Raw genomic sequence first — 115,343 nt, forward strand, 5'->3', positions numbered from 1 at the left:
TCGAACGCCGCGACCACCAGGTCAAGATCCGCGGCCGCCGCGTCGAAACCGGCGAGATCGAAGCCGTCATCCGCTCCCTCGACACCGTCGCCGACGCCGCCGTCGCCGTCCTCCCCGACGCCTCCGGCAACCCCCGCCTCATCGGCTACCTCACCGGCCCCGGCGTCGACCCAGACCGGATCCGCCGTCAACTGGCCGAGCTGCTACCCGGGTACATGATCCCGGCGTCCTGGCTGGTGCTGCCCGCCATGCCGCTCACGGCCAACGGCAAGCTCGACCGCAAGGCCCTGCCCAGGCCCGACCTGGGGGACCAGGAGGAGGCCCGCGCGCCGCGCACCGAGCGCGAGCAGGTGCTGACCGAGATCCTCGCCGAGGTCCTCGGCACCGGCCGGGTCGGCATCGACGAGGACTTCTTCGCCCTCGGCGGCGACAGCATCCGCTCCATCCAGGTCGTCAGCCGCGCCCGCAGGGCCGGACTCACCCTCACCACCCGCGACATCTTCACCCACAAGACCGCCGCCGCCCTGGCCCAGGTCGCCGAGGAGCAGGAGCAGAGCCCCGCCGAACCCGCCCCGACGGAACCCGAAGGCAGTCTGATCGCCCTGTCCGACGAGGAACTGGCCGATCTGGAATTCGAGTTGAATGAGGAACTTTCGTGACGACCGCCCCCAGAACCGGGTCGAAGATCAGCGAAGTACTTCCGCTCTCCCCCCTCCAGCAGGGACTGCTGTTCCTGTCCTCGTACGACCAGGCCTCGCCCGACCTGTACACCCTCCAGTTCGTCGCGGAGATCGACGGGCCGGGCGCGGGTGACGGCGAGCAGCTCGCCGCCCGGCTGCGCGCGGCCTCGGCCGCGCTGCTGCGCCGGCACCCCAACCTGCGGGCCTGCTTCCGCAACCGCAAGACCGGCGAGCCCGTCCAGGTCGTCCTCAAGGAGACCGAGGTCGAGCCGGAGTGGCAGCTGCACGACCTCACCCACCTGCCCGAGGCCGACCGGGAGGCGGCGGCGCAGCGGCTGACGCGCGAGGACCGGCTGCGCCGGTTCGACCTGGCGCGGCCGCCACTGATGCGGTTCACCCTGATCCGGCTCGGCGCGGGGCACCACCGGTTCGTCTGGTCGGTGCACCACATCGTCATGGACGGCTGGTCGTTCCCGCTGGCCGTCCGCGAGCTGGTGCTGCTCGGCGACGAGGCGGGCGCGGCGGGCGCGGCGGCGCTGCCCGCGCCCGCGCCGTACCGCTCGTTCCTGACCTGGCTGAACGGCCGTGACCGGGCCGCCGCGCGGGCGGCCTGGGCGCAGCTGCTGGACGGCCTGGACGGGCCGGTCCGGGCGCTGCCCGGCGCCGGTGCCGGCGATTCCCGCGAACTGCCGTCGCTCGTCCGGGGGTTCCTGTCGCCGGAGCGCACCGCGGCGCTCGCCGGCTGGGCCCGCGGCCGGGGCCTGACCCTCAACACCGTGGTGCAGGGCTGCTGGGCACTGCTGCTCGGCCGGCTCACCGGCCGCGAGGACGTGGTGTTCGGGTCGGTCACCTCCGGCCGCCCGGCCGAGGTCCCGGACGTCGAGTCGATGATCGGCCTGTTCGCCAACACCCTGCCGGTCCGCGCCGACCTGCGCCCGGACCAGCGGGCGAGTGAGCTGTTCGAGGCGCTGGCCCGCCAGCAGCTCGCGATGATGCCGCACGAACACCTGCCGCTCGCCGAGGCGCAGGCCGCCTCCGGCGTCCAGGGCGAGCTGTTCGACACCGTCCTCGCCTTCCAGAGCTACCCGCTGGACGAGGCCGCGCTGTTCCGCGAGTCGGGCGGCACCGTCAGTTCCGCGCAGGTGCTCTCGGCCACCCACTACCCGCTGAGCCTCACCGTCTTCCCCGGCGAGCGGCTGGACCTGCACCTCGCCTACCGGCCCTCGGCCTTCGCCGGGAACCCCGAGGGCCTCACCGAGGACCCGCGGCCGTCCGCGCAGCGCGTCCTGGACCGGCTGGTCCGCGTCCTGGAGCAGGTCGCCGACGACCCGCAGGCCCCGCTCGCCCGGCTCGGCGCGCCCGAGCCCGCCGAACTGGCCCGCATCCTCGGCGAGTGGAGCGGCGCCTCGGCCGCCCCCCGGGAGCCCGCGCGGCGCGCCACCATCGCGGAGCTGTTCGCCGAGCAGGCCGCCCGCACCCCGGACGCCGTCGCGGTCACCGCTCCCGGCGAGGCAGCCCTCAGCTACCGCGAGCTGGACGAGCGGGCCAACCGGCTCGCCCACCTGCTCGCCGCCCGCGGCGCCGGCCCGGAGAGCCTGGTGGCCGTCGCGCTGCCGCGCGGCGCCCAGCTGATCGTCGCCGTCCTGGCCGTCCTCAAGGCGGGCGCGGCCTACCTGCCGCTGGAGCCCGGCCACCCGGCCGACCGGATCGGCTACACCCTGCGCGACGCCCGTCCGGCACTGCTGCTGACCGCCGGCGGCGTGCTGCCCGAACCGCCCGAGGCCCCGGACCTGCCGCGCCTGGACCTGGACACCCCGAAGACGGCCGCCGCGCTGGCCGCCCACCCGGCCACCGCCCCGGACACCGCGGCCTCCCCCGAGCACCCCGCCTACGTCATCTACACCTCCGGCTCCACCGGCCGCCCCAAGGGCGTCGTGGTGCCGCACCAGAACGTGGCGCGGCTGCTGGAGGCCACCGACGGCTGGTTCGACTTCGGCCCCGGCGACGTGTGGACGCTGTTCCACTCCATCGCCTTCGACTTCACCGTCTGGGAGCTGTGGGGCGCGCTGCTGCGCGGCGGCCGGCTGGTCGTGGTGCCGTACGACGTGTCGCGCTCCCCCGACGCCTTCCTGGACCTGCTCGCCGAGGAGCGGGTGACCGTCCTCAACCAGACCCCGTCCGCCTTCTACCAGCTGATGCGCGCCGACGCCGACCGTCCGCGCCCGCTCGCCCTGCGGACCGTGGTGTTCGGCGGCGAGGCGCTGGACATCGGCAGGCTCGCCGACTGGTACACCCGGCACGCCGACGACGCGCCGCGCCTGGTCAACATGTACGGCATCACCGAGACCACGGTGCACGTCTCCTACCAGGAGCTGGACGCCCCGACGGCCGCCGCCGGCGGCGGCAGCGTGATCGGGCGCGGCATCCCGGACCTGCGGGTCTACCTGCTCGACGGCGCCCTGCGGCCCGTCCCGGCCGGCGTGCCCGGCGAGCTGTACATCACCGGCCCCGGCCTGGCCCGCGGCTACCTGCGCCGCCCCGACCTCACCGCGGCCCGCTTCGTCGCCTGCCCGTTCGAGCCCGGCGGCACCCGGATGTACCGCACCGGCGACCTCGGCCGCTGGCGGGCCGACGGCACCCTGGAGTACCTGGGCCGCGCCGACGAGCAGGTCCAACTGCGCGGCTTCCGGGTCGAATTGGGCGAGATCGCGACCGTCCTCGGCCAACACCCCGCGGTCGCCGAGGCCGCCGTGATCGCCCGCGAGGACCGGCCCGGCGACCAGCGCCTGGTCGCCTACGTGGTGCCCCGCGACGGCGCGAACCCGGACGGGCTGCGGGAGTTCGCCGCCGAGCGGCTGCCCGAGTACATGGTCCCGGCGGCCGTGGTCCCGCTCGCCGCGCTGCCGCTGACCGCCAACGGCAAGCTCGACCGCCGCGCCCTGCCCGCCCCCGCGTACACCACCTCGGCCCGCGGCCCGCGCACCGCCGAGGAGGAGCAGCTCTGCGGCGTCTTCGCCGAGGTGCTCGGACTCGACCGGGTCGGTGTCGACGACGACTTCTTCACCCTCGGCGGCCACTCGCTGCTCGCCACCCGGATCGTCAACCGGGTCCGCGCCGAACTCGGCGCCGAACTCCAGGTGCGGGACCTCTTCGAGGCCCCCTCCCCCGCCCGCCTCGCCGAACGGCTGGCCGCCGCCGCACCCGGCCGCGCCCCGCTCGCCGCCGGGCCGCGCCCGGCCGTGCTGCCGCTGTCGTACGCGCAGCAGCGGCTCTGGTTCGTCGAGCACCTGGGCGCACCCGGCGGGCTGTACGCCATCCCGCTGGCGATCCGCCTCTCCGGGCGCCTCGACACCGCCGCCCTGGCGGGCGCCCTGCACGACGTGGTCACCCGGCACGAGGCGCTGCGCACTGTCTTCCCGCAGCGCGCCCCCGAGAGCACCGGGTCCGGGGCCGCCCCCGGGGCCACCTCCGGGACCACCGGCAGCGGACCGGCCGAGCAGCGGGTGCTCACCCCGGCCGAGGCCGCCGTCCCGCTCCCGGTGAGCGAGACCACCGAGGCGGGCCTGCCCGCCGCCCTCGCCGCCGAGGCCGCGCGCGGCTTCGACCTGGAGCGCCACCTCCCGCTCCGCGCCCGCCTGTTCCGGCTCGGCCCGGACGAGCACGTGCTGACGATCGTCCTGCACCACATCGCCGGCGACGGCTGGTCGCTCGCCCCGCTCACCCGCGACCTCACCGCGTACTACCGGGCCCGGGTGGCCGGCCGCCCGGCCCAACTGCCGCCGCTGCCCGTCCAGTACGCCGACTACGCCCTGTGGCAGCGCGGACTGCTCGGCGCGGAGGACGACCCGCGGAGCGAACTCGCCCGCCAACTCGGCTACTGGACCGCCACCCTGAAGGGCCTGCCGGAGGAACTGGCGCTGCCCTTCGACCACCCGCGCGGCACCCGGGCCGAGCACCGCGGCGACGTCGTGCGCACCACCGTGCCGCAGCCGCTCACCGCCGAGCTGCACCGGCTCGCCGCCGCCTGGGGCGTCAGCGTCTTCATGCTGCTGCGGGCCGGGCTCGCCGCCCTGCTCACCCGGCTCGGCGCGGGCACCGACATCCCGCTCGGCAGCCCGATCGCGGGCCGCACCGACGAGCGGCTCGACGAGCTGGTCGGCATGTTCGTCAACACCCTGGTGCTGCGCACCGACACCTCCGGCGACCCGGGCCTGCGCGAACTCGCCGAACGGGTCCGGGCCTACGACCTGGCCGCCCACCAGCACCAGGACGTGCCCTTCGAGAAGCTGGTCGAGGTGCTCAACCCCGAGCGCTCGATGGCCCGGCACCCGCTGTTCCAGGTGATGCTCGGCTTCCAGCAGGCCGGGCCGGCCCCGGCGCCCGAGCAGGACCCGGAACTCGCCGTGGCCGAGCAGCCGGTGCCCGTCCGGACCGCCAAGTGGGACCTGTTCTTCCAGCTCACCGAGCAGGCCGGCGGCGCGCTCGCGCTCGCCGTCGAGTACCGCACCGACCTGTTCGAGCCCGCCACCGCCCGCCGGATCACCGACGCCTACCTGCGGCTGCTCGCCGCCGCCCTCGCCGAGCCCGCCCGGCCGCTGTCCCGGCTGGACCTGCTCGGGCCCGAGGAGGAGGCCGAACTGCTCGCCCTCGGCACCCACCGGGCCGGCACCCCGCGCAGCACCCTCACCGCCCTGGTGGACCGCCGGATCGCGGCCACCCCGGACGCGGTCGCGCTGGTCCACAGCGAGCCCGGCCACCCCGAGCGGCTGCGGCACACCAGCTACGCCGAACTGGACGCCGAGGCCAACCGCCTGGCCCACCTGCTGACCGCGCGCGGCGCCCGCCGGGGCGACCTGGTGGCGCTGCGCCTGGAGCGCGGCCCCGCCGTGGTGAGCACCCTGCTGGCAATCGCCCGCACCGGCGCGGCCTACCTGCCGATCGACCCGTCCTACCCCGACGAGCGGGTCCGCGACATGCTGGCCGACAGCGGCGCCCGGCTGCTCGTCACCGAACGGTCACCGGCCGGACGGGAGCTCCCCGCCGGGGTCGTCGAGCTGCTCCTGGACGCCCCCGAAACCCTGGCCGACCTGGCCGGCCGGCCCGTCACCGCCCCGGTGCCCGCCGCCCCGATCGACCCCGACGACCTGCTGTACGTCATCTACACCTCCGGCTCCACCGGCAAGCCCAAGGGCGTCGCGGTCCCGCACCGCGCCGCCGTCCGCCTGGTCCTGGGCCTGCCCGAGCTGGCGCCGACCGCCGCGGACACCTTCCTCTACTTCGCGCCGGTCGCCTTCGACGCCTCCACCTTCGAGATCTGGGGCGCGCTCGCCCACGGCGCCCGGGTGGCGGTCCACCCGCCGGGCCCGGCCGACCCGCGGGCCCTGGAGTCCTTCCTGGCCCGCGCCCGGGTGAGCGTCGCCTTCCTCACCACCCAGTTGTCCAACACCATCGCCGACACCCGGCCGCGCGCCCTGGCCCCGCTGCGGGCGCTGCTCACCGGCGGCGAGGCGCACTCCCGCGACCACCTGGACCGGCTGCGGGCGGCCCTGCCGGACACCACGGTGTTCAACGTGTACGGCCCCACCGAGACCACCACCTTCGCCACCGGCCAGGACCTCGGCCGCGCCGAGGGCACCGTCCCGATCGGCCTGCCGATCGGCGACACCCGCGCGTACGTCCTGGACGAGGCGCTGCGGCCGGTGCCGCGCGGCGTGGTCGGCGAGCTGTACCTGGCCGGCGAGGGCCTGGCCCGCGGCTACCTCGGCCGGCCCGCGCTGACCGCCGCCCGCTTCACCGCCTGCCCGTTCGGCGCGCCCGGGGAGCGCATGTACCGCACCGGCGACCTGGTCCGCTGGGACCGGCACGGCCGGATCGAGTACGTCGCCCGCGCCGACCAGCAGGTCAAGATCCGCGGCTACCGGGTCGAACTCGGCGAGATCGAACGGCTGCTGGCCGAGCACCCGGACGTCGCCCGGGCCGCCGTCCTGGCCCCCGCCGACGCCGCCGGCCAGCGCCGCCTGGTCGCCTACCTGGTGCCCGCCGACGGCCGGCCGGCCCCCGGACCGGCCGAGTTGCGGGGCCACCTGGCCCGCTCGCTGCCCGGCCACATGGTGCCGGAGAGCTACACCGCGCTGCCGGAACTGCCGCTGAACGCCAACGGCAAGCTGGACGTCAAGGCCCTGCCCGCCCCCGCGGCCACCCCCTCGGCCCGCGCCCCGAGGGCGCCCCGCACCGAGCCGGAACGGCTGCTCTGCGCCGCCGTCGAGGAGGTCCTGGGCACGGGCCCGGTCGGCCCCGAGGACTCCTTCTTCGCCCTCGGCGGGGACAGCCTGAAGGCGATCCGGCTGGTCAACGCGGCCGGCCGGGCCGGGCTGCCGATCAGCCTCGGGGCGGTCTTCGAGCACCGCACCCTGGAGGCGCTGGCCGCGGCCGTCACCACCGGGGGCGGCGCGGTCGACCTGCTCGGGCCCGTCCTGCCGATCCGGCCCACCGGCGGGCGGCCCCCGCTGTTCTGCGTGCACGGCGGCCTCGGCTTCGCGATCCCGTTCGCGGCGCTCGCCGAGCACCTCGACCCGGAGCAGCCGGTCTACGGCCTCCAGGCCCGCGGCCTGTCCGACGACGGCCCGCTGCCGACCGACCTGGGCGACGTCGCCGAGGAGTACCTGGCCCGGGTGCGCGCCGTGCAGCCGCACGGCCCGTACCACCTGCTCGGCTGGTCCTACGGCGGCGTCGTGGCGCACGAGATGGCCGTCCGGCTGCACGCCGCCGGCGAGCGGGTGGCGTTCCTGGCCAACCTGGACGCCTACCCCGACGACGCCCTCGGGGCCCGGCCCAGCGACGCCGAGTTCCTCGCCGACTTCCTGGCCGAGGCCGGGGTCGACGCGGCGGAGCCGGAACGGCTCACCCCGCAAGGCGTCGCCGCGCACCTGGCCCGCACCGAAGGCCCCCTCGCCGCGCTCGAACCGGGTACGCTGGAACGGCTGCTGGGGGTCATGCGGAACAACCTGGAGCTGTTCCAGCGGTTCACCCCGGGCCGCTTCGACGGCTGCCCGATGACGCTCTTCGTGGCGGCCGGCGGCGACACCCGCCCCACCCCGGAGGAGCGCGCCCTCAAGGTCAAGAGCTGGGAGCCGCACGTCGGTTCCGCCGTCCTCGCGCACGACGTGGACAGCGGGCACCAGCAGTTGCTGCAACCCGCACCGGCGGCGGCGATCGGCGCGGTCGTCGAACACGCCCTCGCCGCCCTGGCCGCGGACCCGACCGGAACCCCGGCCGCACCGGCCACCACCCCGACCACCTGACGCCCGATCAACCCGGCACGTCCCGAGATCCCGAGACCTGGAGAACAGTCATGGCGAACCCCTTTGACCGCGAAGACGGCACCTTCCTCGTCCTCGTCAACGCGGAGGGGCAGCACTCCCTGTGGCCGTCCTTCGCCGCCGTCCCGGAGGGCTGGTCGGTGACCCTGGAGGCCACCGACCGGGCCACCGCCGTCGCCCACATCGAGGGCAGCTGGACGGACATGCGCCCGCTCAGCCTCCAGCAGCAGGGCTGACCGGCCGGGCCCGCGCCCGGAATCCGGAAGAACGCCGCCGGACGGCTCCGACCCCGCCGCCCGCCGCACCCCCAGGGCCTTCGCCCGACGGTGCGGCGGGCGGCCGTTTTGTCCCCGACACCCCTCCCCACCAGGCGCGCTACACCCCGCCAGGACCCGTCAGTGAGCGGTCAGTTGGACGTCATCGACCCGTCATCGGGCCTGACTAATTTGCTGCCCAGAGGCCCGGTTTCCGGGCACCCCAGGGCACCCCCACAGGGCGCCCGCGAAAACGGAGGAAAACGAGCATGACGACGGTAGCGCCGGAGCGTCTCACCCGGATCCGCGAGATCATCGCCGAGAACATCGACGTGCACACCGAGTTCGCCGACACCGCGCTGTTCGTCGACGAGCTGGGCGCCGACTCGCTGAAGCTCATCGACGTGCTCAGCGCCCTGGAGATGGAGTACTCCATCGTCATCGACATGAACGAGCTGCCGAAGATGGTGAACGTGGAGGCCACGTACCAGGTGACCGCGACGGCCGCCGGTTGGTGATCGGGGCGGGTTCCGGGACCGGAACCCCCGCCCGCAGGCATCCCACTGCTTAAGGAGTCCCATGTCCACCGCACAGTCACCAGCGGCACCCCGCGCCGGCGCGCCGGCCGACCGCCGCCGGGTCGTCCTCACCGGCCTCGGGGCGATCTCCAGCATCGGCACGGGTGTCGAGGAGTACACCGCGGGGCTGCGGGCCGGCCGCTCCGGTGCGCGGCCGATCACCCGGTTCGACACCGAGGGGTTCGGCCAGAACATCGCCTGCGAGGTCCCCGACTTCGAGCCGGAGCGCTGGATCCGCAACGTCCCCCTCGACGACATGGGCCGCGCCGGGCAGTTCGCCGTCGCCGCCGCCCGGATGGCCGTGGAGGACGCCGGGCTCACCGAGGCCGACCTCGGCGAGCGCCAGGCCGTCATCAGCGTCGGCACCACCGACGGCGAGGGGCACGACATCGGCGTGCTGGTCGAGCAGGAGCTCGCGGCCGGGGACCCTGGGGCCATGGACCCGGTGCTGTCCCGCCGGATCAACGCCGGCCGGCTCACCACCGTCATCGCCCGCGAGCTGCGGATGCCGAACGTGGAGCCGACCACCATCACCACCGCCTGCGCGGCGGGCAACTACTCGATCGGCTACGGACTGGACGCGATCCGCTCCGGCGAGGTCGACATCGCGCTGTGCGGCGGCGCCGACGCCGTCTGCCGCAAGGCCTTCGCGCTGTTCAAGCGCTTCGGCGCGCTCACCCCGGACGTGGTCCGCCCGTTCGACAGGAACCGCCAGGGCATCCTGACCGGCGAGGGCGCGGGCATCCTCGTCCTGGAGAGCCTGGAGTCCGCCCTCGCCCGCGGCGCGCACATCTACGCCGAGGTGCTCGGGTACGGCCTCAGCTGCGACGCCGCCCACCCGACCGCGCCGAACCGCGACGGCATCGCGCGCGGCATCCGGCTCGCCCTGGACGACGCCGGGGTCGAGCGGGACGAGATCGACTTCATCTCCGCGCACGGCACCGGCACCAAGGCCAACGACAAGACCGAGTCGGCCGCCATCGTCGACGTGTACGGCGACGCACCGCCGCGCACCGTCGCGGTGAAGTCGATGCTCGGCCACTCGATGGGCGCGGCCAGCGCGCTCGGCGCGATCGCCTGCAGCCTCGCCATCGAGCACCAGTTCATCCCGCCGACCATCAACCACGTGGAGACCGACCCCGACTGCCCGCTGGACGTCGTGCCCAACCAGGCCGTCGACGCGGAGGTCCGGATCGTGGAGAACAACTCCAGCGCCTTCGCCGGCAACAACGCCATCCTGATTCTGGGCACGTACGGAGAGCGAGTCTGACGATGACCACCGCAGCCACCCCGGCGGCCCTGCCGCCGGAGACACTCGTCATCACCGGCTGGTCGGCCGTGTCGCCGTACGGCCTGACCCGCCAGGACTTCGCGTCCGGCGTGCGCGCCGGCGCCAAGACCGCCGTCAAGGCGGACGCCGCGCTCGGCACGCTGCCGTCGCCCGACGTCTGCCTGGTGCCCGGCTTCGACATCAAGGGCCTGCTCGGCCCCACCGGCACCGCCAAGATGGACCGGCTCACCGCGCTGGCCCTGGTCGCCTCCGACGGCCTGCTCAAGGACGCCGACGGCAACCGGGTGGTGGAGACCGACGACCGCACCGGTGTGGTCCTCGGCATCTCGATGGGCAGCCTGGAGAACGTCACCAACTTCCTCAAGCAGTCCTACACCAACGCGCTGCCCTTCCACGTCGACGCCGGCCGCATCCCCTTCGGCAGCCTCAACCACGCCGCCGGCGCCACCGCCATCCGGCACGACCTCAAGGGCCCCAACACCACCGTCGCCGGCGGCCGGGTCAGCGGCCTGCTCGCCCTCAACTACGCGCGGCGCCTGATGGGCCAGGGCCGGGCGACCAAGTACCTGGTCGGCTCCGCCGAGGAGTTCTCCGCCGCGCACGCCTGGATCGAGCACACCGCCGTCGCGGCCGGCGACTCCACGCCGCTGCTCGGCGAGGGCTGCGGCCTGTTCGTGGTCGAGCACGCCGGCACCGCCCAGCGCCCGGCGCTCGCCGCGGTGCTCGCGGTGGAGACCCGCGTCGACATCGACGACGACCCGAAGGCCGCCGTCACCGCGTGCGTGCAGCGCGCCCTGGCCCGCGCCGGCGTCACCGCCGACGAGGTCTGGGCCGCCGTCCCGTGCGCCGCGCCCACCGCGGCCGGCCGGGCCGAGTACGACGCGCTCGCCGCGCTGCTGCCGGCCGAGGCACTGGGCCGGGTCCCGTCCATGGAACTGCTCGGCGACACCGGCGCGGCCTCCGCGTCCTTCCAGATCCAGGCGGTGCTCGGCGTGGCCGGGACCGACCCGGCGGCCCGGGGCCGGATCGCCCTGGTGTCCGCCGTCGACCGTGACGGCGCGGTGGGCTGCGCCGTCCTGAGACTCTTCGGGGAGCACGCGTGATCGCCCTGGTCAGCGGCGGGTCCCGGGGCATCGGCAAGGCCATCGTGCTGCGCCTGGCCCAGGACGGCTACGACGTCGCCTTCTGCTACCGCTCCAACGCCGAGGCAGCCGAGCAACTCGCCAAGCAGGCAGGCGAGTTCGGCACCCGGATCACGACCACCCAGTGCGACGTGGCCGACCCGGAGCAGGTCCGCGACTGGTACAACCGCACCGAGCGCGAGGTCGGCCCGGTGGACGCCGCCGTCACCTCGGCCGGCATCACCCGGGACCGCCCGGTCATCCTGATGCCGGAGGACGACTGGAACCAGGTCCTGCGCACCAACCTGGACGGCGTGTACCACGTGTGCCGCGCCGCCGCCTTCGCGATGAGCAAGCGCCGCAGCGGATCGATCGTCAACCTGTCCTCGGTGTCCGGCATCTACGGCAACCTCGGCCAGGCCAACTACGCCGCGTCCAAGGCCGGCATCATCGGCTTCACCAAGTCCCTCGCCAAGGAGTGCGGCCCGCGCGGCGTGCGCGCCAACGTGGTCGCGCCGGGCCTGATCGCCACCGACATGGTCGGCGACATGTCCGACGCCGCGGTCGAGCGGATGCTGAAGAACGTCGCCCTCGGCCGGGCCGGCAAGCCCGAGGAGGTGGCCGACCTGGTCTCCTTCCTGCTCTCCGACCGCGCCGCCTACATCAGCGGGTCGGTCTTCGAGATCCACGGCGGCGGCACGTTCTGATGGGAGCACGCATGCAGGGGGCCCAGGGACTGCGCGACCACTACGACGCGATCGTCGTCGGCAGCGGCATCGGCGGCCTGACCACCGCCGGCTACCTGGCGGCCGACGGGCGCAGCGTCCTCGTCCTCGAACAGCACGACATCGCCGGCGGCAACGCGCACGTGTTCCGCCGCCGGCGCAAGTACGAGTTCGACGTCGGCACGCACTACCTCGGCGACTGCGGCCCCGACGGGCACTTCCCGGCGATCCTGGCCGGCCTCGGCGTCCTGGACCGGGTGCGGTTCCGGCCGATGGACAACGAGCAGGGCTTCGACCGGATCATCACGCCCACCGCGACCGTCGACGTGCCGGCCGGCTGGGACGCCTACCGCGACCGGCTGCGGCAGGCCCTGCCCGAAGAGGCCGACCGGATCGCCGGCTTCCTCGAACTCGCCGAGAACGTGGCCGGCTCGACCCGCGCCGGCCTGAACGGCGTCTCCCTGGTCGACCTGTTCCGCAAGTCCCCGCAGACCATGCGCTGGTCCCGCCGCACCTTCGCCGACGCCCTGGGCCACTTCGGCCTCTCCGCCAAGGCGCGCACGCTGCTCGCGGCACAGGCCGGCAACTACGGCACCATGCCCGACGGCATCAGCCTGGCCCACCACGCCTCGATGATGGACCACTACCTGCGCGGCGCGTACTACCCCGAGGGCGGCGGCCAGGCGATGGTCGCCGCGTTCGTCGAGGCGCTGGAGGCGCACGGCGGCGAACTGCGCACCCGCTGCGACGTCCGCCGCATCCTGATCGAGAACGGGCGCGCCACCGGCGTCGAACTCACCGACGGGCAGCGGGTCTCGGCCCCGCTGGTCATCTCCAACGCGGACTACCGGCGCACCGTCCTCGACCTGTGCGGCGGCGAGGACGCCTTCCCCTCCGAGGTGGTGGCCCGCACCCGCGCGGCGACCATGCGCGGCTCCTTCGTCTCGGTGTACATCGGGCTCGACACCGAACTGCCGGGCCTGCCCAACGCCAACCTCTGGTGGCACGACAGCGACGACATGGAGGGCGCGCACGCCGCCATGCTGGAGCGGTACGCGCGGGACGGCTCGATGGACTCGGTGCCGGCGCTCACCTTCTCCTTCGCCTCCCTCAAGGACCCGGGCGCCGCCGCCGTCTGCCCGCCCGGCCACAGCAACTTCCAGCTCATGACGGGCCTGCCGCCCGGCTACGGGTTCTGGGGCCTGGAGAGCGGCCCGGCCGACGGCGAGCCCTACCGCCGCAACGCCGCCTACCTCGCCCGCAAGCAGCAGCTCACCGAGGTCATGCTGGCCACCGCCGAGAAGGTCATCGGCCCGTTCCGGGAGCGCGTCACCCACCTGGAGACGGCCACCCCGCTCACCCACGAGCGCTACATCCGGGCCACCGGCGGCACCCCGTACGGCATGGCCAGCTGGGGCGGCTCCAGCCAGCGGCCGGACGTGCGCACCGAGGTCGAGGGCCTGTACGTGGTCGGCCAGAGCGTGCGCTACGGCAGCGGCATCGCCGCGGTCGCGAACAGCGGCATGGCCGCCGCCTCCGACATCATCGGCCGCGCGCTGCTGCGCGAGGTGTTCGGCGGCGCGGTGCTCGGCGACCCCTCCCGGCTGCCCGAACGCGGCCCGGACTGGGACCCGCTGGTGGTCTCGCGCGGGCGGGCGCGGCAGCGTGCCAAGGGCCTGGCCCGCATCGGCTGACCCCTCCCCCTCCGTTTCCTCACCCTCCGATCCTCACCCCTCCGATCCTCACCCCTCCGATCCTCACCCCTCCGATCCTCACCCCTCCGACCAGGAGCACTGTTCCCATGAATCAGGTACCTCCCTTCGCCGTGGTCTCCGGCGCCCAGGTGCACGAGGCCCTCAACGGGCACGAGGACGAGGTCGTCGCCACGGTCGAGGCCGCGTACCGGCTGCACGGCGAGGGGCAGACGGTCAACCCGGACTCGTACTTCCTGCGCTTCCCCGACCGCCCGTCCTCCCGGATCATCGCGCTGCCGGCCTCGGTCAAGGGCGAGGTCGGCGTGCACGGCATCAAGTGGATCTCCAGCTTCCCGGACAACGTGGCGGCCGGCCTGCCGCGCGCCTCGGCCGTCCTGATCCTCAACGACGCCGAGACCGGCTACCCGTTCGCCTGCCTGGAGAGCTCGATCATCAGCGCGGCGCGCACCGCCGCCTCCGCGGCCCTCGCGGCGGCCCGGCTCGCCGACGCCCGCGGCGAGCGCCCGACCCGGGTCGGCTTCTTCGGCGTCGGCCTGATCGCCCGCTACGTGCACACCTACCTCGCCGCCAACGGCTTCGACTTCACCGCGGCCGGCGTCCACGACCTGTCCGCCGAACACGCCGAGGGCTTCTCCGACTACCTGCGCCGGGCCGAGGGCGAGGGCGTGGAGATCACCGTCCACGACAAGGCCGAGGACCTGATCCGCTCCAGCGACCTGGTGGTCTTCGCCACCGTCGCCGGCGAGCCGCACGTGACGGACCCGCAGTGGTTCTCGCACAACCCACTGGTGCTGCACGTCTCGCTGCGCGACCTCTCCCCCGAGATCGTCCTCGACTCGTGGAACGTCGTCGACGACATCGAGCACTGCATGAAGGCCGGCACCTCGCCGCACCTGGCCGAACAGCGCGTCGGCCACCGCGAGTTCGTCGCCGGCACGCTCTACGACGTGCTCACCGGCACGATCACCCCGCCGTCCGACCGGCCGGTGGTCTTCTCCCCGTTCGGCCTCGGCGTACTCGACATGGCCGTCGCCAAGCACGTCTACGACCGCGTCCTCGCGGCCGGGCAGCTGTACACCGTCCCGGACTTCTTCCACGAGCTCAAGCGCTACGGCTGAGCCCTCCCCGCCCCGTCCCGGAGGCCCGCCCGCGCTCCCGGCGCCGGCGGGCCTCCGGCCTTTCCCGCCGCCCCGCCCCCTCCGCTGACGGCCAACTGACGCCGCGCTGACCGAACGGCCCCCCGGCCCCCCGACGCCTTGTCCGCGCCATGGACGGCCGCCCAGAATCACCCGCATGAGATCCTTTGCCAACCTGGCCGAGTTCACCGGGGCGACCGGGGAGCACCTCGGCTACAGCGAATGGCTCGACGTCACCCAGCACAGCGTCGACCAGTTCGCCGACGCCACCGGCGACCTCCAGTGGATCCACGTGGACCCGGAGCGCGCCGCCACCGGCCCGTTCGGCGGGACCATCGTCCACGGCTACATGACGCTCGGCCTGCTGCCCGCGATGATGCGCGCGATCTTCGAGATCCACAACGTCGAACTGGGCGTCAACTTCGGTCTGGACAAGGTCCGCTTCCCCCGCCCGGTCCCGGTCGGCGCCCGGGTCCGCGGCGGCGCCAAGGTCACCAGCGTCCGCGAGACCCCGATGGGCCACCTGGCCGCGGTCCGGATGACGGTGGAGGTCGAGGGCCAGCAGCACGCGGCCTGCGTGGCGGACACCCTGTCCCTCTTCGTCGCCGCCCCCGACACCGCCGAGGGCGCATCGGACGGCTTCTGAGCCCGCCCGCCGACGTCACCGCCGCCGCCAGGTAGAAGAACCTCCCCCTCCGGTCGCGCAAGAGGGGGGTTATTACTACCGATTTCGCCGCGCCGCCCCCGCCAGAATGGTCACACGGCCACCACGGCCGGGGCACAGCGAACGGCACCAGAGAGGAGCGGGCCATGGACCGCACGATGAAGCTCGGGGGAAGCCCCTCGGCGGTCGAGATCAGGGGATTCTCCGTCCCCGCCGGATTCACCGGACTGCGGCGGGCGCTGGCCCTCTGCTGGATGTCCGTCGCGGCCTTCGGGCGCTCGCTCGGGGTCACCGGCGCGATCTCCCTGGTCGGCCCCGGCCTCGGCCTGGTGCCGCGGGCCATGGAGCGCGTCCGGGCACTGGCCGCCCGCCAGCGCGGCCTGTCCGAGCGCTGGTCCGGCGTGCAGATCCCCGGCCCGCCCAGCGGCCTGCCGGCCGCCCCCGAGGGCGCCTCGGGGGCCGTCGCCCGCTACCGCTGGATCATGAGCGACCCGCAGACCAAGCGGGAGTTCACCTGGGTGCTCACCGACCCGATCGTCGGCGGCTTCCTCGCCTTCATGCCGATCGCCGTCCTGCTCAGCGGCTTCTGGGGCATCTTCCTGGCCTTCTTCGGCGTCCCGCTGTCGACCCAGTGGGACGGCCTCTGGTACCAGTTCATCCCGATCGACGGCCAGGCCACCGCGGTGCTGGCCGGCGTCCTCGGCGTCCTGCAACTGCCGCTGGCCCTGTGGATGGCCCCCCGCGCCATCCGCAAGCACGCCCGGTACACCCACTCCATGCTCGCCCCCAGCGAGCAGGAACTGATGGCCAGCCGGATCGAGCACCTCACCACCACCCGCAGCACCGCCGTCGACACGCAGATGGCCGAGATCCGGCGGATCGAACGCGACCTGCACGACGGCGCCCAGGCCCGCCTGGTCGCGATGGGCATGACCCTGGACGCCGCCGAACACCTGCTGGAGACCAACCCGGAGGCCGTCCGGGCCCTGCTCATCGAGGCCCGCCAGTCCTCCTCCAAGGCCCTGGAGGAGATCCGCAACCTGGTCCGCGGCATCCACCCGCCGGTCCTCGCCGACCGCGGACTCGCCGACGCGGTGCGGGCGCTGGCCATGGTCTGCCCGGTCCCCACCGAGGTCGTCGTGGACCTGCCCGGACGCCCCGAGATGCCCGTCGAGTCCGCCGCCTACTTCGCGATCTCGGAGATCCTCACCAACGTCGCCAAGCACTCCGGCGCCGACCGGGCCTGGATCGACATCCGTTACGATCACGGCATGCTGCGCATCACCGTGACCGACAGCGGCCGCGGCGGCGCCGACGCCACCCGGGGCACCGGCCTGCGCGGCATCGAGCGACGACTCAGCACGTTCGACGGAGTCCTGGCCGTGAACAGCCCCGTCAACGGCCCGACCATGGTGACGATGGAGCTTCCGTGCGTATTGTCCTCGCCGAAGATCACTTCCTCCTGAGGGACGGCCTGATCCGCCTCCTCCAGGCCTACGGACACGAGGTGGTGGCCGCCGTCGACAACGGCGCCGACCTCCTCGCGGCCCTCACCGAGCAGCAGCCGGACGTCGCGGTCGTCGACGTCCGGCTTCCGCCGAACTTCACCGACGAGGGCCTGCGGGCCGTCCTCACCGCCCGCCGCACCATGCCCGACCTCCCGGTCCTGCTCCTCTCCCAGTACGTCGAACCGCTCTACGCCCGCGAACTCCTCGCCAGCGGCGGCCGCGGCGTCGGCTACATGCTCAAGGACCGCGTCACCAACGGCTCCCAGTTCCTCGACTCGATCCGCCGCGTCGCCGACGGCGGCACCGCGATGGACCCCGACGTCATCTCCCAGCTCCTCGTCCGCAAGGAACGCGACGAGAACGTCGGCAGCCTCACCGACCGCGAACGCGAAGTCCTCGAATGGCTCGCCCAGGGCCGCTCCAACGCCGGCATCGCCCAGGGCCTCTTCATCACCGAGAAGGCCGTCGCCAAGCACATCAGCAACATCTTCACCAAGCTCGGCCTCCTCCCCACCGACGGCGACAACCGCCGCGTCCTCGCCGTCCTCGCCTACCTCGACCAGTAACCCGCCCCACCCCACGCAAAAGCCCCAGGTCACGGCGAGTGAGTCCTGGGGCTTCTACAGAGCCGCCTGCGGGATTCGAACCCGCGACCTACGCATTACGAGTGCGTTGCTCTGGCCAGCTGAGCTAAGGCGGCGCCGTTGTCACGCGTGGTGGCAACGCGGGCCAGTCTACACAGGTTTCGCGGGTGATCCACACCCGGTTGGCGGGGGTGGGGGTCAGGCGGAGGAGACGGCGAGTTTGGCGGCGAAGCCGGCGAAGAGGACGGCGACGCCGCTGGTGAGGGTGGCGGAGAGGCGACGGCGGCGGCGGAAGGCGGTGGCGAGGGTGGTGCCGGCGAAGATCAGCAGGGAGAGGTAGAGCACGCTGAAGGTCTGCAGGATGCCGCCGAGCAGGCCGAAGGAGAGGGCCGGCTGCCCGTAGGCCGGGTCGACGAACTGGGTGAAGAAGGAGAGCAGGAAGAGGATCGCCTTCGGGTTCAGCAGGCTGATCACCAGGGCGCGGCGGAACGGGCGCTCGACGGGTTCGACGGCCGGTTCGGCGGTGGCGGCGGGGTTGTCGGGGCTGTCGGCGGTCCGGCGTTCGCGCCAGAGCTGGCGGGCGGCGCGGAGCATGCCGTAGCCGATCCAGAGCAGGTAGGCGGCGCCACCGAGCTTGACCACGGCGAAGACGGCCGGGTTGGCCTTGAGGAGGGAGGCGGCGCCCAGCGAGGTGAGGCTGATCAGGGTGAGGTCGCCGACGAAGACGCCGACGGCGGCCTGGTAGCCGGTCCGGATGCCCTTGCGGGCGGCGACGGACAGCACGTACAGGGAGTTGGGGCCGGGCAGTAGGACGATGACGAGGGCGCCGAGGACGTACGTCGCCAGGTCGTTGACTCCGAGCACGGTGCGCTCCGGGGAGGGGAGGGGATGAGGGCGGGGGGCGCTCATCGTAACGTCGCACCGGCGGTCGGTTGAAGCGGGAACCATCCCGCCTACCGGGTGCAGCGCGCGCCCGGCTCCGGTGCCTCGCCCGCCAGCAGGTAGCGGTTGACCGCGCCGTCCACGCAGGCGTCGTGGTGCGCGTACGCGGTGTGGCCGTCCCCGTCGTAGGTGAGCAGGCGTCCGGACTCCAGTTGCCCGGCCAGCGCCTGGGCCCACGCGTACGGGGTGGCCGGGTCGCGGGTGGTGCCGACGACGACGATGGGGGCGGCGCCGGCGGCCCGGATGGTGTGCGCCGTGCCGGTGGCCCGGACCGGCCAGTAGGTGCAGGCCAGCGCCATCCACGCCATGTCGCGGCCGAAGTGCGGCGAGGCCTGTTCGAAGTCCGGCACGGCGCGCTGGACGTCCTCCGGCCCGGCGAACGGGGCGGGCAGGTCGAGGCAGTTCACCGCCGTGTTGGCGAACATCAGGTTGGGGTACGAGCCGTCCGCCTCGCGCCCGTAGTAGGAGTCGGAGAGCCTCAGCAGGCTGGTGCCGTCGCCGGCCTTGGCGTCGGTGAGCGCGGTGCGCAGTTTGGGCCAGAGGAAGTCGGCGTACATGGCCTGGATGACGCCGGTGGTCGCCTGGGCCTCGGTGAGTCGCCGGTCGTGGTCGGTGCTGGGCAGCGGGCTGGCCTGGACGGTGGCGAGCAGGGCGGTGAGCTGCTCGCCGATCTGCTGTTCGGTGCGGCCGAGCGGGCAGTCCTCGTGCTTGGCGCAGTCCTTGGCGAAGGCGGCCCAGGCCGTCTCGAAGCCGCCGGCCTGGGTGCGGTTGCCGGTGACCGAGTCGAGCGACGGGTCCACCGCGCCGTCCAGTACCAGCCGCCCGACCCGGCCGGGGAAGAGCCCGGCGTAGGTGGCGCCGAGGAAGGTGCCGTAGGACTTGCCGACGTAGTTCAGCCGCTCGTCGCCGAGCAGGGCGCGCAGCACGTCCATGTCGCGGGCGGCCTCGACGGTGCCGAGGTGGCCGAGCGCCGCCCCGGCGCGCTGGCGGCAGCCCTCGGCGAACTCCTTGTCGGCGGCGACCAGGGCGTCGATCCCGTGCTGGTCGCCGGGGGTGAGGTCGACGGCGGTGTAGGCGTCCATCCGGTCGCCGCTCAGGCAGGTGACCGGGTTGCTGCGGCCGACCCCGCGCGGGTCGAGGCCGACCAGGTCGTACCGGGCGCGCACGCCGCTGTCGTACGTCCGCGCGGTGGCCTCCAGGTACTCGACCGCCGAGCCGCCGGGCCCGCCGGGGTTGAGCAGCAGCGAGCCGAGCCGGCCTCCCCCGGCCCCCTCCTTTGAGCCCGAGCCCGCCGGGACGGCGGTGGCGCGGGCCGCCACCAGGGTGAGGTCGCCGTCGCCGGGGCGGTCGTAGTCCAGCGGCACCCGGAAGGCGGTGCACTCGAATCCGCCGTCGCACGGCTGCCAGTCGAGCCGCTGCGCGTAGTACGGGGCCAGCCCGGCCGGGACGGCGGCGGGCAGCGGCTCCAGCGGCGTGACCCCGGGCGCGGCCGGGCTGGACGGCCCGGCGCCCCCCGCCCCGGACGAACCCGCTGAACCCTCTGAACCCTCTGAACCCGAGGAACCCGAGGAACCCGAGGAACCCGAGGAACCCGAGGAACCCGAGGAACCCGAGGAACCCGACGAGCTCGTCGAACCAGACGAACTCGAGGAACCCGCACCGCACCCGCCCGCCAGCAGCCCGACGGCGAGCGCCGCCGCCAGTACCCGCCCGGTGGCCCTCATCCGACCCCTCGCGATCATCCGAGCCCTCTCGATCGTCACCCAGGGTCGTCGCCCGGCGACCCGACTCGCATTGCACCACAGCACGCCGCCCGGCACCCGCTACGGGCACCGGGCGGCGACGCCCCGTCCGGGACGGCGGCTCAGGACGCCTTGGCCAGCGCGTCGGCCAGGTACTGCGCCGCCTGCCGGACGAGCCGCATCCGCTCCCGGTCGGGGGTGTAGTCCTGCACGTTGTCGGAGATCTTCACCTCAGCCTTGGCCGCCGGTCCGGCCCCGGCCGTGAGCGCGGCCTGGAGCTTGCGGGCCGCGTCCAGCCCGGCCGTGTCGGCCTTGGCGGCGGCCAGCAGGAGCTTCGCCGCGCTGCCGGCCGGGGCCTCGGCGCCGGCCTGGGTGAGCGCGGCGGCGTCGTAGCGGCCGGACACCGCGGCGGCGGCGCCGTACAGGTCGGGGCGGGACAGCACGGCGGCGGCGGCGCACGGCGCACCGCCCTCGACGCCGAGGGTGCCCCAGGAGGCCGGGCCGGGCGCCAGGATGCGGAACGAGGCGGCGATGGCGGCGCGCAGCGTCTCGTCGTCGGCGACGGCGGCCGGCGCGGCGGCGACCAGGTCGCAGGGGTGCGCGGTGCCGTTCGGCGCCTCGGGGGCGACCAGGATGAAGGGGCGGGCGCGGCCGGTCTGCAGGGCCGCGGTGAGGCCCTCGAAGACGTCCGGGACCTCGGCGTCGGCGGTCTTGCGCGGGGTGGCCGCCTGCATCACGACGACGGGGAAGCGCGCGTTCGGCTCCTTGGCGTACTGCGGCGGGAGCCAGACCCGGACGGTGCGCGGCTGCCCGTCCGGGCCGGGCACGGCGGACTGCAGCAGCTCGCCGCCGCCCGGCTGGCCGACACCGTCGAAGTGGCTCACGGCGGCGGAGGCCGCGGCCGGCTCCGCCACGACGGGCGGCGCCGGCTGCTGCCGGACCGCCGGTCCCCCGCCCTGGCCCGTACCCGCCGCGTCGACCACCGGCTCGGCCCGGTCCGATTCCTGGCCGCGGGGGGTCAGGCCGCCGAACGCCCCGAGCGCCGTGAGCAGCGTCAACGCGGTGACGCAGACCCCGCAGATCATCGCTCCGGCCGCCCGCACCAGCATCGGCCAGCGTTCACCGGCCAGTTCGTACGTCGCGGCGGCGCGCAGGTCGCGCCAGCGCTGGAGCGCGCCGCGGGCCAGCCAGATCCCGCCCAGCGCGGCCATCAGCAGAGGGATGACGAGGAGCGAACGAACCATGGGACGCACCGCCTCGGGAGGAGGGCCGGCGCCGGACGGGACCCGGTGCCGTACGGGGGCGACGGCCCCGGCACCGGGGCACAGTCGGCCCCCAGCGTGCACAACGGGCGGACGGTCACACGCGGGTGTGCCCGGCGCGTATCGATCATTCACTCGAAGGTGGGACAACGGGACGGCTCCGGGAGGCCTACGCCGGGCCTACGCCGGGCGTTCAGCCCGACGGGCCCACCCCGGAACGGCCCGGCGGCGCGGCAGCGCGGCAGCGCGGTTCAGCTCAGCCCGCGCGCAGCGCCACCGTCATCGCCTCGACGGCGAGCAGCGGATCCACGTTGCGGTCCAACGCCTGCCGACAGGCGAGCACCGCCTCGATCCGGCGCAGCGTGCTCTCCGGCGGGCCCTCCTGCGCGACCCGGTTCAGGGCCTGCCGCTGGTCCTCGTTGGCGAGGGTGCCGCTGGAGCCGAGCTGCAGCGCGAGCACGTCCCGGTAGAAGCCGAGCAGGTCGAGCAGTGCGACGCCGAGGGTCTCCCGGCGGGTGCGGGTGGCCCGGCTCTTCTGCCGCTTCTCCAGTTCCTTGACCGCCCCGGCCATGCCGCGCGGCGCCTTGCTGCCCTCGGTGGCGCCGTAGGCGGCCTTCAGGTCGTCGGTCTCCTTGGCGTCCTGGGTCTCGGCGAGCGCCTCGGCGTCGGCCTTGGCGGTGTCGACGAGGCGCTGGGCGGCGGCCAGGCAGCCGCCGATGTCGGCGACCTCCAGCGGGATCCGCAGCACCTCGGCGCGGCGGGTGCGGGCCTGGTCGTCGACGGCGAGGCGGCGCGCGCGCCCGACGTCGCCCTGCCCGGCGAGCGCGGCCAGCCGGGCCGTCTCCGGGTCGACGCCGTCGCGGCGGACCAGCATGTCGGCGACGGCCTCGGCGGTGGGCGTGCGCAGGACGAGCAGGCGGCAGCGCGAACGGATGGTCGGCAGCACGTCCTGGACGGAGGGGGCGCAGAGCAGCCAGACGGTGCGCGGGGAGGGCTCCTCCACGCCCTTGAGCAGCGCGTTCGCGGCGGCCTCGGTGAGCCGGTGGGCGGCGTCGACCAGGATCACCGACCAGCGGCCGCCGGTCGGGTAGCTGGAGGCGCGCAGCACGAGCTCGCGCATGTCGCCGACGCCGATGGACAGGCCGTCGGTCCGGACGTACTTGACGTCGGCGTGGCTGCCGGCCAGCACGGTGTGGCAGCCGTCGCAGAACCCGCAGCCGGGCGTACCGCCGAGCGCGAGGTCCGGGCTGGTGCACTGGAGGGCCGCGGCGAACGCGCGCGCAGCGGTGACCTGCCCGGCCCCGGGCGGGCCGGTGAACAGCCAGGCGTGCGTCATCAGGGAGGCGTTCCCGCCCGGCTGCGGGCCGGCTCCGCGGCCGGCCGCGATCGTCGCCCCGGCCGACCGGGCGGCGGCGGTCAGCTGCTCGACCACCCGCTCCTGGCCCACCAGGTCGTCCCAGACGGCCACTGCTGCTCCCAAGCTCCGTACGGCAGCGCTCCCGGCGCCTCTTCCCCGCCGTCGAGCATACGTGTCCGCTCCGACAGCCACGGCGCCCTCCGGGGTGCCCACCACCGAAGGAGGCGCCCCGACGCCGAAGGCGACGGGCGGCGCCGCCGGAGCTCTCCACCCCGACGACGCCGCCCGTCGTCCGTACCGCTGTCCTGCCGGCGTCCGTACCGCCGCAGCCCGAGGTCAGCCCCGACGGCCCCAGCGACGGCCCTTGCCCTTGCCGCCGCCCTCGCCCTGGTCGCCCCCGGGGACGGGCCGGTCCTGGCCGCCACGCGGGTCCTGCGGGGCTGGGCCGCCGTGATTCCAGCGCGACCACTCGTCACGCGAGCCGAGCAGGGTGTCGGTGAGGCTCGGCAGGTCGTCCATCGGCGTCTCCTCGGCCCACTCCGGCCGGGGTCGCTCGGCGGTGGCCTGCGACTCGTCGGCGGGCTGCGGCTCGTCGCCGACCACCGGCAGCTCGCGGGTGCTGTCCACCGGCTCCTCGCGCCACAGCCCCGGCGGCACCCGGTCCTCGGTACGGCCCGCCTGGGTACGACCCGCCCCCGCACGGCCCGGCTCCACCCGGCCCGGTGCCGGGCGCTCCGGGGCAGAACGCTCCGACACAGGACGCTCCGGCGCCGGACGCCCCGGCTCGATCCGCGGCAGCACAGCGGTCCGGTCCGCCTCCTCCGTGATCTTCGGCAGCACGGCCGTCTCGTCCACGGCGGTCGACGGGACGACCGGCAGCTGGGCGGTCTCGTCGGCGGCCTCCGCCGCCCGGACGGCCGCCCGGCTGTCCCGCAGCGACAGCTCCCGCGTCGCCTCGTCGGTCCCACCGGGCCCGGGAGTGCCCACGGACCCCGCCCCCGGGACGTCCCGGACGGCCCGCAGCTCGGTGGTCACGGCATCACCAGGAGCCGAACCAGCAGCCTGACCAGCAGCCGAGCCTGAGGCCGGACCGGCCGGACCGGCCGAACCCGCCAGGCCCGCCGAACCCGCCGCCGCCCGATCCGCCGTCGTCTGCGCCGCCGCAGCCGCGGCCGCGAGCGCGGCGGCCTGCGCCAGCCGGGCCTCCTCGGCCCGCTGCAGCGCCTCCTCCGCCCGGCGGCGCTGCTCCTCGCGCTGGAGTTCGCGCTGCCGCTGGAGCTCCGCCTGGGCGGCCGCCTCGTCGGCGAGGCGCTTGCGCTCGGCGGCCTCCGCCGCCAGCCGGGCGTCCTCCTCGGCCTTCCGCTTGGCCTCCTCCTCGGCGCGGCGGCGGGCTTCCTCCTCCGCCCGGCGGCGGGCCTCCTCCTCGGCCTTGCGCCGGGCCTCGGCGGCGGCCCGCTCGGCCTCCTCCTTGGCCAGCCGCTCCTGCTCGGCCTGTTCGGCCCGCAGCTGCGCCAGCACTTCCTGCCGCTTGCGCTCGGCGGCCTCGGCCTCGGCCTTCTTGCGGGCCTCCTCGGCGGCGCGGCGCTCGGCCTCTTCGCGGGCGAGCCGCTCCTGCTCCGCGCGGGCGGCCTTCTCCTGCTCGGAGAGCGGCAGCTCGCGGTCGAGCCGGTGCCGGATCGCGGTGGTGACGAAGCCGGGGGCCTGACTGCCGTCGACGACCAGGTAGCGCGCCGGGTCGGCGGCCGCGAGGGCGAGGAAGCCGGCCCGGACCCGCTGGTGGAACTCGGTGGGCTCGGACTCCAGCCGGTCGAGCGCCTCGGTGAAGCGCTCCCGGGCCCTGGTCGGGTCGACGTCCAGGACGACGGTCAGGTCGGGCAGCAGCCCGCCGGTCGCCCAGCGGGAGATCCTGGCGACCTCGGTGGCGGCCAGGTCGCGCCCGGCGCCCTGGTAGGCGATGGAGGAGTCCATGTACCGGTCGGTGATCACCACGGCGCCGCGGGCGAGGGCCGGCCGGATGACGTTCTCGACGTGCTCGGCCCGGTCGGCGGCGTAGATCAGCGCCTCGGCGCGGTGCGACAGGCCGGTGTTGCCGACGTCCAGGACGAGGCCGCGCAGCCGCTGGCCGACCGGGCTGCCGCCGGGCTCGCGGGTGAGCACGACCTCGTGCCCCTTGCCACGGATCCACTCGGCGAGCGCCTGGGCCTGGGTGGACTTGCCGGCGCCGTCGCCGCCCTCCAGGGCGATGAAGAAGCCGGTGCCGGCGCCCTGGCGCGGGGCCGGGCCGACGGCGCCGCGCACCGCGTCGACCAGGTCCCGGCCGAAGGGCGCGGTGCCGCGCCGGTCGTCGGTCCGCAGCAGGACGACGGCGGCGAGGACGAGCGTGAGCAGCCCCGAGGTGGCGACGGCGAGAGCCGCGCCGCCGTGGATGAAGGTGAACGAGCCGGGCTCGACCGTGCCGTACTCGACGTCCCCGTACGCCGCGGCGATCAGCGGGACGACGACCAGCGCGGCGCCGACCACGACCCGCAGCACCGCGTACAGGTGCTCGGTGACCTTCGGCAGCCGGGCCTCCTCGACCTCCTGGCCGAGCAGGGTGCGCCCGGCGGAGACGACGATCCCGGCGGTGAGGCCGGCCAGCACGGTGAGGGCCAGGACGAGGACGAAGTCCAGCACCAGCCCGGCCAGGATCAGCGCCACGCCCTCGGTGAGCAGCGCCAGCGCGAGCAGGCGGCGGCGCGAGAGCGCGGGCAGCGTGGCCCGGGTGAGCCGGGAGCCGAGGGCGGGCGCCGCGGTGGCGGCGAGGACCAGCAGGCCGTAGCCGATCGGCCCGGCCCGGTGCTCGGCGGCGGTGAGCAGCGCGAGCGCGGCGACGCCGGCCATCGAGGCGTACCCGGCGGCGACGGCGAAGGTGAAGTACGGGGCGCTGCCGGTGCGGCCCTTGCTCAGCGCGGGGCCAGGGGTGGCGTCGGTGGGGGCGCGCAGGCCCTGCAGCGGCGAGTGCGGGGCGCCGGCCACCGGGCCGACGGGCAGCTGCTGGAGGTAGTCGCGGGCGGCCGAGGCGGCGAACAGGCCGGCCGCGCCGAGCGCGGCGAGGGTGAGCTGGTGGGCCCGGAGCCAGTCCGAGCCGAGCGCCGCGCCGATGTTGTTCAGCAGGGTGAGGGCGACCAGGCCGGCGGCCGCGAGCGGCAGGGTGGCCCAGCCGGTGAAGCGGTCGATGCTCCGGACGGTGTCCAGGTGGGCGGCGGCGGGCCGCTGCTCGGCGGCGGGGGCGTACGGATCGGCGGGCGGCAGCAGGCCCGGGACGGCGGCGTCCTTGGCGATCCCCCGGACCCGCTCGGCGGCACCGGTGACGAACACCGTGGCGAGCAGGACGTAGGCGGCGGCGCCGGAGGGCTTCGGGCCGGAGCCCAGCCAGACGGTCCACCACGGTGCGAGGCCGATCAGCAGGGCGCACAGCGCGTCGGCGCCGAACAGCGTCCAGCGCCGGTCCAGCCGGCCGGCGACCAGCCGGTGCACCGGCCCGAGCAGCGCGACGCCGACCAGCCCGGTGGCCGCCAGCCGGACGGCGAGGACCGCCGTGACGGCGAAGGCGAGGCTGCGCGGCAGGTCGCCGAACCGGCCGCCGAGGGCGACGGCGATCACGGTGAGCGCGAGCAGCACCAGCAGGCCGAGCCGGTCGGCGGTGCCGCCGATCAGCTGGGTGGTCCACAGGCGCCGGTAGGGGCGCGTCCGCAGCAGCGCGCGAGCCCGGTCGACCGGGGTCCCGGCTGGCGCGACCTCGGGCAGCCCGGACGTGGCGTCGCGGGCGGCCGGGGCGGCGCTGGGGGTGGGCTGCTCCTCGCTCGTCATACGGTCAGCGTAGCGGGCTGAGGTTGACCGGAATGAGATGAACGGGGTTCCGGATCCCGCTCATCACCGGGTTGTGACGTTCCGCGCACACCGTCCGCCCGGCCTCGGGCCCGCGTCCCCGGGGTGGGGTCGCGGGCCCGTGAGCACTGGCGGGCACTGGCAGGCACTGGCAGGCACTGGCGGAGACGCCGGCGAAGGCGCTGGCAGCGGCACCGACGGCGCCCCTGTCGGAGGATCCGGAGGAGATCAGCCCTCGTCGGTGGCCGCGGCCTTCCCGACGGCGGTCTTCTTGGCCGCCGTCTTCTTCGCCGTGGTCGCCTTCGTCGCGGTCTTCTTGGCGGCGGTCTTCTTCGCGGTCGCGGTCTTGGTGGCCGCGGTCTTGGTCGCCGTCGCCTTCTTGGCGGTCGTCTTCTTGGCCGGGGCCTTCTTCGCCGTCTTCTTCACCGGCCCGCGCGCCCGCTTCTCGGCGAGCAGCTCGTAGCCGCGCTCCGGCGTGATGGTCTCGACCTCGTCGTCCTTGCGGAGCGTGGCGTTGGTCTCGCCGTCGGTCACGTACGGTCCGAAGCGGCCGTCCTTGACCACGACGGGGCGCTCGCTGACCGGGTCGGTGCCCAGCTCCTTGAGCGGCGGGGCGGCGGCGGCCCGGCCGCGCTGCTTGGGCTGGGCGTAGATGGCCAGGGCCTCCTCCAGGGTGACCGTGAACATCTGCTCCTCACTGGTGAGCGAGCGGGAGTCGGTGCCGCGCTTGAGGTACGGACCGTAGCGGCCGTTCTGCGCGGTGATCTCCACGCCCTCGGCGTCGGCGCCGACCACACGCGGCAGCGAGAGCAGCCGCAGCGCGTCCTCCAGGGTGACGGCGTCCAGCGACATCGTCTTCAGCAGCGAGGCGGTGCGCGGCTTGACCGCGTTCTTGCCGGTCTTGGGCGTGCCCTCGGGCAGGATCTCGGTCACGTAGGGCCCGTAGCGGCCGTCCTTGGCGACCAGCATGTTGCCGCTGACCGGGTCCGGGCCGAGCTCGAAGTCGCCGCTGGGCTTGGCCAGCAGTTCCTCGGCCAGCTCGACGGTGAGCTCGTCCGGCGGCAGGTCGTCGGGGATGTCGGCGCGCTGGCCGGGCTCGCCCTCGACGTCGGAGGCGCGCTCGACGTACGGGCCGTAGCGGCCGACCCGCAGGGTGATGCCGTCGCCGATCCGGAACGAGCTGATCTCCCGGGCGTCGATCGCGCCGAGGTCGGTGACCAGTTCCTTCAGGCCGCCCAGGTGGTCGCCGTCGCCGTTGCCGGCCTCGGCGGCGCCGCCGGTCGCGTGGCCGTCGCCCTCGCCGAAGTAGAAGCGCTTCAGCCACGGCACGGACTTGGCCTCGCCGGCCGCGATCCGGTCGAGGTCGTCCTCCATCTTGGCGGTGAAGTCGTAGTCGACCAGCCGGCCGAAGTGCTTCTCCAGGAGGTTGACCACGGCGAAGGAGAGGAAGGACGGGACGAGCGCCGTCCCCTTCTTGAACACGTACCGGCGCTGGATGATCGTGTCGATGATCGACGCGTAGGTGGAGGGGCGACCGATCTCCCGGTCCTCCAGCTCCTTGACCAGCGAGGCCTCGGTGTAGCGGGCCGGCGGCTTGGTGGCGTGGCCCTCGGGGGTGAGCTGCTCGGCGGCCAGCGGGTCGCCCTCGACGACCTGCGGCAGCCGGCGCTCGCGGTCGTCCAGCTCGGCGTTCGGGTCGTCCGCGCCCTCGACGTAGGCCTTGAGGAAGCCGTGGAAGGTGATGATCTTGCCGGAGGCGGAGAACTCGACGTCACGGCCGTCCGCGGACGCGCCGCCGACCTTGACGGTCACCGACTGGCCGACCGCGTCCTTCATCTGGGAGGCGACGGTGCGCATCCAGATCAGCTCGTAGAGCCGGAAGTCGTCGCCGGTCAGGCCGGTCTCGGCGGGGGTACGGAAGCGGTCGCCGGAGGGGCGGACGGCCTCGTGCGCCTCCTGCGCGTTCTTGACCTTGCTGGCGTAGGTGCGCGGGGCGTCCGGCAGGTAGTCGGCGCCGTACAGCTGGGTGACCTGCGCGCGGGCGGCGGAGATCGCGGTCTCCGACAGCGTGGTGGAGTCGGTACGCATATAGGTGATGAAGCCGTTCTCGTACAGCTTCTGGGCCACCTGCATGGTCCGCTTGGCGCCGAAGCCCAGCTTGCGGCTGGCCTCCTGCTGGAGCGTGGTGGTGCGGAACGGCGCGTACGGCGAGCGGCGGTAGGGCTTGGACTCGACGCTGCGGACGCTGAACGCGGTCTGCTCCAGGGCGGCGGCCAGCTGCCGGGCGGCCTGCTCGTCCAGGTGCAGCGTGTTGGCGCTGCCGGCCTTCAGCCGGCCGTCCGAGCCGAAGTCGCGGCCGGTGGCGATCCGCTTGCCGTCCACCGAGGAGAGCCGGGCGCCGAGGGTCTCCGGGTTGGCCGCGTCGGCCGGGGTGCGGCCGGTGCCGAAGGTGCCGACCAGGTCCCAGTACGAGGCGGTGCGGAAGGCGATCCGCTCGCGCTCGCGCTCGACCACCAGCCGGGTCGCGACGGACTGCACCCGGCCCGCCGACAGCTTCGGCATGACCTTCTTCCACAGCACCGGCGAGACCTCGAAGCCGTAGAGGCGGTCGAGGATGCGGCGGGTCTCCTGGGCGTCGACCAGGCGCTGGTTGAGCTCGCGCGGGTTGGCCACCGCCTCCTGGATCGCCGTCTTGGTGATCTCGTGGAAGACCATCCGGTGCACCGGCACCTTGGGCTTGAGCACCTGCTGGAGGTGCCACGCGATGGCCTCGCCCTCGCGGTCCTCATCGGTGGCGAGGAAGAGCTCGTCGGACTCCGCGAGCAGCGACTTCAACTTGCTGACCTGGGACTTCTTGTCCGCGTTGACCACGTAGATGGGGGCGAAGTCGTGGTCGACGTCCACCCCGAGGCGGCGCACCTCGCCGGTGTACTTGTCCGGGACCTCCGCCGCGGTGCTGGGGAGGTCGCGGATGTGCCCGACGCTCGCCTCGACGATGTAGCCGGGGCCCAGGTAGCCCTTGATCGTCTTCGCCTTGGCCGGCGACTCGACAATGACGAGTCGCTGTCCGTGCGCGGTCTCGCTGCTCGGGGACACCTTCGCTCTTCTCTCCCGGTCCTTATGTGGGCTGGTCGGCGCCGGCAGCACGGGCTGCGCTCCGCCCGACCCCTCCACCGTCCCGGGGCTGCCGCTGTACGACGACCCCACCAGCGGAGTGTGACCGTACCCCGGCCACCCTTGTCAAACGGAAGGATCCCGCGTTTTCACTTTGCCGGGCTCACCGACGCCACTCGAACGGTAACCCGATGACGGAGGTTCGCGCCCCGTGGAGGGGGGCTTCGGCGGGTTCCGGAGGATGGAATGACGGATTTCAAAATCTGTCAACGGAATATCGACGGCCCCGCGGAGGGCCGCGGCGGGGCCTCCGCAGAGCGCCGGCCACCGGTTCCCGGCAAGCCTGACCGGGGTCGGGCGTACGCCCCGGATTCAGCCGTTGACCACCGCGAGCAGCCCGGCGCCCGCCGCCAGACAGCCCATGCCGAGCACGCTCCACAGCAGGTCGGCGACGGCGGCCCGGCGGACCTCCCCGGCCGCCAGCACCACCCGGCTCGGGCGGCGCGGGTCGTAGCAGATCCGCACCGGGGCGCCCGGAGTGAAGCGGTCCGGACGGCGCAGCGGGGTGTGTCCGCGCGGACGGGTGAGCACCAGTTCGGCGATCCGGCCCGCCCCGGCTCCTTCGGCCGGGGGCAGGACGGAGAAGGAGAGCAGCGGGGCGCTGTCGAGCTGGCCGTGCGCCTCGTCCTCGGCCACGACCGTGGCCACCGCCGACGCCCCCGAACGGCGGACCCGGTGGCGCAGGCGCACCTCGGCGGCGCACCAGAGCAGCAGCACGCCACCGAAGAGGGCGAGCACCAGCCCGCCCACCGTCGCCGTCGTCGTGTCCACCCCTGGCCCCCGGCTCCCCAGCTCTGTCCACAGCCTGTGGACAGAGACTCGCAGCAGGGGGCCAACGCGCGGCGGCCGACCGGAGACCGCCGGACGAACCGGGGGGCACGGGAAGGTGAACCGGCGCCGACCGCCCCCGCCAGGGGCACCGCGCCGGGGCGCCACCCCGAGGGCGCCGGGCCAGGTGCGCCGGGTCAGGTGCGCCGGGTCAGCCTGCCGGGCGGATGAACCCCTGCTCGGTCAGCAGCCGCAGCGACTCGGGCACCCGATCCCGCAGGACCACCCGGTCCTCGCCGAGCAACTGCGCGATGGCGTCCACGATCTCGCCCGCCGACAGCGAACCGTCACAGACCCCGACGAAACCGGCACCCACCGTGTCCACCTTGGTGGCCCGCCGCATGCCCCGGTTGTGACGCAGGATCACGTGCTCCGGGTCCTCCGCGCCCGGCTCGCCGACCTGCTCCTGGACCACCTCGTCGGCCAGCACGTAACGGGTCGCGAGCAGGCCCGCGTCGTCGTGCGAACGCAGGAAGTCCTGCCGGTCGAACCACTCCTCGATGTGCGGGCCCAGCGGCTGCTCCACCGGGTGCGGCCACTCCTCCACCCGGACGGTCGGACGCTCCGCGCCGCTCGCCCGCAGGGTGATCCAGCCCATGCCGATGCCCTCGACCCGGCCCGCCTCGAAGGCGTCCAGCCACTCGCCGTACCGGGCCTGGTAGTCGCCGCCCGGACCGCGGTGATCGCCGCCGTCCCGCAGCCACAACTCGGCGTACTGGGCGACGTCCTGGACCTCCCGCTGGACGATCCAGGCGTCCAGCCCGGTGCCCGCCACCCAGCCGGCCAGCCGCTCGTGCCAGTCCTCGCCCTTGACGTGCTGCCAGTTGGCGAGCAACTGGCAGTAGCCGCCCGGCTCCAGGTGGTCGGCGGCCGAGCGGACCAGGCTGCGGCACAGGTCGTCGCCGGCCATGCCGCCGTCGCGGTAGGTGAACCGGCCGGCCGGCGAGATCACGAACGGCGGGTTGGAGACGATCAGGTCGAACCGGCGCTCCCCGACCGGCTCGAAGAGGCTGCCGGCGAGCGTCTCCCGCCGCTCGAAACCGGACAGTGCGAGGGTCAGCTCGGAGAAGCGCAGCGCGCGAGGGTTCAGGTCGGTGGCGGTCACCTGCCCGGCGTGCCGGGCCGCGTGCAGCGCCTGCACGCCGGAACCCGAACCGAGGTCCAGCGCGGACCGGACCGGACGGCGCACGGTGATGTTGGCCAGCGTCGTCGACGCGCCGCCGACCCCGAGCACCAGGTCCTTGCGGGCCACCCCGTGCGCGGTCTCGCCGGATCCGATGCCGCCCGCGCCACCCACCGCGCAGCCCAGGTCGGACACCACCCAGGCGTCCGAACTGTCCATCCCGGCCACTTCGTTGGCGTACGGCCGGACGTCCACCGTCGCCCTTACCAGTTCACCGTCGGAGCGCAGCCAGCCGTCGGCCAGGCAGTCCTCGACCGGCAGCGCGGCCGCGGCCGCCCGGTACGGCACCGGCTGCTGGAGCAGGAACAGCCGGACCAGCGTCTCCAGCGGGCTGCCGCCCCTGGTCGCCCGCAGCGCCGGCACGGCCTCGCTACGGGCCAACGCCGCATAGCCGGTGGGCCCGAGCAGGTCGAGGCAGCCATCGGCGGTGAACGAGGCGGCGAGCAGCGCCTCACGCAACTTGGCGAGGCGGGTCTGGTCGAGAACGGGGCTACTGATCACCCCGCCATTGTCCCCCGCCCCGGACCGGGCGGCCGCCGGGTCCGGGGCGGGTCGAGGGTGGGTCGGGGGCGGGGTCGGGGGCGGGGTCGGGCACCCTCCGGACCGGCGCCGGAGGGTGCGGCCCGACGGGCCCCGGGCTCAGCTCGTGCTGGGCACGGGGGTGGTCGGGGTGGTCGGCGGGGCGGCGGGCGGGCTCGCCGGGGTGGTGTCGGTGCTCGCGGAGGGCGCGGTCGACGGGCTCGCGCCGTCCGTCGCGCCGGGCGCGGGCGTCCCGCCGGGCGCCCCGGCGCTCGGGGTGGCGGACGCGCCGCCCGGGGCCGCGGCGGCGGGCTTGCAACCGTCCTGCTTGGCCATGGCCGCACCGAGGTCGCCGCGCTGCAGCTTGCCCTGCGCCTGCGTGGACAGCGAGGCCAGCTGCTGGATCTGGTCCGAGATGCTGCGCAGGCCGTCCGCGAACTTCGACTGGTCGGTGTTGGTCACGGCGTCCAGCTTCTTCTGGATGTCCTGATAGCCGTCGGCCGCCTTGGTCAACTCGGCGACGGCGTCCTTCTGCAGGTTCGCGCCGTCCTTCACCTTGGGCACCCCGGCCGCGGTGATGGCCGCCGCGATGTCCTGGTTGGTCTTGGCCAGCCGCCCGATGTCCGTCGAGAGCCGCTTCTGCAGCTCGGTCGGGGTCTCGCCGGTCTTCACCTGGGCGGTGTCGGCGAGCGCGGCCTGCGCCTGGACGATCGGGTCCTTGGCCGAGCCGCAGACGTTCGACGCCCAGGACTCCAGCTGCTTGCCGTTGTCGTCGCCGCAGCCGACGGCACCGAACGCGAGCAGCGCGCCGAGGACGGGTACGGCCAGCAGTCGCTTGTTCACCGGGAGAGGCCTTTCGGTTTCGGTCGTCTTCGGTCGTCGAACCTACACGGCCGATGTCCGCCGACTGGCGCCCGGTTCCCGGACCTCGGGTTGCCCCCACCGGGTGCCCGGCCCCGCTCAGGCGCGCTCGACGCGGATCGGGCGGTTCGGATAGCCGGGTCGGACCGGGCCGGACCGGGCCGGACCGGGCCGGACGACGCGCGGCACGCTGACCGGCGTGCCGAAGCAGACCTCTTCGCCCCAGGTGCTCACCGAGGAGCTGATCGGCAGCTCGGTCCGGAGCGCCTTCCTTGTCGCGACGGGTCCGATCACCGATCGGACCCGGTCGTGCCGGAAGCAACGAACCGCCAGGTTCAACAACGTGTCAACGCGTCCCGGAGGACTGGACCGACACCCGGACCACCCGGGGCGCACGAGGCACCCCGAAGGTCGGGGCCCTCAGACCACCACGGACTCGACCGAGACCGGCCAGCTCATCCGGATCAGGCCGCCGTCCGTGCCGTTGGTGACCTCCAGGTCCTCGACCAGGCCGGTGATCACCGCGAGGCCGAGGGTGTCCTCGTCCGGGTCCGCCTCCTCGGCGGCGCCGGGGGCCGGGACGGCGGCGGGGCCGGCCTCGTCCTCGACCTCGATGAGGAAACGCTTCTCCTGGTCGGTCAACGCGACCCGGACCGTGCCGCCGATGCCGCCGCGCTGGTGCAGGCCGACCGCGCGGGAGCAGGCCTCACCGACCGCGAGCCGTACCTCGTCGAGCACCGACTCGTCGACCCCGGCCCGTCTCGCGACGGCCGCGGCGACCAGCCGGGCCGTTCGCACGTGCTCCGGAAGCGCGCTGAATCGAAGTTCGACGGTTGCCATCTCTCCCCTTCGGGGTGCTCCGACCGGGGCCGACGATGCGGCCCCTGCGGGCCGGCGGAACCGGCCCCGGGGCGGCCGGGGAAGCACCGGGGCCCGCAGGCCCCGGCACCCCGGACGCGTGGGACGAACGGGCCGGCCTCCACGGGCACGGGCCGGCCCGGCCGCGTCAGTCGGTCGCGTTGACCGCGTCGTCCACCGAGGTGTGGATCGGGAAGACCTTGGTCAGGCCGGTGATGCGGAAAATCTTCAGGATGCGCTCCTGGTTGCAGACCAGGCGCAGCGAGCCCTCGTGGGCACGCACCCGCTTCAGACCGCCCACCAGCACACCGAGGCCGGTCGAGTCGAGGAAGTCAACGCCTTCCATGTCGACGACGAGGTGGTACTTGCCGTCGTTGACGAGCTCGACCAGCTGCTCCCGCAGCTTCGGGGCGGTGTACACATCGATCTCGCCGCCAACCTCGACGACCGTACGATCGCCGACTGAACGGGTCGACAGGGACAGGTCCACGGAACCTCCAGCACCTTGCCTTGCTACGTCATGTGCGATCCTCGGCCGGCCGGCCGCCACCGCATGGTCGCGAGCCCGGGCGCGCCCAGCCACACGTGGCAAGCCTCGGCGCTGCGACCCACGGCCATCCGGCCGTCACGGCCACATTCAACCACCTGCGACCATGCCCGCACGATGGCTTACGACGATTCTCCGTCACGCCGGTGACACACTGGGTCCTCATGCCGCCCCGACACAGCCTGCCCGAGGCACTGCTCACGACCCTGTCCACCAGCCGGGGGCGGTCCGACCGGCTCACCCATACGGAGCACCTTCCCGCCCGACCTGCGCGTTATGCGCCGTGGCCCGAGTCGATCCGGCCCGAGATCGTGGCCGCCGCGCTCGCCGTCGGCGTGGAGCAGCCCTGGGCGCACCAGGCAGAAGCGATGAAACTGGCCAAAAGCGGTCAGACTGTGGTGATCGCCACAGGGACCGCCTCGGGCAAGTCGCTCGGCTACCTGGCCCCGGTCCTCAGCGACCTGCTGGAGGGCACCGAGGCCCGCAACGGCCGCGGCGCCACCGCGCTCTACCTCGCCCCGACCAAGGCGCTCGCCGCCGACCAGCGCCGCCGGGCCGCCGAACTAGCCCCGCCCCGGGTCCGACCCGCCCTCTACGACGGCGACACCCCGCCCGAGGAACGCGAGTGGGTCCGCCAGTACGCCTCGTACGTGCTCACCAACCCGGACATGCTGCACCGCGGCATCCTGCCCGCCCACGCCCGCTGGGCCTCCTTCCTCAAGGTGCTGCGCTACGTGGTCGTCGACGAGTGCCACAGCTACCGGGGCGTGTTCGGCTCACACGTCGCCCAGGTCCTCCGGCGGCTGCGCCGCGTCTGCGCCCGATACGGTTCGTCACCCACCTTCCTGCTCGCCTCCGCCACCACCGCCGACCCGGCCGCCACCGCCGAGCGTCTGACCGGCCTGCCCGCCCGGGCGGTCACCGAGGACGCCTCGCCGCGCGGGCCGATGGTCTTCGGCCTCTGGGAGCCGCCGCTGACCGAGAACGTCGGCGAACACGGCGCGCCCGTCCGCCGCACGGCCACCGCCGAGGCCGCGCACCTGCTGACCGACCTGGTCGAGCGCCAGACCCGCACCGTCGTCTTCGTCCGCTCCCGCCGGGCCGCCGAACTCGTCGCCCTCCAGACCCAGGACCAGCTCGGCCGACCGCTCGCCGACCGGGTGGCCGCCTACCGCGGCGGATACCTCGCCGACGAACGCCGGGCCCTGGAACGCGCGCTGCACACCGGCCGACTGCTCGGACTCGCCTCCACCTCCGCCCTCGAACTCGGCGTCGACGTCTCCGGCCTCGACGCCGTCCTGATGGCCGGCTACCCCGGCACCCGGGCCTCGCTCTGGCAGCAGGCCGGGCGGGCGGGCCGCGAGGCCCAGGGCGCGCTGGCCATCCTGATCGCCCGGGACGACCCGCTGGACACCTACCTGGTGCACCACCCGGAGGCGCTGTTCGCGGCGCCCGTCGAAGCCACCGTGCTCGACCCGGACAACCCCCACGTGCTCGCGCCGCACCTGTGCGCGGCAGCCGCCGAACTCCCGCTCACCGACGCCGACCTGGAGCTGTTCGGCCCCTCCACCGCACCGCTGCTGCTCGTCCTGGAACGGCGCGGCCTGCTGCGCCGGCGCAGCGACGGCTCCTGGTACTGGACCCGCCGCGAACGCGCGGCCGACGCCGTCGACCTGCGCGGCAGCGGCGGCAGCCCGGTGCAGATCGTCGAGGCCGACACCGGCCGACTGCTCGGCACGGTGGACGCCGCGGCCGCCCACACCACCGTCCACACCGGGGCCGTCCACCTGCACCAGGGCCGCACCTTCCTGGTCCGGGAACTCGACCTGGAGAACTCGGTCGCCCTGGTCGAGCCGGCCGACCCGCCGTACACCACGGCCGCCCGCGACATCACCTCCATCTCCGTGCTCGACACCGACACCACCGTTGCCTGGGGCGAGGGCCGGCTCAGCTTCGGTTCGGTGGAGGTGGTCAACCAGGTGGTCGGCTACCTCCGGAAGCGGATCTCCACCGGGGAGATCATGGGCGAGAGCAAGCTCGACCTGCCGCCCCGCACGCTGCGCACCCGCGCGGTCTGGTGGTCCGTCACCGAGGACCAGCTGCTGGACGCGGACCTTCCGCTCGACCAGTTGCCCGGCGCCGCCCACGCCGCCGAACACGCCTCTATCGGCCTGCTGCCGCTGTTCGCCACCTGCGACCGCTGGGACATCGGCGGCGTCTCCGTCCCGCTGCACCCCGACACCGAACTGCCCACCGTGTTCGTCTACGACGGCCACCCGGGCGGGGCCGGCTTCGCCGAACGCGGCTTCCAGCGGGCCGTCGAGTGGCTGACGGCCACGCGCGAGGCGATCGCCTCCTGCGAGTGCGAGCGCGGCTGCCCGTCCTGCGTCCAGTCACCCAAGTGCGGCAACGGGAACGAACCGCTGGACAAGGCCGCGGCCGTCCAACTGCTGGACGTCCTGCTGGACGGCGCCCCCAGGACGGCAGGCTCCGGGGAAGCAGGCTCCGGGACGGCAGGCTCCGGGACGGCGGACCCCTCAGCAGGCCCCTCCACAGGCCCCTCAGCGAGCTCCGAAGCGGACCACGGGACGGACTCCGAGAAGGACTAGGAGACGAACTCCGGGGCGAAGCCCGAGCCGAGCGCGGACGCTGGGCCGCCGACCGGCTCATGAGCCCGCCGCCGACCCGCCGGTCGGCCCGCCGAGGCCGTCCTCGGCGGCGGTGACCGCGGCCCGCACCGGCCCGGCCCGCGCCCTCGCCCGCGCCGGACCGACCGGCAGACGCGCCGGCAGCCCACTGACCGTCACCTCGGCCACCACCTCGACGGCGTCCCCCGTCCGGTCCACCGTGCAGGACACCAGGCCGGCGCCCTGCGCGGCGGCGATCCCCTCGGCCCGCCCGCACCCGCCGTCCGGGTCCAGCAGCAGCCGGTCCGCAGCCGCGAGCGCCGCCAGGTCGGCGGCCGACTCGGCCCGGTGCCGCGCGGCGACCACCGCTCCGACCGCGATCGTCCCGGCGAAGACCGCCGTGCCGAGCATCGCCAGGGCGAGCAGCCAGACCGTCGCCGAACCGGCGTCCGGCCCGCGCCCGCCGACGGCGGCCACCCGGGCGGTACGCGTTCTCGCCCACCGCCGCGCCCTTGACCGCACCCCGGTCAGGCCGGCCATGAACCACCACCTCCCGTGACCCCCACGAGGGTGTCCTCCCGCGCCGCCACCGCGGTCGCGCCCAGCCGTACCGCGAGCAGCCCGCCGAGCCTGCCCGGCGCCCCGCACGGCGCGTCCACCTCCACCCGCACCACCTCCGCCGCCATCACCACCCGTACCTGAGCCCCCGGCGGCGCGGCCGCGCGGGCGAGTTCGGCGGCGTCCGCCTCCCCGCGTGCGGCCGCCCTGGCCCCGACCCGGGCCGCGTCCACACAGCGGATCTGCGCGGCCGCCGCCAGCACGCCCCAGATCAGCATCGCCGCGAGCAGGACGAGCGCTGGCAGGGCCACCGCGGTCTCCGCCGTGACGAAGCCCGCATCGCCGCGCCGGCCCGGCCGCAGCGACCACGCCCGCCCACCACCACGTGCCGCCGCCAGGCCGGGGTGAGCCCTCGGCCTCACGCCATCCGCCCGGAGGCGGTGCGCGGCGGCGTCGGGGTGCGTGCACCGAACGGCGGCGGAGGGGCAGGACGCGGTGGGGGCACCTCCCGGCCGAAGGCCGGGGGCCGCCGGGCGGCCTACGGCAACGCGACGAGACCCGCTCCCCAACGCCGCCGCGCAGGCGGGAGTTCGTGGACGGTCGCTAGGTCGCATGAAGCGCCCGTTCCAGTGAATCGGTCAGCGCCCCCATGATGGTCGCGCTGGTCACCACCTTGTACAGCCCGGCCGCGAGGGCACACGCGGCCAAGGTGCCGACGGCATATTCCGCCGTGGTCATCCCGGCGTCCGACCGGCCCCGGCTCCGGGCCATCCCGCGCATCCGGCGGGCCGCCCAGCGGCTCCTGCGCCGCCATACCCCGGGCGCGTGCCGGAGCGCGAGCCCGCTGCCGGGCCTCGTTGCGATCACTGCGGTCATGAATCTCTCCTGTCTCCGAAATACGAAATACGAAATACCGATGCCCCCGCCGTACCGATGCCCCCGGTGCCGTCTACGCGGCTGCCGCCGACGCCGCTGCCCACGGATCCGCCGCCGATCCGCTTGGCGCGGCCCTCGTTCAACCGCCCTGCGCGAAGCGGGTGGTGAGGCCGATGACGACCGGCACCACGCCGATCAGGACGAAGGCCGGGAGGAAGCAGAGTCCGAGCGGAGCGGTGGCGAGCACCCCCGCCCGGCGGACCCGGGCGTGGGCCGCCCGGGCTGCCGCCGTCCGCCGCCCCTGCGCGAGCCCGATCAAGGGCCCGGCCGCCGGAGCCCCGCCGAGGCTCGTCCGGACCAGGCAGCGCGCCAGCGGGGCCAGCGACGGGTGCTGCTCGCCCAGACGGCTCCAGCACAGTTCCGGCGGTGCGCCCAGGGCCAGTTCGGCACCGATCGCGACCAGCCGGGGCCCCATCGGTGCCCCCACGCTCCGGCCGACCGCCGACACCGCTGCCGAGGGTGAGGCCGCCGAACCGAGGCAGGCCGCCAACAGCTCCGCACTCAGCGGGAGTTGCCTGGTCAGCAGTTCCTCCTCCAGGACCGCCCGCCGCTCCGTCGGGGACCGCACCCGGGCCGACCACCGGTGCACACCCGCCGCAAGCAGCGCCCCGACGACCACCCCGACGGCGCCGCCGAGCAGCACCGCCGCGCCGGCCCCGGAGCCCACCGCCAGGGCCACGGGCCGCCACCGCCCGCCACCGCCGCCACCACCACCACCACCAGAAGCCGACGCCCCCACCCCCGCCCCCGGCGACACCCGCGCCAACACCCGGCCGAGCGCCCGCCGCTGTCGCGCCCACCCGCACACCAGCACCACGCCGGCCACCACCACCGGAGCCCCGACGACCACCCACCCGACTCCCCGATTCACCCCGACACCACCTCCGCCCGTGTCCGCACCCGCGCCCGTACCCGTGAGAGCCCGCAGCTCCCGCCGCCACCAGTGCCCCGCACCCCGGCAGCCCGCCGGGGCGCCTCCAAGGCGCCCTGGGCCGCCGCCCGGACGATGCGCGCTGTCCAGAGCACGCCCAGCCCCTCCAGTGCCGCCCCCGCAGCGAGGCACCCCAGCCCGGCCGGCGTGTGCAGCAGGACGCCCACCGGCCGGGCCCCGAGCGCCGCCCCCAGCAGCAACCCGGCGGCCGGCAGAGCGGCCAGGACGGCGATCGTGGTCCGCGGGCCCGCCAGCTCCCCAGCGATCTCCTCCGCCAGCGCCCGCTCGCCGCGCAACGCCTCCGCCACCCGGTCCAGCGCGACGGCCAGCCCCGACCCGCTGTCGGACGCGACCCGCCAGCAGGCCGCGATCGCCGACGCGCCGCTCCCGCCCGGCAGTTCGGCGAGCAGGTGCAGCGCGGCGGGCACGTCCCCGCCGTACCGGCCCGCCGCGAGCCGCGCCACCGGCTCCTCGCCGAGCCTGCGCAGCCCGTCCGGGTCGGCCGCGAGGCGGGCCGTGACCAGGTGCAACGCCTGCTCCGGCGTCGCCCCGCTGCGCAACTCCCCTGCCAGCCCTGCGCAGAGCTCCACCACGGAGGCCGCCCGCCGCCCGGCCTCCGCCGTCACGCGCCGCCGCAGCCGCCACCGCCGCAGCGGCAGTACGGCCAGCCCGGCGGCGAGCACCGGCAGCGGCGAGGAGGTCGCTTGCCCGACGGCCAACCCCGCGGGCAGGAGCAACAGTTCGGTCGCCCGCCAGTCGGACGGTCGCGACCGAGCGCGCCCCGCAGTCACCGCCGGCGGGCCCGGCACCGGAACGGGCGGGGGCCCGCTGCCGGCCAGCACCAGCCTGTACCGCCGCCCACCCGGCAGCTGCTGCTGCACCGCACGCCACGCAGCGAGGGCCACCAGGCACAGCACCAATGCCCAGCAGAAAGAGCTCTGATCACCCATCACGTCAGGAACCTCCCGGTCGTCGGTCTTTCCTGTTCCACGCCCCGAGCAGCGTCAGGGCGCCCGCCGCACACCCGCCCAGCAGCAGGACGAACGCAAGTTCCACCGCCCGCGCCCCCGCACCCGCCAACCCGGCCACCGCCGCCGTCACGTCGGCCCCGCCGCGAGCGACACCCCGCGCACCGCCAGCAGCCCGACCAGTCGCTCCCAGCCCGCCCCGGGGACCAGACCGCCCACCACCGGGAACTCCACCGCCGGGGTGGTGACGGCCAGCCCGTCACGGCCGGCGGCCAGCGTGTGGATCTCCGCCACCCGGCGGCGCCCCGAGCCCGGCTCCCTGACCAGGTGCACCACCAGGTCGAGCGCGGCCCGGAGTTGGCTGTGCAGCGCGGGCCGGTCGAGCCCGGCGAGCGAGCCCAACGCCTCCAGCCGGACCGGCACGTCCGCCGCCGTGTTGGCGTGCACCGTGCCGCAGCCGCCCGGGTGTCTGGCCTGACCGTGCATAGTGATTCGCCTCGGTCGGGTCTCAACAGACGCCCCTAGGGGTAGGCATGAGCCCTAAAACCGTAGTCATCTACGACCGACTGTCCCGGCTGTTCGCCGAGGAAGCGCCCGACCACCGCATTGCCATCTGCAAGGCGTATGCCGCACAGCGAGGGTGGAAGGTGGTGCACATTGCCACGGACACCAACGTCAGCGGGGCAAGCAAGCTGGAAGACCGCCCCGGAATGCGCGAAGTTCTTGCCTGGCTTCCGCGCGTTGACTACGTGCTGTCCGCAAAGCTCGACCGGTATGCCCGTAGCGTGTTGGAGTTTCAGCGACTGCTGGACGCCGCGAAGTCCACCAATGCGACAGTCGTCACGGCGGACGGTCTTGTATCGCCAGAAAACGCAAGCCTCATCATTAACGTCCTTGCCGCCTTTGCCGAGTACGAGCGCGACATGATTACGACGCGCATCCAGGCGTCGAAAGGCCACTTTCGGGCGCGCGGCAACCACCTCGGTGGACTCGCCCCGTACGGCTACGCAGTCACTGGCCCGATCAATGACAAGCGTTGGACCATTGACGAGACCTCCGCCAACGTAATCCGAAAGTGCGCCGAAAGACTCATCAATCACGGCGCATCGCTCACAGGACTTGCTCGCGAACTCAACGAACGCGGAATCCTCCCTCCCGCAGAGCACGCACGGCAGCGCGACGGGCGAAAGATGCGCGGCGGCAAGTGGCACGCGACAACGCTCCGCGATGTGCTCTACACCCCGGCCATTCGCGGATGGCTTGTCCAAGCAGTGCCGGGAAAGAAGCGCAGCGCGGTAACGAATCAGCCCGTACTCGACGCCAGCGGAAAGCCCGTTTCGGCCGGACCCGAGATCCTTGACGGCGAAACGTGGGCGGCCGTACGCGCGATCATCGACGGAAAGTCGAAGGGGCGGGGCGCCGAGCGCACGGGGAAGGCTCTACTTCTTCACATCGCGCTGTGCTCCGAGTGCAACGGCCCGATGTACCGGCAGCGCCGAGAGGTGAGAGGCCAGGATTACAGCACGTATGTGTGTCGCGCGGGGGTCGGGAAGTTGGGAATCCACCGACCCAATGTGGTTACGGCGCGATATCTGGACGAACTCGTGACCACCGAATTCCTCGCCCGGTTCGGTCGGCGCGGGCTCATGCGCTGGGTAGAGCCGGACGGCAGCGCGGTACTGCAACTCTCCGAGGTAACAGCCCAAATCGAGCGGCTGGCCGGAAACCTTGCACAGCTCGACCCGAACGGACCTGCGGCGCGAATGGTAATCGCCCAGCTGACAGCACTGGAGAAGCGACAGGCCGAATTGCGCACGGAAGCTAGTCACGCTGAGGGCCGATGGGTGGACGCCGGGGGAACCGTGGCCGATGAGTGGCAGCGCCGCACCGATGAAGGCCGCCGGGCATTGCTCGCTGATTTGGGAGCGCGGGTGATGATCCGCCCGGCAACGCCGGGTGCACCAAAGCGGTTCGATGCTTCGCGGGTGTCCACGACATTCGGCGGCCCGGCATGGGAGCGAAACAACGACCCGGCCACGGCGGAGTTGATCGCTATCGCCATGGATGAGATGGACGTTGACCCGGCCACGGCGGAGGCAATCGTTCGGGGTATGGCGGCCTAAGCGCTACGCCCCCTCGGGGATGACGAAACGGACGCCGCGCAGGCACGTAATGTGATACGCACCACGCCAGAATGGCCGTAGACCACACCGGTTTACGGCCATTCCGCATTTCGGCGCTTTTCGAATCGACACAGCGGAGAGGATCGACACCGCCTCACACCCCCTCTGACCTGGCCTTTGTGTTGAATGTTGATTCTGAACACGAAAATAGATCCCCTATAGAGTTTCCTAGGGGCAAGCCAAAACAGGGTTCGGAATCTGCACTCGACACACAGCCGCACCCCGCCCGCTGAGATGCCGCCGACGCACAGGCGGGCTCCACAAGGAGCTAGAGGGGGTCTCTAGCGGCCTTTGGGGCTCGGATCGGTACATGGTGCCACCGACCGCGAGATAGGCCCCCACAGGGCCCTTCCAGGGCTTTCGCCACAAAAGGCCCCAGAGGCGCAGTCCTGCGCCCGCCCCCCTCGCTGCGCCACTGTCACCGCGAGTGATCACCGTCCGCCGTCTCACAAACGATGGTTATTGAGACACCCGCCGACAGTGCCGATCCAGGGTTGATTCGGTGTTCAAAACCCGTCTCACAACCATCCTCCGGAGCTTGATGTTTTGAGACGAGTTATGAGACGATCGGGACATGACGACGAACAAGACCACCGGCCACCTGATCGGCTACGCCCGAGTTTCCACCGACGACCAGGAGGCGCAGCTCCAGCACGACGCGCTGACCGACGCTGGCTGCGCCCGGATCTTCACCGACACGGCCAGTGGGAAGAACACCGACCGCCCGGAGCTTGCCGCCGTCCTGGACTACCTCCGCCCCGGTGACACCCTGTGCGTGTGGAAGCTGGACCGCTTCGCCCGGTCGCTGATTGACCTGGTGACCATGGTGGACGCGCTGTCGGCCCGGGGTATCGGCTTCAAGGTCCTCACGGGCGCGCTGGCCAGCATCGACCCGAACACCCCTGACGGCCGCCTGATGCTCCAAGTCGTCGGCGCCATGGCCGAGTTCGAGCGCTCGTTGATCAAGGACCGCACCCGCGCCGGACTGGAAGCCGCCAAGGCTCAGGGGCGGACTGGCGGCCGACCCGCTGTGATGGACGCTGACAAGGTCGCTGCTGCCATGGCGCGCAAGGCCAAGGGAGAAAGCGTCTCAGCCATCGCGAAGGCTTTGGGCGTCTCACGCGCCACGCTGTACCGCGCGCTTGCCGACAGCGAGTGATCCGAACGCAAGTACCGAGAGACCGTCTGCCCGCTGAGGTAGGCGGTCTCTCTTGCGCTTGGGGGTGTGGGGTAGGACCCGAAGTCGAAATCTCCGGCGACCGGCTAGGGATAACAGCCCCGTTCGCGTACGGGTCACCAGGTCCGGGCCTCGCGGCCCAATACGCGCGCACACGCGAGGGGTAGCGGCCGTTCACGCGGCGTAGCATGCCGCCATGGGCACTGTCGGGGATCGGGTCAGGGAGCTTCGCAAGCGGGCGGGGCTGACACAGCGCGAGCTAGCCAAAGCTGCCGGAGTGAGCTTCCGGACCGTTGAGAACCTGGAGCAGGGCAGGGGTGGAACGCCCCGGCTGGAGACGCTTCACAAGCTGGCCGTGCCCCTTCGCACGACCACAAGCCATCTACAGGGCGAGTACACCGAGGCCGGGAACCCAGATGCCGCCACCGTGGACCGCTGGACGGCCGTGCGTGGCGCCATCCTGGGCCCGCCGCCGGTAGTGGGCCCGGAGGAGTCTCCGCCGTCCGTGGCAGGCGTCCAGACCCTCTTGCGTGAAGTAACCCCTCTGTTCTCCGGCGACCGGTTCGCCGAACTCGCCACCGTGCTGCCTCCGTTGCTGCACGAGGCGGAACTACTGGGCGCGGAAGGCCGGAGGGTCCGTGTGAGGCTCTTGCAGCTTGCCGGATGGCTCATGGTCCAGACGCGCCAGTTTGAGGCCGCTGAGGTGGCCCTTACGCGCGCATTGGATGACTCAGCCGACAAGCTGGAGGGGGCTGCCACGGTCAACACCATGTGTTGGCTACTCCTGCGCCAGGGCAGGCTAGCCGCAGCCCGTGAACTGGCCGTGAAGTGGTCTGACGACCTTGAGCCCCGCATGTCCCGTGCAACCCCAGACGAACTGTCCGCGTGGGGTTGGGCGTTGCTTCGCGTCTCAGCAGCGAGTGTTCGTGACGGACGGCCGGGAGACGCCGCCGATGCGCTGCGCCTGGCCCACGCTGCTGCCGTGGCTCTTGGCCGTGAGCATGCCCCGGGCGGGGACTTCCTGCGGACGTTCGGCCCCACCACGGTCGCCATGAAGCGTGCCGAGAACGCTTCGGTGGTTCAGCGCCCGGACGAGGTGCTGAGGCTGGCCGCGCTGGTTCCCCCTGGGGGACTGCGTCCTACGTCGAACAACTGGAACCGGCACCTGTTGGACGTGGCGAACGCGCAGGTAGAGATGCGCAATTACAGCCGCGCCGTTGAGGTGCTGACCGAGATCCGTAACAACTCCCCTCAGTGGTTGCCGAACCAGCGGTTCGCGCGGGACATTCTCGGAAGAGTGGTTCGCAGGCGCCGCCAGTTGACGCCAGAGATTCGGGAACTGGCTGACACGTTGCGTCTGCCTGCGGGTATGTGACTTCTACACTGGCGGCCCCCAAACTCCCAATTGTTTGTGGGCCGTTGCCGTCCGATGGTCGCTGCAAGGACGACAGCGAGGGACGGCAGTGGCAGACCTTGACGCAACAGCGGCAGACCTGACCAGACGGCAGCCTAAGTCCGGTCGGCCCCCGAGTAAGCGCGCCAGCCCCGCCCTGATCGCCGCATGCCGCCGCGACTACGAACAGGCCCAAGCTGAGGAGCAGAGCCGCCCGCCGAACCCGTTCCAGTTCGCCCCGCTGGACTGGGAGGAAGGGGCGCAGCGTGGTCGGGTCTAGCCCCCGCGAACTCATCCGTCGCATCCTTTCCGCCCTTCCCCCGCCGGAGGTTGAACCCTCCCCGGACGGGTCGGAGTGCGATGGCTGCTCCAAGCTCCACGATGCGATCCGGCGCTACCCCGAAGAGTGGTTCCCGACGATCGCGTGCCACCTTCAGCGCAGCCTCGCACAGCACCTCGCTGCCGATGAGGAGGCAATCCGGGATGGAGCCTGAACCTGAACCGGTGGAGGAACTGGACGTCCAGGTGGACGAGGACGACCGGCCTACCCCACCCCTTGAGCCCGTACCCGAGTCGCCGACCATAACCCGCATCCGGAGCGCCCTCGCAGAGGCCAACCGGCGGTCCCGTTGGTGGCGGGCTTGAGTGGACGGCGCGGCCGGACGCAGTGGACCGTGCGTAGGGCCGTCTACTGCCTCGGGTGGCTGTTGTGGGTGGCAACCGTCGCCGTCATCGTGGCCAGGGGCATGCGCGCGTAGGACGGGCCGCTCGCTGTCGTATCAACGGCCCCTGTGGGCAGGGACGTTACGACCTTCGGTGTCTCCGCTGTGGGGTCTGCCACCCATGTACGCTTAGACCAGACATCCGCCTTCGTGCCCGGTGTTCAGCGCGGCCAGCAGGTCCGACACCTCGGCCCCGCGGACCTCTCCGATCACCAGCCGGTCCGGACGCATCCGTAGCGCCTGCCGGACGAGGTCCCGCAGCGTGAGCTCACCCAGCCCCTCCTGGTTGGGCGGTCTGCTCTGCAACCGGACCACGTGCGGATGGGCCGGCCGCAGTTCGGCGGAGTCCTCCGCGATGACGATCCGCTCCTCCGGCCCGACCAGGCCGAGCAGGGCCGCAAGCAGCGTGGTCTTGCCCGTGCCCGTCCCGCCGGACACCAGCAGCGACAGCCTGGCCCGCAGGATGCCGGCCAGCAGGCCGGCGCCCTCCGGCGGCAGCGCCCCGCCCGCCACCAGTTCGTCGAGCGTGAACGGCTGGGGCCGGCAGACCCGCAGCGAGATGTGCGTGCAGCCGGCCGCGATCGGCGGCAGCACGGCGTGCAGGCGGGTGCCGTCCGGCAGCCGGGCGTCCACCCAGGGCCGCGCGTCGTCCAGCCGCCGCCCGGCCGCGGTGGCCAGCCGGTGGGCCAGCCGCCGTACCGCCTCGGCGTCGGCGAACCGGATTCCGGCGGCCCGGTGCAGGCCGCCGCCACGGTCGACCCACACCTCGTCCGGACCGTTCACCAGGACGTCCGTGACGTCGGGCGCCGCCAGCAGCCGCTCCAGCGGGCCCGCACCCACCAGTTCGGCACGCAGCGAGCGCACGGTGTCCAGGACTTCGTCCCCGCCGAGCGGCGGCCGGGTGGCCCGCAGCACCGCCGCGACCGACCCCGCCGTCGGGGCGGCACCCGACTCGGCCAGCCGCAGCCGGACCGCGTCCACCAGCTCCGCCGTCCGCTCCTCCCGGGCGGTGCGCCCGTACGGGCAGGGGTGGCGCGGCGCTTCGGGTGACCCGCCGGGCGGCGGCACGCTCCTGAGCGACCGGTGCTCCCGCGCACCCTCGCCCCGGCTCTTCGGACCGCCCCCCGCCCGCACGGTGGGGCCTGTTCTACGCAGACGGACCATCAGTACACACCTCCTCCGACCGCCGGCACCGGCGGCAGCACCTCGTCCAGGAAGGTCTCGCAGAAGCGCGCGAGCGGGCCGCCGTCCCGGATTCCGGGCGGGACGCCCTTCTCGACGTCCTCCGCCAGGCCGGGTTCCGGCTCCAACTCCCCCGCGAGCTCCAGTCGCAGCCCGCGGGCGATCCGGTGGGCCGGGAGTCCGAAGGTGCGCGGCGACCGCACCACCGCCCGGACGTCCCCGAGCCGCATCCGGGTGGCCGCCGCGACCCGGTCGGCGGCGGCCACCGCGCGCAGTTCGGCCGGCACCACCAGCAGCGCCAGGTCGGACTGCTCCAGAGCTTGCCCGGCGGCCGCGTCGAGATGGCGCGGCACGTCGACGACGACCAGCCCACCGCGCCGCCGGGAGGCGGCCAGCACGCTGCGCATGGCCTCCGGCGGCACGGTCAGGGTGTCGCCGCGATCCCAGGACAGGCAGGAGAGCGCGGAGAGCCGTTTGAGCACCGGTAGCGCCCTGGCCAGTTCGACCCCGCTGACCCGCCCGCGCGAGCCGGCCAGATCGGGCCAGCGCAGCCCGCGGGCCGCCTCGCCGCCGAGCAGGATGTCGAGGCCGCCGCCCAGCGGATCTCCGTCGATGAGCATCGTCCGCCGCCCCGCCCGCGCGGCCGTGACCGCGAGGGCGCAGGCCAGGGTCGAGGCTCCGGCCCCGCCCCGGCCGCCGAGCACGGCGACGGTGAGCGCCGGGGAGCCGGCGCCCTCGGCCGCGTCGGCGATCCGGTCGAGCAGCCAGGCCTCGGCGTCGGGGAGGAACAGCACGTGTTCGGCGCCGAGTTGGACGGCTCTGACCCACACCCCGGCGTCGTCGAGGTCCAGCCCGAGCAGCAGCACCCCGCCGCGCCGGCCGAGCCCGGCGCACCGGGCGGCCTGGTCGTCCCCGATGAGCACCAGTGAGGCGCCCTCCCAGAGCTCGCGCGGCGGTGGTGCGCCCCGGATCAGCCTCGGTTCGGTGCCGGCGGCCGCGCAGAGCCGCAGCAGGTGCTCGGCCAGGCCCTCGTCCTCGGTGACGACGAGCGGGCCGCTGGCCCCGGGCCCTTCGGTGGTGGCGTGGTCGGCGATCGGCGTCGACATGGTGGGCTCCCCTCTGCGCCCCCGGCCGCCAGGGGCGGTCCGGGGCGCACGTCGGACGGTTCCGGCGAACGGCCGCCCGGCAGACCTCGTGGGAGAGAGGGAGGTGAGATCCGCCCGGCGACCGCCGCCGACCATCACGGTGGGGGGAGATCGGGATTCCGTCATCCACGATGCGAATACCTGTGGATAACTCGTGGGCTGTGGAGGAAAACGTTCACCCGGGCGAGGGATTTATCGTCAAAGAATTGACGATCGGGGATCACGGATGTGAACCGGAAGCCCGTCGCACCCTCGCCGGCCACCGGACGGACCCTCCCGGCCGCCCCCTCGGGCACCCCGCCGCAGCAGCTCTGCCCACCGATCGGAACCAGCCGAAGAGCCACGGGCAGCCATGAGCAAACAGCGACGCAGAGTGACGAAAGGTGGTCAGTGGACCAGGGTGTCGACACCCCCCGTACACCGTCGGCAGGGCGGCCGCGGCGCTCGCCGCGAGGGGCCTTCAGGGCCCAAAAATGGCCCCGGACGTGCGACGACCCCCGCCGGGGGGGAGAGCGGGGGTCGTCTATCCACGGCCCGACTCGGGGGGGAGGAGCCGGACCGGGTTAGCACGGTCGCGAACGATCCGTGACTTCCATGGTGTACCCGAGCGGCCAGAAACACAAACCCGCACGCCCACGAGTACACCGAATGGCGGCCTGTTTTGCGGCTCCCTCTATCCTCGGTTCCCGTGGACACCACCGAGAACGCCGACGACCACGCCGACGAGTCCCCGGGCGAGGCCACCGGGCCCGCGCAGACCCGCTCACCCGTTCGCCCCGGGCCGGGCGGGCCGCGCACGGCGGCCTTCTTCGACCTGGACAAGACCATCATCGCCAAGTCGAGCGCGCTGGCCTTCAGCCGCCCGTTCTACCAGGGCGGTCTGATCAACCGTCGGGCCGTACTGCGCAGCGCGTACGCCCAGTTCGTCTTCCTGGTCGGCGGCGCGGACCACGACCAGATGGAGAAGATGCGCGAGTACCTCTCCTCGCTCACCCGGGGCTGGAACGTCCAGCAGGTCCGCGAGATCGTCGCGGAGACGCTGCACAACCTGATCGACCCGATCATCTACGACGAGGCCGCCTCACTGATCGAGCAGCACCACGCGGCCGGTCGGGACGTGGTGATCGTCAGCAGTTCGGGCTCCGAGGTGGTCGAGCCGATCGGCGCGCTGCTCGGCGCGGACCACGTGATCGCCACCCGGCTCAAGGTCGAGGACGGCTGCTACACCGGCGAGATCGAGTACTACGCCTACGCCGAGAACAAGGCTGCCGCCATCCGGGAGTTGGCCGAGTCCGAGGGCTACGACCTGGCCGCGTCCTACGCCTACAGCGACTCCTCCACCGACCTGCCACTACTGGAGGCCGTCGGCCACCCGTCGGCGGTCAACCCCGACCGCGCGCTGCGGAAGGAGGCGCAGGCCCGGGAGTGGCCGGTGCTGGTCTTCGACCGGCCGGTGGAACTGCGGCGGCGGCTCCCGGAGTTCTCCGCGCCGAGCGGCTCGGTGCTGACGGCCGTGGCGATCGGGACGGCGGCCGTGACCGCCGGGGTCATCTGGTACCTGGCCCACCGGCGCCGCCCGGAGGCCTGAACCGCCCGCCTCGGGCCCCGCAACGCGGGCAACCGCAGGCCCCGCAGCGCAGGGCAAATCAGACAATCAGCACAGAGTTCTCTTTTCGGGTTCCCCTTTCGCCCGAAACGCGATACAAATGAAGCACGGCCCGCGAGACCCGGTCAGGACCCGAAGAGGTCAAACCGACAACGCAGTTAAGGCCCCACGGACCGCGTGTTCAGGTATCCGAGCACCCACATGCAGCCGACCCGCTGTCGGGCCGCTGGACCAGACGAACGGGCAGGATCCCCGTCTGATCAGCACTTCCGGTGCATGCATGGTCACCCGGTATCTGCACCAGCGGCGGCACCAGGCAGGATCGGGTGCCGCCGCATCTTCGTGCCGGAAGCGCCAGAAGCGCCCGCGGTCCCCGCCCGCGCCGCCCCCGCGGCCCCCGCCCGCTCAGACCATCCCGCGCTGCATCGCCTCGCAGACCGCCGTACTCTCCCGCACCCCGAGTCGCAGCGCCCGCCCGCAGTGCGCGATCCAGGCCGCCATCCCCTCGGGCGCGCCCGCCAGATAGCCGGCCAGGGCCCGCCGGTAGGCGTCGGTGCCGAGTTCCGCCAGCCCGACCTCGGCCGGGCAGATCGACTTCGGGTCGAGCCCCTCGGCGAGCAGCACGATCCGCTGGGCGGCCCGCGCGATCACGCCGTTGTACGCGCCGAACGGCCGCAGCGCGAGCAGTTCGCCGTGCACCACGGAGGCGACCACCAGGGCCGGCGTCCCCACGCCCTGGCCCTCGGCGCGCGCCACCAGCAGTCGGGAGAGCTGGTCGAGCCGGGCCGCGACCTCCTCGGCACCCGGGGCGGGCGGCAGCGCGGGCAGCGGTTCGTCCACCTGGACGACCTCGACGCTCTCCACCGGCTCGAGCCCCAGCGGGAACAGGTCCTCGACGCCTTCGCCCGCGCGGCGGGGCCGCCCGGCGGACGGCTCGCCGTCGCCGACGGCGAGCAGGTGCAGCCGGGCCAGCACCTGGAGCGGCGAGTGCCGCCAGATGCTGAGCAGCTGGCCGGCCTCGGCGGCGATCCGCAGGGCCGCGCCGACCGTCCGAGCCTCGGGGTCCGCGCTGAAGTCGCTGCGGCGCCGGACCTCCTCCAGCGGCCAGTCGGCCCCGGCCAGCGCCGCCGACGCGCGGGCGCCGCGCAGCGCGGACTCGGAGGTGACCTCGGCCGCGCGGCGGCGCATCACCCGGTGGCCGTAGAGCCGGTCGACGGCCTTGCGGACCTCGGCCACGGCGTCGGGCACCCCGGGGAGCTGGGCCAGCGGGGCGAGGGGATCTGTTCCAGTGCTCACCTACCCGAGAGTAATGAACAGCCGCCCCCTCCCGGAACAGCAACCCCGGATCACCCATTAGAGGCAATCCTCACTTCCCTCCGCCGAGGAGGCCCAAACCCCGGCTAGCATGGCCACTATCGGAGACGATAACTATTTCCACTTAGGGCGCCTCGGCATGTGCGGCCCCTGAGCAGGTGGCCCCCCGAGCGCGGGCCCAGAGCGAGAGCCGGAGTCCCAGATGAAGATCGCCTTCGTCGGCAAGGGCGGCAGCGGGAAGACCACGCTGTCCGCACTGTTCATCCGCCATCTGGCCGCCGCGGGCCGGCCGGTCATCGCCGTCGACGCCGACATCAACCAGCACCTGGGCCCGGCCCTGGGTCTGACGGATGCCCAGGCCGCGGAGCTGCCCTCGCTCGGCGCGCACCTGCCGGAGATCAAGGAGTACCTGCGCGGCAGCAACCCGCTGATCCGCTCGGCCGACGAGATGATCAAGACCACGCCGCCCGGCCGGGGTTCGCGCCTGCTGCGGATCGTCGAGGAGAACCCGGTCTACGCCGCCTGCGCCCGCCCGATCGCCCTGGACGAGGGATCGGTCCGACTGCTGGCGACCGGCGCCTTCACCGAGGAGGACCTCGGGGTGGCCTGCTACCACTCCAAGGTCGGCGCGGTGGAACTGCTGCTCAACCACCTGCTGGACGGCCCCGACGAGTACCTGGTCACCGACATGACGGCGGGCTCGGACTCCTTCGCCTCCGGCCTGTTCACCCGCTTCGACCTGACCTTCCTGGTGGCCGAACCGACCCGCAAGGGCGTCTCCGTCTACCGCCAGTACAAGGACTACGCCCGCGACTTCGGCGTCCGGCTGCGGGTGATCGGCAACAAGGTGCAGGGCCCGGACGACCTGGCGTTCCTGCGCCGGGAGGTCGGCGACGACCTGCTCACCACCTTCGGGCACTCGGACTGGGTGCGCCGTCTGGAGCAGGGCGCCGAGCCGCCGCTGAAGTCGCTGGAGCCGACCAACCGGGCCGTCCTGGAGGAGCTGCGGGCCGAGGCCGAGTCCGCGTACGGGCAGCGGGACGTACGCCGCTACACCGAGCAGGCCGTGCTCTTCCACGTGCGCAACGCGGAGAGTTGGGCCAACGCCAAGGTCGGCGTCGACCTCGCGACCCAGGTGGACGAGGCCTTCGTGCTGGGCGGGGTCGGCGGCGAGCGGCCCGCCCCGGCGGGTGCGCGCGCCTGACGCCGCTCCGCCCGAACGGGCCGTGGCCCTCCCCCCTTCCCCGGGGAGGGCCACGGCCCGTTCCGCACGTCCGGACCGCCCGGCGCCACCGAACGCCCGGCCGTCCCCGGCTCCGCCAGCAGATTCCCAGCGGTTCGAACACCACCCAATGGGGTGAATCGGGGGGTTTTCCCCTTCCCTCCCGGAATGACGCTGTGCAAAGCTTTCATTACCCTCGGTTTACCGAGTCTTGATGGTCCGTCCCGACGGCCCTCGGCGAGACGTCCCGCACCTCGCCCAGGTCCCTGGCGGGCCCTGATGGTCGAGGTCCGGCCGGTGACACCCGCACTCCCCGCCGCGCCCACGCCATCCCGCCACACCGTCGCGACCCACGACAGCCGATCCGCCCCGGAGCCCCACCCCGGACTCACCGCCGGACCTGACTGCGTTCGTTCCCCCGGACAGACGGGAAGACAATGACCCTCGACATCTCCAGCGCCCCCATCGCCTCCGACACCACCGACCACGCGCCACCGGGCCCCGGCACCAAGGCCCGCTGGGCCCAGGACCTCTCAGCCTCCCTGGTGGTCTTCCTGATCGCCGTGCCGTTCTCCCTCGGCATCGCACTCGCCACCGGCGCCCCGCTCACCGCCGGCCTCGCCGCCGCGGCCGTCGGCGGCATCGTCGTCGGGCTGTTCGGCGGCACCCCGCTCCAGGTCAGCGGCCCCTCCGCCGCGCTGACCGTGATCACCGCCGGACTGATCGTCCAGTACGGGTGGCGGGCCACCTGCGCCATCACCCTGGCCGCCGGGCTGCTCCAACTCCTGCTCGGCGTGCGCCGGGTGGCCCGGACCGCGCTCGCCGTCTCGCCCGCCATCGTGCACGGCATGCTGGCCGGGGTCGGGCTCACCATCGCCATCGCGCAGCTGCACGTCGTCCTCGGCGGCTCCCCGCAGAGCTCCGCGATCGCCAACCTCCTCGCGCTGCCAGGCCAGTTGGCCGGGCCGCACCCGCCCGCGCTGCTGGCCGGATCGGTGACCGCGGCCGTCCTGTTGGGCTGGCCCCGACTCGGCCGACTCCCCGGCCGCGCGGGCGAGTTCGGCGCCAGGCTGGCCAAGGTGCCGGGCCCGCTGGCCGCCGTCGCCACCGCGACCGCGCTCGCCCTGGCCCTGGACCTGCGGCTCGCCCACATCGGGCTGCCCGCCTGGCAGCCGCACGCCCTCGTGCCCGCGCTGCCGCACGGCCCGCTGGCCGGAGTGCTGGCCGCCGTCCTGACCGTCACCGCCGTCGCCAGCGTGGAGTCGCTGCTGTCCGCCGTCGCGGTCGACCGGATGTCCCGCCGCACCGGCGACCTCGACCGCGAACTGCGCGGCCAGGGCCTGGCCAACATCGTCAGCGGGCTGGTCGGCGGGCTTCCCGTCGCCGGCGGCGCCGTCCGCAGCACCGCCAACGTGCGGGCCGGCGGCCAGAGCAGGTGGTCCTCGGTGCTGCACGGCGTCTGGGTGCTCGCCGCCGCACTGGCACTGACCGGCGGGCTGCGCCGGATCCCGCTGGCCGCGCTGGCCGCGCTGGTGCTGGTGGTCGGGCTGCAGATGGTGAGCTTCGCGCACATCCGCAACGTGCACCGGCACCGCGAGTTCCCGGTCTACCTGACCACCGTGCTCGCCGTGGTGGCGCTCGGCGTGCTGTGGGGCGTCGCGCTCGGCGCCGGCACCGCCGTGCTGCTCGCGCTCTACCGGCTGACCCGCGCCCACGTGGACGTGCTGGCCGGCCCGGCCGGCGTGGTCACCGTCCAGACGCACGGGCCGCTCACCTTCACCGCCGTGCCCCGGCTGAGCCGGGCGCTGGCCGGGATCCCCTCCGGCGCCGAGGTAACCGTGGTCCACGACGGCTCCTTCCTGGACCACGCCGCGTACGAGACGCTGCACAGTTGGCGGACGGGCCACCAGGCCGCGGGCGGCCGGGTCTCGATGGTGACGCGCCGCAGGGACGACGAGGTGCTCGACCCCGACGGCACCGTCCGGGCGGGCAGTTCACCCGGTCCGCACCGCTGCCGGGCCTGGACGCCCTGGGTCGGCCACCACTGCATCGAGCAGCAGGAGGACCCGCACGGCCGGCTGCTGGACGGCGTCCGGGTGTTCCAGCAGCACACCGCCCCGCTGATCCGGCCCGAACTCGCCCGCCTGGCCCGGGAGGGGCAGACGCCCTCCCAGCTCTTCCTGACCTGCGCGGACTCCCGGATGGTCACCAGCATGATCACCAACAGCGGCCCGGGGGACCTGTTCACCGTCCGCAACGTCGGCAATCTGGTGCCGGCCCCGTACGAGCCCGGCGCGGCCGACGACTCGGTGGCGGCCGCGGTGCAGTACGCGGTCGAGGTCCTGGAGGTCGGCTCGATCACGGTCTGCGGCCACTCCGGCTGCGGCGCGATGAAGGCCCTGCTGGACGGCGTGCACGAGCGCCCCGGGCCGCCCACCCCGCTGGCCCGCTGGCTGCGCAACGGCCGCGGCTCGCTGGACCGGCTCCGCCGGGTCCCCGCCGGGTTCGACGCGCGGCCGGTGGTGGACCTGGTGGAGCAGCTCTGCATCACCAACGTGGTCCAGCAGCTGGACCAGCTGCTGGCCAACCCGGCCGTGGAGCGCCGGGTGGAGGAGGGCACCCTGCGACTGGTCGGGATGTACTTCGACTTCGCGACCGCCCAGGCCTACGTGCTCGACCGGGCCGAGGGGACGTTCAGTCCGATCGAGGCGCGCATCGGGACGGCAGCGGCCGGAACCACGGCCGGCCGGGCAGCGCCAGGGGCACCGCCGACCGGGTCGCCGGCGGGCGACACGCCCGAACGGGTGAATGAAGATGGCCGGGTTCCCGCCGACGGCGCCGAGGACGGCCCCCGGCTGGCCGCCTGAGAGCCGGGCCCGCGTCCCCGCCGGGCGGGCCGGGGCGCGGGCCCTCCGGCCGTCGTACGGCGCACCGCCCAGAGGCGGTGCGCCGTACGATGGTCCGTTCGACTGCCGGTCAAAGGTCTACACCAATTACCCGGAGGCTCTTGTCAAGTGCCCCATTCGCCTGGTGAGCTGTGCGCTGGGACACACGGGACAATCCCCACGCACGGGATCGTCTCCGATCATGACTCGATGAGGAGTGCGCGTTGAGCAACGAGAGCCTGGCCAACCTGCTCAAGGAGGAGCGGCGATTCGCCCCGCCGGCAGAGCTCGCCGCCGCCGCCAACGTCACCGCGGCCGCGTACGCGCAGGCCTCCGAGGACCGCCTGGGCTTCTGGGCCGAGCAGGCCCGCCGCCTCAGCTGGGCCGTCGAGCCGACCGAGACGCTGGACTGGTCCAACCCGCCCTTCGCCAAGTGGTTCGCCGACGGCAAGCTCAACGTGGCCTACAACTGCGTCGACCGCCACGTCGAGGCCGGACTCGGCGACCGGGTCGCGATCCACTTCGAGGGCGAGCCCGGCGACAGCCGCTCGATCACCTACGCCCAGCTCAAGGACGAGGTCTCGCAGGCCGCCAACGCGCTGCTGGAGCTCGGCGTCCGCAAGGGCGACCGGGTCGCGGTCTACCTGCCGATGATCGCCGAGGCGGTCGTCGCGATGCTCGCCTGTGCCCGGATCGGCGCCACCCACTCGGTCGTCTTCGGCGGCTTCTCCGCCGACGCCGTCGCCTCCCGCATCGAGGACGCCCAGGCCAAGCTCGTCATCACCGCCGACGGCGGCTACCGCCGCGGCAAGCCGTCCGCGCTCAAGCCGGCCATCGACGAGGCGCTCACCAAGGTCGACGGCGTCGAGCACGTCCTGGTGATCCGCCGCACCGGGCAGGACATCTCCTGGACCGAGGGCCGTGACGTCTGGTGGCACGAGATCACCGCGCGCCAGTCCACCGAGCACACCCCCGAGGCGCACGACGCCGAGCACCCGCTGTTCATCCTCTACACCTCGGGCACCACCGGTAAGCCCAAGGGCATCCTGCACACCTCGGGCGGCTACCTCACCCAGGCCAGCTACACCCACCACGCGGTCTTCGACCTCAAGCCGGAGACCGACGTCTACTGGTGCACCGCCGACATCGGCTGGGTCACCGGCCACTCGTACATCGTCTACGGCCCGCTCTCCAACGGCGCCACCCAGGTCATCTACGAGGGCACCCCGGACACCCCGCACCAGGGCCGGTTCTGGGAGATCGTCCAGAAGTACGGCGTGACGATCCTCTACACCGCGCCGACCGCGATCCGCACCTTCATGAAGTGGGGCGACGACATCCCCGCGAAGTTCGACCTGTCCTCGCTGCGGGTGCTGGGCAGCGTCGGCGAGCCGATCAACCCCGAGGCCTGGATCTGGTACCGCGAGCACATCGGCGCCGGCAGGACCCCGATCGTGGACACCTGGTGGCAGACCGAGACCGGCGCCATGATGATCAGCCCGCTGCCGGGCGTCACCGAGACCAAGCCGGGTTCGGCCCAGCGCGCCCTGCCGGGCATCGCGGCCACCGTGGTCGACGACGAGGCCAACGAGGTCCCGAACGGCTCCGGCGGCTACCTGGTGCTCACCGAGCCGTGGCCGTCCATGCTGCGCACCATCTGGGGCGACGACCAGCGCTACATCGACACCTACTGGTCGCGCTTCGCGGGCCGCTACTTCGCCGGTGACGGCGCCAAGAAGGACGAGGACGGCGACATCTGGCTGCTCGGCCGGGTCGACGACGTCATGCTCGTCTCGGGCCACAACATCTCCACCACCGAGGTCGAGTCGGCCCTGGTCGGCCACCCGTCGGTGGCCGAGTCCGCCGTGGTCGGCGCCGCGGACGCCACCACCGGCCAGGCCATCGTCGCCTTCGTGATCCTGCGCGGCGGCGCCACCGAGAGCCCGGAGCTGGTCGAGGAGCTGCGCGCGCACGTCGGCCGCACGCTCGGCCCGATCGCCAAGCCGAAGCAGGTCAAGGTGGTCGGCGAGCTGCCGAAGACCCGCTCCGGCAAGATCATGCGCCGTCTGCTGCGCGACATCGCCGAGGGCCGCGAGGTCGGTGACACCACCACCCTCGCCGACAGCACGGTGATGAGCCAGATCCAGGCCCAGCTGCCGCCGGCGGGTGGCAACGGCTGAGCCGGCCGACACGGTGAAGCGTGCCCCGGGCGGTGGTCACCGCCCGGGGCACAGCCATGCCGTGAGTCCGAAGCCCGCTTCCGGTCGGCCGCCGGAGTGTGCCAGCGGGGCGGCCGGGGCCGGGCGGCGCCTGCGACCGACGGCAAGGGCGACGGAGACCACAGGGACGACAGAGACGACAGAGACGGCAGGGACGGCAGGGCCGCGTTCACCCGTCTGCGAGCGGCCTAGGCCATTCGGGTGCCGTGCCACTGCTCCTCCGGAGTGCAGAACCACCCCGCAGGGCTTAAGTCCTTGAATAGGACAATCCGGATGTCACCCGAACGATCCCCTAGACTGTTAACGACGCATCAAGATCCCTGAACGGGAATCCGAGCGTCACAGGGCGCGCCGGGAAGTCTGGTCGGCAACTGCACCACACGTGCATCCGTTGCCGCTCCCAGCCCCTCAGGAGGTCCTCGTGACCGAACAGCCGCCCGTCCACGAGCCGACGACCCGCCGCCGGCAGCTGCTCGGCCGGCTGTCCCTGCCCGAGCGGACGTTCATCACCGACGCCCTGCGCACCGAGACCGTCGGCGGCATCCTGCTGCTGCTCGCCGCCGTGGTCGCACTGGTGTGGGCCAACGTCTGGCCGCACGCGTACGAGAGCGTCCTCGACTACACCGTCGGGCCGTCCGCCCCGCTGCACCTCGACCTCACCCTCGGCAACTGGGCCAAGGACGGCCTGCTGACGATCTTCTTCTTCGTGGCCGGGATCGAGCTCAAGCGCGAGTTCGTCGCGGGCGAGCTGCGCACCCCGAGCGCCGCGCTGCTCCCGGTGGTGGCCGCCGTCTGCGGGGTCGCGCTGCCGGCGATCCTGTTCGCCCTCGTCAACTCGGGCAGCGGCGGTCACCCCAGCGGTTGGGCCATCCCGACCGCCACCGACATCGCCTTCGCGCTCGGCGTGCTGGCCGTGGTCGGCAGCCACCTGCCGTCCGCCCTGCGCGCCTTCCTGCTCACCCTCGCCGTGGTGGACGACCTGATCGCGATCCTGATCATCGCGGTCTTCTACAGCTCCGGCATCAAGTTCTGGGCGCTCGGCCTGGCCTTCGCCGGCCTGGTGCTGTTCTGGTTCCTGCACCGGCGCGGGGTGCACGGCTGGTACCTGTTCGTGCCGCTGGCCGTCGTGAACTGGGCGCTGATGCACGAGAGCGGCATCCACGCCACGGTCGCGGGCGTCGCGATGGGCCTGATGCTGCGCTGCCACCGGGAGGGCGACGAGCAGCACTCCCCCGGCGAGCACATCGAGCACCTGGTCCGTCCGCTCTCGGCCGGCCTGGCCGTTCCGGTGTTCGCGCTGTTCGCCGCCGGGGTGACGATCTCCGGCCCGACACTGCGCGAGGTGTTCACCCAGGCCACGCCGCTCGGCATCGTCATCGGCCTGCTGGTCGGCAAGACGGTGGGCATATTCGGCGGCACGTGGCTGGCCGCCCGGTTCACCCGGGCCGAGCTGAACCCGAAGCTCAAGTGGGCCGACATGTTCGCGGTCTCGGTGCTCGCGGGCATCGGCTTCACCGTCTCGCTGCTGATCAGCGAACTGGCGTTCCGCGACGACCTGGCCCTCGCCGACCTCTCCAAGACGGCCGTCCTGGTCGGCTCGCTGCTCTGCGCGACGGTGGCCACCGTGCTGCTCAAGCTCCGCAACCGGCACTACCGCGAGCTGTGCGAGGAGGAGGACCGGGACGTGGACGGCGACGGCGTCCCGGACGTCTACCAGGAGGACGACCCGGCCTGGCGGGCCCGGGCCGCCGAACTCGCCCCTCGGCCCGACGGCGAGGGGCCGGAGAAGCCCCGCTGAGGCCCGCCGACGGCCCGGCAGCGCCCGGACACGTCCCCCCGGCGGGGCCCCGGAGTGGTGTGCGACTGACCGGTAGGGGCATGATTCTGAGCTGTCGACAGTCCACTGACGCCTCCGGGCCCCTCCGGCCCCCCGAACCGCACCACGCGGCGGCGTCACGCCGCACAGCCGCAGAGGAGAACCGCTGATGCCCGCAGGAGCCGCAGACCCGTCCAGCAACGGCCGGGCGCCCTACGAGGGCGAGCGTTCGGTGGGGCAGCTGTTCGCGGCGGCCACCGCCGACCTGTCCGCACTGGTCCACGACGAGATCGCGCTCGCCAAGGCCGAGATCCGGGCGGACGTCAAGCGCGGCGTCTCCGGGGGCGTCTCGCTGGGCGTCGCCGCCGTGGTGGCGCTGGCCGCCGTCCCGATGCTGAGCGCCGCGGCGGCCTTCGGCATCCACGCGCTGGGCCTGTCGCTCGGTTGGTCGTTCCTCATCGTGGCCGGCGCCTACCTGCTGCTCGCGGTGCTGCTCGGGCTGATGGCCTGGCGCTCGTTCAAGCGGATCGAGAAGCCGCACCGCACCATCGAGGGCGCCCAGAAGACCGCCGACGTGCTGAAGAACGCCCGGCCGCGCCCGGCCACCAAGGAGGAGATCGACCGGGCCCTGGGCCGCATCCCGTAACGGCCCTTCCGGTGGCGGCGCACAGCCGCCCGCCCGGACCCGCCGGGAGCGAGTACCGGGCGCCGTCCGGCGCACGGATGTGACACGCTCTCGGTATGCCGCTTGACCAGAAGCCCGTGCCCGCGCAGCCGTCCGCCGACTCCGGACCCGACCTGGCACCCGGGGGGGAGCCCGCCGAGGAGACCCCCGACACCGCCCCCGACGGCGGCGCCGAGGCCTGGAGCGTCCGGCAGAGCGGCCCGTGGACGCACCGCGACCTCGCGGCCAACGGCGCCCGGTTCCACATCGCCGAGCTGGGCTCGGGCCCGCTGGTGCTGCTGGTGCACGGCTGGCCCGAGTACTGGTGGGCCTGGCGCCACCAGCTGACCGCGCTCGCCGAGGCCGGCTACCGGGCGGTGGCGCTCGACCTGCGGGGCATCGGCGGCAGCGACCGCACCCCGCGCGGGTACGACCCGGGCAACCTCGCCCTGGACATCACCGGGGTGATCCGCTCGCTCGGCGAACGCCGGGCGCACCTGGTCGGGCACGCCGCCGGCGGCACGCTGGCCTGGGTGGCGGCGGTGATGCGCCCGTCGGTGATCCAGAGCCTCACCGTGGTCTCCGCCGCGCACCCCCGGGACCTGCGCCGGGCCCTGCTGACCGACCGCCGCCAGGCGGCCGCCTTCGAGCACGTGCTGGGCTTCCAGCGGCCGTGGATACCGGAACGCCGCCTGGTGGCCGACGACGCCGCGCTGGTCGGCCGCTACCTGGACGCCTGGGCCGGTCCGAACCGGCTGGACGAGGAGGCGGTGCACGCGTACCGGCAGGCCATCCAGATCCCCAGCACGGCGCACTGCTCGATCGAGCCGTACCGCTGGCTGCTGCGCTCGATGGCGCGCCCGGACGGCATCCAGTTCGCCCGGCGGATGAAGAAGCCGATCACGGCGCCGACCCTGCACGTCCAGGGCGCGGCGGACCCGGTGCTGCTGTCGCACACCGCGCTGGGCGGCGGCGAGTACGTGGCGGCGCCGTACCGCTGGCGGCTGATGCCGGGAGTCGGGCACTTCCCGCACGAGGAGGCCCCGGAGCAGTTCACCGCGGAGTTGCTGGACTGGGTCGGCCGTCACAAGGAGTGACGGTGCAGGAGCGGCGAAGGGGCCGGGCGGGAAGGGCCCTTGGTCCCAACTCCCTTGATCTGACGCACATATGACAACCGCATAGGCCAATTTCGACGCGTGCCCGGCGGTTACCCCCACCGGCCCAGGGGCATCCATTCCGGTATGACCTGGATGCCCGATCGCGGCGGCGCCCCGCGCGCCCGACGCCACAACAGCTCCCAACGCTCCGCCCACCGCCCCGACTGGGCGGACGACCTCGGCTACGACGGCCCCGACCGCCGTCCGCGCCCGGCGCAGCGGCAGCTCGGCATCCCCCGCATCCTCGGCCGGCGCGCCCGCTGGGTCGGCGCACGACTGCGGCGCGAGACCTGAGGCCTCGCGCCGCGTCATCCGGCCGGTCGGTCCCGTCGGCCGGGTCGGCCGGGTCGGCCGGCCGATCGGTTCGGCCGGTCAGGCCGGACGGTCAGTTCACGATCGTCGGCGACACCGCGGTGAACCAGAGCAGGACGAAGGTCGCCACCGACATGATCGGCACCAGCACCTTGGTCTCGACGTTGTTGCCGCTGCGCTTGATCAGCACCACCTCGTAGCGCTCCTTGTGCGGCCAGAGCAGCGGCGCGCCCTTCTTGGTCAGGCAGTCGCCCAGCAGGTGCGCCAGGGTGCCCAGCGCCACCGCGTACGGCAGCCAGCCCGGCGAGTTCGGCATCCAGGTGTTCATCCCGAAGGTGCCGAGCGCGGACAGCCCGATGACGGTGATCCAGCTCTCCGGGCCGTCCCCCGGCGGGCAGAGCCGCAGCGCCCGGATCGCGAGCGCGATCAGGAAGAACGTCAGCACCAGGGTGAAGTTGCGGCCCAGGTAGGTGACGCCCGCCCAGGTGCCGGCGCCCATCAGCGCGACGAACAGCAGCGAGTGGGTGGCGTGCCGGTGCCCGCCGGAGGCCCAGGCCACGAAGCGGCAGAGCGCTTTGGAGATCGGCCCCAGGAAGTTGGCGATCGAGCCGTCGTGGTGGTCGAGGTCCGGCAGCAGGGCCGCCCCCGCGCACAGCACCGTGCCCATCAGTATGTCCGCCGGCTGCAGCGTGGTGTGCAGCAGCAGCGGGGGCAGGAACGGTGCGGAGGCGGCGTACAGCATCGCCCCACTGACCGCGTGCGAGTGACCCATCATCGGACTACCACGACCTCCCGTAAGACTCACTCCGGGACGGCGCCCGGTTGAGCCGAACGGGTGAGCGCGGCAGAGGCTACCAGGGCGGACTGACGGTGTGACGGATATCGGATCGTCGGATCCGGCGCGTCGGAGCGCCCCGGGGCCCGGTCAGAGCGCGCAGCCCTGGGTGTCCACCCGGGTGCTCGCGGTGCCGCCCTTCTCCGCGTCCTCCCGCACCTCGGCCGCGGTCAGCACGTACCCGGTGTCGGCGCTGTCCAGCGACTTGGCGAACACCACGCCGTAGACCTGGCCGTCCGGGGTGAGCAGCGGGCCGCCGCTGTTGCCCTGGCGGACCAGCGAGCGGACCGAGTAGACGTCGCGGACCACCTGGCCGCGGTGGTAGATGTCCGGGCCGTTGGCCTGGATCCGGCCGCGGATACGGGCCGGCTGGACGTTGAAGGCGCCGTTCTCCGGGAAGCCCGCCACGATCGCGCTGTCGTTGGTCTTCGCCTCGCCCGCGAACGACAGCGGGGGCGCGTTCAGCTTGGGCACGTCCAGGACGGCGATGTCGCGCTGCCAGTCGTAGCGGACCACCGTCGCGTCGTACAGCTGGCCGACCCCGCCGATCTGCACGGTCGGCTCGTCGACCCCGCCGACCACGTGGGCGTTGGTCATCACCCGGTGCGGGGCGAAGACGAAACCGCTGCCCTCCAGGGTCTTGCTGCAGGAGGTGGCGGTGCCGACCACCTTGACCAGGCTCTGCTTGGCCCGCGCCACCGCCGGGCTGCCGGCCAGCGCCGGGTCGGGGGTGTCGACCTGGGTGATCGGCTCGTGCTCGAAGGGGTTGAAGACCTGCGGGAAGCCGTTGCGGGCCAGCACCTTGGAGAAGTCCGAGAACCAGTTCGGCGCGTCGTCGGGCAGCGCGTTCTGCACGCCGCCGAGGATCGCCGAGGAGCGGACCTGCTTGGACACCGTCGGCAGCGACGCCCCGGCCAGCGCCGAGCCGATCAGCCAGGCCACCAGCAGCATCGAGACCACGTTCACGGCCGCGCCGCCGGTCGCGTCCAGCACCCGCGCCGGACGGCGGCCGATGTGGCCCCGGAGCTTCCAGCCGAAGTGCGCGGTGACCGCCTGGCCGATCGCGGCGCACACGATCACCACCACCACGGCCACCACCGAGGCCGTCGTGCCCGGGCTGAGGTGGTCGAGCAGCAGCGGCAGCAGTTGGACGGCCAGCAGGCCGCCGCCCAGGAAGCCGACCAGGGACAGGACACCCACGACGAAGCCCTGCCGGTAGCCCGACACGGCGAATGCCACGGCAGCGGCGATCAGCAGCACATCCAGGACGTTCACCCGGACACCCTCCCACGGCCCGCGGCCCGGCCGTGCAGACGGCCCCTCACGTGGGACCGGCGTCGCCGCCGGGCAGCGCCCGGGAGTGGTCGAGATCGCCCTGCACCAGGGCCAGCGCCTCGTCCGAGAGGTCGACGATCCGGGACGGGTCCCAGGGCAGCTCCAGCCCGCCGTGGTGCAGCACCCGGTCGATCACCCCGGCCGTGAACCCCCAGACCAGCCGCCCGGCCACCGCGAAGGCCGGCCCCACGTGCCCGGACGGGTGGCGCAGCCGCACCCGGTTCGCCGGGTCGGCCAGATCGGCGACCGGCACCCGGAACACCGCACCGGTCTCGCCCTGGTCCACCGGCCGCACCGGCGACTCCTCGCGCCACCAGCCCAGCACCGGCGTCACCACGAACCGGCTGACCGGGATGTACAGCGCCGGCAGCACCGCGAACACCTGCACCCCGGCCGGGTCCAGCCCGGTCTCCTCCCAGGCCTCGCGCAGCGCCGCCGCGACCGGGCCAGGGCCGTCCGGGTCACCGTCCTCCGGATCCAGCGCGCCGCCCGGGAAGGACGGCTGCCCGGCGTGCGAGCGCAGCGAACGGGCCCGCTCGATCAGCAGCAGGTCCGGCCCGTCCGGGCCCTCGCCGAACAGCATCAGCACCGCCGCCGCCCGGCCGCCCTCCACCGGCGGCAGGAAGCGGCTCAGCTGCTCCGGCAGCACCCGCTCGGCCGCCTCCCGCACCGGCTCCAGCCAGGCCGGCAGGCCGTCCGCCTCGACCACCCGCACCGCCGACGGCTCCGGAGTCCGCCGTGCCTCGCGGGTCACTCGCCCACCGCCAGGTCCGCGATCCGCCCCTGGTGCTCGGCGGCGTCGGCCCGGGCGGCGGCCTCCCCCGGGAAGTCCCCCGGCGGCCTCAGCCGCTGCCCGGGCTGCCCGCCCAGCTCGTACTTGAGCAGCTTGCGCGCCTTCTCCGGGTCGGTCTCGCCCTCCCCGTACGACGGGCAGAGCGGCGCGACCGGGCAGGCGCCGCAGGCGGGCTTGCGGGAGTGGCAGATCCGGCGGCCGTGGAAGACCACCCGGTGCGACAGCATCGTCCACTCCGACTTCGGGAAGATCTCGGCGACGGCCGCCTCGACCTTCACCGGGTCCTCCTCCGCCGTCCAGCCGAACCGCCGGGCCAGCCGCCCGAAATGCGTGTCCACGGTGATCCCGGGCACCCCGAAGGCGTTGCCGAGGACCACGTTGGCGGTCTTGCGGCCCACGCCCGGCAGCGTCACCAGGTCGTCCAGGCGGCCCGGGACCTCGCCGCCGAAGTCGTCGCGCAGGGCGATCGAGAGGCCGATCAGCGACTTCGCCTTGTTCCGGAAGAACCCGGTCGGGCGGATGACCTCCTCCAGCTCCTCCGGGTTCGCGGCCGCCATGTCCTCCGGCGTCGGGTACTTCGCGAACAGCGCCGGCGTCGTCTGGTTCACCCGCAGGTCCGTCGTCTGCGCCGACAGCACGGTCGCCACCAGCAGCTGGAACGGGTTCTCGAAGTCCAGTTCCGGATGCGCGTACGGGTACAGCTCCGTCAACTCGCGGTTGATCCGCCGCGCCCGCCGCACCATCGCCAGGTGCGACTCCGGCTTCCCCGGCTTCACCCCCGGCACGGCCTTCGCCTTCGGTGCCGCCGCCGCCCGGACCTTGCTCTCTGCCATGCACGAAGGCTACGCCGAACGGCCGACGGCGGGCAGCGGATCACCGGAGCCCGCGGGAGCCGCGGACCGACCTTCGGATGGGCGCGGTCTGGTGGCTCGCGACGGCGGGCTGCCCCAGGCTGAGGGCTACGACGACGCGAGGTGCCCATGTTCGACGAGAGCTTCGCCTTTCCCAGCGGCCTGCTGCGCCCGGTGACCGGCGCCACCGGACGCGTCGCGGTGATCGGGGCCGGGGTGGCGGGCCTCGTCGCCGCCTACGAGCTCCAGCGCCGGGGCTTCGGCATCGTCCTGTACGAGCGGTCGAACCAACCCGGCGGACGGGTGCGCACGCACCGCTTCTGGGACGGCACGCACGCCGACCTGGGCGCCATGCGCATCCCCGGGAACCACCACTGCGTCCTCCACTACGTGTCCCAGTTCGGCCTGCGGACCAGGCCGTTCGTCAACTTCAACCCGGACGCCTACTACCACCTGCGCGGCCGTCGTGCCCGCGTCCAGGAGGTGCACGCGCTGCACCCGGCGTACGCGCTGCGCGCCGCCGAGAAGCAGGACCCGGTGCGGATCCTGGACCGGCTGCTGACGGCCGCCTGGGAGACGCTCACCCCCGACCAGCGCCGGCGGGTGCTGGACGGCCACTGGGACGACCCGGCGCTCGACCGGCTCGTCTCGGTGTCGCTGTGGCAGTACGTCCACGAGCACCTGTCACAGGACGCCTGGGACCTCCTCGGCCACGCCAGCGGCCTGGTCCACTACGAGCAGTCCTCCCTGCTGGAGGTCCTCGTCGACTACTTCGGCCTGTTCCACGCGGGCCAGGTGGAACTGGTCGACGGCACCGACCGCCTGGTGCACGCGTTCGTACGCCGGCTGCGGCCGAGGACCCTCCAGCTGTCCACCCAGATCGACGAACTCTCGCTGACCCGCCGGGGCGTCCGGGTGCACGGGCGGCGCCTCGGCGGCACGATCACCGAGGACGTCGACTTCGTCGTCTGCTGCGTCCCCGTCCCCGCCCTCGACCAGATCAGCTTCCGGCCCGGCCTGCCCCACCACCAGCGCCACGCGATCCGCGGCATCAGCTACGCCAGCAGCACGAAGACGCTCGTGCACACCAAGCGGCGCGGCTGGGAACTGGACGACCGGATCTTCGGCGGCGGCAGCTTCACCGACATGCCGATCCAGCAGTGCTGGTACCCGTCGGACAACGCCCGGCCCGTCGACGGCCGGACCAACGGGAGCACCGTCGGCAGGCGCTGGGCCGCCCGGGACCCGCAGCGCTCCCACGAGCCCGCGGTGCTCGTCGGCGCCTACCTGTGGGGGGCCAACGCCCGCCGCTTCACCACCCTGCCGCCGGCCGACCGCGACCTGCTGGTCCTGAAGTGCCTGGAACGGCTGCACCCCGGCATCCTCCGCGACGCGGACGACATCGTGCACTGGAACTGGGACGACCAGGTCGGCATGGGCGGCGGCGCCTTCGCCCACCTCGCGCCCGGCGAGCACACCCGGTACCTGACCGGGCTCGGCGCCCCGCACCCGACCGACGACCCGAGGATCTTCTTCGCCGGAGAGCACCTGTCCGGAGCGCACGCCTGGATGCAGGGCGCCGCCCAGTCGGCCCTGGCCGTGGTCGGCCAGGTGATCGACCGGGGGCAGCACGCCGACGACACCGCCCGGCTGCGGGCCGGGTGAGCGCGGCACCGGCGCCCCGGCGCCGACCCGGCGAACAGAGCGGCGGCCCGGCGACGGGAGCGGCGCTGCGCCGCGACGACCTCGGACCGCTGCTCGCCCCGGCGGCGTCCGCGACCGAGCGGATCGGGCTGGAGATCGAGAACGGCATCGTCGACCCGGAGACCGGGCTGGCCGCCCCCTACGAGGGGAGGAACGGCGTCCGGGCCGTCCTGGAGGCCGTCCTCGCCGAATGGGGCGGCACGGACCGGCGCGACAACGGTCGGCTGACCGGCGTGGACCTGACGGACACCGCCCAGATCACGCTCGAACACGGCGGCCAGGTCGAGTACTCCTCCGCCCCGGCCGCCGACCTGGCCACGGCCGTGGACGACATGCGGGCCACGATGGAGCGCCTCGCGGAACTCGTCGGGCGCTTCGGCCTGGCCCTCCTGCCCGGCGGCAACCTCCCCTTCGACCGGCTCGACACCGTCTCCTGGGTGCCGATGCTCCGCGGTGCCGTCATGCGCGACTTCTTCGACCGGATCGGCGAGGCCGGCAGCGGGGCCCCGAAGATCATGTCGATGTCGCTGTCCACCCAGGTGCACCTGGACTACCTGTCCGACGAGGACTTCACCCAGAAGCTGCGGATGCTGACCGCCGCGTCCCCGGTGGTCGCCGCACTCCTCGTCAACTCGCCGCTCCAGGGCGGCCGATCGAACGGGCTGCTCTCGCACAGGTCGCAGAACTGGCTGCGGATGGACCCGCGCCGCTGCGGCGTCCTGCCGCCCGCGCTGCGGCCCGACGTGACCGCCGACGACGTCATCGACTGGGCGCTGGGGATCCCGATGATCTACTACCGCGACCCGGACGGACGGTACCGGCTCGCCCCCGACCGGCCGTTCGCCGAGATCCTGCGGCAGGGCTTCGACGACGGCACCATGCCGACCTTCGACCACTGGGTCTCCCACATGTCGCAGATCTGGACGGACGTCAGAGTCCGCCGGACCCTGGAACTGCGGGCCGGGGACGGCCCGCCGTACCCGCACATCCCGGCCGTACCGGCACTGTGGACGGGGCTCGCCTACCACCCCCCGTCGCGGACGGCGGCCTGGGAACTGCTGCGCCACCACGGCGTGGCGGAGCACCGCGCGGCGAAGGCCCGGCTCCCCGCCGACGGCCTGGACACCCTGCTCGGCGGCGACCGGGTCCGCGAACTCGCGGCGGAACTCGTCCGGCTCGCCCGGGCAGGCCTGCGGGCCCGGGTTCGCGCCGGCCTGGAACAGCCGAAGGTGCTGGACTACCTCGACCCGCTCGACGAGGTGCTGCGCACCGGGCAGACCTTCGCGGAGCAGTGCACGGCCCGCTGGGACACCGACCTCCGCCGCGACCCCCGCCGCTACGTCGCGGCCTTCCGCGTCTGAGCCCCCGTCCGACACGGCCGTCCGGCACGGCCGCCCGGGTGCACGGCCGCCCGGGTGCGCGGGTGCGCGGGTGCGCGGCGACGCAGCCCACCGCGCCCGAGCCGGTGCAGTTCTCCGGCCGAAGGGCCTTCCTCGCCCGAACCGTCGCGGGTTAGCGTGACCGGCGGCGGCCGGCCGCCGCCTGCCCACCGAAGAACGAGGAAGCATGGACCAGGACTTCAAGGACATCCCCACCACCACCCTGGCCGACGTGCTCGGGCGCGCCCAGGTCATGGACATCGGCATCCGTCCGCTGTGGGCGGGGGCGCCGCGGGTGGCCGGCCCGGCGTTCACCGTGCAGTGCCCGCCCGGCGACAACCTGATGCTGCACGCGGCGATCCACCGGGCCGAGCCGGGCACCGTGATCGTCGTCGAGTCGGGAGACCTGGACTACGCGCTGGCCGGCGGCAACGTGTGCGCCGTCGCGCAGCGCCGGGGCGTCGTGGCGTTCGTCGCCGACGGCCTGATCCGGGATCTGGGCGAGGTGCGGGAGCTGGGCTTCCCGGTCTTCGCCCGCGGCGTGATCCCGATCCCGGGGGCCAAGCGGGAGCTCGGCACGCACGGCGCCCGGGTGCGTTGCGGCGGCGTGCTGGTGGCGGCCGGTGACATCGTGGTGGCCGACGAGGAGGGGGTCGTGGTGGTGCCCGCCGACCGACGTGCCGAGGCCCTGGAGGCGGCCCGCGCCAAGCTGGCCAAGGAGGCCGCCGAGACGCTGGACGACTGGGAGGCGGCGCACCGCACCCGGATCGAGAAGACCCTCGGCGAACTGGGCTTCACCGGCTGACCCCCTGCCCGGCGAGCCCGGCCCGGGTGAACGGCCCGGGTGAACAGGGCGGGTGAACGGGGCGGGTGAACGGGCCGGGTGAACGGGGCCGAGCGGCCGTGCTCCCGGCGGGCCCGTGGTCAGCCCCGGTACAGCCCGTTCAGCTCGCCGAAGCCGAGCGCGCCGTCCAGCTCCGCCAGCGTCCCGGCGCCGAGCAGTTCGGCGGCCGCGCGGCGCGCCGCGGTGTACGCGAGCTGGGCGAGCCCGGTGCCGACGCTGACACGCCGCACCCCCGTGGCGGCGAGTTCGGCGACGGTCGGCCCGCCCGCGACGGCCATGGCGTTCACCGGCAGCGGGGAGCGCTCGCACAGCCCGGCGAGGGCGTCGAGGTCCAGCAGCCCGGGGACGAACAGGCCGTCGGCGCCCGCCTCGGCGTAGGCCTCGGCCCGGGCCAACACGTCGTCGAGGCCGCCCAGCCCGAACAGGAGGACGTCGGTGCGGGCGTTGACCACCAGCTCGGGCAGCCCGGCCGCGGCCGCCGCCGTCCGGGCCGCCCGCAGCCGGTCGGCCTGCTCGGCCACCGGGAACAGCGGGCCGCCGACGGCCGTCGAGTCCTCCAGGTTGACGCCGACGGCACCCGCCCCGACCAGTGCCGCCACGGTCGCGGCCACGTCGGCGGGCGTCGGCCCGTAGCCGCCCTCGGCGTCGACGGTGACCGGCACGTCCACGGCCGCGACGATCCGGCGGGCCGCCTCGACGGCCTGCGCCCGGTCCAGCCGGTGGCCGTCGCCGTGGCCGAGCGACCAAGAGACGCCGCCGCTGGTGGTGGCGATCGCCGGGGCGCCGGCCGAGGCGATGACGGCGGCGCTGCCCGCGTCCCAGGCGTTGGGCAGGACGAGCGGGCCGTCCACGACGAGCTCCCGCAGCCGCAGCGCCCGCTCGCGCGGCGTGGGGGTGGGGGTGGGGGCCTGAGGGGGAATGGACATGCGGGGTCACCGTTCTTCCGTGCCGTCGGGTGCTGCCTCGGTTCCCCCGCATCGTGCGGCCCGGCCCGGGCGGGTCACCACTGATTAAGCTGGGCCCGAATCTTCTGGGAGGGGCCCGGCATGCGGACGGCACTGCACTTCTCCGCGAACGACCTGGCGCTGACCCGTTTCGCCCTCTCCCCCCTGCAGGAGGTGGTGACCAGCCTCCGCGCCCTCGCCCACTCCCCCGTCCCCGCGCTGCACCGCCGCTGGGCCGACCAGGTGCGCGACCGGCTGGCCGCCACCGGACTCGACCGCGGCCGGCTGGCCGTCATGGTCCCGGCCGTCGGCCACCTGCCCGACTTCCTCAACCCCGCACCGGCGGGCTTCTCCCCCGCCCTCGCCGACGAACTGGCCGCGATCGCCGCCACCGGCGCCGGGCAGGTCCGCGCCGACCTGGACATCCTCGCCGCCGAGGCCGGCGGCCGCCTGCCGCCCGTCCTGGAGCCGCTGTACCGCGACCCGGCGGCGCAGCTGCCCCGGCTCACCGCCGAGATCGAGGCGTACTGGCAGCTCGCGCTCGCCCCGTACTGGGCCCGGATCCGCGCCCTGCTGGAGGCGGACGTGTTCCACCGCTCCCGGCAGGCCGCCGAGCACGGCACCGCGCGGATGCTGGACGACCTGCACGAGACGGTCCGCTGGGACGGCGCGGCGCTGCGTCTGGAGCGGCGGCACTGCGCGGTCGCCCGGCTGAGCGCCGGGGCCGGGCTGCTGCTCCTGCCGTCCGCCTTCGCCTGGCCGCGGGTGCTGACCCGGGTGCTACCGCCGGACCCGCCGCAGCTGAGCTACCCGGCGCGCGGCGCGGCCACCCTGTGGGAGCCGCGCCCGAACGGGCGCCCGGACGCGCTGGCCGCCGTCCTGGGCCGGTCCCGGGCCCGGCTGCTGGCCGAGTTGGACTCCCCGGCCTCGACCACCGAGCTGGCCCGCCGCACCGGTCTGTCCGCCGCCGGCGTATCGCAGCACCTGACCGCCCTGCGCGCGGCGGGTCTGACCAGCGCCCACCGGGCCGGTCACAGCGTCCTCTACGCCCGTACGGCGGTGGGCGATTCACTGTTCGAACCGTCCGATGACGCGTTCGACCCGGTGCCGCCCCCGCGACGCCCCACCCGGTGACCCGCCGGTACGAATGGCCCCGCACCGCACACCTCGGCACACCCCCTCCTCATATGATCGGAGCGACATGCGCCATGCTTGGTGATGCAGAGCACGGTACGGAACTTGCGCCGGACGGCCCACCCGCCGAACGGCCGAGAAGGAGGAAGCACGTGGACGACGTTCTGCGGCGCGCCGCACTCTTCGCGGCACTCGACGACGAACAGGCCGGCGAGCTGCGCGCTTCCATGACCGAGGTGACCCTCGCCCGTGGTGAGTCGCTGTTCCACGAGGGCGACCCGGGCGACCGGCTGTACGTCGTCGCCGAGGGCAAGGTCAAGCTGCACCGCGCCTCGCCGGACGGCCGCGAGAACATGCTCGCCGTCCTCGGCCCCAGCGAGATGATCGGCGAGCTGTCGCTGTTCGACCCGGGCCCGCGCACCGCGACCGCCAGCGCGCTGACCGAGGTCAAGCTGCTCGGCCTGGGCCACGGCGACCTGCAGCCCTGGCTGCACGCCCGCCCCGAGGTCTCCATCGCGCTGCTGCGGGCCATCGCCCGCCGCCTGCGCCGGACCAACGACGTGATGTCCGACCTGGTCTTCTCCGACGTGCCCGGCCGCGTCGCCAAGGCCCTGCTGGACCTCTCCCGCCGGTTCGGCGTGCAGTCCGAGGAGGGCATCCACGTCGCCCACGACCTCACCCAGGAGGAGCTGGCCCAGCTGGTCGGCGCCTCCCGCGAGACGGTCAACAAGGCGCTCGCCGACTTCGCCGGCCGCGGCTGGCTGAAGCTGGAGGCGCGCGCGGTGGTGCTGATGGACGTCGAGCGGCTGTCGCGCCGCTCGCGCTGACCTCGGCGCGCACGTCTTCACGCCTTCACGCCGTAAACGCCGAAGGGCCCGTCCGCTCGGACGGGCCCTTCGGCGTTCCCCTTCGGCGTTCCGTTGCCCGCCCCGCGCGCGACGGGATCAGTCGAGGCCCGGGATCAGCCCGTGCTCCTCCAGGTACTCCAGCTGCGCCCGGACCGAGAGCTCGGCGGCCGGCCAGAGCGCCCGGTCGACGTCGGCGTAGACCCGGGCCACCACCTCGTCCGCGGTCCGGCAGCCGGCCTCGACCGCGGTCTCCACCTGGGCGAGCCGGTTGGCCCGGTGGGCGAGGTAGTAGTCGACGGCGCCGAGCGCGTCCGCGAGCGCCGGACCGTGGCCGGGCAGCACCGTCCGCACACCGTGCGCGGAGGCCATCGTGTGCAGGTGGCGCAGCGAGTCCAGGTAGTCGCCGAGCCGACCGTCGGGGTGGGCGACCATCGTGGTGCCACGGCCGAGGACGGTGTCGCCGGTGAGGATCGCGGCGTCGGCGGGCAGGTGGAAGGTCAGCGAGTCCGAGGTGTGGCCGGGGGTGGCGACCACCCGCAGGTCGAGGCCGCCGACGTCCAGCCGCTGGCCGTTGACCAGGCCCTCGGAGCCCAGCCGGTGCGCCGGGTCCAGCGCGCGCACCTCGGTGCCGGTGAGTTCGGCGAAGCGGGCCGCGCCCTCGGAGTGGTCGGCGTGGCCGTGGGTGAGCAGGGTCAGCGCGACGCGTTTGCCCTGCTGTTCCGCGAGGTCGACCACCCGGCGCAGGTGGCCCTCGTGCAGCGGGCCGGGGTCGACCACCACGGCGAGGTCCGAGCCGGGCTCGGAGAGCAGCCAGGTGTTGGTGCCGTCCAGCGTCATCGGCGACGGGTTGGGCGCCAGCACGCACAGCGCCCGGGCCGTGGCCTCGCCGTCGATGGTGGCGGCCGGGTCGCCCGGCAGGAGCCCGCTCACCGGTTGTCCCCGCCGGGCCGGTGCAGGGCCCTGAGCGGCAGGACCCGGACGAGCGGCCGCTGGGCCTCGACGAACGGGACCGGACTCTCGCAGGCCGGGGTACGGGGGATCAGGCGGCGGGCGGGCAGCTCGGGTGCCGTCCGGCGAGCCACGGCGTTGTGGGTCATCGGGCGTCGGTCCTCTCTGTTTCGAGTCTGTTCGGCGGCGTCGTCGGCGTCGTCGGCGTCGTCGGCGTCGTCGGGCGACAGTGCCGACGAGGGCGGCGCCGGTCGGTCAGGCGTCCTCGGGGAAGTCCCCGTCGATGGTCAGTTCGTCGTACCCGGGCCAGCGGACCGTCATCCGGTCGCCCCGGACCTCGGCCCGGCCCAGCACCGGCTCCAGCGACCGCCCGGAGGCCGCGGTCAGCGCCTCCGCGGCGGTGCGCACCGGCGCCAGCTCGCGCAGCACCGTCACGGTCGGCGGCAGCATCCCGAACCGGCCCTCCCGGTAGCCGAGAACGGCCTCGGCGGGCGTCAGCCAGGCCACCCGGTCGGCCTCGCCGACCTCCAGGGCCGCGCTCTGCCCGGCCGGCAGCACCGCGACGAAGAACCACGTGTCGTAGCGGCGCTCCTCGAACTCCGGGGTGACCCAGCGGGCCCAGCCGCCCAGCAGGTCGCTGCGCAGCACCAGAGCGTGGTCGCGGAGGAACTCGGCGAAGGACAGCTCGTGCGCCTCCAGCGCCGCCCGCTCGGCGCTCCAGTCGCGCGGCGCGGCGACGCTGTCCGCGTCCGGGCCGGCCAGCAGGACGCCGGCTTCCTCGAAGGTCTCGCGGACGGCCGCGCAGACCACCGCCCGTGCCGTCCGGGCGTCCACCCCGAGCCGTCGCGCCCACTCCTCGGGCGCCGGTCCGGCCCAGCCCGTCTCCACCTCGGCGTCGCGCGGATCCACCCCGCCGCCCGGGTAGGCGTACATGCCGGCCGCGAAGGCCATCGAGGTGCGCCGGCGCAGCAGGTACGCCTGCGGCCCGGCGGCCGCGTCGCGCAGCAGCACGACCGTCGCGGCCAGCCTGGGCACCGGCGGGGTCAGCACGCCGGAGTCGACCGCCCGGATCCGGGCGGGCCAACCGGGCGGCATCGGGAGCGTCGTCGCTCGATGGTCCATGCCCGGATGCTAAGCGTACGAAGGCGGGGTTGGACAGGCCCAACCCCGCCTTTCGCGATCACGCTCAGCTGTTCTTGACGCGCACCTGGAGCTCGACCTCGACCGGGGCGTCCAGCGGCAGCACCGCGACGCCGACCGCACTGCGGGCGTGCACCCCGGCCTCGCCCAGCACCTTGCCCAGCAGCTCGCTGGCACCGTTGATCACGCCCGGCTGACCGGTGAAGTCGGGGGCGGAGGCGACGAAGCCGACCACCTTCACGACCCGCTCGATCTGGTCCAGATCACCGATCACCGACTTGATCGCGGCCAGCGCGTTCAGCGCGCAGGTCTGCGCGAGCTCCTTGGCCTCCTCCGGGGAGACCTCCGCGCCGACCTTGCCGGTGCTCGGCAGCTTGCCGCCGACGACCGGCAGCTGGCCGGAGGTGAACACGAACTCGCCCGAGCGCAGGGCCGGCACGTACGCGGCGACCGGAGCGGCCACCGGCGGCAGGGTCAGACCCAGGTCGGCGAGCTTGGCCTCGACCTTGCTCATGCGTTCTTCTCCCGCTTGAAGTAGGCCACCAGCTGCTCCGGGTTCGGGCCCGGCACGACCTGGACGAGCTCCCAGCCGTCCTCGCCGAAGTTGTCCAGGATCTGCTTGGTGGCGTGTACGAGCAGAGGCGCCGTCATGTATTCCCACTTGGTCATGGCCAGACTCTAGACGAGCGGCCACGGCGATCGGCGCCGCCCACGGACCGGCGTGTGAGGTGGCCCACAAAGGGGGCATGATTCAGGCCCGGCCCCCCTGGTGCTCCGGGCATCCGGCGCGCTCCCTGGTTACCCTCGCGAGAGGGCACCGGTAGTTCGGGCCGGCCGACGGAGCGGCCCCGGCCCACGAGACGGACGGAGACGGAGCGTGGCACGCACCCCCGGCCAGGCGGCCCGGCGCGACCCCGACTGGGAGGGCGTCCGGCTGCACGTGGTCAGCGGCAAGGGCGGCACCGGGAAGACCACGCTGGCCGCCGCGCTGGCGCTGGCGCTCGCCGCCGACGGCGGCCGGGTGCTGCTGATCGAGGTCGAGGGGCGCCAGGGCATCGCCGAGCTGTTCGGCATCGCCGCCCTCCCGTACGAGGAGCGCCGGATCGCCGCGGTCTCCCGCGCCCAGCTGGGCCTGCCCCCCGACGACGGGGGCGGCGGAGGCGGCGGCGAGGTGCTCGCGCTGGCCATCGACCCCGAGCAGGCGCTGCTCGAGTACCTGGAGATGTTCTACAAGCTCGGCCGGGCCGGCAAGGCGCTGCAGAAGGTCGGCTTCGTCGACTTCGCGACCACCATCGCGCCCGGCGTCCGGGACGTCCTGCTCACCGGCAAGGCCTGCGAGGCGGCCCGGCGCAAGGGCCCGGACGGCCGCCGCCGCTACGACGCGGTCGTGATGGACGCGCCGCCGACCGGGCGGCTCACCCGGTTCCTGAACGTGAACGCCGAGGTCGCCGGGCTGGCCCGGATCGGGCCGATACACACCCAGGCACAGGCCGTGATGCGGGTGCTGAAGTCGCCGGAGACCGCGGTGCACCTGGTCACCCTGCTGGAGGAGATGCCGGTGCAGGAGACGGTCGACGGCTTCGCCGAGCTGCGCGAGGCCAGGCTCCCGGTGGGCGGGGTGATGGTCAACATGGTCCGGCCGCCGGTGCTGGACGCCGCGGCGGTGGCCGCGGTGGACGGGAACCACCGCGAGGAGGTCGCCCTGGCCCTCGGCGAGGCCGGGCTCGGCGGGCGCTCGCGCAAGCCGGAGACGGTCCGGGCGGCGGTGGAGCCGCTGCTCGACCCGCTGCTGGAGCAGGCCAGGGAGCACGCCGAGCGGGTCGAGCTGGAGCGCGAGCAGCGCGCCGACCTCCAGCAGCTGCGGCTCCCCACGTACGAACTGCCACTGCTGGGCGAGGGCGTGGACCTCGGCGGGCTGTACCGGCTGGCGGGCCAACTGAAGCGGCAGGGGGCGGCGTGACCACCAACGGAACCAACGTAACCAGCGGGAACGGCGGGGCCGGCCGGGCCCACGGCGGCGGTAGCAGCGGTGGGGTCGGCGACGGCGGCAGCGGTGTCCGGGCCGCCGGCAGCCGGCTCGCCGTCGACGGGCTGATCGACGACCCGAGGACCAGGATCATCGTCTGCTGCGGCTCCGGCGGCGTCGGCAAGACCACCACCGCCGCGGCGATCGGCCTGCGGGCCGCCGAACGCGGCCGCAAGGTCGTCGTTCTGACCATCGACCCGGCCCGCCGGCTCGCCCAGTCGATGGGCCTGACCGAGCTGGACAACACCCCCCGGGTCGTCAAGGGGGTCACCGGCAACGGCGAGCTGCAGGCCATGATGCTCGACATGAAGCGGACCTTCGACGAGGTCGTGCTCGCCCACGCCGAGCCCGAACGGGCCAAGGCGATCATGGAGAACCCGTTCTACCAGTCCCTGTCGGCCGGCTTCGCGGGCACGCAGGAGTACATGGCGATGGAGAAGCTCGGGCAGCTGCGCGATGCCGAGGAATGGGACCTGATCGTCGTCGACACCCCGCCGTCCCGCTCCGCACTGGACTTCCTGGACGCGCCCAACCGGCTCGGCTCCTTCCTCGACGGCCGGGTGATCCGGATCCTGACCGCCCCGGCCAAGGTCGGCGGCCGCAGTGCGATGAGGTTCCTCAACGCCGGCATGGGCCTGATCACCGGCACCCTGGGCAAGATCTTCGGCGCCCAGCTGCTCACCGACGTGCAGACCTTCGTCAGCGCGATGGACTCGATGTTCGGCGGCTTCCGCGAGCGCGCCGACCGCACGTACCAGCTGCTCAAGGCGCCGGGCACGGCGTTCCTGGTGGTGGCCGCGCCGGAGCGGGACGCGCTGCGCGAGGCGGCGTACTTCGTCGACCGGCTCGCCGCGGACCGGATGCCGCTGGCCGGTCTGGTGCTCAACCGGGTGCACGGCTCGGGCGCGCCGCAGCTCACCGCGGAACGGGCGCTGGCGGCCGCCGAGGCGCTGGAGGAGAACGGCTCGGAGCACGCCTCGCCCGAGGCCGAACTGCTCGCGGCCGGGCTGCTGAGGCTGCACGCCGAACGGATGCAGATCATGGGGCGGGAGCGCCGAACCCGCGACCGCTTCGTCTCCGTGTACCCGGACGTGCCGATCGTGGAGGTCGCCGCGCTGCCGGGCGACGTGCACGACCTGGACGGGCTGCGCGCCATCGGGGACCGGCTCAGCGGCACCGCGTAGGCACCGGCCCGGCCCGGGCGCCCAACACCGGTGCGCCCGGCGCGAACGTCGTCGGCACGGATGTCCTCAGCCCGAACGTCCTCGGCGCGAACGTCCTCGGCGCGAACGTCCTCGGCGCGGGTGCGCCGGACACGGGTGCGCTGGGCACCGATGTCCTCAGCCCGATGGCCCCCCGGCACCGGTCTGCCACGGCGCGGGTCCGCACCGCGCCGGTGTGCTCAGCCCGCCTGGGCGTAGTCCGTCAGTATCACGCCGGTCGCGAGGGACTCCTCGTACTCGGTGCGGGCCGTCTCCAGCAGTCTCCGCCACGAGATGACCGTCGGGCGGCGGCGCAGCAGCGCCCGGCGCTCGCGCTCCGTCATCCCGCCCCAGACCCCGAACTCGACCCGGTTGTCCAGTGCGTCCGCCAGGCACTCCGTGCGGACGGGGCAACCGCTGCACACCGCCTTGGCGCGATTCTGCGCCGCCCCCTGGACGAACAACTCGTCCGGATCACTCGTGCGGCAGGCGGCCTGCGCACTCCAGTCGTCAACCCAGCCCATCCCGGCGCCGTCCTCTCCCGTATCGAGGCTCCCCCACGGCGGCAACGGCATATTCACCGTTGCCAGTTGAGGACGTTACGGAAGAACGACAGCGAGCAACAGCCCCTCCGGGCTCAATCTCGAATGACCCGATTGGACTATGGGTACCGGTCAGCTCACTCGTTGGAGTGATCGCAGGTCGCAAGCCTTGTCAATCGCGGCGCGGCAACTCTCGCCACGCGTGTCATCACGGAGCGCTACCGTTCACACGGGTACAGCAGGCCACAGCTGCCTCAAAAACCCTCTAATATCGGGCAATTCGGGCAAGTCTCTGCACTCACAAGAGTGAATGGTGTTGACGCACCGAAGCTGTCGCAAGCTTGTGACAAGCGTAGGGGAACACCTGCCCCTGTGGGCGGGATTCCGCGACGTAGGGTTCTCCTCATGGCACCGAAGCGCCCCCAGGCATCCCAGCCCCCAGGCAACACCGGAGCTCCGCGCGATAAGCGCCGCGAGTCGCCGCTCGACATCGCGGGACACGGAGTGAAGTTCCTGGGCGTCAGCGTGCTCTCCGGAGTCCTGCTGGCAGGCCTCGCCCTGCCCGCCGTCGGCGCCATCGGGCTGACCGCCAAGGACACGGCGGAGAGCTTCTCCAACATCTCCGACGACTTCAAGACCCCGCCGCTCACCCAGGCGACGCAGATCTTCGACGCCAAGGGCGGCCTGATCGCCAAGGTGTACGAGCGCGACCGCACCGTCCTCACCGCCGACCAGATGTCACCGTTCATGCGGCACGCCCAGGTCGACATCGAGGACGCCCGCTTCTACGAGCACGGCGCCGTCGACCTCAAGGGCGTGCTCCGCGCCATCGGCAAGAACGCCGAGAGCGGCACCACCTCGCAGGGCGCCTCGACGCTGACCCAGCAGTACGTGAAGAACGTCAACGTCGAGAAGGCCGGCGACGACCAGGCCGCGGTGCTGGAGGCGCAGCGCAAGACCCTGGGTCGCAAGATCCAGGAGCTCAAGGTCGCGATCAAGCTGGAAGAGGACCTGTCGAAGGACCAGATCCTCACCAACTACCTCAACATCACCTTCTACGGCCACCAGGCCTACGGCATCGAAGCCGCCTCCCAGCGCTACTTCAGCAAGAGCAACAAGGACCTGACCGTCGCCGAGGCCGCCACCCTGGCCGGCATGGTGCAGAACCCGTCGTCCTACGACCCGGTGCGCTATCCCGACAACACGGTCAAGCGCCGCAACGTCGTGATCGACAAGATGCTCGAGAACAAGCACATCACCGCGGACCAGGCCAAGGAGGCCAAGGCCGCCCCGCTGGGCCTGAAGTTCAAGGACCCGCAGAACGGCTGCATCACCGCCCAGGCCGGCATGGGCTTCTTCTGCGACTACGTGCGCCACGTGGTCAAGCAGGACCCGGCGTTCGGCAAGAGCGCCGCCGACCGCAAGAAGCTGTGGGACACCGGCGGCCTCAACATCTACACCACGCTGGACCCGGACAAGCAGGCCGCCGCCCAGAACGCCGTCACCAAGAAGGTCAACGTGACGGACACGGTCTCGGCCGCCGCGACCATGATGGAGCCCGGCACCGGCAAGATCCTGGCCATGGCCCAGACCCGCCCGTACGGCCTGGACCCGAACAAGAACCAGACCGTCGTCAACCTCAACGTCGACTCCGCGATGGGCGGCGGCAACGGCTTCCAGACCGGCTCGACGTTCAAGCCGATCCTCGCTGCGGCGGCCCTGGAGTCGGGCCTGTCGCCCACCCAGCCGTTCCCCTCCGAGAACAAGATCGACTACCCGCAGATGACCACCTGCACGGGCACCTGGAGGAACACCGACAAGCCCAAGGCCACGGTGAAGAACGAGTCGGCCGGCGAGATCGGCCCGTACGAGCTCAAGCAGGCCATGGCCCTCTCGGTCAACACCTACTTCGTGCAGATGGAACAGCAGGTCGGCCTCTGCGCGATGAAGCAGATGGCCAACAAGCTGGGCATCACCCAGTCCGCCAAGGGCGACGCCTTCCAGGAGGTCCCCTCGATGGTCCTCGGCACCCTGGAGCTCAGCCCGCTGACCATGTCGAACGTCTACGCGACCTTCGCGGCCCGCGGCAAGTACTGCACCCCGATCGCGATCAACAAGATCAGCACGGTCGACGGCAAGGACGTCAAGGTCCCGCAGACCACCTGCAGCCAGGCCTTCTCCGAGCAGACCGCGGACGCCCTCAACACCGTCCTGCTCAACGTGACCGAGAAGGGCACCGCGGCCGCGCTCAAGCTCGACGACGGCCGGCAGATCGCCGGCAAGACCGGTACCACCGACGAGAAGAAGGCCGCCTGGTTCAGCGGCTACACCCCGTCGCTGGCCACCTCCGTCTGGCTCGGCGGCCCGGCCGGCGGCGTCAAGATGAAGAACATCAACATCGGCGGCAAGCACTTCGACGAGGTGTTCGGCGCCGACGGCCCCGGTCCGATCTGGCAGCTCGCGATGAACCAGGCCCTCAAGGGCTCGTCCCCGGAGCAGATCCAGACCATCAACATCCCGGACCCGGCGCCCAAGACCGACCCCAACGCCAACCAGACCGGCGGGGCCACGCCGCCGGCCGACCCCGCCCAGCAGCAGCCCGGCGGCAACCCGCCGCCCCAGGGCGGGAACCCGGGCGGCAACCCCGGTGGCAACCCGGGCGGGAACCCCGGCGGCGGCAACCCGGGCGGGGGCAACCCTGGAGGCGGCAGCAACAACGCCGGCGGGATGATCGGCGGCGGGTTCACCTTCCCGCCGGGCGTCATCGGCGGGAACAACGGCGGCAACGGTGGAAACGGCAACGGCGGCAAGCACGGCGGCAACAACGGCTGACCGGCCCCCGACCCGGGCACGACACGACGAAGGGGCGCCCTCCGAGATCACTCTCGGAGGGCGCCCCTTCGGGCTCGGCGGACGGTGCCATCCGGGCCCTGGCCGGCTGGCGCCCTTCGGGCCTGGCGGCGGGGCTCAGCCCGTCAGCGCCGCCCTCACCGCGGCGGCCACCCGGCCGCCCTCCGCCAGGCCGTCCACCTTCGGCTTCACCAGCTTCATCACGGCGCCCATCGCCTGCGGACCGGCCGCCCCGCTCTCGGCGACGGCGTCCGCCACGATCGCGGTCAGCTCCTCGTCGGAGAGCTGCTTGGGCAGGTACCCCGCCAGCACCTCGCCCTCCTCGCGCTCCCGGGCCGCCTGCTCCACCCGGCCGGCGGTGTCGAACGCCTCCGCCGCCTCCCGGCGCTTCTTCGCCTCGCGGCCGATCACCTTCAGCACCTCGTCATCGGACAGCTCGCGCTTCGCCTTACCCGCCACCTCCTCGCTGGTGACGGCGGCCAGCGTGAGCCGGATGGTGGACGAGCGCAGCTCGTCCCGGTCCCTGATCGCGGCCGTGAGGTCCTCGTGCAGCTTCGCCTTGAGCGTCGTCATGGCCCCGAGTCTCCCACCTGCGACGTTCGGTCGCTTGCCATTAACCGGCCCGGCGGCAGGCAACGGGCCCGCTGGCACGTAGCGGACCCGCCTGCGGCCCCGTATCCGCGCACGGCCACCGGACGTTCACCGGCTGATCCACCGTCTGAGAGCATGGAGCGATGCGACCGCTGTACTCCGTTCCCCTCGGCTTCGCCGCCGCCGGCGCCGCCTGCCTCGCCTACTCCGTCGGGTACGAGGTCCGTTCCTTCCGGCTCCGCCGGGTCGAGGTCCCCGTCCTGCCCCACGGCGCCCGGCCCATCCGGGTACTGCAGGTCTCCGACATCCACATGGTGAGCGGGCAGGGCAAGAAGCAGCGCTGGCTGCAGAGCCTCGCCGGCCTGCGCCCCGACCTCGTCGTCAACACCGGCGACAACCTCTCCGACCCCCTCGGGGTCCCCGCCGCCCTGGACGCGCTCGGGCCCCTCATGGACTTCCCCGGCGTCTACGTCTTCGGCTCCAACGACTACTACGGCCCGGCCCGCAAGAACCCGGCCCGCTACCTCCAGGCGATGCGCAGCGGCGCCCACGGCCTCAACAACGCCGACGGCACCGGCCGCCGCGGCATCACCGGCGCCGTCCACAACCCGTGGGAGAAGCTCCGCGACGGCTTCGACGCGGCCGGCTGGCTCGACCTCACCAACACCCGCGGCCGGCTCACCATCGGCGGCCTCGACCTCGAATTCACCGGCCTCGACGACCCGCACATCCGCCGCGACCGCTACAGCGAGGTCGCCGGCGGCCCCTCCCCCGACGCCGACCTCTCCCTCGCCGTCGTCCACGCCCCCTACCTGCGCGTCCTCGACGCCTTCACCGCCGACCGCTACCCGCTGATCCTGGCCGGCCACACCCACGGCGGCCAGCTCTGCATCCCCTTCTACGGCGCCCTGGTCACCAACTGCGACCTCGACGCCCGACGGGTCAAGGGCCTCTCCACCCACCAGGCCGGCGGCCGCCGCTCCTACCTCCACGTCTCCGCCGGCTGCGGCACCAACCGCTACACCCCCGTCCGCTTCGCCTGCCCCCCCGAGGCAACCCTCCTCACCCTCACCCCGGCCCCCCGCTGACCTGCACCGGACGCCCGCCAAGAACCGGATTTCGTGTCTCGGCGAGCGTCCGGTAGAGTTCTACTCGTTGCGAAGGAGACGGAGCAACAAACCGCAGGACCGGGGTGTGGCGCAGCTTGGTAGCGCGCTTCGTTCGGGACGAAGAGGCCGTGGGTTCAAATCCCGCCACCCCGACCCAGTACAGAGGGCCCATCGGAGAAATCCGGTGGGCCCTCTGGCGTTGTGCGTGACCAACGTTGTGCGTGACCGACTGAGTGACCGAGCCTCAGTGTGGAGCACCCTCCTGTGCCGCAGCCCTCGCGGAGTTCCCTGGGATCGGGGGGCGGTGACGGAGGTGGGTGCGGCGTCGGCGAGTGGAGAGCAGGGCCCTGCCGGAGGTGTTCGGGAGGGCCCTTTGGTGTGGGTGGGGTGTCAGAGGGTGGTGGGGAGGTCGGTGCGGGAGGTGATGTGGAGTTTGGGGTAGGCCTTGTAGAGGTGGTGGGCGACGGTGCGGGGGCTGAGGAAGAGTTGGGCGGCGATCTCGCGGTTGGTGAGGCCTTGGGCGGCCAGGCGGGCGATCTGGAGTTCCTGGGGGGTGAGGGGGGAGTCGGGGGTGCCGGTGGGGCTGGTGGTGGGGGCCGGGGTGCCGGTGGCGGTGAGTTCGGTGCGGGCGCGGGCGGCCCAGGGGTGGGCGGCGAGGCGTTCGAAGGTTTCGAGGGCGGCGCGCAGGTGGGGGCGGGCGTCGGTGCGGCGGCGGGAGCGGCGCAGCCATTCGCCGTAGAGGAGGGCGGTGCGGGCCTGCTCGAAGGGGCGGTGGGTGCCTTCGTGGAGGTCGAGGGCGGCGCGGTAGGCGGATTCGGCGAGTTCGTCGGGGCCGAGCAGGGCCTGGCAGCGGAGTCGGAGCGCTTCGGTCCAGGGGCGGTCGGCGGCGGCGCTCCAGCGGGCGAAGCGTTCGTAGGGTTCGGCGGAGCGCTCGGGGGTGCCGAACCGGACGGCGGCTTCGACCAGGTCGGGGACGGCCCGGGTGGCGCTGACGTGGTGCCGGTGGGGGCCGGTGGTGAGGGTGTGCAGGCGGTCGGCGGCGTCGCCGGCGCGGCCGTGGCCGAGGTCGAGCAGGGCGAGTGCCCAGTGGGCCCAGGGGCGGCCGGCCGCGGGGGCGGCGGTCTGCGGGCCGGTGGTGGCGAGGGATTCGGCGGTGAGCCGGGTGCAGCGGTCGGTGTCACCGTCGAGGGCGGCCAGGTAGGCGAGGAGCGCGGTGAGTTGGCTGGTCCACTGGTGCTGGCCGGTGTCGCGGGCGAGGGCGAGGGCTTCGGTGGCGGTGACTTCGGCGTCGCGGTGGCGGCCGTGGAAGAGTTCGGCCTCGGCGAGGAAGAACTGGAGGGTGGGCATCACACCGATGGTGCCCTTGGCGCGGGCTTCGGTGACGAGTTCGCCGCCGAGTTCGGCGGTCTCGTCGTCGCGGCCGAGGATGAGGGTGGCGCCGCAGAGTTGGACGAGGTCGACGGGGGTTTCGGCGCCGGCCTTGCGGGCTGCCGCGGCGGTGTCGCGGGCGGCGGGCGGCTGTGGTGCGGGCCGGCCGAGGGCGGGGAGTACGGCGGCGGGCAGGTGGCGGGCGAGCGGGGCGAGCGGGTCGTCGTCGGCGAGCGGTAGCGCGGCCAGCCGGTCGAGGACGGCGATCACCGGTTCCTCGCCCGCGTACCAGGCGGTGTGGAAGGCCTGGAACAGCATCCGGGCGGCGTGTGGCGCCTCGATGGCGGTGCCGGCGGCGTCGAGCAGCAGCCGGTAGGCGGTCGGGTAGGAGCCGCGCCAGAAGTGCGCGGTGGCCCGGACCTGGTCGAGCAGTGCGTGTGCCAGGGGGTTGTCGGTGCGGGCCCCGGCCTCGTCGGCGAGCGTCTCGGCCCGCACCAACTTCCCTTCTTCGGTGGCGGCTTCGGCGGCCAGGACGAGGCGGCGGGTGGCGGCGTCGCGGTCCGGGGTGAGCCGGGCGGCCCGCTCGTACGCGGCGGCGGCGCCGCCGTGGGCGCCGCGGGCCTCGGCGCGGACGGCGGTGCGTTCCAGCGCGTCGGCGAGGGCGGCGTCGGGGGCGGTGGCGGCGTGGGCCTGGTGCCAGGTGCGGCGGTCGCCGTCCGGCAGTGCTCCGGCGATGGCCTGGTGAATCGCCAGCCGCTGGTGGTGCGGGGCGCGTTGCAGGATGGCAGCCCGCAGGAGCGGGTGGCGGAAGGCGATCCGGCGGTCGGGGGTGACGCTCGCCAGGCCCGATTCCTCGGCGGGGCCGAGGTGTTCGGCGGGGACGCCGAGGGCGGCCGCGGCGGGCAGGACGACGTCGAGTTCGCCGGTCTCCTCGGCGGCGGCGACCAGCAGGAGGGTCTGGGTGGCCGGGGGCAGGCCGGTGACCTGGCCGTGGAAGGCGATCAGCAGCCGGCTGGTGAGCGGCAGGCCACCGGGCGCGGGCGGCGGCGAGCCGTGGGTGTTCGCCTGCGTCCCGGCGGCGATGGGGAGTTCGGTGAGGGCGAGCGGGTTGCCGGCCGCCTCGACGAGCAGCCGCTCGCGGACGGCGGCGGGCAGGCCGGGGCCGGCCCGGTGGTCCAGGAGCCGGGCGGCGTCGGGCTCGGGCAGGCCGGTCAGCCGGAGCTCGGGGAAGCCCGTGGTCGGGAGTTCCGGTGCGCCGCCGCCGGTGCGGGCGGCGAACAGCAGGGCGACTCCTTCGGCCTGGAGCCGGCGGGCGGCCAGCAGCAAGGCGTCGAGGGAGGCGTCGTCCAGCCACTGTGCGTCGTCGAGGACGCACAACAGGGGCTGTTCGGTGGCGAGTTCGGCGAGCAGTCCGAGGGTGGCGAGCCCGACCAGCAGCCGGTCGACCGGGGCGCTTTCCTCGGAGAGTCCAAACGCCGCCTCCAGGGCGCGCCGTTGCGGCCCGGGCAGGGCGTGCAGCCGGTCGAGGCCGGGCGCGAGCAGCAGGCTCAGCCCGGCGAAGGGCAGTTCCGCCTCGTACTCGACGCCCGCCGCCCGGATCACCCGGAACGCCTCGCCCGCCCGCCCGACGGCGTGGTCCAGCAGCGCGGTCTTGCCGATCCCGGGCTCGCCCCGGAGCAGCAGCACCCCGCTGCGGCCTTCGCGTGCCGCGTCCAACAGTCCCGCCACGACGGACTGTTCGTGTTCCCTCCCGTACAGCATGCCCCCGACCCTACCGAGGCCCTCCCGGCCGCAGGTGCGGGCGGGCCCGCCGAGCACACCTACGTACCCCCCGCCGGACGCTACGTACCCCCATGCCGATACGTGACTGATTCGCCCGCGCCGGCCCGTCCCTACCTTGGTGAGCAGCGGGAACGAGCCGCTCAACCACCCACCGGGACACGGGAGAAGACCATGACCGAGATCACCACCACCGCCCTCCAGCAGCTCGCCGAGCGCTACCTCGCGGTCTGGAACGAGACCGACCCGGGCGCCCGCCGCAAGCTGATCGACGAGGTGTGGGCCGTGGACGGCCGGTACACCGACCCGCTGGCCGCCGTCGCCGGCCGGGACGCGATCGACGCGCTGATCGGCGCGGCCCAGGCCCAGTTCCCCGGGCTGGAGTTCACCCTCGGCCCGGTGGACGCGCACCACGACATCGCCCGGTTCACCTGGAACCTCGGGCCGGCCGGCGCCGAGCCGGTGGTGATCGGCTTCGACGTCCTGGTGGCCTCGCCGGACGGGCGGATCGGCTCGGTGTACGGCTTCCTGGACCGCGTCCCGGGCGCCTGACGGCAGGCCGGACGGGTCGGGGGCGACCCCCACCGCCCCCGACCCACTCCCCCCAACCCCACTGAGGAGAAGCCGAGATGAGCTCCGCCCTGACCGCCCGCCCATCGACCGCGCCCGGCGATGCGCCCGACAATATGCCCGGCACCGCAGGCACCACCGCGCCCGGGGCCGAGGCGGCGGCCGGCGCCCCGCGCGGCCTGCTGGCGGTCGTCCTGACCGCCACCTTCATGACCGCCCTCGACTTCTTCGTCGTCAACGTCGCCGTCCCGTCCGTCCAGGCCGACCTGGGCGCCGGACCGGCCGCCGTCCAGTGGGTGATCGCCGGATTCAGCCTGGCCCTCGCGGCCGGCCTGGTCACCGCCGGCCGACTCGGCGACCGGTACGGCCGGCGCCGGGTGTTCGGGCTCGGCCTGGCCCTGTTCACCCTCGCCTCCGCGGGCTGCGGCCTCGCCCCCACCGCCGCCGCGCTGGTCGGCGCCCGGGTGGTGCAGGGCCTGGCGGCGGCGCTGATGGGCCCGCAGGTGCTGGCGATCCTGCGGACGGCGTTCAGCGGCGCGGCGCAGGCGCGGGCCTTCGCCCGGTACGGGCTGACCATGGGCGTCGGCGCGGTGTTCGGCCAGTTGATCGGCGGGCTGCTGATCCGGGCGGACCTCTTCGGCCTCGGCTGGCGCAGCTGCTTCCTGATCAACCTGCCGATCGGCCTGGCCGCCCTGGCCCTGGTCCGCCGCTGCCTGCCGGAGTCGCGCGCCCCGCAACGGCCGGGCCTGGACCCGGTGGGCGTGCTGCTGGTCACCACCGCGCTGACCGCCCTGGTGCTGCCGCTGATCCAGGGCCCCGCGCAGGGCTGGCCGCTGTGGACCTGGCTCTGCCTGGGCGGCGCGGTCGCCCTGCTGGCCGGCTTCGTGGTGCATCAGCACCGCACCCGGACCCGCGCCACCGCCACCGGCTCCGCCACCGCCACCGACTCCGCCACCGACTCCGGCAGCGGCTCCGGCCCCGTCGCCCCGCTGGTCGACACCCGGCTGTTCCGGACCAGGGCCTTCGGCGCCGGTCTGCTCGCCCAGCTCGCCTTCTGGCTCGGCCAGGCGTCCTTCTTCCTGGTGCTCGCCCTGTACCTCCAGCTGGGCCGCGGCCTGGACGCGCTCGGCGCCGGACTGGTGTTCACGGCGATCGGCCTCGGCTACCTGCTCACCTCCAACGCCACCCACCGCGTCGCCGCCCGGCTCGGCGGGGCCCGGACGATCGCCGTCGGCGGGCTGCTGATGGCCGTCGGGCTGGGCCTGCTCGCCCTCGCGGTGTACGGCGCGCCGGGCGGGAGCGTGTGGTGGCTGACGCCGGGGCTGTTCGTGGACGGCCTGGGAATGGGCCTGGTGATCGCCCCGGTGACCTCCGTGGTGCTGGCCGGGGTCGAGCCCCAGCTGGTCGGGTCGGCCGCCGGGGTGCTGGCCACCGTGCAGCAGGTCGGCGGGGCGCTGGGCATCGCACTGATCGGCCTGCTCTACTACGGCGGAGGCGATCCGGCGGCCGCGTTCGGCCGCAGCGTGACGGCGCTGGCGGCGCTGGAGCTGGTGCTGGTGGGCCTGGGCCGGCGGCTGCCGCGGAAGGGCTAGCGGGACCGAGCGGGCGCGCACGAGCGGACGGGCTCCCAGGAGCGGACGGGATCCCGGGAACGGGGGTGGGAGGGACGGGGCGGGTGGGGCGGGCAGGTGAGCTGCGGCCACCCGCCCTCCCCGTTCCGTCCCCCGCCCGCCCCGTTCCGTCGCCCGCCCGTTCCGTTCTGTCCCCCCGATCGGGTTGGATGGTCGGATGAGCGAGGAGAAGAGCGCCGTACCGGCGTGGGAGCAGCGGTTCAGGGCAGCACGGGTGTCACTCCCCGACTGGGCCGAGGACGCCCCCGACCGGGCGCTGTACGTGTCCAACGCGACCGGCACCTACGAGGTCTACGCCTGGGACCGGGTCACCGGCACCCACCGGCAGGTCACCGACCGGCCGAACGGCACCACCGACGCCGAGCTGTCCCCCGACGGCGCCTGGGTGTGGTGGTTCGACGACCACGACGGGGACGAGTTCGGCGTCTGGCGCCGCCAGCCCTTCGCCGGCGGGCCCGCGGACCGCAGCGCCGGCACCCCCGACGAGGAGGCCGTGCCCGGCCTCGCCCCCTCCTACTCGGCCGGCCTGGCGCTCGGCCGCGACGGCACGGTGGTCGTCGGACGTTCCACCGACGAGGACGGCACCACCCTGCACCTGCGCCGCCCCGGAGCGGCCGAGGCCGTCGAGATCTACCGGCACGCGGAGTACGGCGGCGTCGGCGACCTCAGCTACGACGGCACGCTGCTCGCCATCGACCACACCGAGCACGGCGACGCGATGCACTCCGCGATCCGGATCGTCCGCCTCTCGGACGGCACGAGTGGCACGAGCGGCACGACGGGCGAGCCCGCCGAACCCGTCGAAACCGTCGAAACCGTCGAAACCGTCGCCGAACTCGACGAGGTGACCGGTCGGGACGAGCCGCGCGGCGTCGCCTGCCTCGGCTTCGCCCCGGTCGACGGCGACACCCGGCTGCTGGTGGCCCACCAGCGCACCGGCCGCTGGGAGCCGATGATCTGGGACGTCGCCACCGGCGCCGAGACCGCGCTGCCGCTGCGCGACGAGCAGGGGCGCGAGCTGCCCGGCGACGTCTCCGCGCAGTGGTGCCCCGGCGCCGAGGCGCTGCTCGTCGAGCACGAGTACGAGGCGCGCAGCGAACTGTTCTCGTACACGCTCGCCGACGGTCGGCTGACCCGGCTGGACATCCCGCGCGGCACCGTCGGCGGCGCCACCGCCCGCCCGGACGGCACCGTCGAGTACCTGTGGTCCTCCGCCGCCGAGCCCTCCGCCGTCCGCTCCACCGCCGGGACGGTCGTGCTGCGGGCGCCCGGCGCGGTGCCGCCCGGCTCCGTCCCGGTCGAGGACATCTGGGTGGACGGGCCCGGCGGGCGGGTGCACGCCCTGGTGCAGCGTCCGGCCGGGGCGGGCGAGGGGCCCTTCCCGACCGTGTTCGAGATCCACGGCGGCCCCACCCACCACGACAGCGACTCCTTCGCCGCCGGCCCGGCCGCCTGGCTGGACCACGGCTTCGCGGTGGTCCGGGTCAACTACCGCGGCTCCACCGGCTACGGCCAGGCCTGGACCGACGCCCTGCACGAGCGGGTCGGCCTGATCGAGCTGGAGGACATCGCGGCCGTCCGGGAGTGGGCGGTCGCCAGCGGCCTCGCCGACCCGCGCCGGCTGGTGCTCACCGGCGGCAGCTGGGGCGGCTACCTGACCCTGCTGGGCATCGGCGTCCAGCCGGACAGCTGGACGCTGGGCGTCGCCGCCGTGCCCGTCGCGGACTACCACGCCGCGTACGCCGACGAGATGGAAGCGCTCAAGTCGCTGGACCGCACCCTCTTCGGGGGCACCCCGGAGGAGGTCCCGGAGCGCTTCACCGCCTCCTCGCCGCTCAGCTACGTCGAGCAGGTGCGGGTGCCGGTCTACATCAGCGCCGGGGTCAACGACCCGCGCTGCCCGATCCGGCAGATCGAGAACTACGTCGGGCGGCTGGAGCAGCTGGGCAAGCCGCACGAGGTCTACCGGTACGACGCCGGGCACGGGTCGCTGGTGGTGGAGGAGCGGATCAAGCAGCTGCGGCTGGAGATCGACTTCGTCCGGCGGCACCTCGCCGCGGCGTCGGAGGCCGAGGCCGTGGCCGGAACCGAGACCGGGACCGAGGCCGGGACCGAGGCCGGGACCGAGGCCGGCGACGGGGAGACGGTGTGAGGCGTCTGCTGACGCTCGCGGGGGTGGCGGTGGCCGGGGCCCTGGTGCTCACCGGCTGCTCGGGCGGGCACGGCGCCGAGGCCGCCTGCCCGCCCCCGGCCGGCCCCACGCCGACCACGGCCGCGCCAACCGCACCGGCCGCACCGGCCGCCACCGCGACCCGCGCGAGCGCAGCGGGGCCGAACGCGCCAGGGCCGGGGCCCGCCGTCGCCCGGGCGGCGTACGCGCCTGCGGCGGGCGAGGACGCGGTCCAGCTCGCCAGGGGATCCAGCGGGTCGAAGGGCTCGTCCGGCTCGAAGGGCTCCGGGTCGAAGGGCTCCGGCTCCAAGGGGACGAAGACCGGGCGCACCGTGCACCACCACATCGACCGCTACGACTCGAACGACGACGTGAGCGGCGGCCACGGCCGGTGCCACGACGAGCCGGCGTTCACCGAGTCGCCGACGCCGGTGCCGTCCTCCCCGACGGCGCCCGGTAAGCCGACGACCGCACCGGTCGTCCCGGCCCTGCCGTCCGCTCCCTCCGTCCCCGGCAAGCCAACCCGCTGAGGCGGGCCGGCCGAGCAGGGGCTGGCCGAGCAGGGGCCAGCCGAGCGGGGGCGGGCCGAGCGGGGGCGGGCCGGCCGAGCAGGGGCGCCGGACCGCGGAGGTCAGTCCAGGACCGGGTCCAGTCCGAGGGCCCGGTCCTGCTCCGCCTCCCCCTCGCGGCGCACCAGGCGGAACCACATGAAGATGACGAAGCCCCCGAAGACGAACCACTCCAGGGTGTAGCCGAGGTTCTGGAACGCCCGCAGGGTGAGCCCGTCGCCGCCCTGCGGCTGGACCGTCGGCACCGGGGTCAGCCCGGCCGGCACCGCGTCGGCGGCGACCCAGCCGTCGTACCAGCCGTCGTACGCGAGCGCGTTGAGCAGCGCCGCCCGGTTGACCGTGCCGAGCTGACCGGCCGGCAGACCGCCCGCCACGGCGCCGTTGCTGCCACTGGACTCACCGGCCTGCAACCGCCCGGTGACGGTCACCTGGCCGGGAGGCGGCGGCGCGGCCGCGGACGCGCCCTCGGCGGGCGCACCGGGCGCCCAGCCGCGGACCACGGCGGCGAACCGGCCGTCGGCGGTGCGCAGCGGGGTGAGCACGTAGTAGCCCTGCTTGCCGTCGACCATCCGGTTCGGGACGAGGAGCTGATGCTCCGCGTCGTAGCTGCCGGTCACGGTGACGGGCTTGCCGACGGTCTCGGTGGTCACCTGCGGGGTGGCCTGGTTGAGCAGGTCGTCGATCGGCCGCACATCACTCGAAGCGGTGACGGTCTGCTTGGTCTCCTGGTGCGACGAGAACCGGTCCTCGAACCGGCCGAGCTGCCAGGAGCCCAGCCAGACGCACACCGCCACGGCCGCGACGGCCAGCGCGGTGCCGCCGAGCCAGCGCGGAGTCAGGAGGAACCGGTACACACCCCCACGGTAACCACTCCTCACACCCGTCCCGGCCGCAGGGGTCCGCCATCGGCCGCTCCGGACCGGCTGGTCGCCCGTCCGACCCTGCCCGCCCGGCCCCGACCGCCTCCCCTGACCACCCCCTGACCGCCCGCCGCCGGACCGCCCCCTGACCGCCGCCGGACCGCGAAACCCGTCAGCCCGCCGGGGGCGTGTCCGACGGCTGCGACGCCGGTGCGCCCACCGCCTGGACGCCGCCGCGGTACAGGGTGCCGGCGCAGGCCACGGGGAAGGTGGCGGTGGCAACGGCAGGGCTGCCGGGGGCGGGGGTGTGGGCGATGGTGGCGGTGGCCGGCGCGGTGGTGGGGTTGCCGGTCGGGGTGGCGGTGGGGCTGGGGGCGTTGGTGGGCCCGACGCTGGGGGACGAGCTGGCCTGGGGGTTGGTGCTGGGGACCGCCGAGGCGTCCGAGGCCGCCGGGGCGGCACCGGTGGCGGCGGCGGGTGCCTGGGAGGCCCCGGCGGCCTGGTTGGCGCCGCCCTGGCTGGTGGGGCCGGTGGTGGCGGTGCTGCCGCCGGAGGTGGGGCAGGTCCGGTCGGGGATCCAGTCGAACGACACCCGGTAGCCAGCCTGCGGGGCGAGGACGGGGGGCTCCGCGTCCATCGCGGGCAGGTCGCCGGCCGGGTCGCCGGCGGCGTGGTCGGCGGTGCGCACGCGGCTGCGGTCGGTCCCGCTCACCGCCGTGACGGCGACGGCGCCGGGGCCGCCGAGCCGGCAGCTGCGGCCGGAGACGTTGTACACGGTGAACGAGCCGTGGATCCGGCCGTCGGCGTCGGCCGGGCCGACCTGTGCGCCGCCCTGGCCGAGGTCGGCCCGGGTGCAGAGCGGGGTGATCGGGCTGTCGCCGGTACTGGCGGCGGGGGCGGCCGGGGCGGTGGTGCCATCGGCGCGGGTGGTGCTGGCGCCGGGGCTGGGTGAGGCGGTGGGGGTGCCGGAGGGTGACGCGGTGTCGCCGGTGCCGCTGGGGCCGGGCCGCGAGGGCGTGCCGGTGCCGGGGGCGCCGCCGGCCCTGGTGCCGGTCGGTGCGGCGGGGGCCGGGCTGCTGGCGTCGGCCGAGCCGGGGCCGCCGGACAGGCCCAGGTGCTCACCGTCGTGCAGGGCGGGCAGGGCGACGGCGACGGCGAGGGCGAGGGCGACGGCGCCGGTCCAGGCTCCGCGCCGGGCGGCCCGGCGGCGGGGTACGGCGTACCGGATCCGCGGCAGGCCGCCGGGTTCGGGCTGGATGCCGGCGACGGCGCCGCGCATCAGGTCGCGGACGCTTCGTTCCTCGGCGGAGAGCCCGTCGCCCTCACCGTCCGAGGGCCACCGCCCGGCGCCGTCAGCCATGCCCGGCCTCCATCTGGATGCGCAGGGCGGCGAGTCCGCGCGAGCCGTAGGCCTTCACCGATCCGAGCGAGATGCCGAGGGTCTCGGCGACCTGCGCCTCCGTCATGTCCACGAAGTAACGCAGCACCAGAACCTCCCGCTGACGGCGTTGCAGACCACGCAGCGCGGCCTTCAACTGGTCGCGCTCCAGCGCATCGTAAGCGCCTTCTTCTGCACTGGCCATGTCAGGCATGGGCTTGGGCAGCAGGCGCAGGCCGAGGATCCGTCGGCGCAGGGTCGAGCGGGACAGGTTGACGACGGTCTGCCGCAGGTAGGCCAGGGTCTTCTCGGGCTCGCGGACCCGGCGCCGGGCGGCGTGCACCCGGATGAACGCCTCCTGGACGACGTCCTCGCAGGTCGAGAGGTCGTCCAGGAGCAGCGCGGCGAGCCGCAGCAGGGAGCCGTAGTGGGCCTGGTAGGTCTCGGTGAGCAGGTCCTCGCTGGTACCCGCGTCGGTACCGGCACCGGAGCCCGCCGCACCGGGTGCGACCGCGGTCATCTGGTCGTCTTCCGGCCTACTCGCCGGCCACGGGGCGCGCGAGGGGAAGGCCACCACGGCTCTCGCCGGGATGCCCGCCCCTGCTCCCACCATCACGTTCGCCACGCCCGTTGGACACTCGATCCCCTGTCATGGTTGCCCAGCCCGGGGGCCATTCTTCCGCATCGGCGGAAGAGGCCTCCAGGGGATTCCATCGGGATTCCGGACAGATTGTGTCGAGGAGCGGACACGTCCTCCCCGGATCGGGGGCCGCGCGGGCCCGGGAGCGGGCGGCTCCAGGCCTTCCCGGGCCATCTCCCAGGCCTCCTACCAGGCCTCTTCCTGCGCCCTCTCCCAGGCCTCTTCCCGCGTCTCTCCCGGGCTTCCTGCCAGGCCTCTTCCCGCGCCTTCTCCTACGCCGCTCCCGGCGCGCCTTCCTGCGTCACCGTCAGCTCACCCGCCACCAGCTCCGCGATCTGCAGCAGGTTGAGCGCCGCACCCTTGCGCAGGTTGTCGCCGCAGAGGAAGAGGTCGAGCGCGGCCGGCTCGTCGAGGGCCCGGCGCACCCGTCCGACCCAGACCGGGTCCGTCCCGACCACGTCGTTCGGCGTGGGGAACTCGCCGGCCGCCGGATCGTCGTACAGCACGACCCCGGGGGCGTCGCGGAGGATCTGCTGCGCGTGCTCCTGGGTGACCTCGCGTTCGAAGAGCGCGTGCACGGCCAGCGCGTGGGTGCGGACGACCGGGATGCGGACGCAGGTCGCGGAGACCTTGAGGGCGGGCAGGCCGAGGATCTTGCGGGCCTCGGCACGGATGCCGACCTCCTCGGAGGACCAGCCGCCGTCCACCAGGGAGCCGGTCCAGGGCACCGCGTTGAGCGCGAGCGGGGCGGCGAACGGCCCGTGGTCGGCGATCACCGCGCGCAGGTCGCCGGCCTGTCGGCCGACCTCGGTGCCGGCCACCAGGGCGGTCTGCTCGCGCAGCGCCGCCTCGCCGATCCGGCCCTCGCCGGAGGCGGCCTGGTAGGAGGCGACGACGAGTTGAACGAGCCCGTACTCGGCGTGCAGGGCGCCGACGGCCGCGATCATCGCGAGGGTGGTGCTGGCGGGGCTGGCGACGATGCCGCGGGCGCGCAGCCGCAGCGCGGCCGCGTTGACCTCGGGGACGACCAGCGGCACGTCCTCGGCGGTGCGGAAGGCGGCGGAGTCGTCGACCACCACGACGCCCTTGGCGGCCGCGATCGGCGCCCACTGGGCGGAGACCTCGTCGGGGACGGCGAACACGGCGACGTCGATCCCCTCGAAGGCCTCCTCGGCCAGCGGGACGACCTCGACCGGCACCCCGCGCACGACCGGCTTGCGGCCGGCCGAACGCGGGGAGGCGACGAGTCGGATCTCGCCCCAGACGTCCTGGCGCAGGGAGAGCAGGCCGAGCAGCACCTCGCCGACCGCGCCGGTGGCGCCGACGACGGCGAGGTTCGGCCGCCGGGTCATCGCCCGGTGCCTCCGTAGACGACGGCCTCGTCCGTCTCGCTGTCCAGTCCGAAGGCGCTGTGCACGGCGCGGACGGCCTCCGGCACGTCCTCGGCGCGGGTGACGACCGAGATGCGGATCTCCGAGGTGGAGATCAGCTCGATGTTGACGCCCGCGGCGGACAGCGCCTCGAAGAAGGCCGCCGTGACACCCGGGTTGGAGCGCATGCCCGCGCCGACCAGGGAGATCTTGCCGATCGCGTCGTCGTAGCGCAGCGACTCGTAGCCGATGCCCTCCTTGACCCGGCCGAGCGCGTCGATGGCCTTCTGGCCCTCCGCCTTGGGCAGGGTGAAGGAGATGTCGGTCAGCCCGGTCGACGCGGCGGAGACGTTCTGCACCACCATGTCGATGTTGACCTCGGCGTCCGCGATGGCGCGGAAGATGCGGGCCGCCTCGCCCGGCTTGTCGGGCACGCCGACGACCGTGACCTTGGCCTCGGACGTGTCGTGGGCGACTCCGGAGATGATGGCCTGCTCCATCTCGCCCCCTTCGGGCTTGTGCGGGTTCTCGTTGCTGACGATCGTCCCGGGAAGACCCGAGAAGGACGAGCGTACGTGAATCGGGATGTTGTAGCGCCGGGCGTACTCCACGCAGCGGTCGAGCAGCACCTTGGAGCCGGACGACGCCAGCTCCAGCATGTCCTCGTACGCGATCCAGTCGATCTTGCGGGCCTTCGCCACCACGCGCGGGTCGGCGGTGAACACGCCGTCCACGTCGGTGTAGATCTCGCAGACCTCGGCCTTGAGCGCGGCGGCGAGGGCGACGGCGGTGGTGTCCGAGCCGCCGCGGCCCAGCGTGGTGATGTCCTTGCTGGTCTGCGACACGCCCTGGAAGCCGGCCACGATCGCGATGTTGCCCTCGTCCAGGGCGGTGCGGATGCGACCAGGCGTCACGTCGATGATGCGCGCCTTGTTGTGGACGGAGTCGGTGATGACGCCGGCCTGGCTGCCCGTGAAGGACTGCGCCTCGTGCCCCAGCGATTTGATCGCCATGGCCAGCAGCGCCATGGAGATGCGCTCTCCAGCGGTCAGCAGCATGTCGAACTCACGGCCGGCAGGAAGCGGTGACACCTGCTCCGCGAGTTCGATGAGCTCGTCCGTCGTGTCGCCCATTGCGGACACCACGACGACGACCTCATGGCCGGCCTTCTTGGCATCAACGATTCGGCGGGCAACGCGCTTGATGCCTTCGGCATCCGCAACGGATGAGCCGCCGTACTTCTGCACGACAAGGCCCACGTGCGCTCCTCGACTTGTGTCGTCTTCCGGGGGCACCAGGCCCCCGCACCCCCGGGGAAAAGGGGCTGTGCGGTCGGCGCCAGTCTACCGAGCAGGGGTGCCACAACCGGCGCTTTCCATATGATGAGACGCCCGTTTCAGCAGGTGGTCGGCGAAACGGGCGGCACCACCGGCAGGTCTGCGGGCAATTCGCCACCGCCCCGAAGAATCGGCGGATCAACGGACGGTGATCCGGCGGGATTTCTTTTCCGCGCGGAATGCTGAGGCATTCGTCACAATCAGCCGACGACCGGCCGATGCCCGGCAGATGCCGGGCCGACGACCGCCGGGGGGCGCACCGAAAACCGGCGCGCGCCGGGGGCGACGTTCGGGCGTGCCGGAATCGCGCGGACGTGCCGGAATGGCACGGGCAGCGGAGGGCGGCGCTACCGCCCGAGGCCCAGCTCCGCCGCCATCAGGTCGCCGGCCTGCTGCTCCAGCTGCTCGTCGGTGAGCCCGTCGTCGTCGGTGTCGGCGCCGTCCGGCACCGCGCCGATCGGACTGTCCAGCCGGACGTGCGCGATCAGCGACTGCAGCGCCCGCAGCACCGCCGTGCAGGTCGTGCCCCAGTTGGAGAGGTACGAGAACTGCCACCACCACAGCGCCTCGCTGACCCGGCCCTCGCGGTAGTGGGTCAGCCCGTGCTGCAGCTCGCCGACCACGCCGGCCAGGTCGTCCGAGATCCGGAAGGCGTTCGGCTTCTCCGGCGGGCCGTACGGGTCGAAGACCTCGTGGTAGACGTCGATCGGCGCGAGCAGCTCGGCCAGTCGCTCGCGCAGCTGCTCGCCGTCCGGCTCCGGCCCCGCGTCGGGCTCGAAGCGGTCCTCCGGGACGACGTCCTCGATGGCGCCCAGCCGGCCACCGGCCAGCAGCACCTGCGAGACCTCCAGGAGCAGCAGCGAGACCGCGCTGCCCGGCTCGTCGCCCTTGGCGACCTCGGTGACGGCGAGCACGAAGCTCTCCACCGAGTCGGCGATCTGCACGGCGAAGTCGTCCGGCTCCGAACCGTGCGCGTGGATGTGCGGGGTGTGGCTCTGCGGCTCCCCGTGCGACTGTCCGGGGGCCGGCTGGTGGGCCTGCCCGTGGGACGGCTGGTGGGGCGTGTGGGGCTGCTGGTCGAGCGTCCGGTCAGACATCGAGAAGTCGTCTCCCTTCGAAGGCGCGACCGAGGGTGACCTCGTCCGCGTACTCCAGATCCCCGCCGACGGGCAGGCCGCTCGCCAGCCGGGTCACCTTCAGGCCCATCGGCTTGCAGAGCCGGGCCAGATAGGTGGCGGTCGCCTCCCCCTCCAGGTTGGGGTCGGTGGCCAGGATCAGCTCGGTGACCGTGCCGTCCGCGAGGCGCGCCAGCAGCTCGCGGATCCGCAGGTCGTCCGGGCCGACGCCCTCGATGGGGCTGATCGCGCCGCCCAGCACGTGGTAGCGGCCGCGGAACTCGCGGGTGCGCTCGATGGCGACGACGTCCTTGGACTCCTCGACCACGCAGATGACTCCGAGGTCGCGGCGCGGGTCCAGGCAGACCCGGCACTGTTCGGCCTCCGCGACGTTGCCGCAGACCGCGCAGAACCGGACCTTGTCCTTGACCTCCAGCAGCGCGTGCGCGAGGCGGCGCACGTCGGTCGGGTCGGACTGCAGGATGTGGAAGGCGATCCGCTGGGCGCTCTTGGGCCCGACGCCGGGCAGCCTGCCCAGTTCGTCGATCAGGTCCTGAACCACGCCCTCGTACAACGTCGCGCCTTCCCTCGGATGGTCGGTGGTGCTCCGGTGCCATCATCCAACGAATCGGGCGCCGGACACACCGCCCGACGCCCGACTCCCACATAAATCACATGGGTCCGTTGTCTGAACTTCAGAACTTCAGGACCTCAGACCTGCCTGGTCGGAGCCCCCGTCCGGGAGCTCCCCCAGGTCAGAACGGCAGACCGGGGATGCCCCCGCCCAGGCCCTGGGTCAGCGGGCCCATGCGCTCGGCCTGCATCTTCTGCGCCGACTGATTGGCGTCCCGCACGGCCGCCAGGACCAGGTCGGCCAGGGTCTCGGTGTCCTCCGGGTCGACGGCCGCCGGGGCGATGGTCAGCGCCACCAGCTCACCGGCACCGGTCACCGTGGCCTCGACCAGGCCACCGCCCGCCGAACCGCTCACCTTCGTCTCCGCCAGCTCCTGCTGCGCCTGCGCGAGATCCTGCTGCATCTTCTGCGCCTGCTTCAGCAGCTGCTGCATGTTGGGCTGGCCACCACCGGGGAACACGGCTCACTCCTCGCTTCGTGCTTGCTGTCCTGCGTCGCCGTCCTGCCTGCGGTCACGTCCGCTTGCAGTCCCGCTCGCGTCGTCACGGCCGAGCCTACGTGCTGCCGGGGCGGGCCGTCGCTCAGTTGCCGCGGTGGTGGATCTCCTCCAGAACCGTCGCGCCCAGCTCCCGGATGATCAGCTCCTGACCGGAGAACGCCTCCTCGTTGAGGTCCGGGTCGTCCTCCTCCGGGATGTCGTCCTCCGGCGCCACCGCGCGCACCGGACGGGCCGGCGGCGCGGCCACCGGCGGCGGGGCCTGGACCGGCGCGGGCGCCGGGGCGGCCTGCACCTGCGGGGACGGCTGCGACCGGACCGGCGCGGGCACCGGAGCCGGAGCCGGCACCGGCGGCGCGGCGGCCGCCGGACGGGCCGGGGCCCCCCAGCCGCCACCGCTCGGGGCGGCACCGCCCAGGCCACCGCCACCGATGGCCGTACCGCCACCGAGGGAACCGCCCCCGGACGGGTCGACGATGCACTCGATCCGCCAGTCCACACCCAGCGCGTCGGTCAGCGCCTGGCGCAGCACGTCGTCGCTGTTGCTGCCGACGAAGCTGTCCCGGGCGCCCGCGTTGATGAAGGACACCTGGAGCACGCTGCCGTCGAACCCGGCCACCTGGCCGTTCTGGCTGAGCAGGATCCAGGTGAAGCGGCGGCGGTTCTTCACCGCCTCCAGAATCTGCGGCCACAGCTGCCGGACCTGCGCCGCGCCCTGTTGCGCGGCGGCCGACGCCGGCTCGGCGGGCTGCCCGGCCGGGGCGGGCGCGGGCGCCGCGGGGGCAGGGGCGGGGGCGGACACCGGGGCCTCGACGGCCTCGGCGGCCTGGGCCGGCGGCTGCGGCGCGGGGGCCGCGGCCGGGGCCCCGCCCGCCGGCGGGAAGCTGCGCGGGATCGGCCAGGCACCCGGCGCGGGCCCGGCGGGCGCCGCGGGGGCTGCCGGTGCTGCCGGTGCGACTGGCGCAATCGGTACAGGGGCCGTCGCGACCGGCGCGGCCTGCACCGGGGCGGCCTCCGCCACCGGCGCCGGCGCCGGAACGGGCGCGGCCATGGGCGCCGCCACCGGCACCCCCACCGCCATCGGCGCGGCGAACCCGCCGGCCGCCGCCCGGCGCTCCAGCTTGTCCAGCCGCGCCTGCAACGACAGCTCGTCGCTGTACGCGCCCGGCAGCATCACCCGGGCGCAGATCAGCTCCAGCTGCAACCTCGGCGCCGCGTTGCCGCGCATCTCGGTCAGCCCGGTGTTGACGATGTCCGCCGCCCGGCTCAGCTCCGCCGAGCCGAACGCGTCCGCCTGCGCCTGCATGATCGCGACCCGGTCCGCCGGGGCGTCGATCAGCCCCTTCTCCCCCGCCTCCGGCACGGTGGCCAGGATCACCAGGTCGCGCAGCCGCTCCAGCAGGTCGGCGACGAAACGGCGCGGGTCGTGCCCGCCCTCGACCACCCGGTCGATCACCTGGAACACCGTCGCCCCGTCGTGCGCGGCGAAGGCGTCCACCACCTCGTCCAGCAGCGCCGAATCGGTGTACCCGAGCAGCGAGGTCGCCATCTGGTACGTCACGCCGCCCTCGGCGGCGCCGGCCAGCAACTGGTCCATGACCGACATCGAGTCACGCACCGACCCGGCCCCGGCCCGGACCACCAGCGGGAACACCGAGTCCTCGACCTGGATGCCCTCCCGGCCGCAGACCTCCGCCAGGTAGTCGCGCAGCGTGCCCGGCGGGACCAGCCGGAACGGGTAGTGGTGCGTCCGGGACCGGATCGTCCCGATCACCTTCTCCGGCTCCGTGGTCGCGAAGATGAACTTGAGGTGCTCCGGAGGCTCCTCGACCACCTTGAGCAGCGCGTTGAACCCGGCCGAGGTCACCATGTGCGCCTCGTCCAGGATGAAGATCTTGTAGCGGCTGTGGACCGGCGCGAAGAACGCCCGCTCCCGCAGCTCGCGCGCGTCGTCCACACCACCGTGCGAGGCCGCGTCGATCTCGATCACGTCGATCGAGCCGGGCCCGCCGGTCGCGAGGTCGCGACAGGACTGGCACTCCCCGCAGGGCGTCGGCGTCGGCCCCTGTTCACAGTTCAGACAGCGGGCCAGGATGCGCGCACTCGTCGTCTTCCCGCAGCCGCGCGGCCCGCTGAACAGGTACGCGTGGTTGACCCTGTTGTTACGCAGGGCCTGCTGGAGCGGAGCGGTCACGTGCTCCTGCCCGATGACCTCCGCGAAGGTCTCGGGGCGGTAGCGGCGGTACAGGGCTAGGGACACACCCCCGACGATATCGGGACGCGCCGACAAACGCGTCGCCCCTCGCCTCACCGCCGTCCCCCACCGCCCCCCGGCGACCGCCCGGGAACGCAAAGACCCCCCGTGCACCCGCCAGAGCCCTCTTACCCTTGCTGCCTTCCGGCCCTGGGGGGGTTCAGAGAGATAACGCCACACGAGGGGCTGACCCCCACACTACCGGATCCGGGCCCCGACGATCCACAGGCAACCCCACCCTCCCGCCTACGGGATCGCTGGTCGCGACCACCCCCGAACATGTACTAAGCTCTCCCACGGAGGATTCGCCTAGAGGCCTAGGGCGCACGCTTGGAAAGCGTGTTGGGGGCAACCCCTCACGAGTTCGAATCTCGTATCCTCCGCCGGCAGAAGGCCCGGACCGTTTCGACGGTCCGGGCCTTCGTCGTTCTGCCCGGCCTCGCTAGGCGCGGTCGATGAGGGCTTGGACGCCGTCGAAGATGCGGTCGAGGCCGAACTCCAGCGGGTCGACGGTCTCGGGGACGAAAGCGCCAGCGGCGATGGCGCGGATCAGGGTGGGAAAGCGGTCGGCATGCCGGTCGAGCAGTGCACCGCTGAGGCGGGCCCACTCCTGGCTGTGCTCCTCGTCGAAGTCGAGCTACTGCTGATGGGCGCCGACTCCGAGCCGCTTGCGCTCGAAGCCGTGACCATCGACGAACGGGCCGAGGGCATCACGTTCCACCTCCCGTTCTTCATCTTCCAGGGCGACGGCGACGTGCTCACCCAGCCCGCCCGGCCAAGCGCCTCTTCGACGTGACCGCCCCGGTCAAGACTTCGCACTCATCCGGGGCGCCGGCCACTTCGCGTCCTTCCGCCACCCCAACCAGGTTCCTCGACCTGAGCCCGGCGACAACCGTTGCGGGCCGCGGAAGCTCGCCGTTCCCCACCTGTTCCGGGCCTTTCATCGCGCTGAAGGCGAACGGCTGTGCCGCGCACGCTTCCTGTTTCGACCCAAGAGCCGCGTGACTATCCGTGTGGCTGGTCCACCGCCGGATCGGGTCTTGGGAGCCTCCGGATCCGCCTAGGATCCGAGATCTCAGCGGCTCCGGTCACGAAGATGGGCGATATGGGCAGCGTGTGGGTCAAAGGGCAGGAAGTCATCGAGTATATGAGCGAATTCGTCGGCTTCAAGCTCGGACTGACCGTCTCCGCAGAACAGCTCGCGCAGGCGGTGAGGACGCATGGTGCGCTGGAGCTATGGCCGGATGACCTCGAAGTCACCTACCGCTACCGGTCCGAAGCCATGGAGTACCTCGGCCACACGCTCCTCACCGCGTTCGGCGACCCGGATGCCGCCGACGTCCGGGACTCGCCCCTGGCGATCGCTCCTCTCCTGAAGGAGTTCGCGGATTTCGGCGATCTTGACGAAGCGCTCAAGTTCGTCATGAACGGCCTTCCGGAACTACCTCTGAACGATCAGGGAGACGCGCTGGATCCGGCCCCGCTCCTCGAAGAGGTATCCCGGCGGTGGGGGGTGGACGGAGTGGCAGTGGCCCTGCGGCTCATGGGAACCGTCAATGCGCGTCTCACATCCAACCTCTGGACCCGGGTTCGGCGGACGGAACACAGCTCCCGGGTCGACCTTCGCGATCTCTTCGACTCGGAGTCGCTGCCCCTGCCCCTGGGCGTGTTCATCGATCAGCGGTTCATCGACTACCTCGACGCCAACACCAAAGAGTTGGCTTGCATGCACTGGCGACAGTTCGAGGGACTCGTTGCAGAGAAGCTGCGCCGTGAAGGCCTGAAGGTAGGCCTTGGCCCCGGCCGCGCCGACGAGGGCGTGGACGTCCGCGCATGGGATCCTGACGCACCAGCGGATGCACCAGCGGTCCTACTGGTGCAGTGCAAGCGAACCCGCCAAAAGATCGAACGCGTGGTCGTCAAGGCGTTGGCTGCAGACGTGATCTTTGAAGGGGCTCGCCGGGGAATGGTGGCTACCACCTCCGCCTGGTCGCCAGGCGCTCGCTCCACGGTGGACGCGCGGAGCTACCCCGTAGACGAAGCGAACCAGGACACACTGATCGAGTGGCTTGCCCAGATGCGGACCCCTGGCGCAGGTCTCTGGCTACCAGAGGGGATCCGTCAGGTCCCCCGTGTATGAACCCGCGGGCCTACTGAACATGAGCTCCGAGCTGTGCAGGGACGACCCGCCGTGGTTCCAGTCCTGGCTGTCTTCACCCCCGTTCCGGCGAGGTTCGGAACACGTCCAGTAAGTCGTCTCCAACAGATCAGGGCGCCCACGTTCGCCGACAACGCCCAGACAAACATTGGGAAGGCGCGGCTGGGGCAGCTCCTCACGAATTCGAATCCCGCCCCCTGCCAACGTCGACCGGCCGGGGCCACGTTAAATCGCGCTGTTTCAGCCATGCGCCAACGGATTCTCTCCAACGGAACTCCCGGAATCTGGTGACGGCCTGGATTCGTTGGTCGCTCCACGCCGCGACGAGGTACCCCAGATCACGCTGGTCGTGTCGTGGTAGTCGTCCGCGATGTTCGGCCCCCCAATTCGGTCTGCGTCTGATGCCTGGCCGACGCGGTCATCGAGGTGCGGCCGATCTTGGTACCCAACTCGCGGATCCGGGCCGGTTCCCCCGGAGTCCGCGAGTCGAGAGTCCGTCTTCGGCTGTTCGGGCTTGTCGCGAGCGGGGTGTGTCGCAGCCGATGCCTCTTCTTCGAGCCGCGTCTCACCGGCCCACCGACCCGACAAGTGCTGTCGGATCCGTTCGGCCGCCACGACTCGGCCGGAGGCGTCCGTTGAGCGTGCGATCCGGTGCACAAGCACCTCCCGCTCGACAGATCCCTCCTCCAACCCGAGCTCCTCCAGCAGTTCGCGCACGCGTTCGACCACGGTCGAGTCCGGATCCACCAGTGACGGAGCAACGGAATCGACGGGGATCGTCTCTCCATCGCGCTCCTCAGCCGAGCACTCCGGACCACCCGATCCATACCCTGGGATGCCCGGCGCAGGTGTCGACTCGCAGGTGGGAAAACCGGCCACCAAACGTCGAAACGGTTCAGGCACCTCGGTGTCATTCGCAGCGGCGGACAACTGGGCGAGAGGCCCGATCATTTCCACTGCCTTCTCCACTTCATCCTCGTGACGCGTCAGCCACCACACCACCGCACTACCGGGGCTCTTCAGCACCTCCTCGCCGATATAGGACCGCCTGTTTCGCTCGTACTGCTGGTGTTGTTCCCAGGCGTCCTCTGTCTTGCGAAGCCTGGCCAACTTCTCCAGCCGGTCACGGTCAGACTGGTTCAGGGTCAACGTGGCATTGGTCGCCAGTGCGGTGAAGAGCCCCGACGCATCGACGGCCTCAGCACCCAGCGATCCGACCAACCGGTATCGGGCGGCGTCCCAGTGGTAGGGGTGTTCCTGACTGGTGATGAGCTGCGCCCGCTTCAGTACAGCCGACACGGCAAGGTTTCCCAGGCTGGCGTGTGGGAGGTCCGGATGACTTCGCGTCGGCCGCCAACGCACAGTGGCAGAGAACACGAAGTCGTAGTCAGGTAGCGCACTCGGAAGGGTCAGACCATCCACGTGGGTTTCTTGAAGCGGCTCTGCGGGAGGATTTGGCCTGATGTACAACGGCTCCGACAGCGGCTCTGCCACGGGTGAATGGCGTGGACTCTGACGCACCACCAACAAACCCAGGCCAGCTGCCACGGTCAGCGCAAGAAAGATGCCCACCCAGGCCGGCCAGTTGAACAGCCGACCGACCAGAGCAGGAACCGATGCACAGACGAAGACGAGGAAGACGGGTAGGGCCTTGTTTCGGTAATTCATCGAGGCTCCCTCTCTGGTACGCCAGGACGACTATCAAGGGTCTCAATGCCCTGAGCGAAGTCGATCTTCTGCCAAAACCGGTAGGCGGTCGCCTTCCGAGAGTCCGAGGACCCATTCGGAGCCGAAGTCTCTGCCACGGCCCAGTCGCGAGTGATCAGGTAGAGGTGGTTCAGAACGGACTGGCGGCCCTCGGCGGCCTGAAGCACAACGTCCAATGCATTCCGCCATCCGCGCGCGCCGTCTGCCGCGGTCAACCACTGGTGTGCTGTGGGCGCCCAGCTGTCAGTGGGCAAGGCCAGCACTGCCTGCCAGCTGGCACGAAGGGCCTGCCACGGCGGTGGGAACAGGATCCCGGCCGGCTTGAGGAGTGCGAGAAGCAGCGTCAGGTTGGGAGTCGGCGACGTACCTGACCGGGCGAGCAACCGGTCGATCAGTTGCTCGTAGAGGCGCCGGTCCGCCCTGGCCAGCTCCAGGAGTTCCGCCCGAGCGACATCGATCTCCTCACCGCCGGACCGCAACGCCAAGTGATGGAGCCGCACTACTGCCTGATCGGGGTGGCTGGCGCCGATGACGTGGCGGCACAGGCCAGTCAGCACGCGTAGAAGATCTGGAGAGAGCCTTGGCCCGACCGCCCAGTCGTAGATCTTCGAACGGATCCTGGCGCCGTACCGTTCGTGATTGAGTCCCTGCTCAAGGAGGGCCGCCGCCTCAGCGTTCCACCGTCTGGAGGTACCGGATCGTGTCCAGAGTTCAGCCAGAGTGGAGAGGTCGCCAGGTCGTCCCGCAGCGAGTGACTGCTCTGCGAAACGCACAACCAGGTTCGTCCGGTCGTCGCCCGTAAGTTCCGGCAACGCGACTGACCGGCCGACCCAGTCCCGCAAGTTTTGTCGCAGGTCCGGGAAGTTGACCCAGAAGTGGTTTCGTACAGCGCCATCGTATGCGAGCCGCTCGAAGCGGACCCGGCCGTCGTGGTCGCGCCGAATATGCAACGACGTCAGCTGCTCGCCCAAGTCGGCCTGAGCCAGTCGGGGTGTCTCATCACCGTTGTGCCGCAGCTCGGCCAGTAGGCTGGCTGCACTGTGGAAGACAGCGTCAGCGGTGGCACCGTTGAGCATGGCCGCGGTGAGTAGCAACGCCCGCTCCTTCACCGTGCGGTGGGCACTCACCTGCCTGGCCACCTCGCCCGTCCAATTGGTGACTACGGCAACCGCCTCGTCCCGCCAGGCAGAGAAGTCGGAGCCGTAGGCGCCACTGTCCCGCGCACGGCACACCATCTCCGCGAACCTGGCCAGCTCACGCATAGGTGACTCGTGAAGCAGGTGTTTCAGCTCCGGTACGCTCAAATGTTCAGGCACGAAGTCGATGCCGCCCACTCGGAGGTAGCGGCTGAGCACCGCAGGCCCGTGAGGTCGTCCTACATGCACGACGAGCGGCGCGAACTCGGCATCCAGCAGATAGCCGAGACCGGCTGGCAGAACGACGACCATGCGTGCGGCGTTCTGTTCAACAACCGCCCGGTAAGAGGTCAGAACGCGCTGAGCGCCCAGGTAGGCGTCGTCGGGCGTACTGGACAGGTCGAGAAGGAAGCGGTCGTCCGGTGCGATATCCAGGCCGCTTTCCTCGCGTTCCACCGACAGTTCTTCGAACCTCCCCGCTGGCAGGTCGAGTTGGTGCAACAGCATGGTGGCGGCGGCACGGCGACCGCTGCCTTCCGGGCCGTCCAAGAGGACAACGGAACCGGGGGTGGCCAGCCTCTCCACGGCGGTGCCGTAGCGATCCGGCGGCACGAACCAGCGGCTGAGTCGCAACCGGTGCTGGTGAGCGATCACCAGCGGATTGGTGCCCGTTCTGACCAGTCGATCGGACGTCGCGGTAGTGTGCCAGAAGTTGTACTGCGGTCCGCTTCCGCTGTGGAGCGGTCCCTGTGAGTCGTTGACCCAGCTGTAGGCCCCTTCGCTCACCTGTCTCCGTCCTCAGGGCAGCGACTGTTGTCGATGTTGGTACGGACGGTGCCGGAGTGCTTGCCGGCGATGTAGTTGACACCCATCCCGTCGCCGGAGAACCGCGGGGCCGTGTACTGGTGTCCGCTGCCCGTGTGCACCGGACCGCTCGGTTCACTGACAAAGGTTCCAGAGAAGCCCCCGGTCAGATTGCCGATACCGCCACGCTGCCTGCTGCGGATCTCGCGGGCACGGATCTGGATACCCGCCGATCGGATCTCGCCATCATCCGTGTCATCCAACCGCCGCTGATCGTGGCCGACGCCCAGGCGGTCGGCAGCGGCCAGCTGCGGAACGAGGGCGGCCAAGTCGTTCCCGATGCGGGTGAGGTCAGCTTCCGCATTTCGCAGGTCCAGTCGCCTGTACTGATGGTCCGCCAATCCGGACAGCACGAGGGGCAGGTCCGCGCGCTTCAAGCGAGGCGCGCGATCAACCAAGACAGGGACGATCAGAGCACCGGACTCGAACGCCTCGATGATCTCCCTGCGAGTCCAGTCCTCAGGGTTGTCAAGCGCCCGGCTTCCGTCCGCGCTCGACGCTTCCATCCAGCGCAGACCGATTACGGGCAACAGAACGCTACTGCGTCGAACGGCGGTGATCAGTGCCTGCGGAAATTTCTGACCTGCTTCGATCGACTTACTGGCCCGGAATACCCGATCGCTGCCGAAGCGCCGGGAGAGCTCCCGTTCGAGCAACGTGGCGGTGCCTTCCTCGTCTCCGGTACGGTAGTTGATAAAGATGTCAGGCATGGCGGATCTCCTCCCCGGAGGTACGTCTTTGGGTCCAGCAACGGAACGGCCGCGCCGGCCTGCCGGTTACGCAGGCACGAGTCCCCGCTGCAGCGGCCGAACCGTTTGATGTGCTGTCAGGCTTGAATGGTGTGCAGTGCCCTGGCCAGGGCGGGTTGGAGATCACGCACGGATCGGTTGGTGCGAAATCGCGCCAACTCCCTGGCCAGCCGCCGAAGGTCCGCGGTCACCGTGGCGGAGCGCACGGCGATGACCATGTCGAGCAGTTCACCCGCGATTTCACAGGAGTGCTCGATTTCGCCGGCCGCAGCGTGTGCCAGCGCCCGTCGCAGGCCGTACCTGGCCCGGGTGCGAAGTGCCTGTGGCGCAATGCCCAGGCACTCCCGATCGAAGACCTCAGCGGCCTCCCGGGGACGTCCTAGATCGAACAAGCACCAGCCGGTCACCATGGCCGCCGGATCCGTCAAATGGGAGGTGCCGATTACCGGTCCGGTGCCGGTCCTGCCTGAGGCCGAGTCGAGCAGGTGCCGAGCCCGGTCAAGACTCCGCATGCAAGAGTGCTCGTCCCCGATCAGGGCATGTCCCTGCGCCTCGCGCTGGGCAGCCAGCCCCCGGATCCGGAATGGCAGTCGGCTCTCCTGCGCCCGGCTCGCGAGGGCGATGGTCTGCTCGGCATCAGCGTCGTAGAAGGTGACGAGCGCACGCCGGACGAGAGCGTAGAAGGCCAGGTCACGATCACCCCCTGCCTGCGCGAGTTCGACGGCGCTGGCGGTCCAGCCGAGGGCCGACTCGTTGTCGCCGGCCTCCTGCGCCATCCAACCCGTGAAGTCGGCGAAGTGGGCGGCAAGCACAAAGAGCCGTGCTCCGTCGCGCGAGCCGCTCGTAACAGCGAGCTTGGTAACAGTGCGGGTTTGGGCCTCGAGCAGGTCGAGAAGAGCGGTCGGCTCGGTAACCTGGCCTAGCTGTCGCATCTGGTCAAGCTGCGCTAGAAACGGCCCGGTGAGTGACACGCCTTCTGGTCGGTCTACCCGTTCACCGTCCACCGAACCGAAGCCGATCAGTGATGCCGCTCCAACCGTGAGCGGGCTGCGGCGTGCCATCGACTTGCCTGCCCTGCGCATCCGTTCAACGCGCTTGGACGGGTAACGACCGACCAACCTCTGCAAGCGCCCGCCTGCTCCGAACAACGTGTCGCAGCGTCGGGCCAAGTCCATGGAAGGTCGTTTCTCGCCGCGTTCGATTCGGCTGAGGTGGCTCCTGCTGTAGTTGACCTCTTGGGCAAGATCCCCAAGGGTGAATCCGGCCTCGCCTCGCAGTCGGCGCAGTTCCCAGCCGAATCCTAAGGGCATGGCCATGCCAAGCACCTCCATGGTGATGTCTGAAACTGAGCAATCCCGGTGAGTGGTCGGAGCGCCCCGCCGCTCCGAAAAGGATTTTGGCACGCGCCATGCCCGCCAAGGGGCGATCCGGCCGAGTTGCCCGTTGCCTCTTCCGATCGCCGCTGCATGCACTGACCGGCCCGGAGACGGACCGCGAGAGTCGGAAGTCGAGGACCACGCCGCCGACCACCGCCACGCACCTCCGGCAGTCGCCGAGCAATGGCGGACAGATTCGCGTCTGCCCCGCAGGCCACGAACACCGGACTCGGGCACACTCGGGCCGAATCGCCGTCCTCGACCCGTGCACCGAGGCGACACCTCGCGCCGCCTCCTCTCGACTGCCAACAGGCGGCGAGCGCGAGAAGATGGAATTAATAGCAACTCAATCACCAATCTAGTCCAGGTTAGTACATGGACACATGGAGACACGACGTGCAAGTATCTGTCCTGCCGCCAGACAGGCGACACGCAGGAGGGGAAGAAACATGACGCAGGACAACCAGCAGTTCATCTCGGTGCCGGTGCCGGCTCAGTACGTCACGCAGGTGTACGCGTTCCTCGCGGAGCTCTCGGGAGCCGCTGCGGGGCCCGCGGTGGCGGCGCCGGCCGAGGGGGGTCCGCAGGAGGACGGCGAGTGGCCGTTCGTCGAGTGGACCGTGCAGGATCTGCGCCGGCTGACGGCCGATCCGCTGGACTCGGTGCAGGCGGTGACCGGGGTGCTCGACATCCTGGCGAAGCAGCCCGGCGAGCGGGTGAGTTACACGTCCCTGGTCGAGCTGCTCGACGTGGACCGGAAGCGGCTGCGCGGCGTGCTGTCCGCGTTCACCCGGGTCGTGCACAAGCACTACGGCCGACGGAACTGGCCGATGAGCTGGGTGGAGGCGCTCAGTGACGGCGCCGAGTTCAAGTCGGAGTTCTTCTACACGGTGAGCGAGACCACCGCCAACCGGTGGCGGGCGGTCCGCGCGCAGGGCTGACGGCGCTCAGGACTGACGGCGCTCAGGACTGACGGCGCGCAGCCGGTTCGAGGCGGACGCCGCGGTCAGGCCGCGGTGTCCAGCCGCCGGCGCTGGTCCTCGTCGAGCACCAGGTCCAGGGCGGCCAGGCTCTCGTCCAGCTGGGCGACGGAGCTGGCGCCCACGACCGGGATCGTCGGCACCGGGTGGCCCAGCAGCCACGCGAGCACCACCTGGTTGACGGTGGCCCCGGCCTCCTTCGCCACCTCGGCCAGGGCGGCCAACTGGGCCTGCACCACCGGCCACCGGTACTTCTCGGACAGCGGCCGGTCGGGCCGGCAGTACGCGCCGCCGAGCAGTGGGGAGTACGCCAGCAGCAACAGCTCCGGCCGCCGCGCGACGTACGACAGCAGCTCCTCGTCGGCGTGCTTCTGGATGCCGAAGTCCGCGTCCGGCCGCGGCCGGAGGTAGCTGTGGCGCTGCTGGACGCACCGGTAGCCCGGCCAACTCCGCTGCTCGGCGAGCTCGTTGGCGGCGGCCAGGTCCGCGGCGCTGTGGTTGCTGCAGCCGAGCCGGCCGGCCTTTCCGTCGGCCACCAGCTCGGCGAAGGCGCCGAGGGTCTCCTCGACCGGGGTGGACGGGTCCGTCACGTGGGCGTAGTAGACGTCCACGCGGTCGGTGCCGAGCCGGCGCAGGCTGCCCTCGGCCGCGTTGCGCAGCGCGGCGGCGGACAGCCCCTCCATGTGCGCGGGGAAGGGGAGTTCGGGCACCGGGCGGGCTCCCGCCTTGGTGGCGAGCACCAGTTCGTCGCGGTTGCGCCGGCGGGCGATCCAGCGGCCGAGCAGTTCCTCGCTCTCGTACCCCGTCCCGCCGGGGGCCCAGAAGGCGTAGTTGTTCGAGGTGTCGACGAAGGTCCCGCCGGCCTCGGTGAACCGGTCCAGGATCGCCGTCGCGGTCTGCTCGTCCACGGTGGTGCCGAAGGTCATGGCGCCGAGGCACAGCGCACTGGCCTTCGGTCCGTCAACTCCGAGACTGCGGTACAGCATCAGTCATCCCTCCCAGGGGGTCGTCGGCAACGGTGGTGCGCGCCGGGATCGGGTCACCGGAATCATTACCCCGGCCGTGCCCGACTCGACCAGTGTGCGGACCGGCCGGGAGACCGTCCGATTCGTTCAAGACGGGGCGTCCGGGCGCCGCCTACCGTGACGGGCATGAACAGCACACCAGCACCGCAGTTCGCCGTCGTGGGCCTCGCCGTCTCGGACCTGGCCGCCTCGATCGCCTTCTACCGGCGGCTCGGACTCGCGTTCCCCGACGGGGCCGAGCAGGAGCCGCACGTCGAGGCCGTGCTGCCGGGCGGGCTGCGCCTGGCCCTCGACCCCGACTCCACCATCCGCTCGTTCCACCCGGACTGGCGTCCGCCGGCGGGCGGCGGCCGGACGGCACTGGCGTTCCGGTGCGCCGACCCCGCCCAGGTGGACGCGGTCTACGAGGACCTGGTCGGCGCCGGGTACCACGGCGAGCTGAAGCCGTGGGACGCCTTCTGGGGCCAGCGGTACGCCGTGGTGCACGACCCGGACGGCAACGGCGTCGACCTGTTCGCGCCGCTGCCGGACGCCGCGGACTGAGTCAACGGGGCAGCAGGACGGTCGCCGACACTCCCGCCAACTCCCGTACGTCACGCGCCAGATGGGCCTGGTCGGCGTAGCCCGTCCGGGCCGCCGTCTCGGCGAGGGGCACGCCGGAGCGGGCCAGCGCGAGGGCGCGCTGCAAGCGGAGGATCCGGGCCAGGGTCTTGGGGCCGTAACCGAAGGCGGTCAGTGAGCGGCGGTGCAGTTGCCGCGCGCCGAGGCCGACCGCCTCGGCGGTCGCCGCGACCGAGCGGCCGGCCGCCAGGGCATCGGCGACCGCCCGGACGAGCGGGTCCACCGGCCGCGCGTCGGCCGCCAGGCGCAGCGCCAACTCCTCCAGGGCCACGGCCGGGTCGGGCGCCGCGTCGATGCGTCCGGTACGGCGGCGCACCTCGGCGCCGGGCCGGAGGTCCGCCAGGTCGACCCGCCGGTCGCGCAGTTCGTACGCGGGCACGCCCAGCAGGGCGGGGGCGGCGCCGGGCGGGAGGCGGACTCCCGCCCACGGGCCGCGCAGCCCCGGTCCGAGCTGGAAGGCGCGGGTGTCCGGCCCGGCGACGAGGAGCCGGCCCTCGGTCCAGAGCAGGTCCATGCAGCCGTCGGGCAGGACGAGTCCGGCCGCGCCGCCGCCCGTGCTCCCGACGGCCCGGCGCCTCCACACGACCGCTCCCGGCAGCCTCGACGCCCACTCCGCGTACTCGGGGGACATGGGGCCCAGGCTACGCACCGCCGCCGGGGGTCGCCGGGGGGCGGCGACACACCGGCGGCACGCCGACGGCCCCGGCCGCACGGGGCGGGCAGGGCCGGGGCGGGCAGGGCAAGGCAGGGCGAGCAGGCTCAGCCCACCCGCTGGACGACCTCCGCCTCCGCCTCCGCCTCCGCCGCGTCCTCGACCGGGCCCGCCACCGGAGCGGCCTTCCGGCCGTCCCGCATCAGCACCAGCGTCAGCCCCGCGGCCGCCAGGACGGAGATCCCGCCCGCCGTGAAGGTGACGGAGGCCGCGGTGTTGAACGCGTCGCGGGCGGCGGCGGCCAGTCCGCCGTCCCCGGTGCTCGCGGCGAGGGCGAGCGCGTCGGTGATCGCGTGCTTCCCCGCCGTGGGCGCGTCGGTGGGCATCGCGCCGGTGTAGGTGCTGGACAGGACGGCGCCGAGGATGGCCACGCCCAGCGCGGAACCGGACTGCTGGATGGTGTCGTTGAGCGCGGAGCCGACGCCGGCGTGCTCGCCGGGGATCGCGCCCATCAGCGCGTTGGACGCGGCCGGCATCCCGAGGCCGGAGCCGGCGCCCAGCACCAGCATGGCCAGGGCGACCTTGACGAAGCCGTCGCCGACCGAGAGCGTGGCCAGCAGCCCGAACCCGGCCGCGATGACCAGCATGCCGACCGAGGTCAGCACCCGCGGGGCGACCTTCCTGCCGAGCGCGGCACCGACGGCGTTGAACACCAGCGAGGCGACGGCCAGCGGGATGAACGCCAGGCCGGTGTCGGTGGGCGAGAACTTCAGCACGAACTGCAGGTACTGGGTGAGGACCAGCATCAGGCCGCCGGTGGCGAAGGTCAGCAGGACGAGCGAGAAGCTGGCGCCGGTGAACACCCGGTTGCGGAACAGCCCGAGCGGGACCATCGGCGAGTCGGTCCGGACCTGGCGGACGGCGAACCCGGCCAGCGCGAGCACCCCGACGGCGAGCGTGCCGAGCGTGCCGGGGCTGGTGATGCCGTCCCGGGGCAACACGATGATCGACCAGACCAGCGCGGTCATCCCGGCCATCGAGAGCACCATGCCGGGCAGGTCGGGCCGACGCCACGGCCCCTTGGACTCCGGCATCAGCACGACCGCCGCGATGATGGCGACCGCCGCGACCGGCACGTTGAGCAGGAAGACCGCGCCCCACCAGAAGTGCGCGATCAGCGCACCGCCGAGCACCGGCCCGCCGACCAGGCCGATCATGGCCACCGCGCTCCAGGCGGCGATCGCCTTGGGCCGTTCCTCGTCGTCGAAGACGGTGATCAGGATGGAGAGCGTGCTCGGCATGACCAGGGCTCCGCCCACCCCCATCAGCACGCGTCCGGCTATGAGTTGGCCGGGGCTGTCGGCGACGGCCGCGACCAGGGAGGCGGCGCCGAACAGCACCAGCCCGATGATCATCACCTTCCGCCGGCCGAACCGGTCGGAGAGGCTGCCCGAGGTGAGCAGCAGCCCGGCGAAGACCAGGATGTACGAGTCGATGATCCACTGGATGTCCTGGGCCCCGGCCTTGAGGTCCTCCGCGATCGGCGGGATGGACACCGTGAGCACCATGTTGTCGACCACCAGCACCAGGCTGCTGAGACAGAGCACGACCAGGATGAGCCAGCGACGCGGCTGACGGTCCACCGCGGTCCCCCTTCGAAGTGAGCGCGCCGGCCGCAGCCGGACGGAAGTCGTCGCGGGCACGCCGCACCCCGTCCCCACGGGGGCGGCGCGCTCCGCTCCGCACACTGTACGGAGACCGCACACTGTTCGCAAAGCCGAACAGTGTGCGGTGCGGCTTATGCTGAACGGAACAGCCGAGCCGAGCACAGGCGGGCGAAGACCGAGAGGAGGGCCGGATGACGGCCAGGTCGAAGGGCGTGCCCGGGACACCGTGGAGCCGCCCCGAGCGCCCCCGGCGCGAGCAGCCCGCGCTCAGCCGGACCCAGATCGTCGCGGAGGCCCTCGCCATCCTGGACGGCGACGGCATCGAGGCCCTGAGCATGCGCAAGCTCGGCGCCCGCCTCAACGCCGGCGCCACCTCGATGTACACCCACGTCGCCAACAAGGACGAACTGCTCGCCCTGGTCGTCGACGAGGTGTTCGGCAAGATCTGGATCCCCACGGTCACCGACACGGACCCGGCGGACTGGCGCACCACCCTCGCCGAGTGCGCGGCCAGCACGCGTGAGGTCGTCCTGCGCCACCCGTGGATGGTGTCGGTGATCGGCGACCTGGGGCTGGTCTACTTCGGGCCCAACTGGATGCGCCTCTCCGAGGCCCTGCTCACCTTCCTGGATGCGGCCGGCTTCACCCCGACGGAGGCCAACGACGCGATGGGGGCCCTGCTCGGCTACGTCATCGGGACGGCCAGCGTGGAGGCCTCCTGGCTGAGCGCGCTGGCCCGGCAGGGCCGGGACGAGCAGGGCTGGATGGACGAGCTCGTGCCCGCCGTCATCGAGGCCACCCGGGACTTCCCGCGCCTGCACCACCTCTACACCACCGAGGTCGGCTCAGCGACCGACGGCGGCCGCGACAGCGGCTTCACCAACGGCGTCCGACTGATCCTGGCCGGCATCGAGGCCACCCGGCAGGACCGACCCGACAGATGACGCACCGTCACTTTCCGCTCAGCTCCTGGACCTCGGCGTAGCCCGGCACCGGACCGACCTCATCGCCCGCACCGACGGCCGCCGCCGTGGCCACCGCCGCCGCCAGCGCGGAGCGGTACAGCAGCGAGCCGAGGCTGACCCGGGCCACCCCCAGCGCGGCAAGCTCGGCGAAGCCCGGACCGGTCGGCGTCCAGAGGACGTTGAGCGGGGCGGCCAGCCGTTCGACCAGCGCCACGATGGCGGCCGGATCGGCCAGCCCCGGGACGAACACGCCGTCCGCGCCCGCCTGTTGATAGGCCTCCAGGCGGCGGACCGTCTCCGGCCCGGGGTCGTGGCGCCCGGCCCAGCAGGTGTCGGTACGGGCGTTCACGAAGAGCTCCGGCACGGCCGCCTTCACCGCCGCGATCTTCGCCGCGAGGACGGCGGACGGCGCCAGGGTGCCGTCCGCCCGGCCGTCCTCCAGGTTGATGCCGACCACCCCGGCCT

General features: G+C 73.2%; 91 protein-coding genes, 3 tRNA genes, 1 other RNA gene and 2 pseudogenes (1 of these 97 running past the window's edge). 44 read left to right on the forward strand and 53 right to left on the reverse strand.

The genetic code is table 11. From position 1 onward, the window contains the following. The 12 genes from AB0P03_RS04305 to AB0P03_RS04360 form a co-directional block, all read left to right on the forward strand. Positions 1-659: phosphopantetheine-binding protein (locus AB0P03_RS04305; RefSeq protein ID WP_363587378.1), on the forward strand; the 659-nt coding region annotated here is incomplete at its 5' end. Next, positions 656-7,981, forward strand: a complete 7,326-nt coding sequence (locus tag AB0P03_RS04310; protein ID WP_363627796.1) for an amino acid adenylation domain-containing protein — start codon at positions 656-658, stop codon at positions 7,979-7,981. The genes AB0P03_RS04305 and AB0P03_RS04310, both read left to right, overlap by 4 nt. 50 nt (positions 7,982-8,031) lie before the next feature. Continuing rightward, a complete protein-coding gene (locus AB0P03_RS04315) occupies positions 8,032-8,235 on the forward strand; it encodes an MbtH family protein (RefSeq protein WP_350882087.1) in 204 nt (67 codons plus the stop codon). A gap of 287 nt (positions 8,236-8,522) precedes the next feature. Further along, complete coding sequence (locus AB0P03_RS04320) at positions 8,523-8,771, forward strand: acyl carrier protein (protein WP_063348726.1); 249 nt, start codon at positions 8,523-8,525, stop codon at positions 8,769-8,771. Between the two features lie 61 nt (positions 8,772-8,832). Further along, positions 8,833-10,101 carry a beta-ketoacyl-[acyl-carrier-protein] synthase family protein gene (locus tag AB0P03_RS04325; protein WP_363587382.1) on the forward strand — a complete coding sequence of 423 codons (1,269 nt, stop codon included), beginning with the start codon at positions 8,833-8,835 and terminating at the stop codon, positions 10,099-10,101. A gap of 2 nt (positions 10,102-10,103) precedes the next feature. After that, entirely contained in the window at positions 10,104-11,225 is a 1,122-nt protein-coding gene (locus tag AB0P03_RS04330) for a beta-ketoacyl synthase N-terminal-like domain-containing protein (RefSeq protein WP_363587384.1), read from the forward strand. Beyond that, complete coding sequence (gene fabG, locus AB0P03_RS04335) at positions 11,222-11,950, forward strand: 3-oxoacyl-ACP reductase FabG (protein ID WP_363587386.1); 729 nt, start codon at positions 11,222-11,224, stop codon at positions 11,948-11,950. Before AB0P03_RS04330 ends, fabG begins: the two co-directional genes overlap by 4 nt. Positions 11,951-11,961: 11 nt before the next feature. Further along, positions 11,962-13,662: an NAD(P)/FAD-dependent oxidoreductase gene (locus AB0P03_RS04340; protein WP_363587388.1), complete on the forward strand. Its 1,701-nt coding sequence runs from the start codon at positions 11,962-11,964 to the stop codon at positions 13,660-13,662. A gap of 107 nt (positions 13,663-13,769) precedes the next feature. After that, a complete protein-coding gene (gene sbnB, locus AB0P03_RS04345; RefSeq protein WP_363587390.1) occupies positions 13,770-14,801 on the forward strand; it encodes a 2,3-diaminopropionate biosynthesis protein SbnB in 1,032 nt (343 codons plus the stop codon). Positions 14,802-14,976: 175 nt separating this feature from the next. Beyond that, positions 14,977-15,465 carry a MaoC family dehydratase gene (locus tag AB0P03_RS04350; protein ID WP_363587392.1) on the forward strand — a complete coding sequence of 163 codons (489 nt, stop codon included), beginning with the start codon at positions 14,977-14,979 and terminating at the stop codon, positions 15,463-15,465. Between the two features lie 164 nt (positions 15,466-15,629). Next, positions 15,630-16,949, forward strand: coding sequence for a histidine kinase (locus AB0P03_RS04355; RefSeq protein WP_363587394.1), 1,320 nt, complete (start codon positions 15,630-15,632; stop codon positions 16,947-16,949). Beyond that, positions 16,913-17,557: a response regulator transcription factor gene (locus AB0P03_RS04360; RefSeq protein ID WP_063348719.1), complete on the forward strand. Its 645-nt coding sequence runs from the start codon at positions 16,913-16,915 to the stop codon at positions 17,555-17,557. The genes AB0P03_RS04355 and AB0P03_RS04360 overlap by 37 nt, the downstream gene beginning before the upstream one ends. Positions 17,558-17,617: 60 nt before the next feature. On the opposite strand, the gene AB0P03_RS04365 is transcribed toward AB0P03_RS04360, so the two are convergent. The 13 genes from AB0P03_RS04365 to bldG form a co-directional block, all read right to left on the reverse strand. Next, positions 17,618-17,691: transfer RNA gene (locus AB0P03_RS04365), tRNA-Thr, on the reverse strand. Between the two features lie 82 nt (positions 17,692-17,773). Beyond that, complete coding sequence (leuE, locus tag AB0P03_RS04370) at positions 17,774-18,439, reverse strand: leucine efflux protein LeuE (RefSeq protein ID WP_363587396.1); 666 nt, start codon at positions 18,437-18,439, stop codon at positions 17,774-17,776. An 89-nt stretch (positions 18,440-18,528) separates the two neighbouring features. Beyond that, positions 18,529-20,241, reverse strand: coding sequence for an alpha/beta hydrolase (locus AB0P03_RS04375; protein ID WP_363627797.1), 1,713 nt, complete (start codon positions 20,239-20,241; stop codon positions 18,529-18,531). Positions 20,242-20,381: 140 nt separating this feature from the next. Further along, positions 20,382-21,503: a hypothetical protein gene (locus AB0P03_RS04380; protein ID WP_363627798.1), complete on the reverse strand. Its 1,122-nt coding sequence runs from the start codon at positions 21,501-21,503 to the stop codon at positions 20,382-20,384. A gap of 274 nt (positions 21,504-21,777) precedes the next feature. Then, entirely contained in the window at positions 21,778-22,989 is a 1,212-nt protein-coding gene (locus AB0P03_RS04385; RefSeq protein ID WP_363627900.1) for a DNA polymerase III subunit delta', read from the reverse strand. 225 nt (positions 22,990-23,214) lie between these two features. Beyond that, positions 23,215-26,727 (reverse strand): dTMP kinase, encoded by a 3,513-nt coding sequence (tmk, locus tag AB0P03_RS04390; protein ID WP_363627799.1) that lies wholly within the window; start codon positions 26,725-26,727, stop codon positions 23,215-23,217. Positions 26,728-26,973: 246 nt separating this feature from the next. Beyond that, a complete protein-coding gene (gene topA, locus AB0P03_RS04395; RefSeq protein ID WP_363627800.1) occupies positions 26,974-29,841 on the reverse strand; it encodes a type I DNA topoisomerase in 2,868 nt (955 codons plus the stop codon). A gap of 390 nt (positions 29,842-30,231) precedes the next feature. Continuing rightward, positions 30,232-30,690: a DUF3592 domain-containing protein gene (locus tag AB0P03_RS04400; protein WP_363627801.1), complete on the reverse strand. Its 459-nt coding sequence runs from the start codon at positions 30,688-30,690 to the stop codon at positions 30,232-30,234. Positions 30,691-30,898: 208 nt separating this feature from the next. Beyond that, the gene (locus AB0P03_RS04405) at positions 30,899-32,431 is read right to left on the reverse strand and encodes a methyltransferase (protein WP_363627802.1); all 1,533 of its coding nucleotides are present in this window, start codon (positions 32,429-32,431) and stop codon (positions 30,899-30,901) included. Between the two features lie 138 nt (positions 32,432-32,569). After that, a complete protein-coding gene (locus tag AB0P03_RS04410; protein WP_363627803.1) occupies positions 32,570-33,292 on the reverse strand; it encodes a hypothetical protein in 723 nt (240 codons plus the stop codon). A gap of 117 nt (positions 33,293-33,409) precedes the next feature. Beyond that, positions 33,410-33,604, reverse strand: a complete 195-nt coding sequence (locus AB0P03_RS04415) for a hypothetical protein (RefSeq protein ID WP_363627804.1) — start codon at positions 33,602-33,604, stop codon at positions 33,410-33,412. Positions 33,605-33,730: 126 nt separating this feature from the next. After that, entirely contained in the window at positions 33,731-34,150 is a 420-nt protein-coding gene (locus AB0P03_RS04420) for an ATP-binding protein (RefSeq protein ID WP_350882018.1), read from the reverse strand. Positions 34,151-34,316: 166 nt separating this feature from the next. Further along, entirely contained in the window at positions 34,317-34,658 is a 342-nt protein-coding gene (bldG, locus tag AB0P03_RS04425) for an anti-sigma factor antagonist BldG (protein WP_049659132.1), read from the reverse strand. A gap of 221 nt (positions 34,659-34,879) precedes the next feature. On the opposite strand from bldG, the gene AB0P03_RS04430 reads away from it, so the two are divergent. Then, positions 34,880-37,324, forward strand: a complete 2,445-nt coding sequence (locus AB0P03_RS04430; RefSeq protein WP_363627805.1) for a DEAD/DEAH box helicase — start codon at positions 34,880-34,882, stop codon at positions 37,322-37,324. A gap of 57 nt (positions 37,325-37,381) precedes the next feature. Here the strand turns inward: AB0P03_RS04430 and AB0P03_RS04435 are convergent, their stop codons facing one another. The 6 genes and pseudogenes from AB0P03_RS04435 to AB0P03_RS04460 all read right to left on the reverse strand — a co-directional run. Then, positions 37,382-37,882, reverse strand: coding sequence for an Rv3654c family TadE-like protein (locus AB0P03_RS04435; protein ID WP_363587415.1), 501 nt, complete (start codon positions 37,880-37,882; stop codon positions 37,382-37,384). Beyond that, complete coding sequence (locus AB0P03_RS04440) at positions 37,870-38,298, reverse strand: TadE family type IV pilus minor pilin (protein ID WP_363587433.1); 429 nt, start codon at positions 38,296-38,298, stop codon at positions 37,870-37,872. The genes AB0P03_RS04435 and AB0P03_RS04440 overlap by 13 nt, the downstream gene beginning before the upstream one ends. A 205-nt stretch (positions 38,299-38,503) precedes the next feature. Beyond that, positions 38,504-38,776, reverse strand: coding sequence for a DUF4244 domain-containing protein (locus tag AB0P03_RS04445; RefSeq protein ID WP_350882009.1), 273 nt, complete (start codon positions 38,774-38,776; stop codon positions 38,504-38,506). Between the two features lie 139 nt (positions 38,777-38,915). After that, complete coding sequence (locus AB0P03_RS04450; RefSeq protein ID WP_363627806.1) at positions 38,916-39,686, reverse strand: type II secretion system F family protein; 771 nt, start codon at positions 39,684-39,686, stop codon at positions 38,916-38,918. A gap of 17 nt (positions 39,687-39,703) precedes the next feature. Next, a complete protein-coding gene (locus AB0P03_RS04455) occupies positions 39,704-40,486 on the reverse strand; it encodes a type II secretion system F family protein (protein WP_363627807.1) in 783 nt (260 codons plus the stop codon). 378 nt (positions 40,487-40,864) lie between these two features. After that, a pseudogene (locus AB0P03_RS04460) lies at positions 40,865-41,203 on the reverse strand (ATPase, T2SS/T4P/T4SS family); the annotation flags it as partial. 65 nt (positions 41,204-41,268) lie between these two features. Between AB0P03_RS04460 and AB0P03_RS04465 the strand changes: the two are divergent. The 3 genes from AB0P03_RS04465 (at position 41,269) to AB0P03_RS04475 (ending at position 45,470) form a co-directional block, all read left to right on the forward strand. Continuing rightward, positions 41,269-42,858: a recombinase family protein gene (locus AB0P03_RS04465; protein WP_363627808.1), complete on the forward strand. Its 1,590-nt coding sequence runs from the start codon at positions 41,269-41,271 to the stop codon at positions 42,856-42,858. Between the two features lie 634 nt (positions 42,859-43,492). Continuing rightward, entirely contained in the window at positions 43,493-44,077 is a 585-nt protein-coding gene (locus tag AB0P03_RS04470; RefSeq protein WP_363627809.1) for a recombinase family protein, read from the forward strand. A 214-nt stretch (positions 44,078-44,291) separates the two neighbouring features. After that, complete coding sequence (locus AB0P03_RS04475; RefSeq protein WP_363627810.1) at positions 44,292-45,470, forward strand: helix-turn-helix domain-containing protein; 1,179 nt, start codon at positions 44,292-44,294, stop codon at positions 45,468-45,470. An 878-nt stretch (positions 45,471-46,348) separates the two neighbouring features. Here AB0P03_RS04475 and AB0P03_RS04480 read toward each other — a convergent pair. Together AB0P03_RS04480 and ssd are read right to left on the reverse strand one after the other, a co-directional pair. Further along, a pseudogene (locus tag AB0P03_RS04480) lies at positions 46,349-47,194 on the reverse strand (TadA family conjugal transfer-associated ATPase); the annotation flags it as partial. Positions 47,195-47,373: 179 nt separating this feature from the next. Next, on the reverse strand, positions 47,374-48,498 hold the full coding sequence (gene ssd / locus AB0P03_RS04485) for a septum site-determining protein Ssd (RefSeq protein ID WP_363587423.1): 1,125 nt from the start codon (positions 48,496-48,498) through the stop codon (positions 47,374-47,376). Between the two features lie 727 nt (positions 48,499-49,225). Between ssd and AB0P03_RS04490 the strand changes: the two genes are divergently transcribed. Next, positions 49,226-50,125, forward strand: a complete 900-nt coding sequence (locus tag AB0P03_RS04490; protein WP_363587425.1) for an HAD-IB family hydrolase — start codon at positions 49,226-49,228, stop codon at positions 50,123-50,125. Positions 50,126-50,548: 423 nt separating this feature from the next. Here the strand turns inward: AB0P03_RS04490 and AB0P03_RS04495 are convergent, their stop codons facing one another. Then, entirely contained in the window at positions 50,549-51,439 is an 891-nt protein-coding gene (locus AB0P03_RS04495; protein WP_363587427.1) for an oxidoreductase, read from the reverse strand. Between the two features lie 220 nt (positions 51,440-51,659). Between AB0P03_RS04495 and AB0P03_RS04500 the strand changes: the two genes are divergently transcribed. From AB0P03_RS04500 to AB0P03_RS04530, 7 genes are all read left to right on the forward strand, one after another. Then, positions 51,660-52,661, forward strand: a complete 1,002-nt coding sequence (locus AB0P03_RS04500; RefSeq protein ID WP_363587429.1) for an ATP-binding protein — start codon at positions 51,660-51,662, stop codon at positions 52,659-52,661. 455 nt (positions 52,662-53,116) lie between these two features. Then, a complete protein-coding gene (locus tag AB0P03_RS04505) occupies positions 53,117-55,546 on the forward strand; it encodes a SulP family inorganic anion transporter (protein ID WP_363627811.1) in 2,430 nt (809 codons plus the stop codon). A gap of 242 nt (positions 55,547-55,788) precedes the next feature. After that, positions 55,789-57,744: an acetate--CoA ligase gene (gene acs / locus AB0P03_RS04510; RefSeq protein ID WP_363627812.1), complete on the forward strand. Its 1,956-nt coding sequence runs from the start codon at positions 55,789-55,791 to the stop codon at positions 57,742-57,744. 460 nt (positions 57,745-58,204) lie between these two features. Then, positions 58,205-59,581 (forward strand): Na+/H+ antiporter NhaA, encoded by a 1,377-nt coding sequence (gene nhaA, locus AB0P03_RS04515; RefSeq protein ID WP_363627813.1) that lies wholly within the window; start codon positions 58,205-58,207, stop codon positions 59,579-59,581. 187 nt (positions 59,582-59,768) lie between these two features. Continuing rightward, positions 59,769-60,245, forward strand: coding sequence for a phage holin family protein (locus tag AB0P03_RS04520; RefSeq protein ID WP_063348673.1), 477 nt, complete (start codon positions 59,769-59,771; stop codon positions 60,243-60,245). A gap of 95 nt (positions 60,246-60,340) precedes the next feature. Further along, a complete protein-coding gene (locus AB0P03_RS04525) occupies positions 60,341-61,360 on the forward strand; it encodes an alpha/beta hydrolase (RefSeq protein WP_363579681.1) in 1,020 nt (339 codons plus the stop codon). A 144-nt stretch (positions 61,361-61,504) separates the two neighbouring features. Next, positions 61,505-61,714 carry a hypothetical protein gene (locus tag AB0P03_RS04530; protein ID WP_063348672.1) on the forward strand — a complete coding sequence of 70 codons (210 nt, stop codon included), beginning with the start codon at positions 61,505-61,507 and terminating at the stop codon, positions 61,712-61,714. Between the two features lie 91 nt (positions 61,715-61,805). Here the strand turns inward: AB0P03_RS04530 and AB0P03_RS04535 are convergent, their stop codons facing one another. From AB0P03_RS04535 to nth, 4 genes are all read right to left on the reverse strand, one after another. Beyond that, positions 61,806-62,507 (reverse strand): metal-dependent hydrolase, encoded by a 702-nt coding sequence (locus tag AB0P03_RS04535; protein ID WP_363579682.1) that lies wholly within the window; start codon positions 62,505-62,507, stop codon positions 61,806-61,808. 150 nt (positions 62,508-62,657) lie between these two features. Beyond that, positions 62,658-63,842 (reverse strand): MarP family serine protease, encoded by a 1,185-nt coding sequence (locus tag AB0P03_RS04540; protein ID WP_363579683.1) that lies wholly within the window; start codon positions 63,840-63,842, stop codon positions 62,658-62,660. Positions 63,843-63,888: 46 nt separating this feature from the next. Further along, positions 63,889-64,656: a CoA pyrophosphatase gene (locus tag AB0P03_RS04545; RefSeq protein ID WP_363579684.1), complete on the reverse strand. Its 768-nt coding sequence runs from the start codon at positions 64,654-64,656 to the stop codon at positions 63,889-63,891. Continuing rightward, positions 64,653-65,528, reverse strand: a complete 876-nt coding sequence (gene nth, locus AB0P03_RS04550) for an endonuclease III (protein ID WP_363579685.1) — start codon at positions 65,526-65,528, stop codon at positions 64,653-64,655. The genes AB0P03_RS04545 and nth overlap by 4 nt, the downstream gene beginning before the upstream one ends. Before the next feature lie 147 nt (positions 65,529-65,675). Between nth and AB0P03_RS04555 the strand changes: the two genes are divergently transcribed. The 3 genes from AB0P03_RS04555 to AB0P03_RS04565 all read left to right on the forward strand — a co-directional run bounded on the left by AB0P03_RS04555 (position 65,676) and on the right by AB0P03_RS04565 (position 69,434). Continuing rightward, positions 65,676-67,211, forward strand: coding sequence for an FAD-dependent oxidoreductase (locus AB0P03_RS04555; protein WP_363579686.1), 1,536 nt, complete (start codon positions 65,676-65,678; stop codon positions 67,209-67,211). Then, positions 67,208-68,611, forward strand: coding sequence for a glutamate-cysteine ligase family protein (locus tag AB0P03_RS04560; protein ID WP_363627814.1), 1,404 nt, complete (start codon positions 67,208-67,210; stop codon positions 68,609-68,611). The genes AB0P03_RS04555 and AB0P03_RS04560 overlap by 4 nt, the downstream gene beginning before the upstream one ends. Positions 68,612-68,816: 205 nt before the next feature. Continuing rightward, positions 68,817-69,434 carry an RraA family protein gene (locus tag AB0P03_RS04565; protein WP_363579688.1) on the forward strand — a complete coding sequence of 206 codons (618 nt, stop codon included), beginning with the start codon at positions 68,817-68,819 and terminating at the stop codon, positions 69,432-69,434. Between the two features lie 119 nt (positions 69,435-69,553). On the opposite strand, the gene AB0P03_RS04570 is transcribed toward AB0P03_RS04565, so the two are convergent. Beyond that, positions 69,554-70,399 (reverse strand): isocitrate lyase/phosphoenolpyruvate mutase family protein, encoded by an 846-nt coding sequence (locus AB0P03_RS04570; RefSeq protein WP_363579689.1) that lies wholly within the window; start codon positions 70,397-70,399, stop codon positions 69,554-69,556. A gap of 120 nt (positions 70,400-70,519) precedes the next feature. Here AB0P03_RS04570 and AB0P03_RS04575 point away from each other — a divergent pair, with 120 nt between their 5' ends. Beyond that, the gene (locus tag AB0P03_RS04575; protein ID WP_363579690.1) at positions 70,520-71,551 is read left to right on the forward strand and encodes a winged helix-turn-helix domain-containing protein; all 1,032 of its coding nucleotides are present in this window, start codon (positions 70,520-70,522) and stop codon (positions 71,549-71,551) included. A 152-nt stretch (positions 71,552-71,703) separates the two neighbouring features. Next, the gene (locus AB0P03_RS04580; RefSeq protein WP_030240972.1) at positions 71,704-72,378 is read left to right on the forward strand and encodes a Crp/Fnr family transcriptional regulator; all 675 of its coding nucleotides are present in this window, start codon (positions 71,704-71,706) and stop codon (positions 72,376-72,378) included. Positions 72,379-72,495: 117 nt separating this feature from the next. Here AB0P03_RS04580 and AB0P03_RS04585 read toward each other — a convergent pair whose 3' ends face one another. The 5 genes from AB0P03_RS04585 to AB0P03_RS04605 form a co-directional block, all read right to left on the reverse strand. Beyond that, complete coding sequence (locus AB0P03_RS04585) at positions 72,496-73,329, reverse strand: MBL fold metallo-hydrolase (protein WP_363579691.1); 834 nt, start codon at positions 73,327-73,329, stop codon at positions 72,496-72,498. After that, entirely contained in the window at positions 73,326-73,496 is a 171-nt protein-coding gene (locus AB0P03_RS04590) for a hypothetical protein (protein WP_363579692.1), read from the reverse strand. The genes AB0P03_RS04585 and AB0P03_RS04590 overlap by 4 nt, the downstream gene beginning before the upstream one ends. 106 nt (positions 73,497-73,602) lie before the next feature. Further along, on the reverse strand, positions 73,603-74,469 hold the full coding sequence (locus AB0P03_RS04595) for an NUDIX hydrolase (RefSeq protein WP_363579693.1): 867 nt from the start codon (positions 74,467-74,469) through the stop codon (positions 73,603-73,605). A 64-nt stretch (positions 74,470-74,533) separates the two neighbouring features. Beyond that, entirely contained in the window at positions 74,534-75,001 is a 468-nt protein-coding gene (locus AB0P03_RS04600; RefSeq protein ID WP_063348662.1) for a RidA family protein, read from the reverse strand. Beyond that, on the reverse strand, positions 74,998-75,156 hold the full coding sequence (locus AB0P03_RS04605) for a DUF4177 domain-containing protein (protein WP_094743074.1): 159 nt from the start codon (positions 75,154-75,156) through the stop codon (positions 74,998-75,000). The genes AB0P03_RS04600 and AB0P03_RS04605 overlap by 4 nt, the downstream gene beginning before the upstream one ends. A gap of 208 nt (positions 75,157-75,364) precedes the next feature. Between AB0P03_RS04605 and AB0P03_RS04610 the strand changes: the two genes are divergently transcribed. After that, positions 75,365-76,447, forward strand: coding sequence for an ArsA-related P-loop ATPase (locus AB0P03_RS04610; RefSeq protein ID WP_363627815.1), 1,083 nt, complete (start codon positions 75,365-75,367; stop codon positions 76,445-76,447). A gap of 131 nt (positions 76,448-76,578) precedes the next feature. Then, positions 76,579-77,697, forward strand: coding sequence for an ArsA family ATPase (locus AB0P03_RS04615; RefSeq protein WP_363579928.1), 1,119 nt, complete (start codon positions 76,579-76,581; stop codon positions 77,695-77,697). Positions 77,698-77,915: 218 nt separating this feature from the next. Here the strand turns inward: AB0P03_RS04615 and AB0P03_RS04620 are convergent, their stop codons facing one another. Next, positions 77,916-78,239, reverse strand: a complete 324-nt coding sequence (locus AB0P03_RS04620) for a WhiB family transcriptional regulator (protein ID WP_030240986.1) — start codon at positions 78,237-78,239, stop codon at positions 77,916-77,918. A 423-nt stretch (positions 78,240-78,662) separates the two neighbouring features. On the opposite strand from AB0P03_RS04620, the gene AB0P03_RS04625 reads away from it, so the two are divergent. Next, positions 78,663-81,089, forward strand: coding sequence for a transglycosylase domain-containing protein (locus AB0P03_RS04625; RefSeq protein ID WP_363579695.1), 2,427 nt, complete (start codon positions 78,663-78,665; stop codon positions 81,087-81,089). Positions 81,090-81,224: 135 nt separating this feature from the next. Here AB0P03_RS04625 and AB0P03_RS04630 read toward each other — a convergent pair whose 3' ends face one another. Further along, positions 81,225-81,680, reverse strand: coding sequence for a GatB/YqeY domain-containing protein (locus AB0P03_RS04630; protein ID WP_363627816.1), 456 nt, complete (start codon positions 81,678-81,680; stop codon positions 81,225-81,227). Between the two features lie 161 nt (positions 81,681-81,841). On the opposite strand from AB0P03_RS04630, the gene AB0P03_RS04635 reads away from it, so the two are divergent. Together AB0P03_RS04635 and AB0P03_RS04640 are read left to right on the forward strand one after the other, a co-directional pair. After that, entirely contained in the window at positions 81,842-82,786 is a 945-nt protein-coding gene (locus AB0P03_RS04635) for a metallophosphoesterase (RefSeq protein ID WP_363579697.1), read from the forward strand. A 100-nt stretch (positions 82,787-82,886) separates the two neighbouring features. Then, positions 82,887-82,960: transfer RNA gene (locus AB0P03_RS04640), tRNA-Pro, on the forward strand. Between the two features lie 237 nt (positions 82,961-83,197). Here the strand turns inward: AB0P03_RS04640 and AB0P03_RS04645 are convergent. Then, positions 83,198-85,936: an AAA family ATPase gene (locus AB0P03_RS04645; RefSeq protein WP_363627817.1), complete on the reverse strand. Its 2,739-nt coding sequence runs from the start codon at positions 85,934-85,936 to the stop codon at positions 83,198-83,200. A 192-nt stretch (positions 85,937-86,128) separates the two neighbouring features. Here AB0P03_RS04645 and AB0P03_RS04650 point away from each other — a divergent pair, with 192 nt between their 5' ends. From AB0P03_RS04650 to AB0P03_RS04665, 4 genes are all read left to right on the forward strand, one after another. Next, positions 86,129-86,506 (forward strand): nuclear transport factor 2 family protein, encoded by a 378-nt coding sequence (locus tag AB0P03_RS04650; RefSeq protein ID WP_363627818.1) that lies wholly within the window; start codon positions 86,129-86,131, stop codon positions 86,504-86,506. Between the two features lie 77 nt (positions 86,507-86,583). Further along, entirely contained in the window at positions 86,584-88,116 is a 1,533-nt protein-coding gene (locus AB0P03_RS04655) for an MFS transporter (protein WP_363627819.1), read from the forward strand. A gap of 196 nt (positions 88,117-88,312) precedes the next feature. Continuing rightward, positions 88,313-90,307, forward strand: coding sequence for a prolyl oligopeptidase family serine peptidase (locus tag AB0P03_RS04660; RefSeq protein ID WP_363627820.1), 1,995 nt, complete (start codon positions 88,313-88,315; stop codon positions 90,305-90,307). Further along, positions 90,304-90,855 carry a hypothetical protein gene (locus AB0P03_RS04665; RefSeq protein ID WP_363623025.1) on the forward strand — a complete coding sequence of 184 codons (552 nt, stop codon included), beginning with the start codon at positions 90,304-90,306 and terminating at the stop codon, positions 90,853-90,855. The genes AB0P03_RS04660 and AB0P03_RS04665 overlap by 4 nt, the downstream gene beginning before the upstream one ends. A 101-nt stretch (positions 90,856-90,956) precedes the next feature. Here AB0P03_RS04665 and AB0P03_RS04670 read toward each other — a convergent pair whose 3' ends face one another. The 10 genes from AB0P03_RS04670 to ffs form a co-directional block, all read right to left on the reverse strand. Then, positions 90,957-91,748 (reverse strand): SURF1 family protein, encoded by a 792-nt coding sequence (locus AB0P03_RS04670; RefSeq protein ID WP_363579720.1) that lies wholly within the window; start codon positions 91,746-91,748, stop codon positions 90,957-90,959. A gap of 178 nt (positions 91,749-91,926) precedes the next feature. Next, positions 91,927-93,114, reverse strand: coding sequence for a hypothetical protein (locus tag AB0P03_RS04675; protein ID WP_363627821.1), 1,188 nt, complete (start codon positions 93,112-93,114; stop codon positions 91,927-91,929). Further along, positions 93,107-93,652 (reverse strand): SigE family RNA polymerase sigma factor, encoded by a 546-nt coding sequence (locus AB0P03_RS04680; RefSeq protein ID WP_363579722.1) that lies wholly within the window; start codon positions 93,650-93,652, stop codon positions 93,107-93,109. The genes AB0P03_RS04675 and AB0P03_RS04680 overlap by 8 nt, the downstream gene beginning before the upstream one ends. Before the next feature lie 392 nt (positions 93,653-94,044). Continuing rightward, a complete protein-coding gene (locus AB0P03_RS04685) occupies positions 94,045-95,124 on the reverse strand; it encodes an aspartate-semialdehyde dehydrogenase (RefSeq protein ID WP_363579723.1) in 1,080 nt (359 codons plus the stop codon). Further along, on the reverse strand, positions 95,121-96,401 hold the full coding sequence (locus tag AB0P03_RS04690) for an aspartate kinase (RefSeq protein WP_063348651.1): 1,281 nt from the start codon (positions 96,399-96,401) through the stop codon (positions 95,121-95,123). Before AB0P03_RS04690 ends, AB0P03_RS04685 begins: the two co-directional genes overlap by 4 nt. Before the next feature lie 425 nt (positions 96,402-96,826). Next, complete coding sequence (locus AB0P03_RS04695; protein WP_363627822.1) at positions 96,827-97,576, reverse strand: DUF5063 domain-containing protein; 750 nt, start codon at positions 97,574-97,576, stop codon at positions 96,827-96,829. Beyond that, on the reverse strand, positions 97,569-98,168 hold the full coding sequence (recR, locus tag AB0P03_RS04700) for a recombination mediator RecR (protein WP_350876365.1): 600 nt from the start codon (positions 98,166-98,168) through the stop codon (positions 97,569-97,571). The genes AB0P03_RS04695 and recR overlap by 8 nt, the downstream gene beginning before the upstream one ends. Before the next feature lie 181 nt (positions 98,169-98,349). Beyond that, complete coding sequence (locus AB0P03_RS04705) at positions 98,350-98,688, reverse strand: YbaB/EbfC family nucleoid-associated protein (RefSeq protein ID WP_063348649.1); 339 nt, start codon at positions 98,686-98,688, stop codon at positions 98,350-98,352. A gap of 121 nt (positions 98,689-98,809) precedes the next feature. Then, positions 98,810-100,984, reverse strand: coding sequence for a DNA polymerase III subunit gamma and tau (locus tag AB0P03_RS04710; RefSeq protein WP_363627823.1), 2,175 nt, complete (start codon positions 100,982-100,984; stop codon positions 98,810-98,812). Positions 100,985-101,075: 91 nt separating this feature from the next. Then, positions 101,076-101,166, reverse strand: an RNA gene (gene ffs / locus AB0P03_RS04715) — signal recognition particle sRNA small type. A gap of 110 nt (positions 101,167-101,276) precedes the next feature. On the opposite strand from ffs, the gene AB0P03_RS04720 reads away from it, so the two are divergent. The 3 genes from AB0P03_RS04720 to AB0P03_RS04730 all read left to right on the forward strand — a co-directional run bounded on the left by AB0P03_RS04720 (position 101,277) and on the right by AB0P03_RS04730 (position 103,118). Further along, positions 101,277-101,361: transfer RNA gene (locus tag AB0P03_RS04720), tRNA-Ser, on the forward strand. Positions 101,362-101,441: 80 nt separating this feature from the next. Continuing rightward, positions 101,442-101,774: a hypothetical protein gene (locus tag AB0P03_RS04725; RefSeq protein WP_363627824.1), complete on the forward strand. Its 333-nt coding sequence runs from the start codon at positions 101,442-101,444 to the stop codon at positions 101,772-101,774. Between the two features lie 309 nt (positions 101,775-102,083). After that, positions 102,084-103,118 (forward strand): restriction endonuclease, encoded by a 1,035-nt coding sequence (locus AB0P03_RS04730; protein ID WP_363627825.1) that lies wholly within the window; start codon positions 102,084-102,086, stop codon positions 103,116-103,118. 258 nt (positions 103,119-103,376) lie between these two features. Here AB0P03_RS04730 and AB0P03_RS04735 read toward each other — a convergent pair whose 3' ends face one another. The 4 genes from AB0P03_RS04735 to AB0P03_RS04750 all read right to left on the reverse strand — a co-directional run bounded on the left by AB0P03_RS04735 (position 103,377) and on the right by AB0P03_RS04750 (position 108,923). Further along, a complete protein-coding gene (locus AB0P03_RS04735) occupies positions 103,377-104,804 on the reverse strand; it encodes a hypothetical protein (RefSeq protein WP_363627826.1) in 1,428 nt (475 codons plus the stop codon). Then, the gene (locus AB0P03_RS04740; protein ID WP_363627827.1) at positions 104,801-106,765 is read right to left on the reverse strand and encodes a hypothetical protein; all 1,965 of its coding nucleotides are present in this window, start codon (positions 106,763-106,765) and stop codon (positions 104,801-104,803) included. Before AB0P03_RS04740 ends, AB0P03_RS04735 begins: the two co-directional genes overlap by 4 nt. Beyond that, on the reverse strand, positions 106,762-107,553 hold the full coding sequence (locus AB0P03_RS04745) for a toll/interleukin-1 receptor domain-containing protein (RefSeq protein WP_363627828.1): 792 nt from the start codon (positions 107,551-107,553) through the stop codon (positions 106,762-106,764). Before AB0P03_RS04745 ends, AB0P03_RS04740 begins: the two co-directional genes overlap by 4 nt. A gap of 116 nt (positions 107,554-107,669) precedes the next feature. Then, positions 107,670-108,923, reverse strand: a complete 1,254-nt coding sequence (locus AB0P03_RS04750; protein WP_363627829.1) for a helix-turn-helix transcriptional regulator — start codon at positions 108,921-108,923, stop codon at positions 107,670-107,672. 494 nt (positions 108,924-109,417) lie between these two features. On the opposite strand from AB0P03_RS04750, the gene AB0P03_RS04755 reads away from it, so the two are divergent. Then, positions 109,418-109,909, forward strand: a complete 492-nt coding sequence (locus AB0P03_RS04755; protein ID WP_363579742.1) for a hypothetical protein — start codon at positions 109,418-109,420, stop codon at positions 109,907-109,909. Between the two features lie 65 nt (positions 109,910-109,974). On the opposite strand, the gene AB0P03_RS04760 is transcribed toward AB0P03_RS04755, so the two are convergent. Beyond that, entirely contained in the window at positions 109,975-110,934 is a 960-nt protein-coding gene (locus AB0P03_RS04760) for an aldo/keto reductase (RefSeq protein ID WP_363627830.1), read from the reverse strand. Between the two features lie 165 nt (positions 110,935-111,099). On the opposite strand from AB0P03_RS04760, the gene AB0P03_RS04765 reads away from it, so the two are divergent. Further along, entirely contained in the window at positions 111,100-111,516 is a 417-nt protein-coding gene (locus AB0P03_RS04765) for a VOC family protein (protein WP_363579744.1), read from the forward strand. Between the two features lies 1 nt (position 111,517). Here the strand turns inward: AB0P03_RS04765 and AB0P03_RS04770 are convergent, their stop codons facing one another. Together AB0P03_RS04770 and AB0P03_RS04775 are read right to left on the reverse strand one after the other, a co-directional pair. Then, positions 111,518-112,225, reverse strand: coding sequence for a helix-turn-helix transcriptional regulator (locus AB0P03_RS04770; RefSeq protein ID WP_363627831.1), 708 nt, complete (start codon positions 112,223-112,225; stop codon positions 111,518-111,520). 128 nt (positions 112,226-112,353) lie between these two features. Further along, positions 112,354-113,889, reverse strand: a complete 1,536-nt coding sequence (locus AB0P03_RS04775; RefSeq protein ID WP_363627832.1) for an MFS transporter — start codon at positions 113,887-113,889, stop codon at positions 112,354-112,356. 215 nt (positions 113,890-114,104) lie between these two features. On the opposite strand from AB0P03_RS04775, the gene AB0P03_RS04780 reads away from it, so the two are divergent. Next, positions 114,105-114,857, forward strand: coding sequence for a TetR/AcrR family transcriptional regulator C-terminal domain-containing protein (locus AB0P03_RS04780; RefSeq protein ID WP_363627833.1), 753 nt, complete (start codon positions 114,105-114,107; stop codon positions 114,855-114,857). A gap of 7 nt (positions 114,858-114,864) precedes the next feature. Here AB0P03_RS04780 and AB0P03_RS04785 read toward each other — a convergent pair whose 3' ends face one another. Beyond that, positions 114,865-115,343: the 3' portion of an isocitrate lyase/phosphoenolpyruvate mutase family protein gene (locus tag AB0P03_RS04785; protein ID WP_363627834.1), read on the reverse strand. It continues 295 nt past the right edge of the window; the window shows 479 of its 774 coding nt (coding positions 296-774); its start codon lies off the right edge, out of view — the gene reads right to left on this strand; it ends in the stop codon at positions 114,865-114,867.

It is taken from the genome of Kitasatospora sp. NPDC088779 (genome assembly GCF_040685395.1).
GTDB lineage: Bacteria > Actinomycetota > Actinomycetes > Streptomycetales > Streptomycetaceae > Kitasatospora.

What these genes read in the sequence shown, in the direction of transcription:
- AB0P03_RS04575 (WP_363579690.1), top strand. Translation starts at nt 70,520, where the DNA reads ATGCGGACGGCACTGCACTTCTCCGCGAACGACCTGGCGCTGACCCGT.
- AB0P03_RS04470 (WP_363627809.1), top strand. Translation starts at nt 43,493, where the DNA reads ATGACGACGAACAAGACCACCGGCCACCTGATCGGCTACGCCCGAGTT.
- AB0P03_RS04645 (WP_363627817.1), bottom strand. Translation starts at nt 85,936, where the DNA reads ATGCTGTACGGGAGGGAACACGAACAGTCCGTCGTGGCGGGACTGTTG.
- AB0P03_RS04680 (WP_363579722.1), bottom strand. Translation starts at nt 93,652, where the DNA reads ATGACCGCGGTCGCACCCGGTGCGGCGGGCTCCGGTGCCGGTACCGAC.
- tmk (WP_363627799.1), bottom strand. Translation starts at nt 26,727, where the DNA reads ATGACGAGCGAGGAGCAGCCCACCCCCAGCGCCGCCCCGGCCGCCCGC.
- AB0P03_RS04340 (WP_363587388.1), top strand. Translation starts at nt 11,962, where the DNA reads ATGCAGGGGGCCCAGGGACTGCGCGACCACTACGACGCGATCGTCGTC.
- AB0P03_RS04625 (WP_363579695.1), top strand. Translation starts at nt 78,663, where the DNA reads ATGGCACCGAAGCGCCCCCAGGCATCCCAGCCCCCAGGCAACACCGGA.
- AB0P03_RS04735 (WP_363627826.1), bottom strand. Translation starts at nt 104,804, where the DNA reads ATGAATTACCGAAACAAGGCCCTACCCGTCTTCCTCGTCTTCGTCTGT.
- AB0P03_RS04430 (WP_363627805.1), top strand. Translation starts at nt 34,880, where the DNA reads ATGCCGCCCCGACACAGCCTGCCCGAGGCACTGCTCACGACCCTGTCC.
- AB0P03_RS04320 (WP_063348726.1), top strand. Translation starts at nt 8,523, where the DNA reads ATGACGACGGTAGCGCCGGAGCGTCTCACCCGGATCCGCGAGATCATC.
- AB0P03_RS04435 (WP_363587415.1), bottom strand. Translation starts at nt 37,882, where the DNA reads ATGGCCGGCCTGACCGGGGTGCGGTCAAGGGCGCGGCGGTGGGCGAGA.
- AB0P03_RS04535 (WP_363579682.1), bottom strand. Translation starts at nt 62,507, where the DNA reads ATGATGGGTCACTCGCACGCGGTCAGTGGGGCGATGCTGTACGCCGCC.
- AB0P03_RS04730 (WP_363627825.1), top strand. Translation starts at nt 102,084, where the DNA reads ATGGGCAGCGTGTGGGTCAAAGGGCAGGAAGTCATCGAGTATATGAGC.
- AB0P03_RS04505 (WP_363627811.1), top strand. Translation starts at nt 53,117, where the DNA reads ATGACCCTCGACATCTCCAGCGCCCCCATCGCCTCCGACACCACCGAC.
- AB0P03_RS04445 (WP_350882009.1), bottom strand. Translation starts at nt 38,776, where the DNA reads ATGACCGCAGTGATCGCAACGAGGCCCGGCAGCGGGCTCGCGCTCCGG.
- AB0P03_RS04760 (WP_363627830.1), bottom strand. Translation starts at nt 110,934, where the DNA reads ATGCTGTACCGCAGTCTCGGAGTTGACGGACCGAAGGCCAGTGCGCTG.
- AB0P03_RS04770 (WP_363627831.1), bottom strand. Translation starts at nt 112,225, where the DNA reads ATGTCCCCCGAGTACGCGGAGTGGGCGTCGAGGCTGCCGGGAGCGGTC.
- AB0P03_RS04520 (WP_063348673.1), top strand. Translation starts at nt 59,769, where the DNA reads ATGCCCGCAGGAGCCGCAGACCCGTCCAGCAACGGCCGGGCGCCCTAC.
- AB0P03_RS04570 (WP_363579689.1), bottom strand. Translation starts at nt 70,399, where the DNA reads ATGTCCATTCCCCCTCAGGCCCCCACCCCCACCCCCACGCCGCGCGAG.
- ssd (WP_363587423.1), bottom strand. Translation starts at nt 48,498, where the DNA reads ATGTCGACGCCGATCGCCGACCACGCCACCACCGAAGGGCCCGGGGCC.
- AB0P03_RS04375 (WP_363627797.1), bottom strand. Translation starts at nt 20,241, where the DNA reads ATGAGGGCCACCGGGCGGGTACTGGCGGCGGCGCTCGCCGTCGGGCTG.
- AB0P03_RS04675 (WP_363627821.1), bottom strand. Translation starts at nt 93,114, where the DNA reads ATGGCTGACGGCGCCGGGCGGTGGCCCTCGGACGGTGAGGGCGACGGG.
- AB0P03_RS04330 (WP_363587384.1), top strand. Translation starts at nt 10,104, where the DNA reads ATGACCACCGCAGCCACCCCGGCGGCCCTGCCGCCGGAGACACTCGTC.
- AB0P03_RS04380 (WP_363627798.1), bottom strand. Translation starts at nt 21,503, where the DNA reads ATGGTTCGTTCGCTCCTCGTCATCCCTCTGCTGATGGCCGCGCTGGGC.
- AB0P03_RS04765 (WP_363579744.1), top strand. Translation starts at nt 111,100, where the DNA reads ATGAACAGCACACCAGCACCGCAGTTCGCCGTCGTGGGCCTCGCCGTC.
- AB0P03_RS04525 (WP_363579681.1), top strand. Translation starts at nt 60,341, where the DNA reads ATGCCGCTTGACCAGAAGCCCGTGCCCGCGCAGCCGTCCGCCGACTCC.
- AB0P03_RS04620 (WP_030240986.1), bottom strand. Translation starts at nt 78,239, where the DNA reads ATGGGCTGGGTTGACGACTGGAGTGCGCAGGCCGCCTGCCGCACGAGT.
- AB0P03_RS04650 (WP_363627818.1), top strand. Translation starts at nt 86,129, where the DNA reads ATGACCGAGATCACCACCACCGCCCTCCAGCAGCTCGCCGAGCGCTAC.
- AB0P03_RS04315 (WP_350882087.1), top strand. Translation starts at nt 8,032, where the DNA reads ATGGCGAACCCCTTTGACCGCGAAGACGGCACCTTCCTCGTCCTCGTC.
- AB0P03_RS04350 (WP_363587392.1), top strand. Translation starts at nt 14,977, where the DNA reads ATGAGATCCTTTGCCAACCTGGCCGAGTTCACCGGGGCGACCGGGGAG.
- AB0P03_RS04745 (WP_363627828.1), bottom strand. Translation starts at nt 107,553, where the DNA reads ATGCCTGACATCTTTATCAACTACCGTACCGGAGACGAGGAAGGCACC.
- AB0P03_RS04590 (WP_363579692.1), bottom strand. Translation starts at nt 73,496, where the DNA reads ATGACCCACAACGCCGTGGCTCGCCGGACGGCACCCGAGCTGCCCGCC.
- AB0P03_RS04530 (WP_063348672.1), top strand. Translation starts at nt 61,505, where the DNA reads ATGACCTGGATGCCCGATCGCGGCGGCGCCCCGCGCGCCCGACGCCAC.
- AB0P03_RS04325 (WP_363587382.1), top strand. Translation starts at nt 8,833, where the DNA reads ATGTCCACCGCACAGTCACCAGCGGCACCCCGCGCCGGCGCGCCGGCC.
- AB0P03_RS04630 (WP_363627816.1), bottom strand. Translation starts at nt 81,680, where the DNA reads ATGACGACGCTCAAGGCGAAGCTGCACGAGGACCTCACGGCCGCGATC.
- AB0P03_RS04355 (WP_363587394.1), top strand. Translation starts at nt 15,630, where the DNA reads ATGGACCGCACGATGAAGCTCGGGGGAAGCCCCTCGGCGGTCGAGATC.
- AB0P03_RS04420 (WP_350882018.1), bottom strand. Translation starts at nt 34,150, where the DNA reads ATGGCAACCGTCGAACTTCGATTCAGCGCGCTTCCGGAGCACGTGCGA.
- AB0P03_RS04695 (WP_363627822.1), bottom strand. Translation starts at nt 97,576, where the DNA reads ATGTCTGACCGGACGCTCGACCAGCAGCCCCACACGCCCCACCAGCCG.
- AB0P03_RS04605 (WP_094743074.1), bottom strand. Translation starts at nt 75,156, where the DNA reads ATGACCAAGTGGGAATACATGACGGCGCCTCTGCTCGTACACGCCACC.
- AB0P03_RS04555 (WP_363579686.1), top strand. Translation starts at nt 65,676, where the DNA reads ATGTTCGACGAGAGCTTCGCCTTTCCCAGCGGCCTGCTGCGCCCGGTG.
- AB0P03_RS04635 (WP_363579697.1), top strand. Translation starts at nt 81,842, where the DNA reads ATGCGACCGCTGTACTCCGTTCCCCTCGGCTTCGCCGCCGCCGGCGCC.
- AB0P03_RS04660 (WP_363627820.1), top strand. Translation starts at nt 88,313, where the DNA reads ATGAGCGAGGAGAAGAGCGCCGTACCGGCGTGGGAGCAGCGGTTCAGG.
- AB0P03_RS04565 (WP_363579688.1), top strand. Translation starts at nt 68,817, where the DNA reads ATGGACCAGGACTTCAAGGACATCCCCACCACCACCCTGGCCGACGTG.
- AB0P03_RS04780 (WP_363627833.1), top strand. Translation starts at nt 114,105, where the DNA reads ATGACGGCCAGGTCGAAGGGCGTGCCCGGGACACCGTGGAGCCGCCCC.
- sbnB (WP_363587390.1), top strand. Translation starts at nt 13,770, where the DNA reads ATGAATCAGGTACCTCCCTTCGCCGTGGTCTCCGGCGCCCAGGTGCAC.
- AB0P03_RS04595 (WP_363579693.1), bottom strand. Translation starts at nt 74,469, where the DNA reads ATGGACCATCGAGCGACGACGCTCCCGATGCCGCCCGGTTGGCCCGCC.
- AB0P03_RS04465 (WP_363627808.1), top strand. Translation starts at nt 41,269, where the DNA reads ATGAGCCCTAAAACCGTAGTCATCTACGACCGACTGTCCCGGCTGTTC.
- AB0P03_RS04600 (WP_063348662.1), bottom strand. Translation starts at nt 75,001, where the DNA reads ATGAGCAAGGTCGAGGCCAAGCTCGCCGACCTGGGTCTGACCCTGCCG.
- AB0P03_RS04655 (WP_363627819.1), top strand. Translation starts at nt 86,584, where the DNA reads ATGAGCTCCGCCCTGACCGCCCGCCCATCGACCGCGCCCGGCGATGCG.
- AB0P03_RS04755 (WP_363579742.1), top strand. Translation starts at nt 109,418, where the DNA reads ATGACGCAGGACAACCAGCAGTTCATCTCGGTGCCGGTGCCGGCTCAG.
- AB0P03_RS04500 (WP_363587429.1), top strand. Translation starts at nt 51,660, where the DNA reads ATGAAGATCGCCTTCGTCGGCAAGGGCGGCAGCGGGAAGACCACGCTG.
- nth (WP_363579685.1), bottom strand. Translation starts at nt 65,528, where the DNA reads ATGGCAGAGAGCAAGGTCCGGGCGGCGGCGGCACCGAAGGCGAAGGCC.
- AB0P03_RS04475 (WP_363627810.1), top strand. Translation starts at nt 44,292, where the DNA reads ATGGGCACTGTCGGGGATCGGGTCAGGGAGCTTCGCAAGCGGGCGGGG.
- AB0P03_RS04750 (WP_363627829.1), bottom strand. Translation starts at nt 108,923, where the DNA reads ATGGAGGTGCTTGGCATGGCCATGCCCTTAGGATTCGGCTGGGAACTG.
- AB0P03_RS04685 (WP_363579723.1), bottom strand. Translation starts at nt 95,124, where the DNA reads ATGACCCGGCGGCCGAACCTCGCCGTCGTCGGCGCCACCGGCGCGGTC.